Origin of the sequence: Tunturiibacter gelidiferens (assembly GCF_014201335.1) — a bacterium.
GTDB classification, from domain to species: Bacteria; Acidobacteriota; Terriglobia; order Terriglobales; family Acidobacteriaceae; genus Edaphobacter; species Edaphobacter lichenicola_E.
In genome coordinates this window covers 1-115343 of the sequence record NZ_JACHEB010000012.1, presented here as the reverse complement: position 1 = coordinate 115343, position 115343 = coordinate 1, and the positions used below count along the sequence as shown (strand labels likewise).

At 55.8% G+C, this 115343-nt stretch carries 102 protein-coding genes and 1 pseudogene (1 of these 103 running past the window's edge); 61 read left to right on the top strand and 42 right to left on the bottom strand.

Annotated features, from left to right (window positions below; genetic code table 11):
* The 9 genes and pseudogenes from HDF14_RS26905 to HDF14_RS21395 all read right to left on the bottom strand — a co-directional run.
* A protein-coding gene (locus HDF14_RS26905) for an amidohydrolase family protein (protein ID WP_260698483.1) crosses the window boundary here: on the bottom strand, nucleotides 1–72 show its 5' end (the start). 684 nt of this gene lie to the left of the window's left edge; 72 of the gene's 756 nt are visible here — the first part of the coding sequence; its start codon is at nucleotides 70–72; the stop codon falls past the left edge of the window.
* Between the two features lie 639 nt (nucleotides 73–711).
* Nucleotides 712–1314: pseudogene (locus HDF14_RS26900) on the bottom strand (class I SAM-dependent DNA methyltransferase); the annotation flags it as partial.
* Nucleotides 1263–2726: a B12-binding domain-containing radical SAM protein gene (locus HDF14_RS21425; protein WP_183980776.1), complete on the bottom strand. Its 1464-nt coding sequence runs from the start codon at nucleotides 2724–2726 to the stop codon at nucleotides 1263–1265. The gene HDF14_RS21425 and the pseudogene HDF14_RS26900, both read right to left, overlap by 52 nt.
* A complete protein-coding gene (locus HDF14_RS21420; protein ID WP_260698477.1) occupies nucleotides 2723–3535 on the bottom strand; it encodes a class I SAM-dependent methyltransferase in 813 nt (270 codons plus the stop codon). The genes HDF14_RS21425 and HDF14_RS21420 overlap by 4 nt, the downstream gene beginning before the upstream one ends.
* Before the next feature lie 182 nt (nucleotides 3536–3717).
* Nucleotides 3718–4536, bottom strand: a complete 819-nt coding sequence (locus tag HDF14_RS21415; protein ID WP_183980772.1) for a class I SAM-dependent methyltransferase — start codon at nucleotides 4534–4536, stop codon at nucleotides 3718–3720.
* The gene (locus HDF14_RS21410; protein ID WP_183980770.1) at nucleotides 4533–5930 is read right to left on the bottom strand and encodes a B12-binding domain-containing radical SAM protein; all 1398 of its coding nucleotides are present in this window, start codon (nucleotides 5928–5930) and stop codon (nucleotides 4533–4535) included. Before HDF14_RS21410 ends, HDF14_RS21415 begins: the two co-directional genes overlap by 4 nt.
* Complete coding sequence (locus HDF14_RS21405) at nucleotides 5931–7433, bottom strand: B12-binding domain-containing radical SAM protein (protein ID WP_183980768.1); 1503 nt, start codon at nucleotides 7431–7433, stop codon at nucleotides 5931–5933.
* A 25-nt stretch (nucleotides 7434–7458) separates the two neighbouring features.
* Nucleotides 7459–8961, bottom strand: coding sequence for a B12-binding domain-containing radical SAM protein (locus HDF14_RS21400; RefSeq protein ID WP_183980766.1), 1503 nt, complete (start codon nucleotides 8959–8961; stop codon nucleotides 7459–7461).
* Nucleotides 8955–10472, bottom strand: a complete 1518-nt coding sequence (locus HDF14_RS21395) for a B12-binding domain-containing radical SAM protein (RefSeq protein WP_183980764.1) — start codon at nucleotides 10470–10472, stop codon at nucleotides 8955–8957. The genes HDF14_RS21400 and HDF14_RS21395 overlap by 7 nt, the downstream gene beginning before the upstream one ends.
* Nucleotides 10473–10612: 140 nt before the next feature.
* Here HDF14_RS21395 and HDF14_RS21390 point away from each other — a divergent pair, with 140 nt between their 5' ends.
* From HDF14_RS21390 to HDF14_RS21335, 12 genes are all read left to right on the top strand, one after another.
* Nucleotides 10613–11593 (top strand): hypothetical protein, encoded by a 981-nt coding sequence (locus HDF14_RS21390; protein WP_183980762.1) that lies wholly within the window; start codon nucleotides 10613–10615, stop codon nucleotides 11591–11593.
* Between the two features lie 560 nt (nucleotides 11594–12153).
* Entirely contained in the window at nucleotides 12154–12522 is a 369-nt protein-coding gene (locus HDF14_RS21385) for a cupredoxin domain-containing protein (RefSeq protein WP_183980760.1), read from the top strand.
* Nucleotides 12523–12617: 95 nt separating this feature from the next.
* A complete protein-coding gene (locus tag HDF14_RS21380) occupies nucleotides 12618–12995 on the top strand; it encodes a c-type cytochrome (protein ID WP_260698476.1) in 378 nt (125 codons plus the stop codon).
* Between the two features lie 38 nt (nucleotides 12996–13033).
* Complete coding sequence (locus HDF14_RS21375) at nucleotides 13034–14323, top strand: nucleotidyltransferase family protein (RefSeq protein ID WP_183980756.1); 1290 nt, start codon at nucleotides 13034–13036, stop codon at nucleotides 14321–14323.
* Between the two features lie 12 nt (nucleotides 14324–14335).
* Nucleotides 14336–17287 (top strand): SLBB domain-containing protein, encoded by a 2952-nt coding sequence (locus tag HDF14_RS21370; protein WP_313899655.1) that lies wholly within the window; start codon nucleotides 14336–14338, stop codon nucleotides 17285–17287.
* A 320-nt stretch (nucleotides 17288–17607) separates the two neighbouring features.
* Complete coding sequence (locus HDF14_RS21365) at nucleotides 17608–18711, top strand: GumC family protein (protein ID WP_260698475.1); 1104 nt, start codon at nucleotides 17608–17610, stop codon at nucleotides 18709–18711.
* Nucleotides 18712–18738: 27 nt separating this feature from the next.
* Nucleotides 18739–19593 carry a glycosyltransferase family 2 protein gene (locus HDF14_RS21360; RefSeq protein ID WP_183980752.1) on the top strand — a complete coding sequence of 285 codons (855 nt, stop codon included), beginning with the start codon at nucleotides 18739–18741 and terminating at the stop codon, nucleotides 19591–19593.
* A 10-nt stretch (nucleotides 19594–19603) separates the two neighbouring features.
* Entirely contained in the window at nucleotides 19604–20773 is a 1170-nt protein-coding gene (locus HDF14_RS21355) for a glycosyltransferase family 4 protein (protein ID WP_183980750.1), read from the top strand.
* A gap of 276 nt (nucleotides 20774–21049) precedes the next feature.
* Complete coding sequence (locus tag HDF14_RS21350; RefSeq protein WP_183980748.1) at nucleotides 21050–21733, top strand: response regulator transcription factor; 684 nt, start codon at nucleotides 21050–21052, stop codon at nucleotides 21731–21733.
* 46 nt (nucleotides 21734–21779) lie between these two features.
* On the top strand, nucleotides 21780–23585 hold the full coding sequence (locus HDF14_RS21345) for a sensor histidine kinase (RefSeq protein WP_260698474.1): 1806 nt from the start codon (nucleotides 21780–21782) through the stop codon (nucleotides 23583–23585).
* A gap of 51 nt (nucleotides 23586–23636) precedes the next feature.
* Nucleotides 23637–25166 carry a hypothetical protein gene (locus tag HDF14_RS21340; protein ID WP_183980744.1) on the top strand — a complete coding sequence of 510 codons (1530 nt, stop codon included), beginning with the start codon at nucleotides 23637–23639 and terminating at the stop codon, nucleotides 25164–25166.
* A 273-nt stretch (nucleotides 25167–25439) separates the two neighbouring features.
* Nucleotides 25440–25919, top strand: a complete 480-nt coding sequence (locus HDF14_RS21335) for a cupredoxin domain-containing protein (protein WP_260698473.1) — start codon at nucleotides 25440–25442, stop codon at nucleotides 25917–25919.
* Nucleotides 25920–25974: 55 nt separating this feature from the next.
* Here the strand turns inward: HDF14_RS21335 and HDF14_RS21330 are convergent, their stop codons facing one another.
* Together HDF14_RS21330 and HDF14_RS21325 are read right to left on the bottom strand one after the other, a co-directional pair.
* Nucleotides 25975–26151, bottom strand: coding sequence for an efflux RND transporter permease subunit (locus HDF14_RS21330; RefSeq protein WP_183980928.1), 177 nt, complete (start codon nucleotides 26149–26151; stop codon nucleotides 25975–25977).
* A 180-nt stretch (nucleotides 26152–26331) separates the two neighbouring features.
* Nucleotides 26332–26547: a hypothetical protein gene (locus HDF14_RS21325; protein ID WP_183980742.1), complete on the bottom strand. Its 216-nt coding sequence runs from the start codon at nucleotides 26545–26547 to the stop codon at nucleotides 26332–26334.
* Between the two features lie 192 nt (nucleotides 26548–26739).
* On the opposite strand from HDF14_RS21325, the gene HDF14_RS21320 reads away from it, so the two are divergent.
* Nucleotides 26740–28314 carry a phytoene desaturase family protein gene (locus HDF14_RS21320; RefSeq protein WP_260698472.1) on the top strand — a complete coding sequence of 525 codons (1575 nt, stop codon included), beginning with the start codon at nucleotides 26740–26742 and terminating at the stop codon, nucleotides 28312–28314.
* Nucleotides 28315–28426: 112 nt separating this feature from the next.
* Here HDF14_RS21320 and HDF14_RS21315 read toward each other — a convergent pair whose 3' ends face one another.
* Together HDF14_RS21315 and HDF14_RS21310 are read right to left on the bottom strand one after the other, a co-directional pair.
* Nucleotides 28427–31507, bottom strand: a complete 3081-nt coding sequence (locus tag HDF14_RS21315) for an efflux RND transporter permease subunit (RefSeq protein ID WP_183980738.1) — start codon at nucleotides 31505–31507, stop codon at nucleotides 28427–28429.
* 66 nt (nucleotides 31508–31573) lie between these two features.
* Entirely contained in the window at nucleotides 31574–32788 is a 1215-nt protein-coding gene (locus HDF14_RS21310) for an efflux RND transporter periplasmic adaptor subunit (RefSeq protein WP_183980736.1), read from the bottom strand.
* 360 nt (nucleotides 32789–33148) lie between these two features.
* On the opposite strand from HDF14_RS21310, the gene HDF14_RS21305 reads away from it, so the two are divergent.
* Nucleotides 33149–34336 carry a sensor histidine kinase gene (locus HDF14_RS21305; protein ID WP_183980734.1) on the top strand — a complete coding sequence of 396 codons (1188 nt, stop codon included), beginning with the start codon at nucleotides 33149–33151 and terminating at the stop codon, nucleotides 34334–34336.
* Nucleotides 34333–35208 carry a LytR/AlgR family response regulator transcription factor gene (locus HDF14_RS21300; protein WP_183980732.1) on the top strand — a complete coding sequence of 292 codons (876 nt, stop codon included), beginning with the start codon at nucleotides 34333–34335 and terminating at the stop codon, nucleotides 35206–35208. The genes HDF14_RS21305 and HDF14_RS21300 overlap by 4 nt, the downstream gene beginning before the upstream one ends.
* 13 nt (nucleotides 35209–35221) lie before the next feature.
* Here the strand turns inward: HDF14_RS21300 and HDF14_RS21295 are convergent, their stop codons facing one another.
* Nucleotides 35222–36799: a tannase/feruloyl esterase family alpha/beta hydrolase gene (locus HDF14_RS21295; RefSeq protein WP_183980730.1), complete on the bottom strand. Its 1578-nt coding sequence runs from the start codon at nucleotides 36797–36799 to the stop codon at nucleotides 35222–35224.
* A gap of 80 nt (nucleotides 36800–36879) precedes the next feature.
* The gene (locus HDF14_RS21290) at nucleotides 36880–37767 is read right to left on the bottom strand and encodes an SDR family oxidoreductase (protein ID WP_183980728.1); all 888 of its coding nucleotides are present in this window, start codon (nucleotides 37765–37767) and stop codon (nucleotides 36880–36882) included.
* A gap of 124 nt (nucleotides 37768–37891) precedes the next feature.
* Between HDF14_RS21290 and HDF14_RS21285 the strand changes: the two genes are divergently transcribed.
* The 3 genes from HDF14_RS21285 to HDF14_RS21275 are packed head-to-tail and all read left to right on the top strand — an operon-like array spanning nucleotide 37892 to nucleotide 40811.
* A complete protein-coding gene (locus HDF14_RS21285) occupies nucleotides 37892–38866 on the top strand; it encodes an AraC family transcriptional regulator (protein WP_183980726.1) in 975 nt (324 codons plus the stop codon).
* Between the two features lie 38 nt (nucleotides 38867–38904).
* Entirely contained in the window at nucleotides 38905–40287 is a 1383-nt protein-coding gene (miaB, locus tag HDF14_RS21280; RefSeq protein WP_183980724.1) for a tRNA (N6-isopentenyl adenosine(37)-C2)-methylthiotransferase MiaB, read from the top strand.
* Nucleotides 40287–40811: a bifunctional nuclease family protein gene (locus HDF14_RS21275; RefSeq protein WP_183980722.1), complete on the top strand. Its 525-nt coding sequence runs from the start codon at nucleotides 40287–40289 to the stop codon at nucleotides 40809–40811. Before miaB ends, HDF14_RS21275 begins: the two co-directional genes overlap by 1 nt.
* Nucleotides 40812–40820: 9 nt before the next feature.
* Here HDF14_RS21275 and HDF14_RS21270 read toward each other — a convergent pair whose 3' ends face one another.
* Nucleotides 40821–41936, bottom strand: a complete 1116-nt coding sequence (locus HDF14_RS21270; RefSeq protein ID WP_183980720.1) for a glycosyltransferase — start codon at nucleotides 41934–41936, stop codon at nucleotides 40821–40823.
* Nucleotides 41937–41991: 55 nt separating this feature from the next.
* Nucleotides 41992–43311 (bottom strand): 3-phosphoshikimate 1-carboxyvinyltransferase, encoded by a 1320-nt coding sequence (gene aroA / locus HDF14_RS21265; protein WP_183980718.1) that lies wholly within the window; start codon nucleotides 43309–43311, stop codon nucleotides 41992–41994.
* A 449-nt stretch (nucleotides 43312–43760) separates the two neighbouring features.
* On the opposite strand from aroA, the gene HDF14_RS21260 reads away from it, so the two are divergent.
* From HDF14_RS21260 to HDF14_RS21240, 5 genes are all read left to right on the top strand, one after another.
* Nucleotides 43761–44450, top strand: coding sequence for a dienelactone hydrolase family protein (locus tag HDF14_RS21260; protein ID WP_183980716.1), 690 nt, complete (start codon nucleotides 43761–43763; stop codon nucleotides 44448–44450).
* Nucleotides 44451–44569: 119 nt separating this feature from the next.
* Nucleotides 44570–44836, top strand: a complete 267-nt coding sequence (gene rpsO / locus HDF14_RS21255) for a 30S ribosomal protein S15 (protein ID WP_158944128.1) — start codon at nucleotides 44570–44572, stop codon at nucleotides 44834–44836.
* A gap of 300 nt (nucleotides 44837–45136) precedes the next feature.
* Nucleotides 45137–47563, top strand: coding sequence for a polyribonucleotide nucleotidyltransferase (pnp, locus tag HDF14_RS21250; RefSeq protein WP_183980714.1), 2427 nt, complete (start codon nucleotides 45137–45139; stop codon nucleotides 47561–47563).
* A gap of 65 nt (nucleotides 47564–47628) precedes the next feature.
* Nucleotides 47629–48501: a hypothetical protein gene (locus HDF14_RS21245; protein WP_183980712.1), complete on the top strand. Its 873-nt coding sequence runs from the start codon at nucleotides 47629–47631 to the stop codon at nucleotides 48499–48501.
* Nucleotides 48502–48540: 39 nt separating this feature from the next.
* Complete coding sequence (locus tag HDF14_RS21240) at nucleotides 48541–48951, top strand: hypothetical protein (protein ID WP_183980710.1); 411 nt, start codon at nucleotides 48541–48543, stop codon at nucleotides 48949–48951.
* A 396-nt stretch (nucleotides 48952–49347) separates the two neighbouring features.
* Here HDF14_RS21240 and HDF14_RS21235 read toward each other — a convergent pair whose 3' ends face one another.
* Nucleotides 49348–50079: a PhoU domain-containing protein gene (locus HDF14_RS21235; protein WP_183980708.1), complete on the bottom strand. Its 732-nt coding sequence runs from the start codon at nucleotides 50077–50079 to the stop codon at nucleotides 49348–49350.
* A 174-nt stretch (nucleotides 50080–50253) separates the two neighbouring features.
* Nucleotides 50254–50526 carry a DUF4242 domain-containing protein gene (locus HDF14_RS21230; RefSeq protein ID WP_183980706.1) on the bottom strand — a complete coding sequence of 91 codons (273 nt, stop codon included), beginning with the start codon at nucleotides 50524–50526 and terminating at the stop codon, nucleotides 50254–50256.
* Nucleotides 50527–50658: 132 nt separating this feature from the next.
* Here HDF14_RS21230 and HDF14_RS21225 point away from each other — a divergent pair, with 132 nt between their 5' ends.
* Nucleotides 50659–51642, top strand: coding sequence for a GlxA family transcriptional regulator (locus tag HDF14_RS21225; protein ID WP_183980704.1), 984 nt, complete (start codon nucleotides 50659–50661; stop codon nucleotides 51640–51642).
* Nucleotides 51643–51646: 4 nt separating this feature from the next.
* Here HDF14_RS21225 and HDF14_RS21220 read toward each other — a convergent pair whose 3' ends face one another.
* The 6 genes from HDF14_RS21220 to uvrB all read right to left on the bottom strand — a co-directional run bounded on the left by HDF14_RS21220 (nucleotide 51647) and on the right by uvrB (nucleotide 58246).
* Nucleotides 51647–52432 (bottom strand): dienelactone hydrolase family protein, encoded by a 786-nt coding sequence (locus HDF14_RS21220; protein ID WP_183980702.1) that lies wholly within the window; start codon nucleotides 52430–52432, stop codon nucleotides 51647–51649.
* Nucleotides 52433–52582: 150 nt separating this feature from the next.
* Entirely contained in the window at nucleotides 52583–53557 is a 975-nt protein-coding gene (locus tag HDF14_RS21215; protein WP_183980700.1) for a DUF3300 domain-containing protein, read from the bottom strand.
* A gap of 602 nt (nucleotides 53558–54159) precedes the next feature.
* Nucleotides 54160–54768 carry a DNA-3-methyladenine glycosylase gene (locus HDF14_RS21210; protein ID WP_183980698.1) on the bottom strand — a complete coding sequence of 203 codons (609 nt, stop codon included), beginning with the start codon at nucleotides 54766–54768 and terminating at the stop codon, nucleotides 54160–54162.
* Nucleotides 54769–54996: 228 nt separating this feature from the next.
* Nucleotides 54997–55842 (bottom strand): hypothetical protein, encoded by an 846-nt coding sequence (locus HDF14_RS21205; RefSeq protein ID WP_183980696.1) that lies wholly within the window; start codon nucleotides 55840–55842, stop codon nucleotides 54997–54999.
* Nucleotides 55843–55906: 64 nt separating this feature from the next.
* Entirely contained in the window at nucleotides 55907–56089 is a 183-nt protein-coding gene (locus HDF14_RS21200; RefSeq protein WP_183980694.1) for a hypothetical protein, read from the bottom strand.
* Nucleotides 56090–56257: 168 nt separating this feature from the next.
* Complete coding sequence (gene uvrB / locus HDF14_RS21195; RefSeq protein WP_221304807.1) at nucleotides 56258–58246, bottom strand: excinuclease ABC subunit UvrB; 1989 nt, start codon at nucleotides 58244–58246, stop codon at nucleotides 56258–56260.
* Nucleotides 58247–58386: 140 nt separating this feature from the next.
* Between uvrB and HDF14_RS21190 the strand changes: the two genes are divergently transcribed.
* Complete coding sequence (locus HDF14_RS21190) at nucleotides 58387–58974, top strand: histidine phosphatase family protein (RefSeq protein WP_183980692.1); 588 nt, start codon at nucleotides 58387–58389, stop codon at nucleotides 58972–58974.
* 108 nt (nucleotides 58975–59082) lie between these two features.
* Here the strand turns inward: HDF14_RS21190 and HDF14_RS21185 are convergent, their stop codons facing one another.
* On the bottom strand, nucleotides 59083–60300 hold the full coding sequence (locus tag HDF14_RS21185; RefSeq protein WP_183980690.1) for an FAD-dependent oxidoreductase: 1218 nt from the start codon (nucleotides 60298–60300) through the stop codon (nucleotides 59083–59085).
* A gap of 34 nt (nucleotides 60301–60334) precedes the next feature.
* The gene (locus HDF14_RS21180; RefSeq protein ID WP_183980688.1) at nucleotides 60335–61051 is read right to left on the bottom strand and encodes an HAD family hydrolase; all 717 of its coding nucleotides are present in this window, start codon (nucleotides 61049–61051) and stop codon (nucleotides 60335–60337) included.
* Nucleotides 61052–61106: 55 nt separating this feature from the next.
* Here HDF14_RS21180 and HDF14_RS21175 point away from each other — a divergent pair, with 55 nt between their 5' ends.
* A complete protein-coding gene (locus HDF14_RS21175; protein WP_260698471.1) occupies nucleotides 61107–61781 on the top strand; it encodes a carbonic anhydrase in 675 nt (224 codons plus the stop codon).
* A gap of 69 nt (nucleotides 61782–61850) precedes the next feature.
* On the opposite strand, the gene HDF14_RS21170 is transcribed toward HDF14_RS21175, so the two are convergent.
* The 3 genes from HDF14_RS21170 to lexA form a co-directional block, all read right to left on the bottom strand.
* Nucleotides 61851–62711 (bottom strand): DUF4097 family beta strand repeat-containing protein, encoded by an 861-nt coding sequence (locus HDF14_RS21170; protein ID WP_183980686.1) that lies wholly within the window; start codon nucleotides 62709–62711, stop codon nucleotides 61851–61853.
* A 115-nt stretch (nucleotides 62712–62826) separates the two neighbouring features.
* Complete coding sequence (locus HDF14_RS21165; RefSeq protein WP_183980684.1) at nucleotides 62827–64035, bottom strand: efflux RND transporter periplasmic adaptor subunit; 1209 nt, start codon at nucleotides 64033–64035, stop codon at nucleotides 62827–62829.
* Nucleotides 64036–64219: 184 nt separating this feature from the next.
* Nucleotides 64220–64825 (bottom strand): transcriptional repressor LexA, encoded by a 606-nt coding sequence (gene lexA, locus HDF14_RS21160; protein ID WP_183980682.1) that lies wholly within the window; start codon nucleotides 64823–64825, stop codon nucleotides 64220–64222.
* 813 nt (nucleotides 64826–65638) lie between these two features.
* Between lexA and HDF14_RS21155 the strand changes: the two genes are divergently transcribed.
* Nucleotides 65639–65827, top strand: a complete 189-nt coding sequence (locus HDF14_RS21155; protein ID WP_183980680.1) for a hypothetical protein — start codon at nucleotides 65639–65641, stop codon at nucleotides 65825–65827.
* A 152-nt stretch (nucleotides 65828–65979) separates the two neighbouring features.
* Here HDF14_RS21155 and HDF14_RS27720 read toward each other — a convergent pair whose 3' ends face one another.
* Both HDF14_RS27720 and HDF14_RS21145 read right to left on the bottom strand, forming a co-directional pair.
* Nucleotides 65980–66333, bottom strand: coding sequence for a transposase (locus tag HDF14_RS27720; RefSeq protein WP_183980678.1), 354 nt, complete (start codon nucleotides 66331–66333; stop codon nucleotides 65980–65982).
* Nucleotides 66326–66892: an IS1595 family transposase gene (locus HDF14_RS21145; RefSeq protein WP_183980676.1), complete on the bottom strand. Its 567-nt coding sequence runs from the start codon at nucleotides 66890–66892 to the stop codon at nucleotides 66326–66328. Before HDF14_RS21145 ends, HDF14_RS27720 begins: the two co-directional genes overlap by 8 nt.
* A gap of 433 nt (nucleotides 66893–67325) precedes the next feature.
* Here HDF14_RS21145 and HDF14_RS21140 point away from each other — a divergent pair, with 433 nt between their 5' ends.
* The 27 genes from HDF14_RS21140 to HDF14_RS21010 all read left to right on the top strand — a co-directional run bounded on the left by HDF14_RS21140 (nucleotide 67326) and on the right by HDF14_RS21010 (nucleotide 91847).
* Nucleotides 67326–68375, top strand: a complete 1050-nt coding sequence (locus HDF14_RS21140) for an alpha/beta fold hydrolase (RefSeq protein ID WP_183980674.1) — start codon at nucleotides 67326–67328, stop codon at nucleotides 68373–68375.
* Nucleotides 68376–68537: 162 nt separating this feature from the next.
* Nucleotides 68538–69281 (top strand): response regulator transcription factor, encoded by a 744-nt coding sequence (locus HDF14_RS21135; protein ID WP_183980672.1) that lies wholly within the window; start codon nucleotides 68538–68540, stop codon nucleotides 69279–69281.
* Nucleotides 69274–69531, top strand: a complete 258-nt coding sequence (locus tag HDF14_RS21130) for a hypothetical protein (protein WP_183980670.1) — start codon at nucleotides 69274–69276, stop codon at nucleotides 69529–69531. Before HDF14_RS21135 ends, HDF14_RS21130 begins: the two co-directional genes overlap by 8 nt.
* 11 nt (nucleotides 69532–69542) lie before the next feature.
* A complete protein-coding gene (locus tag HDF14_RS21125) occupies nucleotides 69543–70919 on the top strand; it encodes a sigma-54-dependent transcriptional regulator (RefSeq protein WP_260698470.1) in 1377 nt (458 codons plus the stop codon).
* Nucleotides 70920–71060: 141 nt separating this feature from the next.
* Nucleotides 71061–71429 carry a flagellar basal body rod protein FlgB gene (gene flgB / locus HDF14_RS21120; protein WP_183980669.1) on the top strand — a complete coding sequence of 123 codons (369 nt, stop codon included), beginning with the start codon at nucleotides 71061–71063 and terminating at the stop codon, nucleotides 71427–71429.
* A gap of 3 nt (nucleotides 71430–71432) precedes the next feature.
* Nucleotides 71433–71960 carry a flagellar basal body rod protein FlgC gene (gene flgC, locus HDF14_RS21115; RefSeq protein WP_183980666.1) on the top strand — a complete coding sequence of 176 codons (528 nt, stop codon included), beginning with the start codon at nucleotides 71433–71435 and terminating at the stop codon, nucleotides 71958–71960.
* Nucleotides 71961–72053: 93 nt separating this feature from the next.
* Nucleotides 72054–72344 (top strand): flagellar hook-basal body complex protein FliE, encoded by a 291-nt coding sequence (gene fliE / locus HDF14_RS21110; RefSeq protein WP_183980664.1) that lies wholly within the window; start codon nucleotides 72054–72056, stop codon nucleotides 72342–72344.
* Between the two features lie 32 nt (nucleotides 72345–72376).
* Nucleotides 72377–74170: a flagellar basal-body MS-ring/collar protein FliF gene (fliF, locus tag HDF14_RS21105; RefSeq protein ID WP_183980662.1), complete on the top strand. Its 1794-nt coding sequence runs from the start codon at nucleotides 72377–72379 to the stop codon at nucleotides 74168–74170.
* Nucleotides 74170–75258: a flagellar motor switch protein FliG gene (gene fliG / locus HDF14_RS21100; protein WP_183980660.1), complete on the top strand. Its 1089-nt coding sequence runs from the start codon at nucleotides 74170–74172 to the stop codon at nucleotides 75256–75258. Before fliF ends, fliG begins: the two co-directional genes overlap by 1 nt.
* A complete protein-coding gene (locus HDF14_RS21095; protein ID WP_183980658.1) occupies nucleotides 75242–75979 on the top strand; it encodes a FliH/SctL family protein in 738 nt (245 codons plus the stop codon). Before fliG ends, HDF14_RS21095 begins: the two co-directional genes overlap by 17 nt.
* A complete protein-coding gene (locus HDF14_RS21090) occupies nucleotides 75976–77316 on the top strand; it encodes a FliI/YscN family ATPase (RefSeq protein ID WP_406707254.1) in 1341 nt (446 codons plus the stop codon). The genes HDF14_RS21095 and HDF14_RS21090 overlap by 4 nt, the downstream gene beginning before the upstream one ends.
* Before the next feature lie 37 nt (nucleotides 77317–77353).
* Nucleotides 77354–77803 (top strand): hypothetical protein, encoded by a 450-nt coding sequence (locus HDF14_RS21085; RefSeq protein WP_183980656.1) that lies wholly within the window; start codon nucleotides 77354–77356, stop codon nucleotides 77801–77803.
* 69 nt (nucleotides 77804–77872) lie between these two features.
* Nucleotides 77873–79702 (top strand): hypothetical protein, encoded by a 1830-nt coding sequence (locus HDF14_RS21080; protein WP_183980654.1) that lies wholly within the window; start codon nucleotides 77873–77875, stop codon nucleotides 79700–79702.
* A 47-nt stretch (nucleotides 79703–79749) separates the two neighbouring features.
* Nucleotides 79750–80238, top strand: a complete 489-nt coding sequence (locus HDF14_RS21075; protein WP_183980652.1) for a flagellar hook capping FlgD N-terminal domain-containing protein — start codon at nucleotides 79750–79752, stop codon at nucleotides 80236–80238.
* An 89-nt stretch (nucleotides 80239–80327) separates the two neighbouring features.
* Nucleotides 80328–81563: a flagellar hook protein FlgE gene (locus HDF14_RS21070; RefSeq protein WP_183980650.1), complete on the top strand. Its 1236-nt coding sequence runs from the start codon at nucleotides 80328–80330 to the stop codon at nucleotides 81561–81563.
* A 178-nt stretch (nucleotides 81564–81741) separates the two neighbouring features.
* The gene (locus tag HDF14_RS21065) at nucleotides 81742–82329 is read left to right on the top strand and encodes a flagellar basal body-associated FliL family protein (RefSeq protein WP_183980648.1); all 588 of its coding nucleotides are present in this window, start codon (nucleotides 81742–81744) and stop codon (nucleotides 82327–82329) included.
* A gap of 42 nt (nucleotides 82330–82371) precedes the next feature.
* On the top strand, nucleotides 82372–82713 hold the full coding sequence (locus tag HDF14_RS21060; protein WP_183980646.1) for a FliM/FliN family flagellar motor C-terminal domain-containing protein: 342 nt from the start codon (nucleotides 82372–82374) through the stop codon (nucleotides 82711–82713).
* 50 nt (nucleotides 82714–82763) lie between these two features.
* On the top strand, nucleotides 82764–83072 hold the full coding sequence (locus HDF14_RS21055) for a flagellar biosynthetic protein FliO (RefSeq protein WP_183980644.1): 309 nt from the start codon (nucleotides 82764–82766) through the stop codon (nucleotides 83070–83072).
* Nucleotides 83063–83971: a flagellar type III secretion system pore protein FliP gene (gene fliP / locus HDF14_RS21050; protein WP_260698469.1), complete on the top strand. Its 909-nt coding sequence runs from the start codon at nucleotides 83063–83065 to the stop codon at nucleotides 83969–83971. Before HDF14_RS21055 ends, fliP begins: the two co-directional genes overlap by 10 nt.
* A 30-nt stretch (nucleotides 83972–84001) precedes the next feature.
* The gene (locus HDF14_RS21045; protein ID WP_183980642.1) at nucleotides 84002–84271 is read left to right on the top strand and encodes a flagellar biosynthetic protein FliQ; all 270 of its coding nucleotides are present in this window, start codon (nucleotides 84002–84004) and stop codon (nucleotides 84269–84271) included.
* 7 nt (nucleotides 84272–84278) lie between these two features.
* Nucleotides 84279–85061: a flagellar biosynthetic protein FliR gene (locus HDF14_RS21040; RefSeq protein WP_221304806.1), complete on the top strand. Its 783-nt coding sequence runs from the start codon at nucleotides 84279–84281 to the stop codon at nucleotides 85059–85061.
* 99 nt (nucleotides 85062–85160) lie between these two features.
* The gene (locus HDF14_RS21035; protein ID WP_183980640.1) at nucleotides 85161–86351 is read left to right on the top strand and encodes an EscU/YscU/HrcU family type III secretion system export apparatus switch protein; all 1191 of its coding nucleotides are present in this window, start codon (nucleotides 85161–85163) and stop codon (nucleotides 86349–86351) included.
* Nucleotides 86352–86386: 35 nt separating this feature from the next.
* Nucleotides 86387–88471: a flagellar biosynthesis protein FlhA gene (gene flhA / locus HDF14_RS21030; RefSeq protein ID WP_183980921.1), complete on the top strand. Its 2085-nt coding sequence runs from the start codon at nucleotides 86387–86389 to the stop codon at nucleotides 88469–88471.
* Nucleotides 88472–88528: 57 nt separating this feature from the next.
* Complete coding sequence (locus HDF14_RS21025; protein ID WP_183980638.1) at nucleotides 88529–89467, top strand: sigma-70 family RNA polymerase sigma factor; 939 nt, start codon at nucleotides 88529–88531, stop codon at nucleotides 89465–89467.
* 49 nt (nucleotides 89468–89516) lie between these two features.
* Complete coding sequence (locus HDF14_RS21020; protein WP_183980636.1) at nucleotides 89517–90530, top strand: flagellar motor switch protein FliM; 1014 nt, start codon at nucleotides 89517–89519, stop codon at nucleotides 90528–90530.
* 13 nt (nucleotides 90531–90543) lie between these two features.
* Nucleotides 90544–90852: a flagellar motor switch protein FliN gene (gene fliN / locus HDF14_RS21015; RefSeq protein WP_183980634.1), complete on the top strand. Its 309-nt coding sequence runs from the start codon at nucleotides 90544–90546 to the stop codon at nucleotides 90850–90852.
* On the top strand, nucleotides 90840–91847 hold the full coding sequence (locus HDF14_RS21010; protein WP_183980632.1) for a hypothetical protein: 1008 nt from the start codon (nucleotides 90840–90842) through the stop codon (nucleotides 91845–91847). The genes fliN and HDF14_RS21010 overlap by 13 nt, the downstream gene beginning before the upstream one ends.
* Before the next feature lie 71 nt (nucleotides 91848–91918).
* Here HDF14_RS21010 and HDF14_RS21005 read toward each other — a convergent pair whose 3' ends face one another.
* The 4 genes from HDF14_RS21005 to HDF14_RS20990 all read right to left on the bottom strand — a co-directional run bounded on the left by HDF14_RS21005 (nucleotide 91919) and on the right by HDF14_RS20990 (nucleotide 97093).
* Nucleotides 91919–92293 (bottom strand): peptidoglycan-binding domain-containing protein, encoded by a 375-nt coding sequence (locus HDF14_RS21005; RefSeq protein ID WP_260698468.1) that lies wholly within the window; start codon nucleotides 92291–92293, stop codon nucleotides 91919–91921.
* Between the two features lie 263 nt (nucleotides 92294–92556).
* A complete protein-coding gene (locus tag HDF14_RS21000; RefSeq protein ID WP_183980628.1) occupies nucleotides 92557–94218 on the bottom strand; it encodes a trypsin-like peptidase domain-containing protein in 1662 nt (553 codons plus the stop codon).
* Nucleotides 94219–94380: 162 nt separating this feature from the next.
* Nucleotides 94381–95307 carry a DMT family transporter gene (locus tag HDF14_RS20995; protein ID WP_183980626.1) on the bottom strand — a complete coding sequence of 309 codons (927 nt, stop codon included), beginning with the start codon at nucleotides 95305–95307 and terminating at the stop codon, nucleotides 94381–94383.
* A 1-nt stretch (nucleotide 95308) separates the two neighbouring features.
* Nucleotides 95309–97093, bottom strand: coding sequence for an amidohydrolase (locus tag HDF14_RS20990; protein WP_183980624.1), 1785 nt, complete (start codon nucleotides 97091–97093; stop codon nucleotides 95309–95311).
* 455 nt (nucleotides 97094–97548) lie between these two features.
* Between HDF14_RS20990 and HDF14_RS20985 the strand changes: the two genes are divergently transcribed.
* From HDF14_RS20985 to HDF14_RS20965, 5 genes are all read left to right on the top strand, one after another.
* The gene (locus tag HDF14_RS20985; protein ID WP_183980920.1) at nucleotides 97549–97938 is read left to right on the top strand and encodes a VOC family protein; all 390 of its coding nucleotides are present in this window, start codon (nucleotides 97549–97551) and stop codon (nucleotides 97936–97938) included.
* A gap of 44 nt (nucleotides 97939–97982) precedes the next feature.
* A complete protein-coding gene (locus HDF14_RS20980; protein ID WP_183980622.1) occupies nucleotides 97983–99215 on the top strand; it encodes a hypothetical protein in 1233 nt (410 codons plus the stop codon).
* 213 nt (nucleotides 99216–99428) lie between these two features.
* Complete coding sequence (locus HDF14_RS20975; protein ID WP_183980620.1) at nucleotides 99429–100049, top strand: outer membrane beta-barrel protein; 621 nt, start codon at nucleotides 99429–99431, stop codon at nucleotides 100047–100049.
* 186 nt (nucleotides 100050–100235) lie between these two features.
* Nucleotides 100236–102089 (top strand): gamma-glutamyltransferase family protein, encoded by a 1854-nt coding sequence (locus tag HDF14_RS20970; RefSeq protein WP_221304805.1) that lies wholly within the window; start codon nucleotides 100236–100238, stop codon nucleotides 102087–102089.
* Between the two features lie 684 nt (nucleotides 102090–102773).
* Complete coding sequence (locus HDF14_RS20965) at nucleotides 102774–105983, top strand: TonB-dependent receptor (RefSeq protein ID WP_183980616.1); 3210 nt, start codon at nucleotides 102774–102776, stop codon at nucleotides 105981–105983.
* 124 nt (nucleotides 105984–106107) lie between these two features.
* Here HDF14_RS20965 and HDF14_RS20960 read toward each other — a convergent pair whose 3' ends face one another.
* From HDF14_RS20960 to HDF14_RS20950, 3 genes are all read right to left on the bottom strand, one after another.
* Nucleotides 106108–106824, bottom strand: a complete 717-nt coding sequence (locus HDF14_RS20960; protein ID WP_183980614.1) for a hypothetical protein — start codon at nucleotides 106822–106824, stop codon at nucleotides 106108–106110.
* A 210-nt stretch (nucleotides 106825–107034) separates the two neighbouring features.
* Complete coding sequence (locus tag HDF14_RS20955) at nucleotides 107035–107340, bottom strand: hypothetical protein (RefSeq protein ID WP_183980612.1); 306 nt, start codon at nucleotides 107338–107340, stop codon at nucleotides 107035–107037.
* A gap of 530 nt (nucleotides 107341–107870) precedes the next feature.
* Nucleotides 107871–108599, bottom strand: coding sequence for a hypothetical protein (locus HDF14_RS20950; RefSeq protein ID WP_183980610.1), 729 nt, complete (start codon nucleotides 108597–108599; stop codon nucleotides 107871–107873).
* Nucleotides 108600–108862: 263 nt separating this feature from the next.
* On the opposite strand from HDF14_RS20950, the gene HDF14_RS20945 reads away from it, so the two are divergent.
* Together HDF14_RS20945 and HDF14_RS20940 are read left to right on the top strand one after the other, a co-directional pair.
* Complete coding sequence (locus tag HDF14_RS20945) at nucleotides 108863–109243, top strand: VOC family protein (protein WP_183980608.1); 381 nt, start codon at nucleotides 108863–108865, stop codon at nucleotides 109241–109243.
* Between the two features lie 65 nt (nucleotides 109244–109308).
* On the top strand, nucleotides 109309–109695 hold the full coding sequence (locus HDF14_RS20940) for a VOC family protein (RefSeq protein ID WP_183980606.1): 387 nt from the start codon (nucleotides 109309–109311) through the stop codon (nucleotides 109693–109695).
* A gap of 205 nt (nucleotides 109696–109900) precedes the next feature.
* Here the strand turns inward: HDF14_RS20940 and HDF14_RS20935 are convergent, their stop codons facing one another.
* The 3 genes from HDF14_RS20935 to HDF14_RS20925 form a co-directional block, all read right to left on the bottom strand.
* Entirely contained in the window at nucleotides 109901–112723 is a 2823-nt protein-coding gene (locus tag HDF14_RS20935; RefSeq protein WP_183980605.1) for an SBBP repeat-containing protein, read from the bottom strand.
* Between the two features lie 142 nt (nucleotides 112724–112865).
* Complete coding sequence (locus HDF14_RS20930; RefSeq protein WP_183980603.1) at nucleotides 112866–114158, bottom strand: Dyp-type peroxidase; 1293 nt, start codon at nucleotides 114156–114158, stop codon at nucleotides 112866–112868.
* A gap of 52 nt (nucleotides 114159–114210) precedes the next feature.
* Complete coding sequence (locus tag HDF14_RS20925) at nucleotides 114211–114648, bottom strand: hypothetical protein (RefSeq protein WP_183980601.1); 438 nt, start codon at nucleotides 114646–114648, stop codon at nucleotides 114211–114213.
* Between the last annotated feature and the right edge of the window lie 695 nt (nucleotides 114649–115343).

Genomic DNA, 115343 nt, shown 5'->3' with positions numbered 1-115343 from the left:
TTCAGCGGCGTGAACTACGAAGGGAAGATTCGGTGGCGTATGGTCAAAGTTGTGCAGGAGATTCGGATCCATCGCCAGAGAGTGTGCCCACCCGAATCTGGCGAGTACCCGAACTGGAAAATCGGGGGCGACCAGTTCGCGCGAGAGAGGGTTGTGATGGCAGACGGTAGTCACCCCGCAGAGGAGATTGCGGATCGCCCCCCATCGCAATCGGGTTTGCTTTGGCACCTTGCGATGGGAGGCAATTGTGGCCGCGTGGGTCCGATGGATCTCCCTCGCCCACTCGGTTGAATTCAGATATGGTCCGACGCCGAGGTTTGGGAAGAGGCTGAACTCAAGATGATCGTGAGCGTTGATCAAACCCGGAAGCAATATGTAGCGGGACAAGTCTACGGTTTCCTTCCGCCCTGTTTGCGTCTCCCCGGTGACAGGCCCTTTGGCCAAGAGAGAGCGTATATGCCCGCGTTCGATCTCAATCGACCCTTCGGCTGCAGAGCTAGGCCCGAGAGCATATCTGCCTCCCGAGAGGCGAAGCGACTGAGAGCTTTCGCTTGCATCAGCGAACTTCGACGTGAGCGTTTTTTTTTGTAACTGCAGAATGTATACAGCAGGGAAGTCTGCGGATTCTTCATAAAACGCCAGCCTGTCGTTTTCCTCGAATATTTTTCTCTCCTCTAAATCGAAAGCGGGCTGGACGTTCGCAAGTAGTTCGAAGCCGTAAGCTTTGAAAGTATTAACTATCGCCTGCAGGGAGTGTCCATGCACACGGAGTTTCTCTGTTGACCCATCGTGAGTGAATGACCTTGTCCAATTACAGGAGATTGCAGTGCCTGGATGCATATCTGTCAAAAAGACATTGGCACCTGGACGGGTAACTCGGTGCAGTTCCCTAGCGACGTCTTTCAAGTTTTCGAGATAGCTTAAAACGAAAGAAGACACGACGAGGTCAATTCTGTTGTCAGGTATGGGCAGAGCCGTGCAAGTTCCTTGTCGCAGGGAGCAGGTGGTTCCAATTTTTTCTTCGGCGCGGCGCAGCATCTTTGTTGACGAGTCCACGCCAGTCAAACTCGCGGCGCCACGTGGCGCCAGGAACTGGAGCCACCGGCCGGTGCCACAGCCGGCATCCAGCACGTGCAGGCCGTTGATATCTGGGAGCATCTGACTTAGAAAACGTTGCTCCAGCATGAGGAGCGGATTAGGCTGCTCATCGTAGACCTGCGCCCAGGTATCGAAGACATCAAAGGAGGACAAAGCAGTTGCAGTCACAGACTTTCTCGCTTTGGTTTGCGGAGGCTGATGAATTCGTTGGCCCATTGAAGTTCAACCGGAAAGCGATAAACTCCGAGAGCGTATCGCCATGCACTGAGAGTTTTTAGGAGAATGCGGCTCCACTTCGGCGCGCGGATGTCCTGTACTGTTGGCCATCGCGAGCCAATGACAGTCTCGAAGTTGTCTATGAGATCTTTCGTTTTACGTTGAAGCCACGGAGCTTGTGTGTCGATGCGCAAAGTGAAATCCATCCACCGCTTTGAAGCCCACTCTGCGGGCGTCGACGGCCACGCTATCTGGCCGTCCACATTGCCATACATGTTTCCAGGCTGCGGCACCGGCGTGTAGTGGTAGATGATGATCTCGGAGTCAGGGTTAATCTTCTTCAATTTGCGAATGAAGGCGAGAGTCTCCCGTGTGTCACGTTCGGGATCGCCGGGGTTTCCGATGACGAAGGAGAACTCAGGAATGATACCGAATTGTTTTGTTCGCTCTGCGATTGTGACTGTTTGCTCTGTATTAATGCCCTTGTTCATCTCTTTGAGAGCCCAGTCGGAGCCTGACTCTGCGCCGAAGAAGATCATCGTGCAACCGGCGCGTTTGAGCGCAGCGAAGGTTTCGTCAGAGTACCGGGACATCACATCGACCCTGGCTTCGCACCACCAGCGAAGATTGAGATGTTCAATTCTCTTAGCAAGCTCGAGAGCGTGATCTTCTCTAAGAAAGAAATTCATATCATAGAACTGGACCGAATCAGCACCGTACTCGGTCACCAAATGGGAGAGAATGGCGGCGGTACGCTCTGGAGACTCCATACGCTCTTTGTTTCCGTAAGCAGCGTGGACACCACAGAAGCTGCAGTTAAACGGGCAGCCAATGCTGGCGTGATGGACGGCGGTACGTTTTCCAAAAAAAGAGGGGCGAAGATATTTCTCGACAGGCAGTCGATGGAATGGCGACCAAGGAAATTCATCAGGTCCTTTCATAGGCCGCTCAGCGTTATTCCTTGGGAGCCCGAAGATGTCTTTGTAGGAGAGGCCGAGAATGGAGTCGAAAGCTCGCCTGCCGCGCATCGCGTCCAGAAGTTCAAGTAGGGTTTCTTCGCCTTGGCCGCGAACGATGTAGTCTACATATTTTGCATTGAGCGCGGCATCTGGATAGACGGAAGGGAAGTAGCCACCCCAAACGATCTTGACGTGAGGATAGGCTCGTCGTATCTCACGGGAAGCGTCCATCGCCGCGACCATCTGTGGTCCTGGCATGACCGAGACGCCGAGTAGCTCAACGTCGTATTGTTCGATTAGCCGCGAAATGGTGGCTACGGGATTGTCATCCACGTTACCGTCGACAATCTCGTAGTCTTCGCATCCCTCGAGTACGGCGGCAATAGCCAATACAGCAAGGGGAAGCCGTCGGTTGCGTGGGTTTGTGGCTCGCGGATTAAAGAGAATGATCATTTTTGTACTCGGGCACTATAGATTCGAAATTGAGATGGTTCACGTCTGCCCTGCACTTTGGCGAGTAATGGCCGCATGAACCAGCGGATGCCGTAACTCGGCGTATGCGCCTGCCAACGAAGTCCGAAGCGCGCCTCCAGTCTTTGGAGACGTTGATCGGTGAGGAATTCGAGGCTGTTGAGACTGTCAGAGGCAATGCCATACCGTTGAGTGAAAGACCTACGCCGTTCGTTTACCATTTGTTGTCCGCTTGCTTCGTTGCGATACCATGGGGTGTCGGCAATAAGAATTGTGCCACCCGCACACGTGCAACGTAATGCTTCAGCAATGGTCTTCTCGTAGTCTTCGGAATAGTGAAATGAAGCGTTGAAGATGACAAGATCAAACGCGTCGTCCATGAGAGGAAGGACGTCGAGCTCTGCCTGGACGCGTGGAAAGAGAGTAGTAAGCTGCTTCTGATAGTGAATTGCGGCGCCTAGCCCGTCTCTGTCGTTGGTAAGCAGATCCACTGCCACAGGCGCGTAACCTCCAAGAGCTAGCCGATAGCTCATCCATCCGTTACCTGCGCCAAGGTCCAGAATTCGAAGCCGCTTTCCATTATCGGGTTTCAAGCCAGGGAGAATATGTCGCTCGATGTAACGAAACGTCCTGGCTCGTATGATCCATTGTTGACTGTTGTTTCCTGACAGGTCGCGATTAGGTAACGCCAAATAGTACTCTGCATCCACGCTGCCGCGGCCCTCCGCAGAGCGAATAAACTCATAGTCACGAATGAAGCGGGAGAAGTGAGAGACGCGTTCGGGAAGCAAAGCTCTCCAAATACCCTCCTCGCTCGACAGCTTTAGGCAACAGTCGGAACAGACCAATATAGCGTCAGTAACATTCGTATTTGACAAACTACTGATCCACCCCCCGCATCGAGGGCATCGAAGACGAACGTCATTGTCTTCGTCCGCACGAAAATCGATGGATTCCTTGTGAGCCATCGCGATCATACCCGGACTCTTTCGAAACTAATGAGCATGTGATCGCCAATCACCCGAAATCCCGGGCACACCGAGAGGGCTTTGTCGATCGTCTCCATGACGTGCAGCAAGTTTGGGCATTTGCGGATCCATGGTTCAACGTAAGAAGGAGGAACTGTGATTCCGATGCCGGCGCAGGAACGCATCACGAAGGCGGGCGAGAACGATTTTTGCAGCTGACGCAGGGTTGGATAGTAGACATCTACAACGAATTCGCCTACTTTAGCCGCAGCGTGGCCCGAGCATCTTCGAAACGCTTCGTGGGGCCTTCCGTGAATGAGAAACCAGATGATTTCTGAGATACAAAAGCGGGTTGAAAGACAAATAATAAGGGGAGCGCCCGGCGCAAGGAGAGTTGCCAAGTCTTCTGCTGTTTGGCTGAGATCAGCGACGCAATTTAGACCTGAAAAATTTGAGAAGACCCCGTCGAAAGTGCCTTCCGTGCGAATCTCAGCGATTTGCTCGATTGGCAGTTGGGCGAACTTCACGACAGTGGTCGGAGCTTCGGTACGAAGGCGCTGTTGGGCATACTCGATCATTTGTTCGGAAGCGTCGCAGGCAACCACGGAGACTCCTTTGCTGGCAAGGAAAAGGGCGTCTTCGCCGGTGCCACAGTTCAATTCCAGAACTTGGTCTCCGGATTGAAATGTCTCTGCGATCACTCTCCATACCGCATTTCGTTGAGCGCGCCCGATGAGAGATCTAGTAAACAGATCGTCGTACCGCTTCGCCAATTGGTCGAAGGCTAGAATGGCTTGTGGCTGCGCCGTCGCCGTCGGAATCATGCTTCCACCTCGGTCTGGATTGAGAGCAAAGCAGCGCGGGCGAGCGCGATCTCGTGGCGCAGACTGGATGCGCGTTCGGATTCAGCGTCGGGAGATTCGGCCATGCGAGCGAGTTGGACCTCATCTCGAAGGAGCTTGTCTGCGTAGCTGTAAAACTTCTGCGAGTGACGTCCCTTGATCTTGATCTCGCGATCCGAACTAACTCCCCATGGCTTCAACTGTACGAGGCGACTGGAGATTTTCTGGTAATAGGGTGTCCCTTTGATGGGATAAGAGACGGTCGTAAAGAATACATCTGGTTTGGAGATGCTGACGTGCTTGATCGTTGCTTCGATGTCTTCTAGCTCTTCACCTTCGTAGCCCCACATAAGGAACATGCCGCTTTCAATGCCTCTTTCGCGGCTCATGGCGACAGCTTGTTGTACCTGTTCGATTTTTACGCCACGATCCATGGAGTCGAGGATGCGTTGCGACCCGCTTTCAGAGCCGATCCAGATCCGGAAACAACCAAGTTCAGCGAGAAGGTCAAGCATCTCTGGGTTCAGACGATCTGCGCGAGAGATGCACTCGAAGGGAATGCGGAGGCCGCGTAGTTGCATCTCTCTAGCGTAATCGCGAAGCCACTGATGATTGATAGTAAAGACGTCGTCAGATACCCAGACCATGTCCGGAGAATAGGTTGTGAGGAGCCACTCCACTTCATCGACGACGAGCCGTGGGGTACGACGACGATGAGTTTGACCGAAGACTTGATGACTGCACCAACGACATTTATAAGGGCATCCACGAGCAGTAATGAAGTTGATCGAACCTTTACCGTGTGCGTCGCGCCATGTCTTGACGTAGCGGGCAATATCTATAGCGTGACGAGCTGGCCATGGTTGACTATCGAGATCGGCTATTTGATTACGCGGGGAGTTTTCCTGCATGTTTCCGGCGACATCAAGGTAGGCTAGTCCGGAGATGGTAGTGCATGCGGCAGTGTCATCAGCGCGAAAAGCTTCTAGGAGCTCCTGCATTGTGAGTTCACCCTCACCGAAGACGACATAGTTCGCGCCCGACTCAAGATACTCGAGAGCGTACGCACCTGGTTCGGGGCCACCTACGATCGTCTTCCAGCCTGCCTCACGCGCTACTCTCAGAATTTCCACCACATTGCTCCGTGTCATGAGATTGGCGTAGATGCCAATGACCGAGGGCGTCTCGGTGCGCAGGTGATTGAAGAGCGCTTCACGACTGGAGAATGTGGTGTCAAAGACATCTACATCAAATCCTTGCTTCTGCAAATGAGAGCACAAATACAAGATTCCGAGTGGGGCGTAGGGCTTCAGAATCTGAAGCTCCTTGGGGTCTTCATATAGGAAGTAGCCGTGAGTTAATAGAAGCTCTGCCATTTAAACCTGCCTCTCAGGCGGGAGTAGCGTTTGCAGAGGAACAAACTCGTGTTTGCCTGAACCAGCGGCCATTGCGCCGACGGAGAATGTTGCGGCGGAGTTTTTGCTGACGGCTTCGAGCTCAAAAACACGCTGCCAAAGAGTCACTGGGTCAATTGAATTCGCAACTGTGTCGGGGTCATTTTTCCAAGAGTCGACCTCAGCGTGAAGTGCATTTCGTAGCGCCATGTAAAAGTCATTGTTATAGGCGGCAGAAAACATGACGCATAGGTCGTCACTATCGGTCCAATTTCGTTTAGTTCCGATCTGCTCCCGTACGCGCTCATAGAACGCTGTCCCTGGAAGTGGGTAAGAGAAAGAGATGCCAATGTCGTCAGGGCGCATGCTACGTACTAGGTCAATAGTTCGTTGAATGTCTTCCCATGTCTCGCCTGGATAACCAAATTGCAGGAAAAAGCACGCGCGCATATCGTTGTCGGCAAGCAGGGTCCGTGCAGTGGTCACATCATTGACAGTTAGTCCCTTGTCCATCGCATCGAGTATTCGCTGCGACCCAGATTCGACCCCCATCCATATCTCAGCGCACCCTGCTCTTTTGAGCCCTGCAACAGTATTCGGTGTCATTAAATCAGCACGAGACTGTATCTTAAAAGGGAGAGCGCATTTCATCGCTTCAATTTCGTCTGCGAGGTCTTGCACCCATTGATGATTTAATGCGAACACATCATCGCCAAACCAGATGTGCTCAACACCATAAATTTCTTTCAGCTCCCGGATCTCAGCTGCTACGGCTTTGGCCGAGCGGATCTGAAACTTGTTGCCAGAAATTGGCTTTGCACACCAGTTACATCGGTAGGGACATCCGCGACTGGCCACGATGTTTGTTGAGAAATGACCGTGCGCGGAGGACCACGCCTGGCGATAAGGTGCTAGGTCAATCAGCTCGCGTGAGGGTCGCGACAGACTATTCCACGATGGGTTCTTTGGGATGCCGCCTGCGCTTTTTGAGAGAGTTCCTGCCGCGTCAAGATATGCGAGGCCTGGTATGTCCAAGTGCGGGGCACCGGAGAGAATCGCGGAACACAGAGCTACGAGCGTTTCTTCAGCTTCACCCAGCAAAATGAAATCGACGTTGTTGCGGAGGTAAGACTCGGCCTGATCTGTCATGTCCGAACCATGCGCTATTACAACCGCACCAGATTGCTTTGCTTGGTGAGCGAGTTGCCAAGCGAGTTGACGCATGCGAGTGAGGCACATTTTCGAGAGAAAATTGAAATCATCTTCGTAGATGACAACGAGCTTAGGGCAGTGCTCTAGCAAGGCCGCTGTAAAGCCCGAGTTGGGATCTTCGAGCATGGTGTCGAACACGGCAACAGCGATATCTCCGGCTCTTAGAGCGGACGCAGCGTAGAGCGTCCCGAGAGGCGGATACGGCTGCATCTTTCGCACCTGCTTGGGATCGTAAGGGAGATGGTAAGAATGTGTCAGCAGAACGTCAGCCATCGATTATCCCCCTCTCTTCGTCGGGTCAGCATGCATTGACGGGCTCCTTTGGAAGCTCTTGACCAGTCACCAGCGAACGACGGAGTACTATGTGCTCGGATATGTTAGAGAGCCAGAGTTCCCAAGGGAATGAGTAGTTGCTCGAACGGAGTCGCCACCTGATCGGCGTTTGAACGATAACCCTGACAGTGCGTCGTAGTCGCGAATAGCTATTTTGCTGGCGATCAATTTGATTGTTGAGGAGAAAATATTTGAGCATGCGTTGAAGTCTCGCTAACTCGTTACCCGTGAGCCACGGCAACATGTTGGCTCCCAATGGCATATCCATCCATTCGCGTAGATTTTTCGGCTCGGGAACACCAAGGTCTCGCAGTTGAGGCCAAATCGGAATTCCTGGATACGGAGTGAAGATATTTGGAGAGAAACTGACGTTGGGGAACTGGCGGCCAATGTCGCTCATTGTCTGAAAAGTGATAATTCGATCCGCTTCTGTCTCGCCCGGATAACCGAAGATTAGATTGAACGTGACACGAATACCACCTAACTGAGCCTTGCGTGCAGTTTCATACATTTCATCGACCCGCTGATGCCGCTTATTCATAAGTTTGAGGACGGAGTCCGATGTTGACTCCGTACCGAAGCCCATGTGTGAAACACCGCTGGCGCCTAAGAGGCGTACATCATCTTCACTCATGCGGCATAGGAAATCTGTGGAGGCCTGGAAGGTCCACTTGAACTTGACTCCCGAATCGATGATGCCACGGGCAATCTGGAGTGCTCGCGGTAGCTGAACCGGGAAGTTAGAGTCCAGCAAAGCTACTTCGTCGATGCGATACCGAGTTACCAGGTCAATCATCTCAGCCACAGTCCGGTCCGCCGAGAGTGCATTAAATCGGCGTTTATAAAAGACCATGTCTGTACAGTAATTGCATGCATAAGGACACCCAACGCTGGTGGCATAGGCGAGTTTGCGCACACCAGAGATCTCTTCGTAAGCTTCAAAATTGGTGAGGTCGAACGCGGGGAGTGGCAGTGAATCAAGGGGTTCTACCCTACGATCAGCATTGTGGACACGTCGCCCATCGCTTTTCCATGAAAGACCAGCGATGTTGTTGAGGGATCTGTGTTGTGCCAAGGCTTGAACTGTTTCTACAAGTGTAATTTCTCCCTGACCACGGACAACCATATCCACGAAGCTCTCGCTTAGGGTTTGGTCTGGCAGAAGAGAGGGGTGCCAACCACCAAAAATAATCGGCAGCCACGGGCTTTGGTTCTTGATCGTGTTTGCAACCTCTATGGCGCCGCGGATCATCGGCCCCGTCAAAACGGAGATGCCAACGCAGAGAGCGTCCACAGATTCGCACTCAACGCGAGAGAGGTAGTTCGGTTCGATGGCGGCGTCGATCAGGACAGCGTCGAAGTTAGCTTCGCGTAGGCTCGCGGCAAGGGCGAGTAAGCAAAGCGGAGCGCCCAGTGGAGGTCCATCATAGGGCGGGTAAAAGAGAACGACCTTACCTTTGCTCAGCATGCGGCCTCGACCTGCTCAGGGTTGGGCTCCAATCGGCGCGCGTCGACGACCGGTTTGAATCCGGCGGTCCTTGCTTTTAGTTTGTCATTCAACCAGAGTTCGGCAGGAAAACGATACAGTCCATGATCGAGTCGGAACCGCGCTGGGAAAGAAATGCATTTCTGAGCGAGACGAGTAATGCGAGTTCGGCGGTCAACTCCGATAGGAATCCGATCAAAAGCAATTCGGAGGTAATCGCGCATAATTTGTAATTCTTCGTGATCACGCCCGTTCAGCCATGGGAGCTTGGTATAACGTGGAAAAAATTCGGCCCACTTTTCGAGGGAGTCGGGAACTTCTATCCCAAGTTCGGCAGCCCTGTTCATCACATTGGTTCCGGGATACGGAGTGAAGATGTTCGTCCAGAACTCGGTGCCTGGAAAGCGCCGGCAGACATCCATAATGAAATTCATAGTCTCTCGGCGTTCTTTGGGGCCTTCTCCAGGGTAGGCGAAAATAATATTGAAAGATGGCCGCATTCCTGCGGCTAAACATCTTGCCGCGCTCTCGTAAATATCCTCAAAGTTTTGAAATGTCTTGTTCATCGCCTTCAAGATCTTTGGAGACCCGGAATCTACACCTTGGCAGATCTGGTGAAGGCCGCTGCGACGCAACAATTTCAGGTCTTCCAGAGAAAGCCGGGAGGTCAGATTTGTGGTTGCTTGAATACTCCACTGAAACTCTGCGCCTTCGCGTACCAGACCCTCGCCTATGGCTCGCGCGCGTTCCAAATCGACGAGGAAATTATCGTCGACTATCCAAAGCATACTGAGGTTGTACCTGCGGCTAAGGTCGATGGTCTCTTCAACGAATTGCTCCGCTGGAAGCGCGTTCCATTTGCGTTTATAGACGGCGCCGTTGGTGCAATAAGCGCAATCGAAGGGACAAGCCAGGCTGGAGGTGTACATCGCCCAACGCTTTCCACACATTCGCTCATAGGCATCAAAGTCTGCGATTTGATAGGCCTTGGGCGGCTGGTCCACAATGGGCCGAAGCGCACGCTCGGGTGTGAATGTCAGTTTGTTGTCTCGCTTGAAACCAATACCTGAGACAAAATCCGGAGCGGACTGATTCTCAATGTGTCCGACCAATTCAAGGAAGGACTCTTCTCCCTGCCCACAAATAACGTAGTCGATGTACGGGGCTTCAAGTGTCTGTGTAGGTAGAAGGGAGGGGTGCCAGCCGCCTAGGACAATAGGGAACTTGGAATCTCGAGCCTTTATCGCTTTGGCAATCTCGACAGTTTCCCGAATCATCGGTCCGGTAACCAAAGAAATTCCGAGACAGATCGCATCCTTTACTTCTTCTAGTACGCGTAGCTTATAGTTCGGGGTGATCGTGGAGTCAATGAGCACAACCTCATAGCCAGCACGGATCAAGGGAGTGGCAACAGCGAGAATACCCAGTGGTGCGGTGGCATCAGAGCTCGCGAAAGAGGGAAAGAAGAAGACGACTTTGCGGGCTTTAGGCAATTCGATTCCTCACTTATTTTGGACGATATGACTTGCGGCGGCAGCAGTTGTCATATCCATGTCAGCGCTTTGTAAAGTTATTTTGGGTCGGTGAAAATCTCGTATCCCTTGCGATAGAGTGAAGTTCGACAGGTGTTCCGATGAAGTCAGTTTCGGTCGATCCAACGATTCTGCCCTACGCCCAAGAGCTTCGTTTCGCGGGTGTGGTGTGTGATCTGATCACAAACTCGTTAGAACTTCGAGCTCTACTAAGCCAGCTTTCCCACGTCGAGAACTGCGAATCTGGGAATCGATTTAGCATGCTCGTTGTAGTGAACGAATCTTCATTCGACCCGATTGAAGAGCCCCACTTCCGCGGTTTACGCCACGTCGTGACAGCTTCGTTTGGCACTGGCAATATTTTCATCTTCGATGTTCTGCGCCGCACACTTAGCGCCAGTATCTCGAGAGTAGCAGCCATAGACCTCCGTTTCTGGAGGGAGAAGCTTATCCCAATCTCTCTGGGAGTGTTAGGTGCTGCCATGGGGTTGGTTCCCATGCATTGCGCGTGTCTTGAGCGAAGTGGTGACGGATTACTAATAGCGGGATTGTCAGGTGCGGGAAAATCTACGTTGTCTGTCGCCCTTGCGCAAAATGGATTCAGCTACGTCTCCGATGACTGGACCTACATGTCACGACATCAGAGCTCTCTGGTAGCGTTCGGCACATCAGCTCCGGTCAAGCTGTTACCAGATGCTACCAATCACTTTCCTCGTTTGGCGAGCTATCGCCCACAGAAATCGATGAATGGCGAGTTAGCTTACGAGGTGGACGTCGCCGAAGCATTCACGGTCCGAGTTGAAAAATCATGTGAACCGCGATGGTTGATTTTTTTGGAGCGAATACCAGAATTCAAGGTTGAGTTCGCTTCTGTAGCATCGAGAAAAGCTAGAAGCTATCTCAATTCTAGCGTGGAGAGATTGCCGCCGGAGCTATATGAAGCTTCTGCAATGCGAGATCTCACGCTCGAAATGGTATCAAGACTACCATGTTGGTTACTGCGGTACGGAGGAACTCCCCAGGTCGCCGCGGAGTATCTTGTTGAGTTTGTCGCTAATCAAACGCGGGAGATGTTTGCTTGAAGCTCGATGCGATGAGGTCTCCAGACCTTTTACGACGGTTCGTAGCAACGCCATATGTGTTCGCCGATAGCGTTGGCCCCAGCCGATGTTCTGTCCGATCAAATGAGTTAGGAATCGCGTTGGCAGTTCGGCGCTCTTGGAGTACCCGAAGAGCTGAAAATCTGCCTGCTGTGGTTTCTTGGCACCTTATTCGAGATGCATTGGCGGCCAATGATATTTCCCCAATCACCCTACTCTCCGCGGGAGAACTACGAACGTTGATTGTTGGAACGGAAACCATCTTATTCTACGACGCCCAAAGATCGGAATGTCTGGGATTTGTCTCTTCCAGGATTACGATTAAACGCTTGGTTTCAGAATTAATTCCCACCCTGCTGGAGATCTGAAAGACCGAGGGCTTTTACAAATAAGTGACAAATAGAACATTACGTAATGACAACTAAACCAAGTGAGTCAACTAAGGTCAAGAATATTGATATGTCTACATTCCATTCTCGACATGAATGACGGATGTAGCTTTGATGATGTTCGCAAAACCCAGGAAAAGGTGGTGTCGTGAAATGACATACAAGGTTTCAGCCAAAGCAGTTTTAGTGAGTATTTTATCTATCGGCTCATTTGTTGCGCCGGGATTTGCTTCGACCTCCGATGCTCCCATCACGGTCAATGTTTCGGTTAAGCGCTTCGCCTACGAGCCGTCACAAATCACCCTGAAGAAAGGTGAGCCGGTAGTAATCAAGTTGACAACCGAAGACGTTGCGCATGGTCTGAAATTCAAGGAATTGAACCTTAACACGAAGATTGAAAAGGGAAAGACGGCAGAACTCGCATTCACGCCCACACAAACCGGCGACTTTGTAGGGCACTGTTCAGTGTTCTGTGGATCCGGTCACGGCTCAATGACATTAACCCTTCACGTGACAGACTAGCGATGCACAGGGCCACTCCAATCTTGATGCTGCTCTATCTAGTGGCAATGACTGGATGTAAATCTGCTCCTCCCGGCAGGATAGAGGACAGCGTTTTGACTTGGAGCAAGCACTCTTTATTCGTTCGCAACCGCGCACAACGTAATCCGCTCCAGCGTTCTGACGCAAACATCACTGCGGGGCGGGAAGCTTTCACGCACTATTGCGTCGCATGTCATGGGATGGATGGTCAAAACACCGGTGTCCCGTTCGCAGATGCCATGTCGCCTCCGGTACCTCTGCTTAGCTCTAGCAAGATTCAGTCCTACACGGATGGACAGCTCAAATGGGTGATCGATTATGGTGTTGCTCCATCCGGCATGCCGGGTTCGAGGGGGATTCTGAGCGATGACGAGATATGGTCGATTGTTTTGTTTATTCGAAACCTGCCGCCCGCAGGTAGTCTCGGTGATCCGGTGCTTTACGACAAGTAATCATTCGTAAGAAAAGCACCAAAAGGAGCATGCCACAAATGAACTATGAATTGGCAGAGGCAGTAATTGCCACCTTTCGAAAAAAGGATCCGAGCAGCCACTATGAAGCCCTCTCCAAGTTTAATTACCGGGCGTGGCGGGGGACTTATAGGTGGCTGGATGCCAATGGCCTCACGCTATATTTGCTGGAACGCCTTCAAGTGTTCGGCATTCAAGCGGCGATTCCCGAGCCTGTTTTGCTTCGTCTCCAAGAGAATGCACAGGATAATCAGGCGAAGACGAAGCAACTGTTTGATGAGTTCATGGTGATTAATAGAGCGTTCAGGCGAGCGGGCCTATGCTACGCCAACCTAAAAGGCTTTACTTTGGCTCCCGATGCATTCAGGGAAGCTGGACAGCGTCTTCAGCTCGATCTCGATTTTTTGGTGGACCGCTCTCATGTCTCTCGGTGCCAACAGACATTAGAGCGACATGGGTATTTGCTCACCGGGGAGGGACCCAACGTAAAAGAGTTTAAGGCTGGTAATGGACAGTTGCCCATTCTGAAAGATCTCTATAAGCCAAAACTTCAACGTTGCGTAGAAATCCATTTCGACGATGTTAATGACCCAGATGGAAGGGCGCTCCAGCACGATAGATTGGCCAAAGCGGGTATAAGATTCTGGGAAGACTTAGAACTGCCAATCCTCTCTGATAGCGATCGATTTATCGCGCTTGCGCATCACTTATTCAAGCACCTCAAGAGTGAATGGACGCGTGCGTCGTGGATTCTCGAATACGTCAACTTCGTCAATTTTAACGAGGAGAATGATGCACTGTGGGCCGAGGTTTGGCAGTGTGCTTCGAAGAGCGAAGAAACGAAGTTGGCAATTGGGGTTGCGACGCGGATTTCGCAGCAGATTTTCGACATACGGCGAATGCCGGATTCGCTAGCGTGGACAATTCGGCAACTGCCTCAAACGGTTAGTTTGTGGCTAGATCGATATGGGGAAAAAGTCGTTTTTGCGACGTTCCCTGGAACAAAGACTCATCTATTGCTTCACAAGGCCATAGCTCGCGATGGAATTGTGAGATCCCGAGAGACTAAAAGACCATTCCCCTTACATAGACCGGCAAGAATCACTGTTAAGAGCCAGAGTACAAGTTTCCTAGTGAACCTACGGAAGGTGCTCGAGGAATGCCGGTTCTTTCTGTTTAGGTTGTACTTTCATCTTGAGCAGGGTTGCTATTACATGATCGAAGCTGCCCGCTGGAAGAGGAACGTCGCGTTTTTACAAAAAACAGATCCACGCCAGGGCGAGCTACAGATAAGAAATCTCGATACTTAGAAACAGGGATAGGTGAAAGCTCTCCAGATGAGTGTCTTCAAACAATTGAAACGGAGTGTGATCACTCTTGGCTGTCTGATTTTATCAACAGTAGCAGTGCATTCACAGCAACTGCAGGCGCCCAGTTTGCCGACCGGACTACCTTCTGCTTCGCCCTCAGTTCCTACGACTCCTGTGTCTCCGAACACTAATACTTCCGATGATGACGGGAGCGACCGCACAAAGGAAGAAACAACAGGGAATAGCGCTAGTCAAAGTCCGAACGGCGTCTTAACGGCGAACCAAATTCTGATGATTGTGCAGTCTCGTCCAGAGTTGGTCGTAGATCTTAAGCAAGTGATGGCCGACTATCTACAGCAAGGAGGAACGACTGTTCAAGTAGATTCCATTACCGACGACATGTTGTATCAAGGCATATCTTCAAACGCGGGACTGCGTGGAGCAATCAGCGTGTGGTTGCGGGCGCGTGGATATCTGGATGATCTCGATTTAGAAGGACAGAGCATAGGAGCACAAGGAGTCGACGATATCACCCGCTCTCCAACGTTATCAAGCCCAGTGGGCATAGATTCTCCTGGAGGCCTTGGTCTAACAGGCACAATCGCCACTGACTCCGGAAGATCGGAGACTCCTAACTCAGATGTGACTACAAGAAAAAATTCGACGTCGTCGCGGGACGACCTAGGTCGTTCGTCTCAGAGCAGGTCAGACCGGAATAGTGGCAACACTACGGAAATCATTCATCAGGCGACCCCCTACAATCTTCAGTCACTCCGTGATCTTTACTCCCAGGTTCCTGAACAGACTTCGAAACTTAGGCGCTTTGGCTCGGACGTGTTTCTTGAGCGTGGCTTAGCTACCAAACAGATGTCGATTGATGTGCCCGTCGGACCAGACTATATTTTAGGCTCTGGCGACGGTCTGATTATCAATTTCTGGGGAGGTATCTCGCAGAGTCTTCCGAGAACTATCGATCGCGAAGGAAAGATCGTTCTCCCTGAAGCAGGTGCAGTTTCAGTAGCTGGATTGTCGATCCAACGGGCTCAGGAGGTGGTCCAACAGGAGCTGAGTAGGCAGTTCAGGGATGCGAAGGTAGCCATCACTATTTCGCGATTACGGACCATACGAGTCTACGTAGTTGGCGACGTGCAACGACCGGGGGCTTACGACATCAGTTCATTGTCGACCCCTCTCAACGCCCTCTATGCAGCTGGCGGCCCGACACGATCCGGCTCATTGCGCATAGCTCGTCAGTACCGCGGACAAAAGCTGGTGCGGGAGGTCGATCTTTACGATTTTCTTCTCCACGGTATTCGATCCGAAGAAGATCGGCTCGAAGCGGGCGACACGATTCTAATTCCCCCCGTGGGAAGGCAGGTTGCAATTACCGGAATGGTTAAGCGCCCTGCTATCTATGAACTAAAGGCTGAGAAAAAGCTGTCAGAGCTCTTAGACGATGCCGGAGGGCTGCTTGTGGCTGCTGCGGTGACCCGCACCAAGATTGAGAGAATCGACCCACAGGGTCATCGGGTGACGCTGAGCCTGAACCTTCCTGAAGGAACTACAAGGGAGGCGTCGCAAGTAACCATAGACGAATTTGAGGTTCAGGACGGCGATCGGGTTACTGTGGAACCGATTCTCCCGTATAGCGAGAAGGCCATTTACGTAGAGGGGCATGTTGTTAGACCGGGGAGATTTTCGTATCACGACGGTATGAAACTGACCGACATTCTACGTTCTTATCAAGACCTTCTTCCGGAGCCAGCCGATCGCGGAGAAGTTATTCGTTTACTTCCTCCTGATCTACGTGCTGAAGCTATCTCGTTTAACATTCCCGACGTCTTGGCTGGTAATGAAGAGATGAGCCTGCAGCCTTTCGACACGATTCGTATAGTAGGTCGCTATGAGGCGGATGCTCCAAAGGTTCAGATACATGGAGAAGTCATTCATCCAGGAGAATATGCACTTTCTCAGGGAATGACGGCTGCACAACTTGTTCGTATGGCAGGAGGTTTCAAACGGAGTGCGCTGCTCGATAATGCAGACCTCGCTAGTTATGACGTAAAAGATGGAAGAGAAGTCATAAGTCGAAGACAGGCGGTTCGGATTGGAGCAGCAGTGAACACTTATGATTCCAGCTCCGATGCAACATTGAAAGTTGGCGACGTGCTCACAGTCCACCAGATATCTGGGTGGAACGATATTGGAGCTTCAGTAAACCTGACGGGTGAGGTGACCTATCCCGGGTCCTATGGGCTACAGGAAGGGGAGCGGTTGAGCTCAGTGTTAAGACGAGCGGGAGGCTTCCGATCAACCGCATATCCCTCGGGAGCTGTGCTGATCAGACTCCAAGTGAAAGAGCTTGAAGATAAGAGCCGAAACGAATTGATACGTCAAATCGAGACAACGTCAGCGGGTGCGAAGCTGGCGCCAAGTCTCTCTGCGCAAGACGACGCCGCGACGTTGCAGTTACTCGTTCAACAGCAGAAAGAGGTGGTTTCTCGGTTGCGCGGTCAATCTGCGATAGGCCGCCTGGTTATCAAAATAAGCACTGATATAGCAAGCTGGGAAGGCACACCTGCAGATATCGAAATGCGTAACGGAGATGTTCTCACTATACCCAAGAGGCCAGGTTTTGTCTTAGTTACTGGCCAGGTCTATAACGCTTCCGCTATTACGTTTGTTCCTGGGAAGACCGCGGGGTGGTATCTCCAGCGCGCGGGGGGTAGTACAGAAGGCGGCAACAGAAAAGAAATTCTCGTCATTCGAGCGAATGGTCTAGTGGTCGGAAGGGGGTCAAACAATTGGCACGAGCCAGGGGTGCTTGACTCAAAGTTAGGTCCTGGTGATGTGGTTGTCGTCCCCCAAAAAGTGTTTGGTGGATCGGCTTTGTGGCGAAACCTTTTCGCTTCGGCGCAAGTATTCTCCTCGATCGGATTCGCAGCAGCACTAGCTTTACATTAATAATATTCATGCCAAACGTACGAGTTACAACAATTAGTCTCGTTCGAGGCTGCAGCTCTGACAGTTATTTGAAGACGAACCTACGAGCGACTACCGAGGTGTAAGCAATGCACAATCTATTAGAGCCGACATCTCGAGTATTTCCACTAGGTCATGGCGTAAGTCCTACAGATCTTGTGAAGAGACCAACCTGGATTACGAACACGTCATTGTTTTGGGATAATCGACATCTCATGCTCCGTTTGGCTGGAGTCGCCTTCGTACTTAGTATGTTAGTAGCATTCATCTTACCCAAAGAGTATGAATCGGGTGCGCGACTTATGCCTCCCGAACAAGGTGGTGGCAATGGCGCAGCGATGCTCGCAGCACTAGTTGGTAAAGGTTCGGCGAGCGGTCTCGCAGGTCTAGCGGGAAGTCTCATCGGAGCGAAAAACAATAGCGCCTTGTTCGTTGCTCTATTGCATAGCGGAACGATATCTGGTCATCTCATCGATAAGTTCGATCTGCAGCGTGTATATCACAAACGATATCGAGATAGTACTGCCAAACAACTCGTACGTTTGACCAAGATAACCGAGGACCCCAAGAATGGCGTCATCACGATCGTTGTGACAGACGAAGATCCCAACCGCGCAAAAGAGTTAGCTCAGGCCTACCTCGATGAGCTAAATGGATTAGTCGCTAGAGTCAACACTTCATCTGCTCATCGTGAACGTGAATTTATTGAACAGCGACTCAACACCGTCCAAGCAGAACTGCAACGTGCCCAACTTGAACTCAGTGACTTCTCCAGCAAGAACACGACGATTGACCTAAAGGAACAGACCAAGGCTACCGTAGACGCCGGAGCGAAGCTTGAAGGTCAGCTAATAGCGGGCGAATCTGAACTGAGCTCGTTGCGTCAGATTTATGGCGATCAAAATGTTCGAGTTCGTGCGGCGGAGGCAAGGGATGCGATTTTGCGCCGCGAGCTACAACGTGCGAATGAACAGAGTGTCCAGGGAACGGAAGGTCAGAGTTTCGATGTGACTCATCCATATCCCGCGCTAAGAGAACTTCCTCGGCTAGGCGTGCAGTGGGCGAATCTTTATAGAACTGTCCGTATTCACGAGACGGTATTTGACCTGCTTTCTGAAGAATATGAAACTGCTCGTATTGATGAAGCCAAGTCGATTCCAACGGTCGGGGTTATAGATTTCCCAAATCTTCCTGAGCGAAAGTCTGGTCCTCATCGATTCTTAATAGTCCTGGTCTCGACGGTGCTGTCAATCATCCTGACGGCAATATACCTTTTGGCGAGGCGGTTCTGGGGAGAATTGGATGCTTTCGATCCGCGGCGGGAACTAGCGACTCACATCAAATCTACGATAACCGGTAAATGGAGTTCCAAAAAAGACATTGACCACCTATCGGCTCCGCATTAGATTGCACCTTCGGAAGATCGAAATTATATGACCAAACCTTTATCCATCTCGATTGTGACGCCATCACTAAATCAGGCAAGCTTCATTCATGACGCTTTGGAAAGTGTGTTTATGCAGAACTATCCGAACTGCGAGCATTTAGTGATCGACGGGATGTCAACCGACGGAACTGTAGAGTTATTGCGGAACTTTCGGAGCGACAAGGCTTCATCAGGCATAGCTTGGGTTTCCGAACCTGATAGTGGTCAGAGTGAGGCGTTAAACAAGGGATTTCGACAGGCGACGGGAGACATTATTGGTTGGCTGAACGCGGATGACCGCTACCGGATGGGATGCTTTCAGCACGTGGCAAAAATGTTTGAGGACGATCCGGGGCTCGACATTTTGTACGGAGATTATCGTGTCGTAGACGAATTGGGCGGGCTCGTTCGGATTAAATCCGAAATAGCGTTCAGTGCCTTTGTTCTCTTTTATCATCGAGTGCTATATATCCCGACCACCGCTACGTTTTTTCGCCGTCGAGTATTTGATGAGGGAAATTGGATAGATGAAAATCTTCAATATGTGATGGATCTGGAATTTTTCATTCGTTTGGCCATAAAGGGATACCGATTCAAGCACATTCGGGAGCTTCTTGCCGATTTCCGATTGCAACCCGCCAGTAAGACGTGCCGCGCTCCAGACAAGCAACAATGGGAGCACAGACGCGTAATTTTCGCCACGGTCCCTTTGTTTCGTCGGTTGAAGTCTGAGCGACTTCAAAGAGCCGCGCTGCTTTTCTGTCGACCTATCGCTGGCTTGAGAAGATATGGAGAAAAGGCAATCCGCGGCTCCTATTGGGCACAGTTACAAGCGAAGTCGTACGACAGATTCGGATCGTAAGAGCAGAGTTATGAATATTCTCATTACCGCACTCTCATCATCAACTGGCCCTTCCGGCATCTGCAGGCACGCGTATAGTCTCGTCTGCTGTGCGGCTAGCCGTAGAGAGATCTCTGAAGTCACTTTGGTCATCGGGAGATGGCAAGAGGAATATTTCAGGCACTCGTTTCGGATAGAAGGCACCAAAGTAAATATCATAACAATTGACACTCGCAATGATGCGTTTACGCGCAATTACTGGTATTTATGGGAGCTGCCAAAGCTCTTGGATGCTCTGGGTGCAGACATCCTTCATCTTTCCTTTCCTGTGCCGATTCGCCGGAATGCGTTAAATTGTCCCGTGGTTGTATCGCTACATGATTTGTATCCTTACGATGAGCCGCATAATTTCGGATTTCCGAAAGTGTTTTTCAATAGGGCGTTCTTGCAACGTTGCCTCGAAGAGGCTGATTTGGTTGCCTGTGTTTCTGAGACCACGTTGTGCCGATTAGCGACGCGATTTCCCAAGATAGCCCAACGGAAGAGCGTAGTAGTCCACAACTGTGTCAACATCAACTCGGATAGGCCGAGTGCGCCTGTCATTGAGGGGCAACCATTCTTCTTGATGGTGGCTCAGCACCGGGCGAACAAAAATATACCACTGGCGCTTAGAGCATTTGGAGCGCTATTGGAAAAGGGGAGGATAGAAAGTAGGACGTTGTTGGTTTTATTAGGAAACCACGGTCCAGAGACAGCCTCGATCAAAGCCGTCGTCGAGCGAGAAGCCTTGGGAGATCGCGTAAAGATGATGGACAGTGTGAGTGATGAAGAATTAGCGTGGCTCTACAAGAGCTGTGACTTATTATTAGCTCCATCTCTGATGGAGGGATTCGGCTTACCTGTAGTCGAAGGATTGCTTTGCGGAAGTCGTGTTGTATGCTCTGATATTCCGACGTTTCGTGAGATAGGAGGAGAGTCCTGTCACTATTTTGACCTCAACTCGGGGAAAGATGTGTCAGCTCTGGCCACGGTAATTTGCGATGCACTAGAGACGCCCCGGCGAATCTCGGAGAATCTGGATAGATTTTCGCTGAGAGAAATTGCTAATAAGCTCATGGTTGTTTATGTCGACCTTCGAGAAGGATCGATGCAGGTGGCGAAGAGAAATGAGACGGCGGCGCTCCACCCGGCCGGTTCTTGATTCGGCGCGCCTCCGATAATATTCGTAGCAGCCTCAATGAAATAGTGATTGTGCGTGTTTTGTTCTCGACTCCTGAGGACCTAACTCACGCCAATTTGGCTTGCTGGAGCATCTCTCAATTGGGCCCAGAATGTCTCAGAGATGTCAGGGCTTTGTCATTTGATGATAGGAGTGAAATACTTGTGCGGATAACCGCCATAGAATCCGCATGATCTCGATAAAATAAAAGAAGTTGGGAATCAGATCCGGTATTGAGATTCCTGAGGAGCAAAAAAAGTGAGCTTGATTCTGGTTATTGAAGACGATCCTCGGATACAGAAAGCGCTTCATCGGCAGTTCACCACTGAAGGTTATGATGTATATGTGACCGGTGATGGAGCGCAGGGCTTAGCGACCTGCAAGAGCCTAAAACCTGCCGGTGTTGTTCTCGATCTCATGCTACCGAGCATGTCGGGCCTCGAGGTGTGCAAAGGCATCAAAAGCTGGTCCGCGAGCACTCCAGTTATTGTTCTTAGCGCAGTTTCTGAGGTTGCCGATAAAGTTCTGTTGTTGGAGTTGGGCGCGGACGACTATGTCACAAAACCCTTTAGTCCGCGCGAGCTCATGGCACGGGTGCAGGCGGCAATTCGAAGAACTCGAAAGCCGGCAGCGATCAGCCGGGTTAGTTTTGGAAACGTGACAGCGGATTTCTCCGGGATGGAGGTTTTCAAAGACGGTGCTCCAGTGGTCCTTACAGCACACGAGATCAAGCTTCTGCAGTATTTTGTCGAACATGCTGAGCGAGTCATTACGCGGGAAGAGTTGCTCAACGATGTTTGGAACTACACGTCATACCCGACAACGCGCACAGTAGACAACCACATTATGAAGCTAAGGCAGAAGTTGGAGGTGGATCCAGGAAAGCCTGTATACTTCCGCACTATCCATGGCATTGGCTACAAATTCGTCCGCGGAAACTGATCTGGCCGCAGCTCATGGGAGAACGAAGTTGATGGATAGGCTACGGATGAGAACGACGTTGCTTATTCCGCTGGTCGTCCTATCATTTGGTTGCACGCTACTCAGTCTTCTCGTAATCCGAACAATCGTTCAGCAGCAGACCAAGGCGGACCTCGCATCCGACCTCCGGCACTCCGTAAAGACTTACCAGAATCTTCAACATCAGCAGCGTGAACTGCTTGCCCGCGAATCAGCTCTCCTGGCCGACTTGCCTAGTCTAAAGTCTCTGATGACCACCTACGATCCGAGAACGATCGCGGACGGTGGGATAGAGTTCTGGCAGGTGAGCGGATGCGATTTCTTCGCGTTGCTTGATCAAAACGGGAAGCTCATTGTGTCCTACAATCGCGGTGCGAGGCTAGATCGTTCGGGCGTGGCACGTGGGCTTGAGGAGGCAGACCGCCACAAACCAGGCGAGCCAATTCTGCTCTCTCTCGGCGACCGTATCTACGAAATAGCGACCCAGCCACTCTACTTTGGACCAAAGGAGCATGGGACCTTTCTCGGATCCGTGGCTGTGGGATACCCCATTGATGAGTATGTTGCCCGCGAGGTGAGTGAAGCAGCTGCGGCGCAGGTTGCGTTCGCAGTTAACGGCAGAGTAGTAGTCAGCACGCTAGGACCGGGATTACAGCAACAGCTAGTTGCGCGGGGCGGGGATCTGTTGCAGATACCGACCCAGGACAAGAAAATTCAACTCGGAAAGATGGAATATCTGGCGGCATCGGAACGACTCACGACTTCCCTCAGAGAGGAGAGTCCGACGGAGATTCCTCAGCTTGTTGTGCTTAAGTCCTTCGAACAGGCAACGCAATTGCTGAACCGAGTGAACCGTTGGGTGTTGGCGCTTGCTCTCGCAGCGCTGGTCGTGGGATCCGGAATGCTGGCCTCGATTTTACGGAATCTCACGCGCCCTATAGGTGCGCTGGTGGAAGGGACTCGGGCTCTCGCTCAAGGCAACTTTGACTATCAACTCAGTGAAGACGGTGCATCGGAGGTAAGGGAGTTAAGCAGGGCTTTTGAACGCATGCGTATTCAGATACGCCGTACCCAGCGGGAGCTTGTGGACTCGGAGAGACTTGCGACGATTGGAAGAATGGCGAGTTCCATCTCACATGATCTGAGGCACTATCTTTCCGCAATGTATGCAAACGCCGAATTTATGAGCGGCGCCAATATATCTCAGGCGGAACGAGAAGAGCTGATGCTCGAAGTACAGACGGCCGTTCAGGGAATGACCGACCTTCTCGATTCGTTGCTTCTCTTTACTCAAACCGGCAGGGCACTCCATCCGGAATTCGAATCGATTACACTTATGATCCAGAGAGCGGTAAACCTGGTCCGCTCTCATCCTGCGGGCCGGGAAGTCAAAATAACTTTGAACGGCCTATCTTCGCTTGAAGTGTGGGTCGACGCCAAAAAACTGGGACGTGCGGTTTACAATCTGCTTCTTAACGGATGTCAGGCCGCAAAGCGAGGTCAAGGTCCGGCCGCCGTGACTCTGACTCTCCTCGAAAGCGAGCGGTCGATTCAGATTAGAATTGCCGACAATGGTCCAGGTGTACCCGTTCTTGTTCGTCAAAAGATATTCTTGCCGTTTGTCAGCGATAGCAGGGAAAGCGGTACGGGGCTTGGCTTAACCCTTGCCCAACAAATTGCGCAAGAGCATGGCGGCGGGATCGAACTCGAGGACACCATGGCAGGTAATACCGTTTTCACGATTAACCTGCCAAGAGCGGCGTTGCAGGCGCTTGGCGCTGCGGTTGAGAAGAAGACCTCGGTCGCACACATCCCCGTCCATGAAAAAGGTTGAAGAATGAGAGAGATTAGTTTCTTACTTCTCACTTGTCTGATACTAGTTGGAGTGTGCGCTTCATCGCACGCGCAATCGACAATACTTGCTCAGGCCCCAGCATCTCCGTCTTCTTCACCTGCAAATGTTCCATCTTCAAAGCTGGAGCAAAGGCTGCAAGCAATATCGTCATCGCTAGATGAAGCTAATCAGCAGCTCGAGCAGTCTCGAAGGGAAATTCAAAAACTGCGACAAGAGCTATCCCAGATCAAAGGACAGCTCGCTGGAACCGAGCCGATTTCCGAACAGCCGATCCACGAAGATGAAGTCGACACGGCAAGGACGACAGCTTCGGCGATCGAAGATCTACAGGAGAGACAGCAAACTCTGGAAGAGCAAGTCAAACTTCATGAGCAGACGAAGGTCGAAAGCGAATCGAAGTACCCCGTCCGCGTTACTGGCCTAATCCTTTTCAACTCGTTTATTAACAAGGGCATTGTCGATAATATCGATCTACCTGAGGTGGCCCTCGCAGGAAGCAACGATTCGGGCGATGGCAGCGCTGGGGCAAGTTTCCGTCAAACGATCCTAGGTCTGCAGGGTTTTGGACCTAGGATCGCTGGCGCTAGAACTTCTGCCGACGTGAATCTGGACTTCTTCGGTGGACTCGCTTATGGCAGCTCTGCAACCTCAGCTGGCATCGTCCGCATGCGGACTGCTAGTATCAATTTCGATTGGGATCACGATTCGATTCAGGCAGGGTTGGTAGGGCCTTTGATCTCTCCGTTGTCGCCGTCCTCTTATGCAACCGTTGCCGAGCCCAGCCTGGCGGGTTCGGGAAACTTGTGGACTTGGTCGCCTCAATTGCGCTATGCACATCAGATCCCGCTTCATTTGACTAGGCAGCTGCAATTCGAGTTAGGTTTGTGGGATCCGCCGGCCGCGGGTTACAGCACAAATTTGCAATTCCGCGCTCCCAGCCCCGGGGAATATTCCAAACAACCAGCTTATGAATCGCGCATATCCTATGGGACCGCGACCAAAAACTCTTACGGAGATTCTTTCAACGAACATCCTTTTCAGATCGGACTCAGCGGATATTACAGCCGAGAGAATTATCCCTATGGAGAGAATCTGGACACTTGGGCGGTTACAACGGACTGGCGCGTACCACTCGGCGACCATTTTGAAGTCAGTGGAGAGGGATATCGTGGCTTGGGTCTGGGGGGGTTGGGCGGCGGGGTCTATAAAGACATTCTCATCGGGGTTAATCCGGTCACGGGAGGAAACTCCTATCGCGGCTTGAACGCGATTGGCGGTTGGACTCAGTTCAAAACGCATTTTGGCCGGTCGCTCGAGGCGAACGCTAGTATTGGCGTGGACGACGGCTTCTCAGGCGATTTTCATAGCCTCCAATTTCCAGCGACTGCTACAGAGGTGCAACTGCGCGCACGTAACAAGATGGTCGTCGCCAACCTAATCTTCAAGCCCAAGACCTACATCATCCTCTCCCCTGAGTATCGAAGAATATGGACCTGGCCCATTTATGGTGCTGGTAGCACGGCGGACATCTTCTCGCTTTCGGCGGGATATCAGTTCTAGGAGATTGAGCAAGTGAGTAAGCTGCCAAGGTCGACAGCCGTCCCATACTGGTGCCTCCTGGCGGCGCTTGCAGTGCCCCAGCTACGAGCCCAGGGCGTGGAGGTGTCCACAAAGATCCTCGTGCGTGCATCGTCATCTCCAAGTGCGAGGAAGGATCATCAGACACCCAGCGCTGGAAATGTAGTCATATGGCTCTCCTCCTTGAAGCCAATAACTACGATATCTCCGTCGCCGGTGAGTCAACCGGTATACCGTCTTGTCCAAAAGCACAAAATGTTCACACCTCATCTGCTTGTCGTCGCCACCGGCTCCTCCGTCCAATTTCCTAATGAGGATCCTTTCTTTCACAATGTTTTTTCACTTTTCAACGGCAAACGGTTCGATCTAGGTCTATATGAATCGGGCACAACCCGCTCCGTGCGTTTCGATCGCGAAGGTGTCTCCTATATCTTCTGTAACATTCATCCGGAGATGGGAGCAGTTATCCTGGCGCTGAGCACTCCCTACTATGGGATCTCCGGGGAGAACGGCACGGTTTCCATTCACAATGTGCCGCCCGGAAGCTACCGGCTGAATATGTGGAGCGAGAACGGTCAACCGGCCGACCAGACGACGGCGGAACGCGTCATCCAGGTTGCATCGCAACCTCTACGCCTCGACGACATCACGCTACAAGCCACAACCGACGCGCTAGCCAACCATAAAAACAAATTTGGCGAGGAATATAAACCGAATCAAGAGATTCGATATTAGTGATCGTGTCGAGACCTGCTGCGATGGGTAATGTCCGCAAAATTACTAGACCCCTCTAATGAGGGGTTTTTGTGAGGCTGTCGTAGATTACCGGCGTTACGACGAGACTGAGAAAGATAGAGAGTAACAGAACGCCTATAACAGCTCTAGCAAAAGGTTGAAGCATCTGCGAACCTGCACCTAGTCCGAATACGAGGGGGAAGCATTCCGTAGATATTTCCGCAACTTCCATTGCCGATCGGGCGGGAATCAGGCAGGCCAATGGCGGCGCCACGATGATCGCCTTGCGCAGCGCGGGAAAGATACTGTCCCTATCAATATTCGTTTGTGGAAATAGGAAGGCCTGCCATTCGAGAATGAACAGCAGGATCTGGGTTGCAATTGTTGGAGCAGAAAACTCCCTCTGTTTCAGTTAGTCCGCGCGTAAAGCAATTACCGGCTCCACGCTCGCTGGGCGCTGCGCCGGCATCAAATCCAAAATGATGAGGTCATAACAACGATTGCTTGCCAACGACGCACCAATCTGACCATCCGAGGCACAGTCAACAGCGTAACCTGGAGTCTCGCGAAGATCTGCCGCCACGTTCTCCGCCAACCTGACCTCATCTTCGACAAGAAGAATATGCATGGAGATCGTATCGCAGATGGATGCTTAGCCAACCTTAAGGGATAGGCTTCAGCGACGGATATAAGATGACGTGCTTCCCGTCACATTCTGGAGCACCGCGAACTTTTCTCAGACGAGCTTCCCACACCCCACTTCGACGTAGATACTGTCAGCATGCGATCACCAACAGCGGCTGAACTCGGGGAAATCGGCTTGCCCGCACCGATACACGAACTCGCCTTACGCAGGTGGGACGCAATCGTAGTTGGGGCAGGCCACAACGGGCTTGCCTGTGCAACCTATCTATCAAGGGCGGGCAAGCGCGTGCTCGTGCTTGAGAGCCGTAACCGAGTAGGCGGTGCCTGCACGATTGAAGAACCGTTTCCCGGGGTGCGCATGTCTCCATGCGCCTATCTCGCGGGCCTACTGCATCCACTGGTCGTCTCAGAGTTGGACCTGCCCGGACGGGGTTTTCAGTGGACTCCTGCGATTAATGGACTCTTTGTTCCGTTCCTCGACGGCTCCAGCGTTCAACTGTGGGATGATGATCAGCGGTGCGAGGAAGAGATTCGCAACTTCGCTCCTGGGGATGTAGAAGGTTGGCGCGCAATGAACGATGTTATCCGCAGATTGCGTGACGCTTTGCGGCCTGCAGGTGACAGAGACTTGTGGATCGGCGAACCTCCTACTCGCGAACAGATTGAAGAGCGGCTCAATACCGATCAGGAGGCGAGGCATGTCCTCTTCGATTGGTCGATGGCTGAGTTTGTCGAGCACTATCTGAATGATGAACGTCTGCAGATTGCGTACCTGGGTCAAGGAGTTATTGGTACAAATGCGAGCCCATTCACTCCTGGCACGGCTTCAATCCGATTCCACCATTCTTCAGGCCGGCTCGGCGGAATGCCTGGTATGTGGGGCTATGTAAAAGGCGGTATGGGCATGGTCTCGTTTTACTTCTGTGATGCTGCACGTGAAGCGGGCGCAATCGTAGCGACTGGTGTTCCCGTCGGGCAGATCATACCTGGACAAGGTGTAATCCTCGAGGGCGGGGAGCGTATCTTTGCTCCAGTTGTGATTTCGAATGCTGATCCGCGGCGAACGCAGAAGCTGCTCGGAATCGCGGCGGATCCACTGTGGAGCAAGTGTGTCGAGAAGATTCCAATTGAGGGTTGCACTGTGAAACTGAATGTCCTGTTGCGTGAGCTGCCTGACTTTACAGCCCGTCCAGGAAAGAATCAACCGCATCATTATGGGCAGATAAATGCGCCGCTTACCAAAGCTGAATGGAAGACCGGCTTCGTCGCTTCACAACTAGGCGAACTGCCAGACTACTTATGGTGCGAATTGTACTTTCAGAGCATTCACGATGCAACGGTTACCCCGGAGGGGCTGCACACTATGAGCATCTTTGCCCAATACGTTCCCTACGCATTTTCGCGCGGTACGTGGGATGAACGACGCGAAGAAGTTCGCCAACTTGCACTTGGATCGCTCTCCCGCTTCTGCTCTAATATCAACGATGCGGTGCTGGACTCTCAGGTCCTCGGCCCTCCAGATATCGAACGCAAGGTGGGCCTTACTGGAGGCCATATATTCCAAGGCGAATGTCTGCCTCAATACATGTGGTCTAATCGACTGTCCGTACGAACGCCGATGCAAGGCGTCTACCTCTGCGGAGCGTGCACACACCCAGGCGGCAGCGTCATCGGAATTAACGGACGAAACGCTGCAATGGTTGTGTTGAAAGACACCGGAACATCTGACGACGGGCTCTCACGTTTCTGAAGCGTTAGTTGTCACAATGCGATTTTAAAGGCTTAGAAAAGCTCAGGAGACGCCCTTTCAAGGCAGAAAGTACGCGTTCGATCCCCGTTGACGATGCACGCCTTCCTCACGCTCACCTTTCGGCCGCTGCCAACTCAGGTTCTTTGAGTGTGTGCTCTTTGCGCCGCTGAAAGCGATCAAGGTATAGGTACACTACCGGGGTTACGTAGAGAGTGAGGGACTGAGAGAGCAGTAAACCGCCGACGACCGCGATCCCTAAGGGACGCCGCGCCTCTCCGCCGACGCCGTGACCCCACGCAATCGGAGCAGCGCCCAGCAGAGCGGCCATAGTCGTCATCATGATCGGGCGGAAGCGCTGCAGACAGCCTTTATAGATTGCCTCCTCGGGTAGCATTCCTCTTTCGCGTTCGGCAGCCAGCGCAAAGTCCACGATCATGATCGCGTTCTTCTTCACGATGCCGATCAGCAGAATGATCCCCAGGAACGAGTAGAGATTCAGGTCTTGCCCGAATGCAAGGAGCGTCAGCAACGCGCCGATCGCTGCGGGCGGCAGCCCCGATAAAATCGTGATGGGGTGTATGAAGCTCTCGTACAATGCGCCCAGCACTATGTAGATCACCGTCACAGCGATCACCAAGAGAAGTCCCAGGCCCTTCAGGGAACTCTGAAACTGCGCCGCCGTCCCACGAAACGTAAAGTTCATCGACGCGGGGAGTCCCGACTGGGCGGCCGCTCGCCTTACTGCATCTGTTGCTGCACCGAGGGACATGCCCGGGCGCAGATCAAAGTGAAACGTGACCGAAGGGAACTGTCCCAAGTGGTTCACGGTTAGCGGAGCCACCGTCTGGTTCAGAGTGGTTATTGTCGACAATGGCACCAGTCGCCCTGTATCGGACGCCACGTAGATGCTCCCAAGCGACGCAGTGTCGCGTTGATACTCCGGCGCCACCTCCAGCACGACATCGTACTGCTGCGAAGCTACGGTGATCGTATTCGAACGCCGGTTCCCATACGCGTCATACAAGGTATTTGCGATCTTCTCCGGATCTACCTTCAATGACATTGCGAGGTCGCGACGGATATCTACGTTTACGCGTGGCGCGCTCATCTGCAGATCCGTCGAGACATTCGTCAGCTCTTTTACCTCTTCCAACGTCTGCTTTAGCCGCGGAGCCCAGCGATCGATATCTTCTGCATTTGGCCCCGAGAGCGCTGCAGAGTACTGCGACCGCGTCTCGTTCTCGCCGAGGTCAACAAGATCCGCCGGCTGCAGATACACTTTCAACCCTGGTATTCGATCAAGCCTCTTCTGGAGATCCGCGATGATCGTCTTCACGTTTGGACGGTGTGGATCGTTCTTCAGGTTCACCCACAACCATCCCTGGTTTTGAGCGAAGACGCCAGATAGGTTGCTGTCCATCCACGGCGTTTTGGCCAACTCGTGATTTACTTGTTCTCCATACGCGATCATCTGAGCAAACGAGTTGTCGTCGGCTGACTCCATCGTTCCCGAGAACCCTCCGATATCCACCGCAGGCATAAAGCTTTTCGGCACCATGAAGAATAGCCATACAGTCATTGCTGTCATTACGAGACTTGCGACCAGCACTGCTCTCGCATTCTTCAGCACCCAGTCGAGCGAGCGCCGATAGCCAGTCTCGAGGGCTCCATAGATGCGTTCCGACCAGCGATGAAACCAGTGGTCGTCCTTCTTTTCCGTATTTAGGAAGCGGCTGCAAAGCATCGGCGTCAGCGTTAGCGCTGAGATTCCGGACAACAGAACCGACACAGAAATTGTCACTGCAAACTCGCGGAGCAGGCGCCCAAGCACACCGTTCAAAAAGAGAATTGGGAGAAATACGGCGACCAGAGACACAGTCATCGACAGGATGGTGAACCCTACCTCATTCGCACCGTCGAGCGCAGCCACCAACTTCGACTTGCCCATCTCGCGATGACGCACGATGTTCTCGATCATCACGATCGCATCATCAACGATAAACCCTACTGACAAGGTCACCGCCATCATCGAGAACATGTCGACCGTATAATTCAATAGACGCATCACAATGAAGGATCCGAGAATCGAGACCGGGATCGTCGCGCTCGCGATCAGGGTGGACGAGAGCGTGCCCAGGAAGGTAAAGATCACCAGGACTACCAGTACGACCGTCAACAGGAGTGTGCGGTTCACCTCAGCGATCGAATCGCGCACAATCCCTGAGTCATCTGAGACGCGTCCAAATGCTACTCCCGGCGGGAGGGTACCAACCAACCCACGTACCGCGGCCTGGACCGCGTCCGCCACCTGCACCGTGTTAGCGCCGGGCTGCTTACGCACCGCCAGAATCACGCTGCGCTGCCCGTTGATCCAGAACGTCCGCTTGTCGTTGCTCGTGCTGTTGAGGACCGTCGCCACCTGGTTCAGACGCAGCGGCGCGCCTTGCCTATAGGCGACTACCAGATCAGAAAACTCGATCGCTGTCGTCATCTGGCTCTTGGCTTCGAGCGAGTAGTCACGCGTTGCGCCGTATAGTGTGCCCGTCGGCAGACTTGCGCTGTTTGATGTCAGCGCTGCACGAACCTGTTCAAGATCAAGCCCGTAAGCGGCAAGTCGAGCAGGATCGGCCTGAACTCGGATCGCGGGCCGCTCCGGCCCATATACCTCTACCTGCGATACGCCGTTCACCATCGAGATCTGCTTCGAGACGATCTGCGCCGCGTAACGCGAAAACTCCTCGTAGGACATCGTCTGCGAGTGGAGCTCAAGCCAGACTATCGGGTTGTCTGTCGGATTGACCTTGGAGTACGACGGTGGCGCTGGCATTCCCGAGGGAAGAGTTCCTCCTGCGCGCGAGATTGCCGCCTGTACGTCTTGCGCAGCCGCATCGATGCTGCGATTTAGCGCAAAGTGCACGGTGATGTTCGTGCTTCCAGCGGTGCTTGACGAGGTCATCCCTTCGATACCGGGTATACGAGAAAACTCACTTTCGAGAGGGGTCGCCACTGTTGCGGCCATTGCATCTGGATTAGCTCCCGGTAGCTCCGCCGACACGTAGATCGTTGGATATTCCACCTCCGGCAAATTGCTGACTGGCAACGACAGGTAACTTAACAGGCCGAAACCCGCGATTGCGGTGATAAGCAGTGTGGTCGTAGTCGCGCGCCGGATGAAGAATTCGGAAGATCGCATGTCATCCCTCGTTGAACGGCTAAGAGAAAATAGGCGCGTGGCGGCCCGATTCATCACGGAGAGAGGTCATCGCCTATCTCCGATCGTGGTTACTCGTGCGCCCGGCGTGAGACGAAGTTGGCCTTCCGTTACGACCGCGTCGTCTGGTTGCAGACCGCCGACTCCCAGCACGGCAAGTGAGGTTACACTGCCGTTTGCAGCCTGCCGCTTGAAGCTTCGTTCTACCGTTATGGGCACCACCGTCGCGAGGTTCGCCTCCACCCGCCACGCATATCGTCCATCCACACCCTGCTGTACCGCCGATTCCGGTACGACAAGTTTTCCGTTCTCCACTCGAAGCCGCAGCCGCACATTGACGAACTCCCCCGGCCACAACGCACCATCGACGTTCGCGAAGCTGGCCTTGAGCCGAATTGTCCCGGTTCCCGCATCCACTGTGTTGTCGATAAAGTCGAGACGACCCTTCGCCAGTGCCCCGGTACCTGTACCCGCTTCCACCTCGAGCGGTCCCTGCGCGCTCAAGCGTTGGACATCTACCAGTGCCTGTTCCGGAATCCCAAACGTCACGTGAATCGGGGCAAGCTGGAGGAGCGTCACCAGCGTTGTGTCGTTCTCCCGTACTACGTTGCCAGCCTTTACCATCGCGGCACCAGCGCGGCCGGAGATCGGGGCCACCACATCGGCGAAGTTCATCTGTAACCGGGTCTGGGCCAGCCGCGCGCGATCGGCCTTGACGGCTCCCGCTGCGGCCGCCATCGCCGCCTTGTCTGCGTGCAGACCGGCGCTCGCCGAATCGCTTGTCGAGACAGCCTGGCTAACACTCTGGCCCGAGAGGACGCCCAGGTCGCCCAGCTTCTTTGCAGTTTCTGCCTCGGATTTGCGTTGCTTCTCTGAAGCCGCATCCCGCGCCGCCAGCGCCTCTGCCTGCTGTTCCATCGCCGAGTCACGATCCAACTCCGCCTGCTGCTGCGCTTGCTGACGATATAGCGTGTCGCGATCGACTATGAACAGAAGCTGTCCCTTCGTGACCTGTTGCCCTTCGGTGAAGGCGACCCTCTTAATTTGGCCACCGATACGCGGCTTCACCTCCACGCTTTCGATCGCCTCCACGTTTCCTACAGCTGCGATTTCAAGCGGTACATCTTCAAGCACAGCCACCGCCGAACGTATTGGCACGCCTTCGGAAGGCGTCGTGTTCGCGTGCGCTACCACACGCGAGCACGACGCGAGCGGGAAGATGAGCAGTGTGCACAAACTCGCCCATATATACTCTCTATGCATCGTGGCAGCACCTCAGCTTCAGCATCCCGCATTCTGCTCTGCATCGAAACCGATATGCAGCCAAGGATGCAGAATTTGCAGGGAGTCACACGCTGCGGCTCGCAACTGAATGCAGTGATCTTCAAGGAAACCAATTGCGAACAGGCCCGAAATCCACCACTTCTTGCGGGCATGTAAGACCCAAAACGCAATACCCTGTGCATTGGCTGCAAAATCTGCGCCGTTCGCTGCAAATCAGTTGGTTCAACTGTCAGAACAGCCGATCCTGATCCTTGAGTAAACTGGCGCGATGATTCATAGGCGGCGTAAATTTGAGTTCAGCAGCTCCCCCAGAATCATAGGAGAGACCAGAGGCGGCATATGAACGCTTTGACAACTACCCCCGCTGATTCGCCTCCGATCGCGCTATCCAACCGCGAGGCGCAGCAGTCATCTACATCCCAGGCTCCTCGAGCGTTCAACGGCTACTTTGTCATCATTCCGCTCGCGACCGCGCTTGCTCTGCTGACGGCGTTAGAGTGTGGCGGCTCGATTTTGCATCCCGCTTCGCTCGTCTATGGTGCGGTGCTTTGGGGTTGGTGGGCGGTCTTCGCCTGCGTTCTGGGGAGACTCGCGCCACACCTTCCCCTTGTCTCGAACCTCTCTGTCAAGGGTGTTCTCAGTCATCTGGCCATAGGCTCCGCGCTTGCTCTATCGCATCTCTATTTTTTGTGGGCCATAGGATTTCCCCTGGGTTGGGGCCCCGAGGGCTCTAAGTTCATGTGGGGATACCTCTTCAACATCAACCGCTTCGGCATCGAGTACCTTATCTACGGGTTCATCATAGGCATCACCGGAGTTCTCCAATACCAGCTGCGAGCGCAACGCGAGAGTATGCGCTCGCTCGAGCTTGAGAAACAACTCTCCACTGCGCACCTGCGTGCACTCCAAGCACAACTCGAGCCACACTTCCTTTTCAACACGCTCAACGCGATCACAACGCTCGTGGAACTGGGCCGCCAGCAACAGGCCGTCGAAATACTCTTCCACCTTAACGCGATCCTCAAGAGTACGCTCAAGCGCACCACCCCGGAGAAGGTTCCGCTCGCCCAGGAGCTTGAGATGATCGACAACTACCTTTCGATCGAGCAGGTACGTTTCGCAGACCGCTTGCGGGTGGAGATCAAGGTCGATCCCGGCGCGCTCGATGGTCTTGTGCCTTGCTTTCTCCTCCAACCCATCGTCGAAAACGCCATCCGCCACGGCATCGCACCGTCAATCAATGAGGGAATCGTTGTGGCCTCAGCACGTCGCGAAGGTTCGACACTTCACCTACGTGTACGCGATACAGGCTCGGGTGGAGGTGAGTCGGATCCCGGAATGCCGACTGATACCGATACTGCATCGATAGTGGTTCGCACTCACGATGGACACGGTATCGGTTTACGGAACACCCGCGAGCGCCTCGTTCACTTCTATCAGGAAAACTTCCAAATGCGCGCTGAGCCGCATAGCGAGGGCGGCTTCGAGGTCGCCATCTCGATCCCTTATGAGTCAGTGTCACGATGAAAGTTCGCGCACTGATCGCAGACGATGAGCCGCTTGCCCGCGAGCGCCTGCGCTTCCAGCTCGCTAGCGACCCGGACATCGAGGTCGTCGGTGAGTGCAGGAATGGTGACGAAGTCGTCTCCTTCCTTCGCGTCCAGCCGGACTTCAAGCATATCGACGTGCTGTTCCTCGATATCCAGATGCCCGGACGCGGAGGCTTCGAGGCCATCGAGCAGATACGGCGAGCTTTGCAGAACGAGCAGAACAACACTAAGCAGACACCAATTGTGGTATTTGTAACCGCGCACGATCAGTATGCGATTCGCGCGTTCAAGATTCATGCGCTTGACTACCTCACCAAGCCTGTCGAGGCAGAACGTCTCATCGCAACCCTCTCATGCGTCAAAGAGCGCATCGCATCGAATCATGCACTTCGGAACCAGGAGCGCCTGCTTAAGGTCTTATCTGATCTCCACTCGATCTCGTCTTCCAGTGAGCCCATAGGCGGCGTCCTGACCGGATCTCAATCGGGAGATCTACCCGAATCCGGCACGCCTGAGTATCCGAAGCGCCTGCTGATTCCGAATGGCCAGAAGGATGCGGTGGTCAACATTCATGAGATCGAGTGGATTGAGGCCGCTGATTACTACGCGTGCCTGCACGTTGGGGCGAAGAGCTTCATGCTGCGTGAGAGCGTCAAGCAACTCGCCAACATTCTGCGTCCCGGCCAGTTTGTTCGCATTCATCGTTCGACGATTGTCAATATGGACTACGTCCGCGAGATCGCCCGCGAGGGCCGCAGTGAAGGTGCCGTGATTCTAACCAGCGGGCTGCGTCTGCGGATGAGCAAAACCGGATGGCAAAATCTAGTTGCAGCCAGCCGCACTCGTTAGGCCACAATCCACGTTATTTGTTATTTGCTTTCGCGGGCATCACGCAGGAGAAGCTCGTGCTGTCATCGGGATCTCCGTGGCCTGCGTATTTTGCGATCTGTGGATAGGGACACAGCGGTCGTGTCATCTGCACTTTTTTGTCTGCAGAGTATTTAGTGGCGACCAGCTCGGTCGGTGCTTTTCCAGTTTCAACCCAGTCTTCGAGCAGGCTCAGCATTCCCGGACCTTTCGCGGTTGGAATACCGAGCTGACCGAATGCACTCGGCCCAGGGCCGCCTGCACAATGAGCCATTCCAGGCACCATGTACAGCTTCACGGAGCTCTCGGCCTGAGCTGGACCCAGCTTCGCAACGACACTGTCATAGTAGGCAATCGTATTCAGGGGCGAGATCGCGGGGTCATTCCAGCCGTGATACAGGATCAGCTTGCCCCCATGTGCGATGAACCGGCTAAGGTCGGGGTCCGTCGCATTGAGCGGTTCAGCCATCTTCTCGTTTGCCGCGCGTAGCGATGTATCAACATTCGCTGTTAGCCCGCTCCAGGTTGGGTCGTCATAGACCATATAGCGGAAAAAATTCTGCACGTAATTGCTCTCGCTCGGCGCATTCCCGATTGCCCAGGCCTTCCAGCTGGACTCGTCGCCGGGCATCAGTCCTGGACTGATCAGTCTACCTTCGCTGTCGTTGCCACCCGCGTAGAGCTTGCGCAGTGCGCCGACTTGCGGTGCCGTGAGACAGGTCAGCTCATCGCCCGACTTGCACAGCAGAGTGCCCGGATCAAAGTGGCATTCACGTGGGTCGTTCAAGATTCCGTCTTTCAATCCGTCCTGCGCATCGCAGGCCGCGAGGACCGCGGCGGTAATCGCGGGCAGCTTGAGAGACGAAATATAAGCCGCCGGATCTGCCACAAGGGAATGCCCGACGTCTAACCCCGAGCTTATTAGATGGGTCCAATCATTCGCCGGAGCACCTGCCAGAATGCCATCGTAGTCCTCGGGATAGCGCTGCGCTTCCACCAAGGCCTCACGACCACCGTCCGAGCAAGCGTCGAAGTAAACCTTCATCGGCGCAGTCTCGTAGAATGCGGCGACGATAACTTTCGCTCGTTCGGTTGTCAGGTGCAGTGCGCGATACCCGAAATCCTTGATCTTTTCAGGATGCCGGTAGGCCCAGCTTGCATCCTCTGCGTCGGCCTGGTGGCCAGTGTCTGTACCAGCCGTTGCGTAACCCTTTCGAAGATTGCCTGCCATTCCTTCGTAGTAGATTGTGCCTGCGAAGCCCCCATTGCCCACATCCAGCAACCTGCGGTTCCATCCCTGCTGCCCCTTTGCTGCCTGCTTCTCAGGCAGCCATACCTCGAACAGGATGTGAGAGTCCGAGGTCGGGTGTAAAACGCCAGTGACTCGGCAGAAGGCTGGAAGGTCCGAGAGGGTTGGGCCGTAGGGTGGTTTAAGCGAACCCGCAGCCATAGTCTCTGCTCCGGTGATCGTTGTATCCGGCATGGTCAAAGAAGCAAGACTTGCGCAGGTCGCAGCGTGTCCGATTGCAGAAGAGACGAGAAGAGCCAAGGAGCAGAACAAGATACGTCGCATAATTTCAGCGAGTCTATCACTGGCGTGTCCCAGCGGCGCAAACGAGCCGCTGGGACCCCGCCTGTTCATGCCTGTCGTGCTTAGGAGTAGCGCATTTCTTTGAGATCGGCGATTAATCCCGGTCCGGTCGGGTGCCATCCAAGCTGTTTCTTCGTTTGTGCGCTTGAGGCTGGCATATCCCAACCTGCGAACGGCGCGAGCCATCCAAAATGAGCTGCTGCCTCGTCTGGAGACAGACTGACCACCGGCACCTTTAGACCTCGGCCAACAACTTCAGCGATGTCGCGGACAGGTACTCCTTCTTCAGCGACCGCGTGGTATCTGGCACCTGTTTCCCGCTTCTCCAGGGCGAGCCTGTAAAGACGAGCCGTGTCGAGGACGTGAGCCGCGGGCCAACGGTTGAGCCCGTCACCGACGTACGCAGAGACGCCTTTCTCGCGAGCCACCGCTATTGCATAGGTGATAAGACCCTGCTTGACCGTGTCGTGAACTTGAGGAAGGCGCACAACCGACACGTTGACACCGCGCGTTGCCACGGACGCTCCTGCTAATTCCGAAGATTTACGTGGGTTGGGGTGGTTGGGATCGAAGTGATCTTCGGTCGCAGGCTCACCCGGTAAAGCGTTCCCCATTCCTGTCCCAGAGGTGATGACCAACGGGCGGTCAGATCCGACGAGCGCATCGCCAAGAGCCTCGATGGCGCGCCTGTCCTTCTCGCAAATCGCGACAAAATTAGAGAAATCGTGGTCGAAGGCGAGGTGAATCACTCCGTCCGACTTGGCAGCCCCGCTGCGCAGACTCTCCGGGTCTTCGAGATTCCCTCGATGCACCTCAGCACCGGCGGCGGTGAGAGACTGAGCTCCCGCATCCGAACGTGTCAGTCCAATTACCTGATGGCCGGCGTTGATGAGTTCCGGAACGACGGCTGAACCGATAAAACCTGTGGCGCCCGTGACAAAAATCCGCATTTCGCAATCTCCCTTGTTACGTGAACTTAGGCGCATACGCATCCTGTACTAAGCAAGATGAGGATGATAGCGATACGATCTATGTTGTAAGTCCGTAATATTAGCTCAATCGTCCGGAGAAGCTATGGACCCACTTTCAGATGTGCTGTCGCTGCTGAAACCACGTAGTTATAGGTCAGGCGGTTTTGACGTGGGCGGAGACCTAGCGGTTAAATTCCCAAAGCATGCAGGCATCAAGTGCTATGCCGTGGTGTCTGGCCAGTGCTGGCTGTCCCTGGAAGGGCTTCCAGACGCCGTGCGTCTGACGACCGGAGACTGTTTCCTTTTGCCGCGTGGGTTGTCCTTCAGCCTTGCCACCGATCTAACGCTGACGCCTGTCGACTTCCTTGCGTTTCTTTCCACGCGGCCCAATGGCAGCATCAAATCGCACGGCGGGGGCGGGAGTTGCTTTCTTGTTGGCGGACATTTTGTCCTCAGCGGCAATCATGCCGACATTCTGTTGGAGGTTCTACCGCCCATCGTGCATATCCGGAAGGAATCGGACAAGATGGCGATGCGCTGGTCTTTAGAGCGGATGATGCAGGAGCTAAGCGAGCCGCAACCAGGGGGCTTTCTGATTGCACAACAACTCGCAACCATGATGCTGGTGCAGGCACTCCGACTACATATGGCCGAAGGGCAGCAAGGAGGGATTGGGTGGTTGTTCGCGCTGGCAGATAAACAGATGAATGCGGCGATCACCTCTATGCACGACGATCCGGGACATCGCTGGACTTTGCAGAAGCTGGCGGAGCGTGCCGGGATGTCGCGATCGATCTTTGCGCTAAAGTTCAAAGCTACTGTGGGGACATCTCCGATGGAATACCTGGCACGTTGGCGGATGTTGCTGGCCGGGGACAAACTGACGAATTCTGATGATCCCATCTCGATCATCGCCCTCTCGCTCGGTTATGAATCGGAGAGCGCTTTCAGCAAAGCCTTCAGGAGAGCAATGGGTTGTTCACCGCGGCAACATAGACGTGGGCAGAATTTGGTTTCCCCTACTTATAGCGAGGGCGAAGGTGCCCGCGCCAATCAGCTTGCACCGATCGCAGTTTGATGGAAGCGATGCTAGACCATGGGCGATATACTGATTGTGTGAGTAAGACTTTTTATATTGAGACGTTTGGCTGCCAGATGAATGCCCATGACTCGGAGAAGGTCATCGGGACGCTGGAGCAGCAGGGTTATGCGCGGGTGCAGGATGAAGATGCAGCTGGGTTGATCTTGTATAACACCTGCTCTATTCGCGACAAGGCGGAGCAGAAGGTGTTTCATCGGCTGAATGAATACAAGAGGTTGCAGGGCGAGGGGAAGAAGTTCGCCGTGCTGGGGTGTGTTGCACAGCAGGAGGGCGAGAAGATCTTTGAGAAGGCTCCGTATGTGTCGATGGTGGCGGGGTCGGCGTCGTATCGGAATCTGCCGGAGATGTTGCGGAGGCTCGAAGCTGGGGAAGAGCGGATTACAGGGCTCGATGACCGACAGACAGAGCTGACGTTTGAGACGGAGTTCACGGCGCGGTCGAATCCGCATCGCGGGTACATCACAATCATCGAGGGTTGCGACAAGTTCTGCGCTTACTGTGTGGTGCCTTATACGCGTGGCAAGGAGCGTAGCCGGACTGCTGCTTCGGTGATGGTGGAGGCTAAGAAGATGGTGGATCTCGGGTTCACTGAGATCCAGTTTCTTGGGCAGAACGTGAACTCTTATCGTGACCCTTCGGGGCGGATGTCATTTGCGGAGTTGTTGGTTGCGGTTGGGGAGCTGCCGGGAATTCGGCGAGTGCGTTTTACGACGTCGCATCCACGCGACTTTACACGGGATATTGTGCAGGCGATCGACGATACGCCGACGCTTTGCGATCATATTCATCTTCCGGTGCAGTCGGGTTCGACTGCGGTGCTGAAGGCGATGTCGCGGGAGTATACGCGAGAGTGGTATCTGGAGCGTATGAGCTGGATTAAGGCGGCTAAACGCGATATCAGCATTACGAGTGACATGATCGTTGGCTTTCCCGGTGAGAGTGATGCGGACTTTGAGGAGACCATCACGCTAGTTGGCGAGGTGAAGTACGACGCCGTGTTCGCGTTCAAGTTTTCGCCGCGACCGAATACGCCGGCGGTGACGATGGCGGATAGTATTCCGGATGAAGTGAAGTCAGAGCGGTTGCGGATTCTGATGGATCGGCAGCGGGAGATTCAGCGAACGCACTACGGACGGCACCTGGGTGAGGTGCAGGAAGTGATGGTGGAGAGTTACAATCCATCGCGCAACCAGGTCGTTGGCCGTAGCTCGCAGAACAAGACGGTGAACTTTTCGACGGCGCAGATCGTGCAGGCACAGCCGCCGGTTGGGAGCTATCTGCCGGTTCGGATTACGCAGACATTGCCCAATTGCCTGGTGGGTGAAGCGATAGCGGATGCAGAGGCGATGCCACTGGTTTCCGTGCAAGGTGGTTTGGATTTTGTGGTGCTCAACTGATGAATCCCTCTTCGGTTCAACCCGTCGTTCAGGCTCCGGATGAAGTGGAGATGCAGATTCGCGGGCTCATGATGGACCCAGTCACGAATATGCCGATCATCGTGCTGAAAGACGTGGGGAGCGACCTGGTGCTGCCCATCTGGGTGGGTATCTTCGAGGCGAATGCGATTGCGCTGGAGTTGGAGAAGACGGCTACGCCGCGGCCTATGACGCACGATCTGTTGCAGAACATGGCTCGTGGGCTGAATGCGGTGGTGCGCAAGGTTGTCGTGTCTGAGTTGCGCGATGACACGTTCTACGCGGTCATCTGGCTGGATCATGCGGGGGAGACTGTGACGATGGATGCGCGGCCGTCCGATGCGATTGCGCTTGCGCTGCGGTGGGATTGTCCGATCTACGTCAATCGCGAGGTCCTCGAGAGCTCAAAGCAGGCTACCAGTAGCTCACCGAATGTGAATGCTGAGGAGATGCGTCGGTGGCTTGAGAATCTGAACGACGACGACATGGGCCGCTACAAGATGTAATTGTGGGAGTTACAACCAATTGCAAAGTGTTGCAACACGTTCGGCCCACTCGTCTTCTGTAGGAAGGTGAGGCTGCGCGACGGCGTGATGTGTGCCATGGAGGATGCCTTCGATCGCTGATCGGAGAGCAGGAGTCATATTCTCTTCGCCTCCGGTGAGAACGGTTGCCCAGGGGGTGTCGAGTAGGATGTCGCTGACCCCTGACTCTTGATGGAGCAGGACAGGGATCCCGCGCTGGAGCGATTCGATGGCGGGAATTCCATAGCCCTGGACGGCGGGCATGAGGAACAGGTGGGTTTGCGCGAAGAGCTGCTCGAGATCTTCGTCGGGGACAAAGCCGTGGAAGTGAATCCGTTCGCCTATGCCGAGGTTCTGAGCCATGTCGCGTAGTGCTGGGATAAGAGAACCCTTGCCGGCGAGGTCGAGTCTCCAGTCGATGGTGGCGGAGAGGGGTTTGTCGGCGCGCTCGAGTTGGGCGAGGGAACGGATGATCCAGTCGATTCGCTTGTTTGGCTCGATGCGGCAGACGGAGAACATTCGGAGCTGGTCGCGTACTGGGTGAGCGGAAGGGATGGATACAGTGGGCCCGAGGCCGCCCATACGGGCGATCTTGCCGTCGATGTTGAAGTCTTTGCGGCATTCGCTGCGGAGATATTCGCTGGTAACTATGGTGTTGCCACCGGAACGCAGACCATAGCCAATGATGCGATTCGAGACAGCGATACGTAGCTTAGTAGAGAGGCTGCGGGTTTCCTGGTCGCCGAATAGAGAGGGTGTGTCATGCATGAGGGTGTGAAAGCCACGCTGTCCGGTGAGGGTTGCGTGCAGTGCGGGTTGGTAGCCGGAGGCAAGCGGTTTAGGTGAGTTAGCGGGCTGTTGGTTAAAATATGCGCGGAGCGACGCGATCTTTTTTCGTGCTCCGGCTCCGGGCTTTAGTTGGACAACCTGCAGAGGGTGGGTGGCGTATCGAGCTAGATTGCAACGGTCGAAGTAGGTGACGATGTGATTCGGCAGGTTGCGTTGATAGAGCCAACCGGAGAGAGCGACGACGCTGCGCTCAGCACCTCCGAACTGCTCGATCTCCGAGATGATGATGGGGCGTGAGTCGCCTAGGGGTGTCTGCATGGACCAGTTGGGAGGTTCGAGTCAGCTTAGCAAGTGCGGCGGTGGGGAGGCCAAATTAGCGTTGGCAAAGATCGTTGAGGTGTGTGAAGAACTCGGGAAAGCTGATGGCGGCGGATTCGGCTCCGTGGATCTCCGTGTCGCCGGTGGCGCGAAGAGCTGCGATGGAGAAGGCCATAGCGATGCGATGATCTGTTCCTGAGTCGATCTGTGCACCGTGAAGTTTCTGATTGCCGGGAATGACGAGCCCGTCCTCGTGTTCAGTGAGTTTGGCTCCCATGGCGCGAAGGTTTTTGGCGACCAGGGCGATGCGGTCGGACTCTTTGACGCGGAGTTCGCGAGCGTCGCGAATGGTGATGCCGTCGCTGGTGTAAGGCGCGATGGCTGCAAGGACAGGCAACTCGTCGATGATCTGCGCGGCGAGGGCTCCTTCGATGTGCATACCGCGGAGACCGTTGGGGGAGACGTTGACCTGTAGGGTGCCTACGAGTTCGCCGTGATGTTCTTCGACGTTAAGGACCTTGATCTTGCCGCCGAGGGACGTGATGACATCGAGCAGGGAGGCGCGCGTGGGGTTCATGCCGACTCCGTCGAGAATGAGATTGGAGTCGGGAAAGAGCAACGCCGCGCAGAGGAAGAAGGCTGCGGAGGAGATATCACCCGGGATGGTGGCGTCGATTGCTTTGAGGGTTTGATTGCCGGGGATGCTGAGTTTGGCGACGTCACCTGAAGCAGCGGTTGTGCGGTTGAGTGTGGCGCCGAAAGCTTTAAGGGCTTGCTCGGAATGGTCGCGTGTGCGAATGGCTTCGGTAAGGCTGGTGGTGCCGTTGGCCTGAAGGCCGGCGAAGAGTACGGCGGTTTTGACCTGAGCGCTGGGGATGGGGGTGTCGAAGTCAATTGCATGGAGGGGGGTGCCGTGAATGGTGATGGGGGCGTGTCCTTCGGCAAGGTCAATTTTTGCGCCCATGAGGCTGAGTGGTTTGCGGATGCGCTCCATGGGGCGGCGGGTCAGGGAGTGGTCACCAGTGAGCGTGAAGGTGCGAGGATGGGGGGCGATGAGGCCGGAGAGCATGCGCATGGTAGAGCCAGAGTTGCCGCAGTCGAGAGGAGCTGAGGGCTGCTTGAATTTTCCGGCAGTGCCGGTTATCTCGATGGTCTTGTCTTCTTTGTGGACGACCGTTGCGCCGAGGGCCTCCATGCAGGCGAGCGAGGAGTGGGGATCGGCACCAGTTGAAAAGTTGGATAGGCGGGTGGTGCCTTCCGCTAGGCCTGCCAGCAAGGCATAGCGATGCGAGATGGATTTGTCGCCAGGGAGGGTTAGCGAGCCTTGCAGAGTACGGGCCGGGCGGATTATCTGCGTGCTTGATGTGGAGGACATTTGCTACAAGCTTAAATGCTTTTAGGAGTTGTGGGAGACGCGGCTGGGCGATTGTGGAGAGAACATTTGGGGCTCCGAGTGCCTATACTTGAATGATGAAGGCTCCCTTGGGGGATGAGATCGGGTTTCTTTGGAATGCTACGCGTGGGAATAGATTACGGCCGTGGCGAAGCCCCTATTTGCGATGGAGGTTGGAAACCTACTCTGGTCAGCGCGCGGAGTCTGTGCGAGCGCGCGACTTCTGGAACCTGTTTTGGAAGGAGAAGAGACAGCTCTTCCGGTTTTTGCGGTGGACGCGGGAGATCAAGAGCTACTCCAAATCCGGAGATAAATAGGCAGAGCGCGACTTCTGCGTGTCTGAAATTCGTCCTCGCTAAAAACGGACAATTTTACTTTTATTTGACACCTCACATCGGCAAAGTTCTTTGGTGTATCGCTATGATTGACCTATGAGCGAGTGGATTAAACTAAAGGCAAACGATGGTCATGAGCTAAGTGCGTATGTTGCACGGCCCACGGGAGTAACAGTTGGAGTTCTGGTTCTTGTACAGGAGATATTCGGTGTCAACGCGCATATCCGCAGTGTGGCGGATGGGTATGCGAAGGATGGATTTCTTGTGGTAGCGCCTGCGATCTTTGACCGGTTTGAGCCCGGCGTACAGCTAACGTACCAGCCCGATGATATGAAGCGGGCGTATGAGTTCTATGGGATGCTGAAACCCGAGACGACGCTGTTGGACGTGGCGGCGGCGTATGAGTGGGCGAAGAAGGCTGGGAAGGGAATCGGTGTGATCGGCTACTGCTACGGTGGTTTGACGAGCTGGCTGGTTGCAACGCGTGGCGAGAAATACAAGATGCAGCCTGCCTGCTGCGTTGGTTACTATGCGGGCGGGATAGGGTCAGTGGCGAAAGAGGATCCGAGCTGCCCAGTGATGCTGCATTTTGGGGCCAACGATACCCACATCGGACAGGATCAGATTGAGGCCGTTCGTTCAGCTCATCCAGAGGTGGAGATATTCGTCTATGAGGGTGCAGGGCATGCGTTTAACCGCGATGTTGATCCGAATAGCTTCCATGCAGCCTCGGCAAAGCTGGCGCGGGAACGTTCCCTCGAGTTTTTGAAGGCCCATATCGCCTAAAAAGTGTTCTAAATCGTTATCACTGCTGGCTGCCCACGATTGCCGGGTTTGGCCAGCGGTGCTATCCTTATTGGGACACTAAGAGTGAACTAGAAAGAAGATTAGGAGTAGGAATAGCTGTGTTGGCATCCGCTAAAAAGACAGACATTATTGAGAAGTTCCGCACGCATGACTCAGATACCGGGAGTCCTGAGGTCCAGATCGCTATTTTGAGCGAGCGTATTGGCGAGTTGACGGAACACTTCAAGGCACACAAGAAGGACCACGGATCGCGCCGCGGGCTTCTTATGCTCGTGAGCAAGCGTCGACGCTTGCTTGATTACCTGAAGAAGTGTGACGCAGACCGATATCGCGAGGTCATCGGCAAACTCGGAATCCGCAAGTAACCGCACTATCCCGGAGAAACCCTACAAACTATGGAAGTACACACGGCCTGTTCTCACTCGGCTGCTAACTTCGTGCAAGGTCACGCAAGACCTTGTCGCCGGGGTTGCTGACAGTGAGAGCGCGAGGCGTTGTCTCCACGGTTTTCAACTCCGGCGAATGTCGGTTCCTAAAGAACCTATTCCAGCGCAGCTCGCTGGCGGCTCAATAACCGCCAGCGCCAAGCTGCGCTTTTTCGCGCCCGATCAAAGGATGTCGCGATTCGAGCTTAAAACGACAGAAGACGAGAGAAGAGAGGCAACATGAAACAAGATGTGACAGTTGAGCTTGCCGGCGGCAAGCAAATTAAATTCGAGACCGGGCGCATGGCGAAACAAGCCCCCGGCGCGGCACTTACCTCAAGCGGCGACAACGTAGTTTTGGCTACCGCAACTGCATCGCCCGATCCGAAAGAAGGGATCGATTTTTTCCCGCTCACCGTCGAATATCGTGAATTTACCTATGCTGGCGGCCGTATTCCCGGTGGATTCATCAAGCGTGAAGGGCGTCCGAGTGAGAAGGAAATTCTTACAAGCCGTCAGATAGATCGTCCTATTCGCCCACTGTTTCCTGAGGCGTTTCGGAATGAGACCCAGGTCGTTGCGTTCGTCTACTCTGCGGATAAGGAAAATGATCCCGATGTGCTTGGCATCAATGGTGCCAGCTGCGCATTGGCTTTGAGCGATATTCCCTTTCACGGACCAGTTGGTGCGGTTCGGATTGGATTGATCGACGAGCAGTTTGTCGTGAATCCTACTTACGCCGAACGGGCGCAGAGCAAGTTGAACATTATGGTCGTCGGGACGAAAGACGGCATCGTAATGATCGAGTCTGGCGCGAAGGAAGTTGCGGAAAACCGTGTCGTTGATGCAATTGAGTTTGCTCACGAGCAGATCAAGAAGATTTGCTCGGCTATCGAAGACCTCGTTGCTCGCGCGGGCAAAACGAAGCGTAACGTCAACGCGGTTGAGATCGATCACGAATATCTGAATGAGCTAACGGCAAAGGCTGGTGCGCAGTTGAAAGATGCTCTCGACACAGAGAAGCATCCGAAGTTCGAAAGCTATGCATTGGTCAAGTCCATCAAGGATGAACTGAAGAAGGGTTTGCCTGAGGACGATGGGGCTGCGGCGAAGAAGCTTAGCAAATACTATGAGCTTTTGCGCGAGAAGATCTTCCGCGACCAGGTTTTGAACGACCGGATCCGTCCGGATCACCGGGCTTTCGATAAAATTCGAGATCTGAGCATAGAGGTTGGTGTGCTGCCCCGTGTTCATGGGTCCGCGCTCTTTACACGTGGTGAGACTCAAGCGCTTGTGAGCGCGACCCTTGGTACAACAGATGATGCTCAGCGACTTGAGAGTTATGAGGGAGAGCAGAAGCGTCGCTTCATGCTGCATTACAACTTCCCTCCGTTCTCGGTTGGTGAGGTTGGACGCATGACTGGCGTAGGGCGACGAGAGATCGGCCATGGTGCGTTGGCTTACCGTGCGATTGAAGCTGTGCTGCCCGCGGAAGATGAGTCGCCTTACACTTTGCGGGTGGTCTCGGACATTCTTGAGTCGAATGGATCGTCCTCAATGGCTACTGTGTGCGGTGCGTCGCTCGCGCTAATGCAGGCTGGAATTGCGATCAAAGGATCGGTCGCGGGTGTCGCGATGGGTCTGGTGAAGGAAGGCGATAACTACGCCGTCCTGACGGATATTGCCGGTGCGGAAGATCACTATGGCGATATGGACTTCAAAGTCGCAGGTACACGCAACGGAATCACTGCGCTGCAGATGGATATCAAGATCATGGGGATTACTCCGCAGATTATGCGGGAGGCTCTGGAGCAGGCACGCAAAGGTCGGCTCTTCCTGCTCGATACGATGGATGGTGTGATATCGGGTGCAAACCAGGAGAAATCGCAGTTCGCTCCGCGAATTCATACGCTGCAGATTCCTACTGATAAGATTCGCGATCTGATCGGACCCGGAGGCAAAGTCATTCGCGGCATCATTGATGCTACTGGTGTGAAGATTGACGTCGACGATTCCGGGCGTGTGAATGTTGCGTCGAGCGATGCCGATGGTCTTGCTCGCGCGATACAGATGATCAGCGACCTGACGGCCGTACCTGAGATTGGGAAGACCTACCTTGGTAAGGTGGTTCGTCTCGCCGAGTTTGGTGCGTTTGTCGAGATATTCCCCGGAACTGATGGGCTTTTGCATGTTTCGGAGATTGCAGAACACCGCGTGAAGGAAGTGAAGGACGAACTTCGCGAAGGTGATCAGATTCTGGTGAAGGTTCTTGCGATTGAAGGTAATCGCATCAAGCTTTCGAGAAAAGCTGTTTTGCGCGAACAACGCGCTAAGCTCGGTCTTCCGGAGCCAGGTCAGATTGGTACGGATGAGGGCGCGGTTGCTGCTGGTGCAGCTGGCGGCCAGAGTCATCAGGACGCTGTTGCTGGTGATGTTGCCGGAGGCGATGATGACGCTGAGGACTTCGACGATGATGGAGACGAGTCTGCAGAAGAGCCTAACTTCAACCGTGCCGAGGATGCCGTTCCTGTTCAAGCGGCCGGGGCTCCGGGGTCAAATGGACCTGGCGGCCAGAGGCGGCCAGGTGGCGGAAGGCGTCGTCGCGGTGGTCGTCGGCCGGGTTCCGGTTCCGGTTCCGGTGCGCCTTCGGGTGGCGGCAATCGGTAAGGTAGATTGATGTCCAGTGAGACCGCGCACTTTGCGCGGTCTTTCTGTCTCTGGGGTGAGTCGTGATGATGAGACGCGCGGTGTGGATTGCCTTTGCGGCGGTTTGTGTCTTGTCGGCTACATCGTGGATTGTTCCGCGTTCTGAGGGATTGCCTACATTGGAGTTGCAGGGGATTCGTTATGGGTTGATTGGGGTGTTTGCGTTCTTGGAGGCTCGGGGGCGGGTGCGATTCGGGAGGGTGGGGTTGCGGGTGGCGGCGGCCGGGATGGGGTTCTTTGGGGTGCCGATAGTGGTTGGGGAGTGGGCGCGGTTTGGTGTGCCTGAGACTAGCAGGTCAGCTCTGTTCGCTATGGTTCCTGTGGTTGTGGTGATGGTGGTTGCGGCTGGAGATGAGGAGCGTGGGGTTCGAAGGTTCCTGGTTCCGGCTTTGGTGGGACTTGGTGGGTTGCTGCTATTGCTGCCGCTTCAGTTCTCGGGGTCGGTTCGCGGGCGGTTGATGCAGGCTGCGGTGTGTCTTGTGGTGATTCTGGTTGGGTTGTCGAGTGTCTGGCTATATCGGCTGCTGCGTGGATGGACTCTCGCGGAGGCTTTGGCGGCGGTGTGTCTGAGCAACGCGGCGTTTCTGCTGGCGTCGACTGCGGTCCGAGGCGAGTTGGTTTGGCAGTGGAACGAGTTGGCTTCGGTGGTGTCACTTTCGTCGCTGGTGGATTTGGTTGAGGTGGTTTTGCTGGTTTGGCTGTTGCGGGAGATGATGCCGGTTCGCTTTGCCTCGCGATATCTGGTGATTCCGTTGCTGACTTTGATCGAGGGTTATGGGCTGATCCGGCCTGGGCTGACGGTTCGGGTCATTAGCGGATTGGTGTTGCTTGCGGCTGGTGCAGGAATGCTTCTGTTTTTGGAGGTTGGTGAAGAAGAGACGGTGCTGTCTCTCAGGTGATACTTTTCTGCGATGATTTTGCAGGGTACACTTCGGTCAATGGCTGCTTCCATGTACATTGTGGTCGAGGGTGAGGACCCTGGGTTCGATATTTTTGTGAATGGACGCTTCCTGGCTCGGCATGAAGATGCGCTGGAGCGTCTGGCACTGCGGCTTGGCGTGCGTCCGCTGATTGAATTTTTCTCGGCGGATGAAAACTCCATGTCACTCCTCATTGAAGAGGGTGCGGGGAACCAGGAGCTGATGCGCCGGCTGCCTCCGCCACAGTGGTACTCACCAGCAGACGGCCTGAAGACGGTGGGCGCGCTTCTCAGGACGCTGGAGGCTGATCCCCAGCAACTGGGGACCGAGGGGGAGCAGGTGCTCTCGGAGTTGCTTGAGTATGCGTGCGTGCTTGAGAAGACGCTGGACCGGAAGATGCGCTGGCATCTTGCGGTGAGCTGGCGATAGTTCTGCGCACATCTTCTTCCCGGGGATACCCCCTCCCGGTCTGGTATAGGTAAACTCCTTTGTTTCAAATATATACGGTTGAGTTGGTTTGCAAAGTATTCATTTCAAATAGGTTAGGCGTAAAGTCTTCTTTCTGAAAACGTTATAAGCTTAAAGTAGAAGACCCCGGCGGGATGCCGGGATCTTCGCTATGTTCTATATCCATTATAGTGACTGGGCCATAACTCATACGCCACACGAATGTGCTGGATTGGAGCGGATTTTCGTGATGCAGGGGCTTGACAGGATTTCGACAGCTTCCACAATGGCAAGACAGAAGCAGATCTCTTTCGGGACGACAACAAAAGGACATGCAACGGCAAAGGCACGGCCGCCGCCGCCGCCGCAAGTTTACCTTCAGTGGGCCAACGAGAGCGGTAGAAGTCCGGGCAGAGTCTTCGCAGGGATACGGCTGCCCACGAAGAGGAAGTTCAGGGTGTCGTGTCCATTAGCATGGAAGAGTTCGCGGTCGCTCTCGTTGAGCCAGAACAGGATTGCATCGGCCATGTCGTGAGCTTGTCTGGCGACTGTGCCCAGGCTGCGTGCGATGGCTGGCTCGAAGGTATCTTCTTCGTCGGTGACCTGATGGTCGGACTCGTGCATGCTCTCGAAGACGAACTCGCACCGCCGCCACACTGCCTGACTCTGAAGAACTGTCTCGGCGTACCGGGCTTCCTGTTTGAACAGAGCGACGATGCACAGCCGCACCAGAGAGTTCACAAGATCTCCGAGATTGCACAGTGCAGCGTGTTTGGGCATGCGGCTGCTTTCGAAGAATGACGGTGTGTCTTGTGCGATCTGGATTGCTGCGCGGGAGATAGCGCGGAGAGCGCTGCTGAGACGCATCGCAATCAGAACGAAACGGCAGTCTGCAGAATCGGTTACCTTGCGGGCAGCGAGCTTGCGACAGATATCTTTGATTCGCTGGTGATGCTGTTCCAGTTCACGCTCGGTGGTGCGTACAGAGCGGCTGAACTCCGGAGAGCCTAGCTGGTACCCTTTGATGGAGTAATCGAGAGCGCGTTGTGACAATCGTGACATCTCAACAAGCTGGACCCGCAGTACGTTGATGGGTTGATAGAGCTCCATTTCTTCAATCCTTCGACTTAGTCATTTGACTCCTTGGCCCTGGGCAGTCCTGCAGAAGTTAAAGTGATCGATGCCAATGCGGCAGTGATGCGAAACCCAAATACGAAGACATAAAGAGAGATGTTTCGCGGTCACAATGCTCTGCATTTAATCTTTCAGAGCCCTTGCGAACACTTACGAAGCGGTTGTGGGATCGAACTTCTTCCCGATCTCTGTGATTTTGGAAGCAGGGAAGCCACTTAGCTCTGCGTGGCGATGAATGACGGCTTCATCTTTGGCGAGGTAGATACAGAACGTCTTGTCCGCAGCGACGAAGGATTCGACCCATTGAATATCCGGAGCGAGCTTGCGCAGTGCGTCGTTTGATTTGGCTGCGGCTTCCTTCAGTTGTTGCCGCTCGAGTGTTCCAACCATTGGGATATCACGTTCGATGACGTAACGTTTCATACTCTCCTCCGTAAGTTCCTCAGCATTGGTTGCTTTGGATGTTTTCAAGGTACGGGGTAATGCGCCTTGCTACAAGGTGGCATATATGCCATTCTACGTAGGTGATTCGGCCATCGGGAGAGGTGGTTGCAAATGACAGGTCTTAAAGATGTCACAGTTTTGTTTCTCGACGAAACTTTCTCCTCCACAGCTACAGGTCCGATGGAAGTCTTTCGTCACGCGGGCACGTTGTGGAATGCATTCGCGGGACAAAAGCCTGTCTCTCGTTTTCGTGTAACGACTGCGTCTGTCGATGGACGTGCGGTGCGTTGCGATGGGCCGATACATATCACGCCTGCTGCATCTCTCAAACAGATCCGCAAGACCGATCTCATCTTTATTCCGTCGACGGGACTGAGCGTAGAGGACGTAGTTGAGCGCAATGCAGAGGTGGTGCCGTGGCTGGAGCGTTGGCACATGCGTGGAGCTGCAATTGCAAGTGTGTGCTCGGGTGTGGGTTTAGTGGCTGCGACGGGGCTGCTCGATGATAAGCGGGCCACGACGCACTGGAGCCTTGCGGAACGGTTTCGCGTGAAGTATCCCAAGGTGCGATGGATGCCCGAATTGATGGTCACGGAGGATCACAACTTTTACTGCGGCGGAGGATTGCATGCCGCGCTCGACCTCAGCCTCTATCTAGTGGAGCGATTCTGCGGACATGAGGTCGCGGTGCAGAGCGCGAAGGCGATGTTGATCGAGACACCACGGGCGTGGCAGTCAGGGTATGCAATCGTCCACTTGAAGACCGAGCACTCCGATGGAACGATCTCAAGTGCACAGGAGTGGTTCCATCAGAATTTCAATAAAGACTTTCCGCTTGAGGAGCCGGCAAAGAAAGTAGGGATGAGCTTGCGCAACTTCGTTCGGCGCTTTAAACAGGCTACGGGAGATACTCCTTTGATCTACTTGCAGAAACTGCGAATCGCCGCCGCCAAACGCCTGCTTGAGGGTGGCCATCGCTCGATGCAAGAGATCGGTGATGCTGTGGGGTATCAGGATCTCGCTTTCTTCCGTGAAGTGTTCCAGCGACACACGGGAGTTTCTCCTAGTGCTTATCGGCAAAGGTTCGGGCTGTAGCCGGTTAGTGACGGGTTTCCGTGGAGGCGGTGGGTTGCGCGGACTGGTCGCCTTCGCCTAGCTTGCGGTGGAAGAAGTTGAAGACGAGGCCGTAGAGGGTGTGGGCTAGTTCGGGGTCGTAGCGGAGGCCTTCGTCTCGCATGAAGGCGTGGGCTCCGTTGACCTCGTGCCAGCTAAACCGCTTTTCGAGTTCATTGAGGCGGGCGAGGACGGCCATGCGGCCTTCGAGGGGGATGTGAGGGTCCTGGCGACCCCAGATCATGAGGAGTTCGCCCTTGATGTCTTTTGTGCGTTCGAGAGAGTTGTCTCCGCCTTTGCTGAGAGAGCCTTTGTGAATGTCGGTGGCGTAGAAGCAGGCGGTGGCTAGGACGTCGGGGTTCATTGCGGCGCGGAAGGCGAGGTGGCCGCCGATGCAGATGCCCATGGCTCCGAGATGGCCGGTGCAGTCGGGGCGGGATTTGAGGTGGTCGAGTGCGGCGCGGGCGTCGGCGTCGTAGCTGGAAAGTTCTTTGGTGGTTTTGAGGGCGTTGCCGCGGTCCGAGCCGGCCTGGTCGTAGGAGAAGACGGTGCCCGCGGGTTCGAACTCGTGGTAGATCTCGGGCATGGCGATGATGTAGCCGTGGCCGGCGAGCATTGCGGCGGTGCGACGGATGGGCGCGGTGATCTGGAAGATCTCGGAGTAGAAGACGATGCCGGGATAGCGGCCGGGGGCGGCGGGGCGGACGATGTGGGTCCGCATCGGGCCGTTGAGGGTGTCGAGCGTGACATATTCGTCGTTGACGATGATCATGTTTCCTCGGGTGTTCTGTAGTTAGGGTTGGGGTTCAATGATCGTCCGTGGGTCTGGTGAAGAATAAGAGTAGCAATGAATTGTTGATCGGGATTAAAGAGCATGTCCGGCAGTGGAGGTCTGCCGGACATGTTTGTTTTCAGGCGGAGATTAGTGGTGGTGATCTCCGCCGTGATCGCTGCCGTGTTCTTCGTAGTGGGCGTGGCTCTCTACACGTGGAGCGGCTGGGTGGGCGTAGGGATGGGCGTAAGGGTGAACGTAGACGTTGCGGTTGTAGTAGGTGCGGGTCCAGGGGTGGTGGTCGATGATGATGGCGTGACCTCCCCAGCCGAAGCCTGCACCGTACCAGCCGTAGACTCCGAAAGCAGGGCCGATGGTGACGGCGGGGCCGAAGCGGATTCCTGTGCTGATGATGAATCCGGGGCGCGGGCGGTAGAAGACGACTGCGGGGCTGTAGACGGGTACGTAGAAGTAGGCGGGGTTGATGGGCTGGACCTCGAGGTAGCCGCCGTTGTCGGCGACGGTGTTGTAGGCGTTGGGAACCAGGTAGCCGTAGTCGTGGGCGAGGCGGCGTTGGCGCTGGACAGCGTCCATCACGTCAGGGCGCTGGCTGAGGACGGCGTTGCCGAGGGTACCGGTCCATTGTGGGTCGCGAGCCATCGTGTCGAGGACGTTAGGGAAGGGCAGGAGGGCGAGGACGCTGGGGTCCCAGGGGAGATTGTCGGACTGGATGGCCTGGGCGAGGGGGTCGCCGGTCATGAAGCTGTGTTGCTGGGCCCAGGTGGCGGCATCGGGGATCTCGTTCCAGAAGGTGGATGCGGTGAGGACCTGCGCGAGGAGCGGATCGGGATAGAGGGCGATGCGTTGGACTAGCTGGTCGAGCTGCTGGGGGGCCATGGGTGGCGGTGGTGCTTGTTGTTGCTGATCGGGTGCGCCTGGCTGTTGTTGGTACTGGGGCTGGTCTTGTTGGGGATAGGCTGGTGGATTTTGCTGGTAAGGCTGGGCCTGTTGCTGGTCGGGTGGAGGCGGTGGTGGTGTCTGGCGCTCAATGGGGGCCTGGGCAAGGGAGATGACGCTGAAGGTCAGCAGAATCAAAGCTGGCAGCATCTTGTGAATGGTCTTCATATCTTCGTTTATACCTGCGTTCCTTTGGCGCTTTGCGCACTATTCCTAGACTCCATTTTGGAGAGGAAGTTGCTGGTGGCGCTGCAGGCTCCGACTGGTCTTCGTGAAGGGCACTTAGGTTCTGTTCGTAGATATCCCTCTTGGGTACTTTCTTGTGCAAAGTATTGTGATGAAAAGGCTTAAGTCTGGACTTCAGTATGTTGTAGGGGCTACGTGGTGTGGACCTAAGCCTTTTTGTGGGTTAAATGCGAATGCCCGGCGGGTGGCCGGGCTCGATCCTTACTCTATGGGTTAACCGTATCTGGGCGAGTCAAGTTTTTGGCTGTGGAAATCGTTGCAAGTAATTGGTGAGGACGGAGTAAGGGGCTGGACTGAAGAGGCAATGGTGAAGTGAAAGTTTGTGAAGCTCTGGTGTTTGTGGCGGGTTGAAGAAAGCAATTCAGTCGTTCCGGCTGCGCCTCCACTCCGGCCTTCGGCAGAGCGGAAGCATCTGCGACGCGGCTTTGTCGGTGCGGTTTAGGCCGGGACCTTTGGCGTGGAGCATGGTTGCGGGTGATTTCTCGAGATTTGGGATGGGCGGGGACTCAGCGAAACTACACCTTTCAGGATCGGGATGCGGTGCGCTTGGCTTTGGCGACTGCGCCGATGAGGAAGCGGAGGGGGCGGTCGGCGGCTTTGCTGATGCCAATGCGTGGGGTGGTTTGAATTTCGGAGGGATGGTGGCCGTCGTCGGCGATCCGGATGGCGGAGGTGGGTGAGGTTACGTCGAGGCCATTGGAATTGTTGCGGGTGATGTCGAGAGCCTGACAGAGACGGCCGGGGCCTCCGGTGAGGAGTTTGGGTTTTGTGTTGTGAGGAAGGCCGCGGAGATCGGCCATGGTTTCGAGGCCATCGATTGGGTCGAGGGCTCGGATGAGGACTCCTCCTGCTTCGCCGGGAAGATGCGAGGCGACGTTGAGACAGTAGTACATGCCGTAGATGAAGTAGACATATACGTGTCCGGATGGGCCGAAGAGTATTGCGTTGCTCGGAGTGAGGCCGCGGGCTGCGTGGGATGCCGGGTCGATGAGGCCGAGGTAGGCTTCGACTTCGGTGATGCGGGCGGTTAGGCGCTTGCCTTGGAGGTCGCGGATGAGGAGCTTGCCGAGAAGTGCACGGGCTACGATCTCGGGAGAGCGGGAGTAGAAGCGTCGTGGGAGGAGTTTGAGCAAGCTAGGTGGCTTTGTGCCGAAAGGCAGTTTTCTTGTGCGATGAGGTATCGACCGTGGAGGGAGGGGTGCTCTGGGGCCGACGATGCCGATCTTTTGAGTGTACGGAGTTTATTGCCGATTTCAATACGCGTTGCTTCAGCAACCCCACCCATACGCCATGAAGCCGCGCATGGGTGGGGTACCCGAGATTTTGTGGGTGGGCCACCCGCCCCGCTCTCCGTGGGTTGCCTACGAAGCTGCGGGAGGTGCCGGTTTAATTACGGTCGTAGGTTGTCTGAGCCACGCTTCATGAGTGATCGCCAAGAGGGACGGTACGTCGATGATGCCGATCGAGTCCCAAGTGAAGAGCGCATAGCCAGGTTTGGCGCCATCAATTCCTGCCGGAACGGCGACCTTCAACTCTTGCGCCAGCCACTTGATAGGACCGTACCCGCACAGGCTGGTGCAATGATCTTCTGTGCTGTCGGCATGAAAGCCGGTTGCAAACCAGCCCTTTTTGCCGCCATGGGCGTGGTATGCGGCCTCAAGCTGATCCGCGCCAATTCCAATCTTCACAGGCCCCTGCGAAATAGCGCTTTGCAAAATTCCTGGGTTCGTCCAGTCGACCGAGAAATGCGGTCCATCATTGTATGCGTGGCCGCTTTCTCGGAATCCATCGGTTTGCATCCACTGCAACACCTGGCTGATTACGGCGCCATTGAGAACGCCATGGCTGTTCGCCCAGGCGATTGCTACCGCTTCCGTAATAAAAATTTCGGGCGAGTGGCACGCCTTTGCAAAGGCTTCTTCCGCGGTGACACAATCGCCATCGACGGCATTGCCCCACATCGAAAGTTTGGAAGGAATGATAATGAACTGAGGGGGAGCACCAACAACAGGTGCGTGTGGGGTTGCTGCTGCTAGGGCGCTTCGAGGTGAGGCGATCGCGCCGCGTTTTACAGTTTGAGCTGCCATTGTGTTTCTCCGTTTTAGCAGATTTTTTTGAGAGGCCCGAAGTGAAAAAGGGAACTTGATCGAATAGTGATTCTCTTCAGAGTTCGTTTCTGTATTTTTAGCTCTGAATTCTTGAATCAAGAATCGCACCACACCTGTAAGACCGGAAGGTCAGCGCAGTTCCTCTTTTTCGCCGGGAAAGATTTCATTCTTGGTCGATATCGGGCTGTTCAGACTTGGGAGGGTTTTCATCCTCAGCCGGGACATAAGGAGTGGCTCCCTCAAGATCAGCCTTCGGCGAAGCAATCGCTCCCCTCTTCACTGAGATACGTTCGGTCGCTTTGGAGGGGTCGTTTTCATTTTTTTCAGGCTTTGACGGCGGTGCCATAACCTACGCTCCTTTCGATCGCAAATCGTCCGGATTCGTCCTGCTGGAATAGTAGGAGGAATATACATCTTTTCCCTGTTACCTCGGTAAATTCTCCCCACTTTTACGTCTCCCTCGGTGGGAGGTTGTGCAGTGATGAGGGCGGTGGAGGGTACGGACCACTGCGAGCTAGCTAAAGAGGAATTCTTTGGTGCGGAGTTCTTTTACGGTGTCGCGGAGCTTGGCAGCTTTTTCGAATTCGAATTTTTTGGCGGCTTCGCGCATGTCGGATTCTAGTTTGCCGATGTAGACGTCTAGTTCTTGTTGTGTGGAGAAGTCGGGCATGCCTTCCGCTTCGTCGGTGAGGTCGGCGTAGTCCGCTTTGAGGATGCCGGCCAGGCCCATTTCTATTGGGCGGATGATGCTTGCGGGAGTGATGCCGTTTTCTTCGTTGTAGGCGACTTGCTTTTCGCGGCGACGGTCGGTCTCGTTGATGGCGCGCTGCATGGAGTCGGTCATCTTGTCGGCGTAGAGGATGGCGCGGCCTTCTACGTGGCGGGCGGCGCGGCCGATGGTTTGAATGAGAGAGCCTTGCGAGCGGAGGAAGCCTTCTTTGTCGGCGTCGAGGATGGCGACGAGAGAGACTTCGGGGAGGTCGAGTCCTTCGCGGAGGAGGTTGATGCCGATGAGGACGTCGTACTCGCCTTTGCGGAGGTCGCGGAGGAGCTTGATGCGTTCGAGGGTTTCGATCTCGGAATGCATGTAGCGGCAACGGACGCCGACTTCGGTGTAGTAGCTGGCGAGGTCTTCGGACATGCGCTTGGTGAGGGTAGTGACGAGGACGCGTTGGTTTTTGGCGGTGCGGTCGCGGATCTCGGCGAGGAGGTCGTCGATCTGGCCTTTGATAGGGCGGATTTCGACCTGAGGGTCGATGAGGCCGGTGGGGCGGATGATTTGTTCGACGACTACGCCTGCGGATTTTGTTAGCTCGTAAGCGCCGGGGGTGGCGGAGACGTAGATGATCTGACCGGTGCGGGACTCGAACTCTTCAAAGCGGAGAGGGCGGTTGTCCATCGCGGAGGGTAGTCGGAAGCCATAATCGACGAGGTTTTGTTTGCGGCTGCGATCGCCGTGCCACATGCCGTGGAGTTGCGGGACGGTGACGTGGGACTCGTCGATAAAGAGGAGATAGTCTTGCGGGAAGTAGTCGAGGAGCGTGGGTGGGGGCTCGCCGGGGAGACGGCCGGAGAAGTGGCGCGAGTAGTTTTCGATGCCGTGGCAGTAGCCGACGGATTTGATCATCTCGAGATCGAAGCGGGTGCGTTGGTGGATGCGCTGGGATTCGACGAGGCGGCCTTGGTTTTCGAGTTCTTTTTCCCACCACTCCATCTCTTCGAGGATGGTGGCGACAGCGGTGGCTTTGCGCTCGGGTTGGACGACGTAGTGGGACTTGGGATAGATGGGGAGGCGCGAGTATTTTTGTTTGACCGTGCCGAAGAGGGGATCGATTTGCGAGAGTGAATCGATTTCGTCGCCGAAGAGCTCTATACGGTAGGCGTTCTCGTCGTAGGTGGGGTAGACCTCGATGATGTCGCCGCGGACGCGGAAGGTGCCGCGACGGAAGTCCACGTCGTTGCGGTCGTAGAGGATTTCGACGAGGCGGCGGGTGATGTCTTCGCGCTTTATTTTCTGGCCTTTTTCGAGCATCATCAGCATGCCGTAGTAGGCTTCGGGTGAGCCGAGGCCGTAGATGCAGGAGACGGAGGAGACGATGATGGCGTCGCGGCGCTCGAAGAGGCTGCGGGTTGCGGCGAGGCGAAGTTTATCTAACTCTTCATTGATCGTTGATTCTTTCTCAATGAAGAGATCGCCGGCGGGGATGTAGGCTTCGGGCTGGTAGTAGTCGTAGTAGGAGACGAAGTATTCGACAGCGTTGTTGGGGAAGAAGGTTTTGAACTCGTGATAGAGCTGGGCGGCGAGGGTTTTGTTATGCGCGAGGATGAGGGCGGGACGCTGCAGGTCTTCGATGACCTTGGCCATGGTGAAGGTTTTGCCGGAGCCGGTGACACCGAGAAGGACTTGATCTTTTTCTCCGGCGTGAATGCCGGAGACGAGCTCGGAGATGGCGCGGGGCTGGTCGCCCTGAGGCTTGTAGGTGGTCGAGAGCTGAAAGTCCATCTTTATAGGATAGTTTATGGAGAGGGTTGGATGCGAAGAGTGAGTGGATGCGAGAGCGGATATAGGGATTGTTCTCCTTCGACTACGCTCAGGGCAGGATGACGGAATTTTTGTTTTGACAACTTGATTAGGAGGTTGGGATGAGTGTGGGAACGGAGTTGTGGCTGGTGCGGCATGGAGAGACGGAGTGGAGTTTAAGTGGGGCGCATACGAGCCGGACAGATATTCCGCTGACCGATCATGGGCGGAAGCGCGCGGAGGAGTTGCGCGATTTTTTGAAGGGTACGAAGTTTGATGCGGTGTTTGAAAGCCCGATGCAGAGGGCTCGGGAGACTTGTGCCATCGCGGGCTTTGGGGATCAGGCTGTGGTGGAGGAGGGTCTGATGGAGTGGGATTACGGCGTGTACGAAGGCAAGACGACCAAGGAGATTCAGGCGTCGATTCCGGGCTGGTCGGTGTGGAAGAACGTGATTATTGGCGGGGAGACGGTGGAGCATGTGGGGGAGCGCGCGGATGGGGTGATCGCTCGTGCGCTTGCGGCTGCTCCGCAAGGAGGGAAGGTGGCGCTGTTTGCGCATGCTCATATTTTGCGGATACTGGCGGCGCGGTGGATTGGATTGGACGCGACTGGTGGAAGTTTGCTGGCGCTGGGGACAGGGAGCGTGAGTGTGATGGGGTGGGAGCGGGAGATGCGAGTGATTTCGAGCTGGAATCGCGGGTTTGAGTAGAGCTGGGGCGGATTTGCTGCTAGTGCTGAGGAAGGCAACAGCAGATTCCCTTCGGGAATGACAGACAAAAAAAAGGCAGAGCAGAGGCCACACCAACCTCTGCTTGCGCTAGAAGTTTTTGATGTGTTGTGGTTGGAGGCCTACTCCGACGAAGCGTGCGGGTAGGTTCTGGAAGCCGGGGATGTGGGTGAGGATGCGCAGGGCGAGCGGTGATTTGATGGGGCCGTTATCGCGGAGGACGCGGTCAAGGATGCGGTGGGCGAAGACCTGAACGCGTTGGGTATTGCGAACGGCGGTCTCGCGGTAGTCCTGCACCTGGCGGAGATGATGTTGGGTGAGGGAGTTTGAGAGTAGCGCTTCGGTGAGGATGTTGGCTGTGGCTACAGCGTCCTGAATGGCAATGTTGATGCCGATGCCGCCGACGGGCGACATGGCGTGGGCGGCGTCGCCGATGCAGAGCAAGCCGGGGGACGACCACTCCTGAAGGCGATTGACCTGGATGGTGAGAAGTTTGACCTTGTCCCAGGAGTCGATCTCGGTGGTGCGTCCGGCGAGGAAGGGAACGATGCGCTCAATGCTCTGCTGAAAGGCAGGGATGCCGGCTTGCTGGATCTGGGGGAAGGTGCCTTTGGCGATGATGTAGCCGACCTGAAAGTAGTCGTTGCGATTGATGAGGATGATGAGGCGGCCGTAGTTGATGTAGCCGAGGGCATTCTCGGGATCGGATGGTTGGCGCGCGATTTTGAGCCAGAGGACGTCTATGGGAACGCCTTCGTCGTTGAGCGGGAGGTGGCCAGCATCGCGGGAGATGGCGTGGCGGCCGTCGCAGCCGATGGTTACGGTGGCGGGGATTTCGACGGGGCCGTCTGGAGTGTTGGCCCGAACGCCAGTGGTGACTCCGTTCTCGTTGATGAGGCCGGTGGCCTCCCAGCCCATGCGGAGGTTGAAGGACGGGTAGCGCGTGGCTTCGGAGGAGAGGAAGTCGAGGAAGTCCCACTGCGGCATGAGGGCTATGAACTTGCAGTAGGTGGGGACGTGCGAGAAGTCCGCGATGGCGAAGCGTTCGCCGCCTACGATGGCGGAAAGGGCCGCGACTTGAGAGTGCGGGATGGTGAGGAACTTCTCCAGGAGGCCTAGCTCGTGAAGGAGATCGAGCGTGGAGGGGTGGATGGTGTCGCCGCGGAAGTCGCGGAAGAAGTCTTTGTGTTTCTCGAGGACTGTGACCTTGACGCCGGCGCGGGCGAGGAGGAAGCCCAGCATGATGCCCGCTGGGCCTCCGCCGATGATGCAACAGGTAGTGGCGAGCGGGTTGGGGTTGGTGGCCATTTGCTGATGAGGGTAGCAAGCCACCGGGAGGGCGTCAAAAGTTTTGCGGCGGATGGGCGGCGATGAGGGATGGCCAGTCGGTTGGGGAGTGGGCCAGGTGGTCGGGCGGGGCGTCGGCGAGGGAGTGGGGATTGAGGCCGAAGGTGCAGCCGATGCTGTGGGCTCCGCAGCTGCGGGCGGTGAGGACGTCGATGTCGGTGTCGCCGACCATGATGGTTTCGGCGGGGGAGATGTTGCGGCCGGCGAGGACGGAGGCCTCCCGGATAAGGGCTTCGAGGCCGTGGGGGTCGGGCTTTTTTGTATGGAAGCTGTTGCCACCGTAGTTCTGGAAGAAGAAGCGGGAGAGGCCGAAGTGCGCGCAGATGTCGCGGGAGGGGTGAACGGGTTTGTTGGTGAGGACAGCCATGAGGGTTTCCGGATGTGCGGTGCGGATGGTTTCGAGGGCTTCGAGGACTCCGGGATAGACGTAGGTGTAGTCGAGTTTGTGGATGCGGTAGTAGTCGAGGAAGAATGTGAGTGCTTTGGTTACATATTGCTCGTCGGTTGAGTCGCCTTCGGGGTCGCCGATGGCGCGGCGGACGAGCATGGAGGCTCCGTCGCCGATGTAGCCAGAGATGACGGCTTCGGGGAGGGTGGGCTTGCCGAGGTGGGCGAGGGTGGCGTTGACGGAGTTGCAGAGGTCAACGCGGGAATCGATGAGGGTTCCGTCGAGATCGAAGACGATGAGGCGGGGAGGGAAGGCAAGCGACATCGTTTAAGCGTAAACGATACGGCTGGTATAAGCTTGCTGGCGAAAAGGAGAGACTATGCGGCGAGGGATGGAGAGGGAGTGGACGCGGAGGCAGTTTGTTGCTGGAGTCGCGGCGGCTGGCGTTGCGGCGGGAGTTGGCAGCAGGGCGTTTGCGCAGACGGGGATGTCGGGTGACGACGCGATGCATGAGTTGATGGCTGGAAACGAGCGGTACATTGCGGGGAAGATCACTTCGTTCCCGGAGGACTTGAAGATCCTGAAGGAGAAGACGGTGCTGAAGCAGGAGCCGTTTGCGGCGGTGCTCTCGTGCGCCGACTCGCGTGTGCCAGTGGAGATATTGCTCGATCAGAACATCGGGCATGTGTTTGTGACGCGGGTGGCGGGAAATGTGGTGACGCCTGAAGTGATGTCGACCCTTGAATATGGTGTGGTTGTGCTGGGGCTCAAGGCGATTCTGGTACTGGGACACACGAACTGCGGAGCCATTGCAGCGGCAGTGCAGGGCAAAGAGGTGCCGGGGCAGATTAGTGTGCTGTACCAGCACCTGTTACCGGGTGTTCGCGACGCGCATGGTGACGTGGTGCAGGCGGTGAAAGCGAATGTTGTGTTTCAGACGGGCCTGGTACGCGAGGGTTCTACGCTGATCGCAAAGGCAATGAAGCAGAACGGTGTGAAGGTGGTCGGTGGAGTGTATGACCTCGAAGGAGGTAAGGTGACCATCGTCGCTTAGTGGTTGATGACGGCAAATAGAAACGGTGGCCGCGGATTGCGGCCACCGTCTTTCGTCTTTGGGGGTGGGCTACTTGATTTGGATGTCGCCTGAGCCGGTGCCTACGCGGATGGTGGGGCCTCCGCCGCCTACGACCGCGCTGACGTGATGGCGGTTGAGGCTGCCCTGCATGGTCATGGGTTGAGCCACGCTGATGTTGCCTGAGCCGGTGTCGGCGTCGAGGTTGAAGTGGGCACTGCCGACTGAGAGTCGAACGCTGCCGCTGCCGGTTGAGACCTTCCAGTCAGTGGTAGGTTGGCCTTCGGCTTCGATATCGCCGGAGCCGGTGCTGGCCTTGAGGCCTCCGGCGATGCCGTGGAGACGAATGCTGCCACTACCGGTTTCGGCTTTGACGTCTCCGGGGCCAGTTTGCTGAAGTTCGATGTCTCCTGAGCCGGTACCAAGGGTGGTCATGCCCTGGACCCCGTGGACGCGGACGCTGCCGGAGCCGCTCTGTGCTTTGACGGATGCGCCGACGTCTTGAATTTCGACGTCGCCTGAGCCTGTGGAGGAGTTGATGGCGGAGCCGCGGGGGAGGGTGATTTCATAGTCGATGCTGATGTTGTGGAAGAGGTCGTTGTTGTGACGTTCGCCAATGGTTATGTCGTTACCGTTCTGGACGATCGGCGGGTTGCTGACGATCTGTTGGACGCGGCTGTCGGCGTCGCTGCCGCCGCTCATCCAACCGTGGCTGGAGTGGACGTGACCGATGATGTGGATTTGATCTCCGGAGCCGGAATGGAGGCGGATGTAACCGGAACCGGTAGAGATCGAGACGTTGGGAGAGCTTCCGGCGCTGAGGGTGCGTTCGAAGTTGCTGTCTGCTGCGAAGGCGGAGGCTGCGGCCAGGGAGAGAATTGCGACGGTGGAGGTGAGTAGTTTGATCGTCATGATGGTTCCTTATGTCGACTCGGTGACTGCGGTTTAGATGTTAGCTCAACAGATATTAGTTGCGATCTTGTTCGCTCAGACGGCGACTTTTGAGTAGTGTCACTGGCCCTGCCTGCTATTGCTGAAGAATGACGGTGTCCCCGGAATTGAGGCCTACGAGAATCTCGGTTTTTGTGCCGTTAGAGATACCGGCTTTGATGTCGACCTTTCTGCGGCCGGTCTTTTGCTTGGGGTCGGGGATTTCGACGGAGGCGTTGCGATCCTTGTCGTAGAGGACGGCCTGCTCGGGAACTGTGAGGACGTTTTTGTGCTCTTCGAGGAGAATCTCGGCGTTGGCGGTCATGTTGGCTTTGAGTTCGCCGCCCGGGTTGTCGATGGAGACACGAACTTCGAAGGTGGTGACGTTATCCTTTTCAACGCCGAGTGGGGCTATCTTAGTGACCTTACCCTGGAAGGTCTTGTCTTTGAATGACTCTACTTTGATGCGGGCTGCCTGTCCGAGGTAAACCTTGCCGATGTCGGACTCGTCAACCTTGCCCTGCACGTAAACCTGGTTGATGTCGCCGATGGTCATGACGAGGGTGGCGGTGGAGCCGAGGACGAGGATGGAGCTGACGGCGTCACCGATCTCGACGTCGCGGGAGAGGATGATGCCGTCCATGGGCGAAGTGATGGTGGTATAGCCGAGTTGCTCCTCGAGCTGTTTGAGGGAGGCCCTGTTTTGGGCTACCTGGGCCTCGGCTTGGCGTAGCTTCGAGGTGTCCACGGTGATTTGGGCTACGGCTTTGTCGCGTGTGTTGAGGTCGGCGAGATACTTCTGCTGGGCGTCATCAAGCGCCTGCTGGGAGACGACTCCCTCCTTAGACATTTGGAGGTTCCGCTCGTAGGTGTGCTTGTACATGGGGAGGTCGGGGGCTTCGGCGTTGACCTTGTCGTAGTCGATGGAGGCCGCGGCGGCGCGGGCGTTGGATTCGGCTGCGGCGAGCTGGGCTTTTTGGGCAGCTACCTGGTCGAGGATTTCCTGCTGGTCGAGTTGGGCGAGTACCTGGCCCTGCTTAACCTGGGCGTTGATGTCGGTGTCGAGGCGGGTGACGATGCCGGACGCTTTGGATTTGACTTCGACTTTAGTGATGGGCTGGACCTTGCCGGTGGCGACTACTGAGCGGGCAATATCTCCACGCTCTGCTTTGGCCAGTTGCGAGGGCTCGAACTTTGTTGTGTTGCCGCGGGCGGCTGCGACCACGCCGAGAACGACAACGACGACAAGGGCGGTGAGGCCAGCCCAGAGCCAGGTCTTCCGTTTATTTTTGCGCTGCGTGGCCAATGATTGCTCCCGTTCGTGCTGGCGAAATGAGTCTCCGAAGTGTGTTTACGCAGGAAGGCGCTTTTCGGTTCCGTTGCCTCTGAAAAAGTTTACGGTAAAGACGTGGCGATGTTGCTGAATCGATGTTTGGACGAGGAGACGCGGGAAGGAGAGGGCAATGCGGCAGGGGAGGTGTGTATGAATTTTATGCGTATTTGCGTAGGACGCCAAGGACTTTGCCCTGAATGCTTACGTTGGCTGCAGGGGCGTAGATGGGAGACATTTCGGTGTTCGAGGGTTGAAGGCGAATCATGCTGCCTTCGCGGTAGAAGCGCTTGAGGGTTGCGTCGGAGCCATCGATGAGAGCGACGATGATCTCGCCTTCGCGCGCGGTGCGGGTGCGCTCGACCAGAACGTAGTCGCCGGAGACGATGTGTTCGTCGCGCATGGAGTCGCCTCGTACCTCGAGGGCGAAGACTTCACGGTTGCCGATGATGTCCGAGAGAGAGATGCTTTCGGCACTTTCGATGGCCTCGACAGGCTTGCCGGCGGCGATGCGACCTAGCAGGGGGAGACGGTCGGAGCCTTTTTTGCCGCTGCGAACCGGGAGCACGTCGATAGAGCGGCTGCGATTGTGCGCGCGCTGGAGGAGGCCCTTGTTCTGGAGGTTGGTGATGTGTTTGTGCACGGTGGCGAGAGAGCTCAGGCCCAGGCCGCTGGCAATCTCCTCGTAGGAGGGCGAGTAGCCGTTCTTTTGCGTGAAGCTGGAGAGGAAGTCGATAACCTCTTTTTGCCGCCGTGTTATAGCCATGCGGAGATTGTAGCGAATAAAAAGCGAATTGCAAGAAGCTTCAATGATTATCCCTTTGACTGAGGAACCATCCAGAAAATGGACAGGGGGAACTAGAGATAGTTTGAGATAGAAAGTTCACCCCTTTAATCTTTCGTGTCTTATCTCGCCAAATTTGTTCTATGTGTGGCGGTTGTACTCAGGATTGGTGAATGCGAAGAATCCATTTGGAGGGTCATAAAGACGAGCGTATCGAGTTTCGTGGGTTCTCGATTCATCCAACACATCTCTATATAGATCACGCCGCATGTGACATACGCCCTCATTTGACGACCGTGGGTTTCATCCTTTTTGATGATTTCATTCCAAAGAGTTTTGAACTCTTGATGTATCCAAAAAGAAGCGAAAAGGTGTTTTTCATTCGGGGCAACGATTTCAGCAATCTCTTTGCCTTTTTCTGGTGTAGCTAGCTCGAGGCGGGCAGATTGTCAGATATGCCCATAGCGAACAAATTCCAAGTCGCCGAGGCAATCCGAATAGAAGTATTTCCCTGATTTGTAACGAACCGTTCGTAGTGAGTGCCCGTATCGACCTCTTTCAAAATCAACGCCCAACCACGTTCTATGCGAATAACAGCGTTGGCGCTATCTCTTGCAGCGTGGGCGGCTCTAGTGGTGGGGACCAAACCCCTGAGCATAATGTGCGATTGTTTGCGATAAATGCAGATTTGGACGACGATTTCCCAGCGCTAGGATTTTGGGCTGGTGAAAGAATAGGCAGCGCTAACAAGACTAACAATGCAAATAGCTTACGCATATTGCCTACAATATTCGCATGAAAGACCTAAAAGTAGACGCAGACAAATTCGACGCGGTATTGCGCCGTATGGCGACCATGAAACCCATGAGCGTTAAGGAATTGAGTGTCAAACTCAAGGCTGAGAAAGCTGCTAAAGCCGAAAGAGAAATGGCAGAGACTAGGGCCAAGATTGCGGCGCGACGTGTCCAGAAAATGGACAAATGACCAAACGCCACTACTACGCGGAGTAGCTCCTGAGTGCTGTTTTCCCTATCGAGTCCTAACCTTCTGCGGCACGTTTTCACGCTGACACGGATAGGCTGAGTGCCAACTCTGATAGGGCCGATGTTCACGGCGTTTGGTCTCGGCAATTCTACCTAGAAAGTTAGGTCTTTATAAGGCGATGGCTTCCGATTGGCCAGATTATGCAATGCCATATCGAATAGTTTGGCTTGCTGATGCCGTCTGTTATATCGACAGCAAAACTCCCCCAAATACCTGTCCAAATGTTCCACACTGAGTTTGTGATAGTTGCCTACGATACCGCGTTTGAACAGCGAGAACGCGCTCTCAACCGTATACGTGTTCGTCCAGTTCTTATCCTTCAGTTCTTCTTTGTGGTTGCCGCGATCATGTTTGATTGTTGGAATCACACCTTTATAGAGTGGCTTTCCGTCCGTCACTACATGCGGAGTATCAGAGTCAAGACGTTGAGCTATCGCTTCACGCATAAGGCCAAGACCAATGCTTCTTCATCTTCTGCATATGAATCTGGCCCTCACGTTCGGCCAATACTAGTACAGCCGTTTTACCTTTGTGTGATGCCTTGTGTCCTTGCAAACGATTGCGGCCACCAACATAGGTTTCGTCAATCTCTACCGTTGTGGTCGGGCCGCCAACCGTGAAATTGGGGCCTTCCTGCATCGCCTGTCTAATGCGGTGGCACACATACCAAGCGGTCTTATACGTCACGCCGATATGCCGTTTCATTTGGTTGGCTGATATGCCTTTCTTAGCCTCCACCATGAGCGAGATAGCCATAAACCACTTCTGCAAAGGCAAGTGCGAATCGTGGAATAGAGAGTTTGTTGTAGCAGAGAAGTGCAAACCGCAATCCGCACACTCAAACAGCCGCGCCACCTTACCAGTTTTACCCTTGGTTTCGATCAGATAGCACTTGTCGTGGTCGCAAGCCAAGCACCTAGCCCCATCAGGCCAACGTGTCTTCATCCAATACGCTAATGCGTGTTCTTCGGTTGGAAACTTCTTGGCTAGATTGAAGAGATTCATGACAGACGATCCATATTCGGTAACAAGCCTTTTGAAGTTGAAAGACAGAAAAGCAATGCACAAACTGTTTAGAGCTTTGAGGGAAGAGCAACGATCATCGCTTCCAGACGATCAAATATCTTCTTGTGCTTCTCCTGAGCTGACAATTTCAGTTCGTTTAGTTGTTTCTTAGTAAGCCTTCGACCTCCGTATTCAGGAGATAAGGCAGCGGCTTCTAGTGCGGCCACGCTAGAGACAATGCTTCCAGTTGATAGGCAATCAGTTTTAGGACTTTTTTCATCGGCTGAAACCTCGAGAAATTAGAAAATGATTATGTTCTCTCACGTAACCTAAGTCAAAGGGATAACTGTTGAAGCTTCTGAAAGATTTATTTGTGTGAGGTATTCGGGAGGGCTACAGCAGTCGGCTCGTAGGCGAGGGATATGCTGATTTCATGAAAATTATGGGGAACTGGCTTAGGATTTTTGGGTTGGCTGTGATCTGGGTGTTGGCGATTTCGATTGGGTGGGCGGAAGAGGGTGCGCAGAAGATTGCCGAGTTGGGAGAATGCCGGTTGGCGAGCGGGAAGGTAGTGCTGGACTGCAAGGTTGGATACCGGACCTTTGGTGTGATGAACGCTGATGGGTCGAATGTGGTGGTGATGCCTTCGTGGCTGAATGGACGAAGTGATGAGCTGATTCCGTTCTTTGGGGAGATGGAGAGCGGGCATCGGTTGGTGGATACGTCGCGGTTCTTTGGTGTTGCGTTCGATGCGTTCGGGGATGGAGTGTCTTCGTCGCCATCGAACAGCAAGCGGCAGCATGGGCCGGAGTTCCCGGCATTCACCATGGAGGATATGGTGCGGGCGCAGTACCGCGTGTTGACTGAGGTCCTCCATGTGCGGCACGTGCATGCGGCGGTAGGGCTGTCGATGGGCGGAGAACAGGTGTTTGCGTGGGCGGTTTTATATCCGAAGTTTTTGGACATGGCGGTGCCGATTGTGGGGACGCCGCAGGTGACGAGCTTTGATCTGTTGTCGAAGCAGATTTTGATTGAGGCGATTGAATCTGATCCTGGATATATGGGTGGGCGGTATGTGACCGAGCCGGAGTTGAAACTTGCCAATGCGATTGGGACGCTGATTGTGAGTGCGCCGCAATATCGAAATGCAGAGGTGCCGAAGGAACGGTTTGCGGAATGGATGAAATTGGTGGAGTCGCCGCAGCGGCAGGACGCGAATGACAGAATGTGGCAGGCGAAAGCGATTATGCATCACGATGTGCTGCATGGAAGAACGATCGAAGAGGTAGCGCGCGGACTGCCGGTGAAGTTTCTGGTAATCGTGGCAGCGGAGGATCGGATGGTTACTCCGCAACCTGCACTGGAGTGGGCGAAGGCTGTTGGGGCAGAGACTTATATTTCGGCTGGAAACTGCGCGCACTTGATCATGAACTGCGATGCCGATGCGGTGTCGTCGCGTGTGGAGCGGTTTTTGGCGCGGTGATGCAGTGATTCCCGTTTTGAAATTCGCGCACAAAAGTTTGCGAAAGATCTCTTGTCAGGAGCAAGTGAATGCACCAAGGTAATAAGACACCACGCGGTTGAGTAACGTGACTTCGGTTGGTGTGGATGACCTGAACATCTTGACTGTGCCTTGGGAGACGAAATGCGAGTTTTGATCGTGGAAGATGATGCAGCACTGGGATTGTTTCTTCAGAAGGGGTTGAAGCTGGAGGGACACCAGGTCGATTGGGTGACAGACGGCGAGGCCGGACTGAGATATGCAGAAGAGCATCGTCCGGATCTGATCGTTCTGGATCTGAGTCTCCCACGGAAAGATGGGACCGAAGTGCTGGCTGAGATGAGCGGCCGGTTCGATGAGACCTCTGTGCTGGTGCTGACGGGCCGCAGCCAGGTGGAGGAGCGGGTGAAGTGCCTGAATCTGGGCGCGGATGATTGCCTGCTGAAGCCTTTCAGCTTTCATGAACTAACGGCGCGATGCCGCGCGCTGATGCGACGACGGGAGCAGTTTGCCGATCCGGTGCTTCGGCACGGCGATGTTGAATTGAACCGGATGGAGCGCAAGGTGATGCGCAACGGACAGTTGGTGGATCTGACCGTGAAGGAATTTAGCTTGCTGGAGTTTTTGCTGAAGCGGGCTGGGCAGTGCTGCAGCCGGAGTGAGTTGCTGCGGGATGTCTGGCAGATGTCTCCCGATGCCGGTACGAATGTGGTGGATGTGTACATCAACTATCTGCGGCGAAAGTTGGGGGCGGCGAGTGCGGATGGCGACCTGGCGAGCTCCGTTATCGAGACGGTGCGGGGAGAGGGTTACCGCATGAGCGCCGTGCGCAAACCGGTGGGACGAGTTGGAATGCTTCCCACAAGTGCGGCGTTTGCCGGTGCGTGAGCTTGCGCAACAAAGTGGTCGCGCTGAATTTGCGGAGCGCCTGGATATGGCGCTGCATGGTCTCTGCCAGCCTTTGACGGTGCTGCAGTGCAGACTGGCGATGGGCGAGTTGATTGGGGAGCCGGATGCCATGCTGGAGGCGATTCGAGAGGCTTTGAAAGAGTGTGTGCGGTTGAACCAAACCGTTGGAACGATGAGGACGATGTTGCAACAGGTGAACGCGGATACGAAGGACGAGAGGATAGGGTGACGAAGATGGGCATGGGACGGGAATCAGTGTTAAACATGGAGACGGGCGAGGTGGCTGCTGCACGAACGGTGGTATTGGCGAGTGCGGATGCTGCGCTGCGGCAACGGTTGCGTACCTCCTTGACGGGACTGCGGTGGCAGGTGCGAGAGGCCAGTGGGGGAGCGGAGGCGATGGCACAGCTTGAGGACGCGCGGTCGGAGGCTCTGCTGGTGGATAGCTGGTTGCCAGACCTCGAGGTCGGTGAGTTTGCGAGTGTGATTCGGGTGATGTACCCGGCGATGGAGTTGCTTCGGGTGGACGGTGGCGTGGATGGCGGGGCGCGGAGCTCGCGACGTAATGAGTTGCTGCATGCATTGCGGGAGGCCCAGAACGCTCCCCTGAACGATACGGCGGCCTGGGCGGCTGCTCCGGCTTCGGTGCCTGAGCCTGCTCCGGCAGGGGCGGGTCCGGGAACGAGAGCGCCGATTCGGATGCCGTCTCCACCGAGAAAAGATGTTGACCAGGATGGGGAGCGGGAGAGGGAAGAGCAGATACGGCTAGAGTCGACGCGGCAGGCGCTGGGGTTCCTGTTGGGCCGGGAAGAAGCGGCACGGCCTACGGCAAAGCACGAGGCGATGTTGCCAGAGATGATTGGCGCGAGTGAGCCGATGCGCGAATTGACACGGTTGATTCGGTTGGTTGCTCCGCGATCAACGACTGTGTTGATTGAAGGGGAGACGGGAACCGGGAAAGAAGTTGTAGCGCGGGCGTTGCATCGCTTGAGTGAGCGAGCGGGTAAACCGTTTGCAGTGTTGAACTGCGCGGCAATTCCTGAGGCTTTGCTCGAGGCCGAGTTATTTGGACATACACGTGGAGCCTTCACCGGGGCGGTTCATTCTCGGACGGGAAGGATCGAAGCGGCGCATGGGGGGACTCTGTTCCTGGATGAGATCGGAGAGATGCCGATGGCCTTGCAGGCGAAGATGCTGCGGTTTTTGGAGTGTGGCGAGTTGCAACGGGTAGGCGATAACGAGACGATGCGCGTCGATGTAAGAGTGATCGCGGCGACGCATCAGCCGTTGGAGAAACTTGCTACCAGCGTCGGTGCGGAGAGGACCTTCCGGCTGGATCTTTATCATCGGCTGGCTGTTTTTCCGATCGAGGTGCCGGCACTTCGGGATCGGATGGACGATCTTGGGTCGCTGGCAGAGCACATCCTGGAACAGATGGGCCAGGAGATGCCGCGAAAGCGGTTGACTCTTGATGCGGAGGCGAAGTTGCATGAACACTCGTGGCCTGGCAATGTACGGGAGCTAATGCATGTGTTGGAGCGTGGTGCGATTCTGGCAGGGGACAAGATGGAGATCGGAGAGGACGAGATTCGTTTTGGGCGAGCTACGCGAGGGTAGCTCGCATTTTAGATACGATACCCGCGATTTCAGTCACTTGTTTTAACAAATCCAAAATTGAAGTTGATAAGAGCGCTCTCATTTGAGGGCGCTTTTGTTTGGTCGTACGACTGCATATGTCATGGCGTGGAGGTGCAGAACATGCAGACGACGACAGCGATGAGTGATGCTTTGGGACGATATCTGGATCTGACCAGTCAGCAGATGCAAGGGACTGCGAGAAACATGGCGAATGTTGATACGCCTGGCTTCAAGACGCAGGGGTTCGACTTCGAAGAGGTGTTCGCTCAGCAGTTGAATGACAGCGCCGGAGCGACGGGCCTTGAGGGCGTGCAGGCTCCGATGGAGGACGTCGATGGATTGGTGGCGCGGCCGGATGGTAACAACGTGTCGATGGACCGCGAAGGCTTGCAACTAGCCAAGGCGCAGATGCAGTTCAAGCTGGGAACGCAGCTTTTGAAGGGCGAGTTCTCGTCGGTAATGAGTGCAATTCATATGGATTCGAAATAAGCCATGAATATCTTTGGAGTGATGGATATAAGCGGTTCGGCGTTGAAGGCCGAGCGAGTACGTGCCGAGGTGGTGGCTTCGAATATGGCCAATGCTGAGACGACGCGAACGACGGATGGTGGGCCCTATCAGCGCCACCATGTGGTGTTCCAGGCTCAGGATGGCGGAACCTTTCAGGACTCGATGGTGAACCATTTGAACGGTGGCACGAGCGTGAGTGTGGGGACTGGTTTAAAAAATATCTATGGCGGCGGTATTATCGGCGGCTTGAGTGGTGATCTGACAGCGGCCAATCCTACGCCGGGTGGGGTTGAAGTGACCGGGGTGATCGCAGATGCAAGTAAGCCGCTGCAACGGTATGACCCATCGCACCCAGATGCGGGACCGGATGGATTTGTGGCGTATCCGGATATCAATCCGCTGACCGAGATGGTGGATTTGATGGGGGCGACGCGGTCCTACGGGATGAACGCCTCGGCGATCACGGCGGAGAAGGGCATGTTCAATTCTTCGCTTGACCTTCTGAAGTAAGGCGATAGGCGCGGGGCGCGAAGACATAAGAAACGCAGAGGAGGAATTGTGGTCGGATTGCCTGTTGGTCCTGGGGTAATGAGCGGAGTGGGAATGGGAGGTCTCGATGATGGCTTCCTGAGTGATGCGGGTGTCGCGGCGTCGAATGCGGGTGGTGCGGGTAGTGTGCCGTTTGCTGGAGTGCTGCAGTCGATGGTGAAGGAGACGGCAAAGCTTGACCAGAAGGCTGGGGAGGCTGTGACCGGGTTGTTGAATGGCTCTGGTGTTGAAGTGCACGACGCCATGATTGCGACACAGAAGGCGAATATGGCGTTCGAGCTGGCGCTGCAGGTGCGGAACAAAGCAGTAGGCGCTTATCAGCAGATGATGGGCATGCAGTTCTAAGAACTTAGGGTTCAGAGAGACGCTGGGGCGAGATGGCAGAGACAGAACAGGTTGGCGGGGCGGGGATTCAAAGAGCGGGACAGGTCGGCGCCGGTGTGGCTGGCGGGACTCCTCTTGAAAAGGCGCAGGCGATGGCCTCGGCGATGCGCGAGCGGTTGACGGCGATGCCGGCGGCGAAAAGAACCTGGCTGATCGCGGCTGGGGTTTTTCTGGCTGCGGTGTGCGCTGCGATGGTTTGGTTTGCGGGCCGGCCGGATTGGCGTGTTCTCTTCAACGGGCTCGATGCGAAAGATGTACAGCAGGTTTCGCAGGAGCTTGCAGCGGCGGGAATTCCGTACGAGACGACGGCGGATGGCGCTGGAGTTCAGGTGCCCGCGGATATGTTGGATAAGGCTCGGATGGAGGTAGCAGCGAAGGGGATGCCGCAGACCGGGCGTTTGGGTTTTGAGCTGTTCGATAAACCGAACTGGGTGGGTAGCGAGTTCGATGAGCGTGTGAACTATCAGCGTGCTCTGGAGGGCGAGCTTGAGCACACGATAGGAACACTCGGCGTGGTCAAGTCAGCCCGTGTGCACCTGGTGCTGCCGCAGCCTTCATTGTTTACCGCAGAAGAGAGGGTGGCGAAGGCTTCGGTAGTGTTGAAACTGAAGCGGGATGCGCTTGATCCCGAGCAAGCGGATGCGATCCGTAGTTTGGTAGCGGGATCGGTGGAGAATCTGAGCACGGATCAAGTGACGCTCGTGGATGCGGATGGGCGAGTGAACTTCAAGCCACGCTCTAGCAACGCGGCTGAGGCTGAAGCGGAACAGGCGATGGAGGCAAAGCTGGTTGCGATGCTCGAGCCGCTGGCAGGGCGCGACAACGTGCGTGCCACCGTGAACGTGAGTTATGACGAGGGCAGCGAAGAGCGGACAGACGAGGTCTATGACCCGACCGAAGTGGCGACATTGAGTATGCAGAAGAGCGAACAGGTATCGACCGGACGGGGAGGGCCTTCGGGCGTTCCGGGGACGGCGAGCAATTCGCCTGGTGCGTCTGCCGAGGGTGCAGTGGCGGGATCGCAGGCGGCCGCCGCACCTGGAACTCCTCCCTTGCTGCAGAAGCAGGCTCAGGCTTTGCCGGTGTATCCGCAACAGAATGGAGCGCAGGGGCAAAGCATTCATCAGGAAAATGGAACCTACGGAGTTACAAAACATCTGGTGCATACGGAGCAGGGGCCGGGCCGAGTGCGTCGTGTGTCGGCTGCGGTGGTGGTGAACGATCGGAGTATGACTGAGGGTGCGGGCAAGCTGGAACATGTGGTGTGGAAGCCGCGCAGCGCGGAGGAGATGCATCGGCTGGAGGAGCTTGCGCAGGCTGCGGTTGGCTATGATGCACGGCGCGGCGACCAGGTGGTGATGCAAAACGTGAGCTTCAGCACGAATGCTCCTGAGGTAAAGCCACCGGCCATGGACAGGCTGATGGAAGAGGTGCGCGGATTGCTGCATACGCAACCGGGACTCGTCCGAACGGCGGTGATTGGTCTATGCGGTGTGCTGGTGGTTCTCTTTGTGTTGCGGCCGGTTGCGAGCCAGATGACCGCGACGTTACGTGAGCCAATGATGTTGCCGGCGGCGAGTGGCGAAGTCGGAGTGATCGGCGCGGGGGGAGAACAGTTATTGCCGTTGCCCGAGGAATCGGGTGAAGAGATGCCGCGGTCGAGAAACAAAACCTATCAGTTGCAGCAGGGAATCTTTGAGCAGGTGTCGGAGCATATTCGCCGGGAGCCGGCGCAGAGCACGCGGTTGATCGAGGCCTGGATCGGGACGTCTGAGGAGAGATCGTAATGGGGACAGCAGTGCAGTTTTCAGGTGCAGAGACGATGCGGCAGAATCCGCTGCTGTTGACACCGGAGTCGGGATTTGTGCCGGCCGACATTTCGGGGCTGCGGAAGGCCGCAATCCTGATGGTCGCGATCGGAGACGAACTGGCGAAGACGCTCTTTCAGAGTCTTTCGGAAAACGACGTGCGCCGGGTGACGGAAGAGATTACGCGGCTGGGAGATGTTCCGGCAGCGCAGTTGACCCAGGTGCTGACCGAGTTCTACGGGCTGCTGGAAACGCAGCAATACATGGTTCGTGGCGGCCCAGAGTATGCGCTGAAGCTTTTGACGGAGGCATTCGGCGCTTCGCGGGCGGAAGAGTTGCTGCTGCAGGTAAAAAAGATTCGCGAACGTACGAATGGCGACATGGCGATGTTGCAGAACATGGATGCGCAACATCTGAGCAAGTTTCTCGAGAATGAACACTCTCAGACTGTCGCGCTGGTACTGGCACATCTCGATGCGAAGCGTGGTTCTACGGTGCTGATGAATCTGCAGGGTGCGATGCGGGTGGATGTGGTGCGGCGCCTCGCGGAGATGCGGCAGTTCTCGCCAGAGATGGCGCAGACAGTTGCGATGGCGCTGCATAAGCGAATGGAGAAGATGGGTTCGAGCGGGAGGAAGTCGTACTCGGGCTTCAAGGCAGTCGCCGAGCTGTTGAACCGCCTGGATCAGGGTGAGAGTCGCGGGATACTGGAGGAGATCGAACAGAGCGAACCGAAGGTGGCTATCGGGATACGCGAGCTGATGTTTGTGTTCGAAGACCTATGCACGGTGCCTGCCGAGAGTATTCGCGAGTTTGTAGGCGAAGTTGACAAGAAGACGTTGGCGATTGCGCTGAAGGGCGGCAAGGACAATGTGAAGGCTCACTTGTTCAAGGCGATGAGTTCACGTGCAGTCGAGATGTTGAAAGAGGACATGGAGGTGATGGGGCCGGTTCGGATGAGAGACGTCAGTGCGGCTCAGCAGGAGTTGCTTGCTCTGGCGAGGCAGCTTGAAAGCGAGGGACGGATGATCTTGAAGATGGAGGTGGAAGATGATCTCGCCGTCTGAGAGCGCAGGTGCAGATGCCAACGACAGCGCCGCGGTGCGATCGCCCGAGAGGCTCATGAAGCCGGGTGTGAAGAACATATCGCGGCTTGAGTTTTATCCGTTGGATCGGCCAGCGTTCGTCGCTGATAGCGAGTCGGAGAACGAGATTGCCGGTGCAGAGACTCTTCTGCCGGAGAAAGAGGCGCTTGTTGGCCCACAGCAGTCTCAGGCGGAGCAGATGTCAGACCGAGTCGAGATCGCGCGGAGTGAGGCGACGGCTGAGGCTCGTCTTCTATGGCAGGCGGAGCTTGAAGAGGCGATCGGGAAGGAGCGGTCTCGGCTTCAAAGAGTTGAAGAAGAGTTTCGCCAACAGCGAACGAAATACTTCGCCGGAGTAGAGAGTGAGATTGTTCGGTTGGCACTAGCCATCGCGACCCGAGTGCTCCATCGTGAGGCTAAACTCGATCCGCTGTTATTGGCTGGCGTGGTGAAAGTGGCGCTCGAGAAGGTTGCAAAGGACAGTAGTGTAGTGCTGCGAGTGCCAGCTAGCGAGGTTGAGAGGTGGCGGGATGCGTTTGCAGAGAATCAAGAATCCGCTCTGAAGCTGGTGGGAGATGAACGTCTGGGAACCAGCGAATGCGTACTTGAAACAAACGTTGGCCGAGTGGAATTGGGTGTGAGGGCGCAGCTGGAAGAGATTGAACGAGGTTTCTTCGATCTGCTGCAGCAGAGGCCCGCATGAGAGGTGACACTCAGGGCGCCGTGGATACGGGTTCGAATCGTCTGGGCGTTTACATGACTCAGCTGGCGAATCGGCCAGCCTGGCGGTGGAGCGGGCGTGTGGTGGAGGCGAATGGGCAGACGGTTGAAGCCGAGGGCCCTTTGTGTTCAGTGGGAGAGTGTTGCGAGATCGTCGACAGCGAGGGTCAAAGACATCGGGCGGAGGTTATCGGATTTCGCGGCAGGCATGTGCTGGCGATGCCTCTGAAAGAGACGCAGGGAATTCGCTATGGAGATGCGGTGCTCGCAATGGGTGTGACGCCGCAGATCGCAGTAGGGACAGAGATGGAAGGGCGCATCGTCGATGCTTTGGGGACGCCGCTTGACGGGCTGCCCACACCGCGGGCGGCAGCGATGTGGCCTCTTGATGGGACCATACCGCACCCAATGGAGCGCGAGCCGATCCGAGAGCCTTTGCAGACTGGGCTTCGCGTGTTGGACGGAATGCTGACGGTTGGGCGTGGGCAGCGAGTGGGGATCTTTGGTGGCTCGGGTGTGGGGAAGAGCACGTTGATTGGAATGATGACCCGGAATACGGCTGCTGATCTTACGGTGGTTGGATTGGTGGGTGAGCGTGGGCGCGAGGTGCGCGAGTTTGTCGAGGATTCGCTGGGCGAAGAGGGGCGCAAACGATCGGTGGTGTTGGTTTCAACTTCAGATCAGAGTCCGTTGCTGCGGATGCGAGCGGCGATGGCGGCGACCTCGGTGGCGGAGTTTTATGCGGCACGGGGGAAGCATGTCTTACTTGTGTTGGATTCGTTGACGCGATATGCGATGGCGGCGCGAGAGTTGGGGCTTGCGGCGGGAGAGCCCCCAGCCAGCAAGGGATATACGCCATCGGTGTTTGCAAAGCTGGCGAAGCTGGTGGAACGCGCGGGGAACTTTCGCCACGGGAGCATCACGGCTTTTTATACGGTACTGATGGAAGGCGACGATCAGCAGGATCCAGTGGTGGATGCGGTGCGATCGATTCTGGATGGGCATGTGGTGTTGTCTCGGTCGATGGCCGCGAGCGGATGGTATCCACCGGTGAATGTCCTGGATTCGCTGAGCCGGTTGATGCCTGCGGTCACGGTGCCGGAGCATCGGGCGCAAGCCTCTACAGTGCGGAGACTGCTGGCGGCTTATGCGCGGTCAGAGGATTTGATTCGCATTGGAGCCTACAAAGCGGGGACCGATGAAGATCTTGACCGGGCGATGCGGGCGATGCCTATGTTGCGTCAGTTTCTTGAACAGAGAAGCGATGAGCGTGTGACGATGCAGGACAGTGTGGCACGGCTAAACGGAATGGAGATTTAAAAGAATGTTGACACGGCTGGAGACCTTGCAACGATTGATGAATTTGTACGCTGCTGTCGAGCAGATGCATTCGACCGAACTGCAAAGGATCACAATCGCGGTTCATGAGGCACAGCAGACGATTGAGATGGAGCAGAGTGTCGCACAGGAGGCGCGTGCTAATGGCCGTGAAGCGCTTTCGGTCGGAGATCGCGCCGGTTGGATGATCTCCGAAACCCAGCAGGAGACTGCAGGGTGGCGGACACAGAGATTGGCGAAGATTCGCCTGGAGCGCCAAGAGCTGAGCGATGCAGCCAGAGAGCAGTATGTCGCGAGCCGCTTGAAAAAAGAACAGATGAAACGAGTCTTCGAGGAGATGGAAAGACGAACTGCGATGGAAGAGGGCCGAAGGGCGCAATCAACCTCCGATGATCTCTTCCTGTCGCGGAGGCGATGGACCGACGCGACAGAGATGCTGGAGGACAAGGAGCAGATGAAGGCTTCCTAATAGTTTCGGGATGGGTTTGGTCTGTGGATTGCAATTGCATCGGCTGCACGAGATGGACGAGGGACAGAGATGATGAGTACAGCGATTCTGATGTCGATGGGCGCGGAACAGAGTACGAAGCGCCCGGTTGCCCAGGAGGTAGATAAGTCAGAGGAGCCCACTTTTGCGCAAGCTCTTGATGCTCGCGTGGGTATCCCTTCGGAGACGGTGGGTGAGGATCCTGCTGCAGGAGCGCCGCCTGAGTTGCGGAGTGCAAAAGCAGAGGTGACGGCTGGTACAAACGCGTGGAATCTGGAGGCTGCAGTAGGAGGCTCTGCGGCGCTAGTGGAGAAGGGATCTGTCGCTGGAACACTGCACGAGGGGAGTACTTCCAAGTCGGAGTTGGTCACGAAGAATTTGATTGACGTGCCTGAGTTGACGGCTGGGGGGAAGGCAAAGTCGTTTGCGGGCCAGGTGACTTCAAAGGGAGGTGCTAGCAAACAGATCGCAGCCGGCAAGAGTAGTCCCTCGCAGACTGTGGCTGTCGTGAAGCCGCAGGATCTTGGGGAGACGGAAGATTCAGGAACGCAAGTTGCTAAGCTGTCCGGGAACACGGAAGAGATCCCAGGGGAGACGCGAACGGGGCTGCCCATTGCCGCGGCGTCAAGCACACAGACTGGAGAGGTAAATCCCACGGAGGGGCAGAGGGACGAGAATCAGATTCTGACACCCAGCCTTGAGACGTTTGTGACTTCGAAGGGAATTAGGGCGACAGGCACTGCGCTGGAGAGTGCCACCGCCAAGAAGACAATCAAAACGCAAGGGAGTGATGCAACCGCAGCGGTTGCTTCGAAGGGTGGCACAACTGCAGTTCATGTGATGACAGATGAGGCTAAGCCTGCACATGGCGTTGTGATCCAGGTTCCCGCTCCGTTGTCTGGTCAGACAGAGGCGTATGTCGCGCTGATCGTCGCCCCGACCGCTTCACATATCGCTGTGAGTTCTGGGGCTGCAGATGGAGCGGCCCTCGTTGGTGCGACTGCGAGCAACACGACGGCGACTGCGGGGACGACCCCAGCTGCAGATGGCTCGAGTCACAAAAACCTTGTGCAGAGCACGAAAACTCCCGCGTCGAATATTGAGACGATACCTGCGGCTTCAGCAGACCCGGCCGGAACAGCAAACATTGATGTGAGAGCGGAGAAGTCATCGGCAGTAGCGGGGAATCAAACCGGGGATGGCGATGGTAAGGGACGCACTGCAGGCGAGTCTCTCGTGACCTCGATTCATTCAGTGGTTTCAGGGAGCGAAGTTACGAATTCGGCTGTGCCTTCTGGCGTAACAGGTTTAGTGAAGTTGCCAAACGGAGAGTCTCGCGCGCAGACATCGGGACTGACTACTGGATTCAGAGAGCAGGATGGTTCAGGTGCGATAGCGCGGTCTCTGGAACCAATGCCACGAACCTTGTCGGCGACTCCAACGGCCCTTGAGGTTGGGATTCCTGATGGGACACACGGGTGGTTGAAGGTTCGGGCCGAGATGACAGACGGAGGTGTGGTCAATGCTTCGGTGTCGGCGGCGTCGCCGGCGAGCCAGGAGATGCTGCATCGGGAGCTGCCCTCGCTGACGGCGTATCTACAGGCGGAGAAGGTTGCGGTGAATTCGGTTGTTGTTCATCCAACGGCGGGCACAGGAGCTGACTCGCGAGGTTACTCGGCGGGAGCAGAGAGTGGAGCGAGTGGACAAACGCCGCAGGGAAGTCACGAAGGAGGAGAGCAACGACACGGTTCTGTGAATGCGGCCACGGAGGCCCCAGAGGATGTCTCGAGCCATCAAGAATTGCGGGGAGTTGGAGAGGATGGGACGCTACCGCTGATCGTCTATGAAGGCGGTGGAAGCTGGTTGAGCGTTAGGGCGTAACGTGCAGATCAAATTTCAACAACTACGTGAGATGAGGAGATAGAAGGATGGATTGGTCACCACTGAATTCGTTTGTAACATCGGGAGCGTCGTCGGCAGGAACAGTGGCTTCGGCACTAGCTCCGAAGCAGGCGGCGGTACATGCGACGCCGAAGGCGTCATCGACCAACGGAACATCTAACAGCGGGTCAGCTAGCAGCAGTGCAGCGAGCGATCCATCGGATATTACGTCGGATGATTTTCTGACGTTGCTGGTGAGTGAGCTCCAGAACCAGGATCCTACACAGCCGACGGACCCAAATCAATACATTACGCAGCTGGCGCAGGTTAACAGCCTTGAACAGTTGATCTCGATTAATCAGGGAATTACCACTCTTGACGGTGCAGTGTCAGCTCCTAGTTCGGGCTCTGGTTCCAGCTCCGGTTCCGGGGCGAGCTCGGATGCAGTGGCTGCAGCTACGAGCGCAAACACTGCGTTGGGTTTGCAGTCGATTTCGGGACAGAATGCGATATGGGGCGGCTCGACGGCGAGCTAAGACGCAAATGAACAGCCCGTAGCGCCCATTTACCGTGGGTTCGCGCGGTCAACCGAACTACAACCAAAAAAAGAACAGGGAGAAGAAAGATGGGAAATTTTTCGATTGCACTGTCAGGGCTTGAGGCTGACACGACGGCGTTGAATACGATTGGAAACAATCTGGCAAACCTAAACACGACGGCTTATAAGGGTCAGACGACTTCGTTCGAAGATCTCTTTCATCAACAGCTCGGAGAGTCCGGTGCGGGTGATCCGATCCAAGTGGGATCAGGAACCAAGGTCGGTTCGACCTCGACTGATTTTAGCGAGGGAACGCTTTTGCCGGATGCCAATGGGAATACGAGCGATATGGCTCTGGACGGCAACGGCTTTTTCATCGTGGAACAAAATGGCCAGCAGTCGCTAACCAGGGCAGGAAACTTTACTGTAGGCAACAGCGGCAGTTTGACGACGCAGGATGGTCAGTTTGTATTGGGTTACCCGGCGACGAACGGCGTAGTGAACACGAACACCAATCCCGCGCCGATCACACTTCCGGTGGGCGCGACCGAAGGAGCTCAGGCAACACAGAATATATCGGTGACCGCGAACCTGAACTCGGGCGCGACAGTTGGAACTACGTTTACGACGCCGGTAGAGGTGTTTGACTCGCTCGGCCAGAGCCATCAGGTCACGATTACCTACGACAAAACCGCTACAAACACCTGGAGCTACTCTATTGCACTGCCCGCCGGCGATGCGACTGGAACGCCGGTAAACACTACCGGAACACTTACCTTTGATTCGAGCGGAAATCTGACTTCACCAACTGGAGCAATCAGCGGAATCAGCTTTCCCACGATGGCCGATGGGGCCAGTGATCTGACCTTCAACTGGAATCTAAACGGAGGGGGAACAAGTCCTCTGCTCACGCAGCTAGCCTCCGCTAACAGCAATGGCGCGACTCCTCAGGATGGATTTACAAGTGGTAACTACACGGGATTCACCGTGGATCCAAGTGGCGTGATCGAGGCCAAGTTCAGCAACGGCAATTCGCAGACGATCGGCCAGGTTGCGGTGGCGAACGTTGCCAACGAGCAGGGACTGGTCTCTGTGGGAGGCAATAACTTCCAGACGACCGAGGCCTCAGGGCAGTTCGTTGCCGGAGTGGCGGGAACCGGTGGTCGCGGCGTGGTGGATGACAGTACGCTCGAGCAGTCCAATGTCAATATCTCAACAGAATTTTCTAATCTGATTGTTGCGCAGAGGGCGTTCGAGGCCAATTCGAAGACGGTAACTACCTTCGATACGATCTCGCAGGATGTGATTGCGATGGTTCGGTAAGATCTTCTGAAGCACGTTGAGGCGGCTTAGCGGGTGCGGGACTGGAAGATCGGTCCTACCGGCTGGCCGCCTCGGCTGTTCTTTCCTCTTTTAGAGCGAGCCTCACGGCGCAACCTGAAAATTCGCTAATGTTCGCAGACTCTGAACTGGCCACCCGCTTGCAATCTATTCAGGCATCATGGCTACTTCACCTACAGTTCTTGCTGGCGCGTCTTCTACGGTTCCTCCGGATTCCCCTCCTGCTGCGGCGGCAGCTCCGGTGGCGGCTAAGTTTCCACTCATTCCTTTATTGATTGCCGTGGTGTTGGGAATTGTCGTCGCCACGTTGGGTGTTGGCGGCGTTGTGTACTACCTGGTGCGGAGTGGTCGGCTTCCTGGACGAGAAGGGGCAGCACACAGGGCGGAAGCTGCAGCCCCGGCCGCGACCCATGCCATGGTGCTGGATCCGTTACTGGTGAACCTCGCAGATGCAGGCGGGAGCTCGTACCTCCGGATCGCTATGACTTTGCGTGTGGCAGATGCCGCAGAAGGTAAAGACGCGAAGCCCAAAGAAGAAAAGCCCAAAGATGGCAAGGAGAACAGTGATGCCGTCGCCTCGGTGCGCGACACGATGTTGACGGTGCTTGGGCAACAGACTGCGGACCGTCTATTGGCCGTTGATGGCAAAGAAGAGTTGAAGACAGAGTTGAAGACTGCGTTGGCCGAGCATAACGCTGATCTGAAGGTGATGGACGTGTTTTTCACCGACTTTCTGGTTCAGCGCTAACACGAGATTTGACTCGCAGAAAAGACGAGCGGACAGGGAGAGATGATGACGGGGACAGAGCTTGCGGTGACTGGTGTGGGGAGTGTTGGGGCGAAGAGTCTGGATCTGATGAAGACGGCGCCTGGTACTCCGTGGATGACGCGGATTGAAGAACATCCATCGTGGGATACGCTGTCGCAGCTGCGGATCACGATGCGGGTTGGAGTGCCTTTGAATCGGTTCAGGGTGCGCGACGTGCTGACGCTGAAGGTAGGCCAGGTGTTCGAAAGTGGTTCGTCTGAGACCGAAGATGTGCCGCTCATGGTCGGTCAGGTGCAGTTGGGTTGGAGTGAGTTTGAGGTCGTGGATCAGCGGCTGGGACTTCGGTTGACGCGTCTGGGGTAGGTGCAGAACTGCATGGAAAGTTGACAAAGTGTTTTGTGCGAGGAGCTGAGATGCGGTTTATGCAAGGTGTGAGACCACTAAATTTGAACGACGCCGCGGTGTCCGAGGTCCAGGGACTTGCGGGATGGGTGTTAGGTCTGGCGCAGAGTTGGCGCGAGCCGCGAGTCTCTCAGAAGAAACAGCTCCAGCTGGTGGAGACACTGCCGCTTGGAGGGAAACGGCAGCTGATGCTGGTGACGTGCGCGGGGGAGAGTTTTCTGGTTGGTGGCAGCTTCGAGAGCGTGGAGACGATTGTTCGACTGAGGGCTGAGTCTTCTGCGAACTTGATGGCGGACAGGATGGATGACACATGTCGGTGAGGACGGCACTTCGCCGATTGGTGCTAGCGCTGGCGGTGTTGGCGACGACTTTGCCCTTGGCGTATGCGCGGGCTGAGAGCAGGATGATGGTCGCAGCGGTGATGGCGCCGGAGTCATTCTGGGTTAAGAAACCGGCGGGAAGCTCCATCGCCGCTCACGGTCAGGCTACGTCAAAGAGCAGCAAAGTCGGTAAGACGCATGGGGTCGGGGCGGGCGAGAACATTCCGACTGCAGGGGCTAAGAAAAACAATTCGATCGCATCTGAGCTGGCAGGGAACAAGAGTGTTCCGTGGTCGATCGTCGTTGGGCTGACGCTGTTGACCCTGCTGCCGGCGTTGTTACTGTCGATGACCCCGATGGTGCGACTGCTCGTGGTCTTTCATTTTTTACGGCAGGCACTGGGGACGCAGACTGCTCCGTCGAACCAGATTTTGATGGGGCTCGCGTTGATGATGACGTGGTTCCTAATGCAGCCAGTTCTGCTGGAGGTAGAGCAGACGGCGGTCGCTCCGTACAGCGCGGGGACGATCACGGGAGAGCAGGCACTGGACCTTGGAGTCGCACCTGTAAAGAGATACATGCTCCGCTATTCGCGGGAGAAGGATCTCGCTGTGTTTGCGTCGGCGGGGATGGCTGTGCGGCCGAACAAAAGGGAGGATCTGCCGATTCAGGTGGTAGTTCCGGCATACATTCTGAGCGAGCTGAAGGCAGGGTTTCAGATTGGCGCGATCTTGTTTCTGCCGTTTCTGCTGGTGGATTTAGTTGTGGCAAGTATTACGACCTCGATCGGCATGATGCAGTTGCCGCCGGTCGTGATTTCGACACCGTTGAAGATACTGCTGTTCGTGATGATCGACGGATGGAGTCTGTTGGCAGACCAGCTGATTAAGAGTTTTTAGGGCGGCGAGTACGTAGCGATCGGAGCAGGAATGGGACCGGATCAGACTGTAGAGATTATGCGGCGACTGTTGATTGAGGCCATGCTCTTGAGCGCACCTCTGTTGGTGGCGGCAGCCCTGGTCAGTCTTGCAGTGAGTTTGCTGCAAACCCTTACCAGTGTGCAGGAGCAGACGCTGACGGCAGTTCCGAGGTTGGTGGTGGTCTTTGTGATCACAGTGGCGGTACTGCCATGGATGGTGCATCGGCTCGTTGGTTTCACGGTGCGTCTGTTCACTGATTTTCACAAGTACCTGGGATAGAGGCGCAATGAGTCACGAAGTGAGTGGATTGCTGGAGAATTGGCCTCAGTATCTGACGGCAGCGGTGCTGGTGATGGTGCGGCTGAGCGGGCTGATGGTGTTCGCTCCGGTCTTCTCTTCGTCGGCAATTGCCCCGCGGATCAAAGCCGGGTTTGTGTTTGCGATGACGATTCTATTGGCGCCTGCGGTAGCGACGGTGCCGGGGGCGCGAGCGGTGCTTGACGGGAGGGCGTTGCTGGGCGAGTTGAGCGTGGGTCTGCTGTTTGGACTTTCGCTGATGCTGTTGAACGAGGCGCTGACTTTTGCTGGGACCCTGCTGGGGTTGCAGTTCAGCTTTTCCCTGGTGAATCTCCTGGACCCGAATTCAATGATTGAGACGGCGGTGTTGGGGCAGATGCTGAGCTGGCTGGGTGTGCTCGTGATCATCGGCTCGGGATTGGATCGTAGCTTGTTGGCCGCGGTGGTGAGGAGTTTTTCTGCTGTGCCGGTAGGGCAGGCGGTGATGCTGGCGAAGACCGGAGTGGCGCTGGCCATGATGGGGGGTGGGATCTTTCTGGCAGGAGTGCAGTTGGCTGCTCCGGTGATGGCGGCTGCGTTGGCCGTAGAGGTGACGGTTGCGCTGGTGGCACGATTGTCGCCTCAGTTGCCTTCGCTGGTGATCAGCGTACCGGCTAAGACGATGGTGTCGTACGTGGTGTTGATAGCGAGCCTGGCCGTGTGGCCTGGATGGATTGAGCGACACTTCACGGCGCTGTTGGATGCTGCGGCAAAACTGTTGGTGCGGGCATGAGATTGGCGATGGCGAGTGAAGCCGGACAGTCGGCGGCGTCTGAGATTTTGTGGGGACACGAGATCGTGTCGGTGGGTTGTTGCTGCTTCAGAGGGCCAGATGGCAGATAAAGGCACAGAGCAGGCTACACCATTACGAAAGAAGAAAGCGAAAGAGAAGGGCGATAGCGTTCACAGCCGTGAGTTGCTCTCGGCGATGGCAATGCTTGGCGGCATCATGATGCTCGGTGCGATGTCGAATGGGTTTGTGGCTGATTGGGGCAAGGTGTACCAGGAGAGTCTCCGCTCTGCTACGACAAATGTGAGCGGCTTGAATGGACAGAGCGGAGAGCAACTTTTCAATGTGGCTGTGCGCCGGATTCTCGTGCCCGCACTTATGCCTGTGGGGTTCGTCATGGCGGCAAGCTTTGCCGGGGCGCTGGTGTCGGGAGTGGCACAGAGCGGTGGGGTGCAGATCTATCCGAGTGCAGTGGAATTCAAGTTTTCAAAGCTGAATCCGGTTACGAACTTGGGAAACCTGTTCAGTTTGCGGTCGACGACGCGACTGGTGAAGTCGTTGGTCCCAGCAGCGGTCATGGTCGTGCTGGGCTGGGGCGCTCTGAAGGCGTTGATGATTCCGATGCCTGTGATGAGTCTGCTGCGACTGCCTGCAACGTTTTCTGCGGCTTACGGGTTGGCGCTCGATGCCGCGTGGGTGACGCTGATGTGGTCTGCGCTCGATTATGCGATCGAGTGGAGGAGCTGGAATCAGCGGCTGAAGATGAGCAAGCAGGAGCTGCGCGAAGAGATGCGCGATGCGATGGGCAATCCGCAGATCAAGGCGAAGATCCGTCAGGCACAGCGAGCGATGCGCAAGCGCAAGGTGAAGGCGGATATGTCTCGTGCGAGCGTGGTGATTACAAATCCCACGCACTATGCGGTCGCTCTGGAGTTCAGCTTCGAGACGATGTCGGCGCCTACGGTGCTCGCCAAGGGGCGCGATCTGCTGGCCGCGGAGATTCGTGAAGAGGCGCGATGGGCTGGGGTTCCGATTATTGAGAATCCGCCGCTGGCGCGGAGCCTGTACAAGATGGTCGAGCCGGGGCAATCGATCCCGTTTGATCTGTATGCGGCGGTCGCGGGGATTCTGGCTTTTCTCTATCGGCAGAAGGTAGAGGAGCGTGTGCGTCGGGATCGTCAGGCGAAAGAGAGAGAGCAGAAAGCCCAGCTGGCGAGCCGGCTGTTCGATGGAAGAGGCAATGTGGGAGCGACGGGAATGGTTGGAATGCGTGGTTTCGGAGGTGGGATGTGAGTGAAGCAGCGATAAAGAAGAGTAGTGGTTTTCAGATGGCGAAGCTACAGACGCTGATGTTGCCGGTGGCAGCTATCAGCATGGTGTTCGTCATGATTATTCCGGTGCCGAGTGTGGTGCTGGATATTTTGCTGGCAGCCTCCATTACGGCGTCGGTGATTGTGTTTTTGACAGCGGTGCAGGTGCGGCGGGCGGTCGATTTCTCGGTGTTTCCGACGCTGCTTTTGCTGCTGACGCTGTTTCGACTGTCGTTGAATCTGGCTTCGAGCCGTAGGATCCTGCTGCACGGACAGGAGGGAACGCATGCTGCCGGTGCGGTGATTGAAGCGTTCGGGCAGTTTGTTGTGGGCGGGAATTATGTGGTCGGGCTGGTTCTGTTTCTTGCGCTGATCGCGATTCAGTTTCTTGTGGTGAGCCATGGTGCGGTGAGAACGGCTGAGGTCACGGCGCGATTTACTCTCGATGCTCTGCCGGGTAAGCAGATGGCGATCGACGCGGATATGAATGCGGGCTTGATCGACGAGCAAGGAGCGAGGAAGCGGAGACAGACCATCGCGCGCGAGGCTGAGTTCTACGGCGCGATGGATGGCGCGGCGAAGTTCAATCAGCGAGATTCGCTGGCGACGATTTTGATCACGGCGATCAATATCGTGGCTGGGTTGTTGATCGGTGTGTTGCAGCATGGCACGGATCTGGCTACTGCGGTGAAGACCTACACCATCCTCACAGTCGGGGATGGTCTGGTCACGATGATTCCAAGTCTACTGGTTTCGATTGCTGGCGGCATGGTGTTGACGCGGGCTTCGTCTGCGGGGTCGCTCGATGAAGAGCTGGGCACGCAACTGTTGCGGGGACGCAATACGCTCTGGATCGCTTGCGGTGTGCTGCTTGGATTGGCTCTGATTCCCGGATTGCCGAAGCTGTCGTTTGTGTTGCTGGCAGTTGGCGTTGGATTGATTGCGCGGCGGCTTCCCGCGGCGAAGGACGCTTCTTTACTGTTGGCGGAGGAGACCTCCGGAGTTGCTGCGAAGGGCGATAAGGCGAAGGCGGCGGACGCAGCGAAGGGTGAGAATCTGGCCTCGTTGCTGAAGATGGATGAGCTGACGTTGGAGATCGGATTCCAGCTGATTCCCATGGTGGACGAGAAGCAGGGTGGACAGATGCTCAATCGCGTTCGTGCGCTGCGGAGACACCTGGCGACCGAGCTTGGGTTTATCGTTCCGCCGATTCATATCACGGACAACCTACGGCTGAAGCCTCGTGAGTATGTCGTGAGTCTCCGCGGGATTGAGATTGCGCGTTGGCAGACCGAACAGAACTGGCTGCTGGCTGTAAACGCGGATCCAAAGGCGAGGGTGCTGCCTGGCGTGGAGACGAAGGAGCCGGCGTTTGGCGTGCAGGCCCGGTGGATTCAGCCTGGGCTGGAGGAGCAGGCTCTGGCTGCAGGTTATTCGGTAGTGGACCAGACAACCGTGATTGGAACACACCTTGGAGAGTTGATTCGGAGGCATGCCCATGAGCTGCTTGGTCGGCATGAGGTGAAGCGTCTGCTGGATAGCTTGAATGACAGTCATCCCAAGCTGGTGGAAGAGCTGGTGCCGAAGCTGATGACGCTGGGCGAGGTCCAGCGCGTGTTGCAGCAATTATTGCGGGAGCAGGTTTCTATTCGCGATCTGGGGGCGATCCTCGAGGTTCTAGTGGAAGCGGCGCAGCAATCGAAGAACGTGGTGCACCTGGTGGAGAGTGTGCGGCAGTCGCTGGGGAGAGGGCTGGTGCATTCGCTGCTGGATGGGGAGGGCGGCCTGAAGGTGCTGGTGCTGGAGCCCGAACTTGAGAACGAGCTGCAGCAGACTTTTGATCCGCTGGGCGCCGGGTTGCTGCTGGGTGACGGAACACGACCGGCGGGTATGCGTTCGGACTTTTTGAAGCGGCTGGTGGAATCTGTGAAACGCCTAACCGGAGGAGCGGCCACCTCGGCACTCCCCGTGCTTCTATGTCCGAGTCCAGCCCGTTATCACGTGCGACGTTGGCTGGAGCCGTTTCTGCCAAAGGTGACGGTGCTGGCGCCAGGAGAGATCCCTCCTGAGATTCGGGTACGGAGCATTGGCACGGTTGGTTAGAGATGGGCTGAAGAGAGACGGCAGGACGGTTCGGGGCAGATCAGGAATGGAGGAAGTATGAACACAGGGAGTTCGATTCCGGTACAGATGGGACAAAGGACGTCAAAAGGAAAGCTCTCCGGAGCGCAATGGGCTTCGCTGGAGGCTACAGAGTTTGATGAGATGGCGGGCCTGAAGGAGACGGCTATATTCGCTCCGTTCACCGCAGAGGAGCTGGCTGCGGCGGAGAGCAGCAGTGCAACCGAGCGGGACATGCTGTTGATGGAGCACCTGCCAACGGTGCGCTACCTGGCGCGACGTATCCACGAGCGGCTGCCGCAGCATGTGGAGTTGGATGATTTGGTTTCGGCGGGGGTAGTTGGGTTGATCGATGCTTTCTCGAAGTTTGATCATAAGAAGAAGGTGCAGTTCAAAAGCTATGCGCAGTTCAGGATTCGTGGGGCGATCCTTGATTCGCTGCGAACTCTGGACTGGAGCCCAAGAGAGTTGCGACGTAAGGGAAGGGCAGTCGAAGAGGCGATTCGTGCGGTGACGCAGCGGGTAGGACGAGCGCCGTCTGAGCAGGAGATTGCCCGTGAGATGGAACTGACTCTGGCGGAGTATCAGTCGCTGCTGGGTGATTTGAAGGGGCTTGAGATCGGCAGTCTCCACATGGAACGCTCAGAGGACTCGGGCGACGAAGAGCTTGCTTACGTGCCTGGAGCACCAGAGGATGATCCGTTGTTCCGTTGCTTGAAGGGCGAGATGAAGCAGCGACTGGCGGATGCGATCGACGAGCTTCCGGAGAAAGAGCGAATGGTGTTGACGCTTTACTACTACGAAGAGTTGACGATGAAAGAGATTGGACTGACTTTGGGCGTAGTGGAGTCGCGGGTCTCGCAGATTCATTCCTCGGCAGTGTTGCGACTGAGGGCGTCTCTTGCGAGTCTGCGGCCGGGGGATTCTGTCGGGGTGGTGAAGGCTAAGGCTTCAAAACGGAAGTCTGGAGCACGGTGACGCTCTGATTGAGTTGTCGTGAGAGATCTCTAACCAGAGAAAGGAATGCATGGGAAAGCAGCTTGGGCAGGGAGATATCGATGCACTGTTTGCGGCAGCCGGGGCTGCGAATGCTGAGCAAATAGAGGGCGCTGAGGTTGAGGTGCCCCTGGAGCAGTATGACTTTAGCAGTGCGGGTCAGATTAGTAACGATCAGATGCGCGCGATCAGTTCGGTAAACGATTTGTTTGCAAGGAATCTGATGCATACCTTGGGCGCTTGGCTGAGGACTCCATTCAAGATGAAGCTGGTAGCGGGTGAGCAACTTCCCTTCAGCGAATTTCTGGAGCGGCTTTCATCCCCGAATTACATCTGTTCGATTCGGCTGGAGCCACTTGGTGCGGTTGGGTTACTGGAACTGGAGCTGGCGCTGGCGTCGCCCATTGTTGATGTATTGCTTGGTGGGGTGGGGCGGGCGTGGCCGGCGCGGGAGTTGACGGATATTGAAGATGCAATTCTGACTTCAGTCGTGCAGATGACTGTGAAGGAGTTGAACCTGGCATGGCAGTCGGTCGGGTTGGAGTTTGTCTTTGAGAAGCGGGAGACTGACGCAGCGGTGGCCCGGTTGTTGACCTCTGGAGAAAAGACGCTGTGTGTCAGTTTTGAGGCGCGCATGCCTGAGGCTCAGGGGGCGATGAACATCTGCCTGCCGGCAGTTGTCTTGAATGCGATTCTACGACGGTTGATCTCTGAGGGTGACCGTCCGAAGAGACGATCGAAGGAGGCGCAGGCAAGGATGCGCGAGCTGTTGGCTGAGGTAAAGTTCGGCACCGCACTGCAGTTTCCATCAATGCGTCTAAAGGCGAGTGAATTGGCGGCCTTGGAGCCGGGCAGGGTTTTGCGTCTTCCGTTAGCGAAACACTCGATCTCGGAGCTGCGCGTTGGTGGTCTGCAGCTTGGGAAAGCGCACCCGGTGCGGACTGGTGAGCATCGCGGGGCTCAGTTAGAGGGCGATATCAACGACGAAATCCTAAACGACGCCTTGGAGACTCAGGGCGTGGTCGAAACCATGAGTGTGAACTAGGAGGGAACGGGTTATGGACAAGGTGATTGGCTCGGATGAGATAGCCGGAATTGATCCAGGGATCGGATTGTTGTGTGACATTGAACTGGATGCGACCCTGCAGTTCGGTTCACGCGATATGCCGTTGCGGGAGGTGTTGCAGTTGGGACCGGGGGATGTAGTGGAGTTGGACCGCCACGTATCAGAGCCGGTCGACTTGATAGTGGGTGACAGGATTGTGGCTCGGGGTGAGGTAGTCGTTGTCAGTGGCAACTTTGCTCTGCGCATTACCGAGGTGGCGACGCCGCAACTAAGACTGGAGAGCATTCGATGCCTTTTCTAACGAAGAAAACGGGAGCTATGAGGGTGAGCGCACTGATGCCGAGCGCCTTGAGGGTAGGAAATGGAGTGGCCTGGCAGGAGGATGAGTACAGGCCGTCGAACGAGTTGGGAGGATTTACGGGATATGGGTTTCCGTCTCTTCAGGAAAAAACATTGCAGCGAAGGGTCTGTGGAAACTTAGAGTGTGAGAGTGGTTGGACGATGCCGTGGCGAAATCGGCGAAGGCCGATCTTCGAAGGACAGTGGGGATGCAGCGGACGTTGTGTGCTTGCAATGGTTCGGGCTGCGGTGCGCCGTGAACTTAGCGAGGGAGGAACGTCCGTAGCTCAGTCTCCGTACCGGCATAGAGTACCGCTCGGCTTGCTCATGCTGGCGCAGGGATGGATTACACATCCGCAGCTCCAAAAGGCGTTGGCGGCGCAGCGAGAGCGCGGGACTGGCAAGATTGGAGAATGGCTTTTGAGTGAGTGCGGCGTGGAGGCTGAGCAGATCACCCGTGGGTTGAGCATGCAGTGGGGCTGTCCGGTGCTGACGACCGAAGGATTTTCACCAGAGTCAATGGCTCTGGTGATGCCAAGAATATTTATTGAGAAGTTCGGTTTACTGCCTCTGCGGGTCGCGGGCTCGCGAATTCTGTATCTTGGGTTTGCGGATAGGCTGGATGCTTCTTTGGCACTTGCGATGGAACAGATGACAGAGTTGAAGGCTGAGAGTGGAGTTGTGGAGGGTGCTCAGTTTGTGGCTGCCCGAAGCAAGTTTCTTGCTTGTGAAGGAGTTGAAGCAAAGCTGGAGACAGCTGAAGACAAGGATTCCATGGCGGCGCGAATTACGGCAGTGCTGGAGCAGAAACAGCCGGTTGCTGCTCGCCTGGTTAGAGTTCATCAGGACTATTGGTTGAGGATGTGGCTAGAGAGTGGCACCGTGGGGAAGACGGGCAGTTTGCCCGTGTCGCACGAAGATGTGAAAGACCATATCTTTACCATCCGGGTCCAGTAGAAACGGCGGAATTCTGATCTCATCGAAATAAAAAGAGGGCCGTTTGGCCCTCTTTTGTGCGCAGGAAATGCCTATCGTTGCATGAAGCCTGGAGCTGGCAACATGGAAGGCGCGGCCATTGCGGAGGATGTGCCAGCGCTCATCTTGGAATCCTGCTCGGGGCCGAGACCAAGCTTGATGATCGCTCTGGAATCGGGAATCAGCTTTGTCTGCCAGCCATTATCTTCCTGGAACTTCTGCATGGCCGATTCGGTCTGGGAGTCCCAGTGGCCTGAGGCCTCGCCGGAGAGATAACCTGACTTGATGAGCGACGCCTGAATCTGAGTTGCTCGTGCGTCATCAATGCCCCGCTGGCCTGCTGGCTTTGTTGCTGATTTGGAGTGTTTATTCGATAACCTGGGGGATGTGGGTCCGCGTCGCGCGTGAGTGAATGCCAGGCTTGGCATCGCGGCTGCGAGGAAAAACGTCGAGGTTAGGATCAGTTTGCCGAACCGCATAGTGAAACCATTGCCTTGGGTTGAATATCGGACAGAGAGTGCAGGATCTGCCGTCAATGTTAAAGGTAGAGTATCCCGTTAGTAACGTGCGTGGCAACAAAAAGGTTGACATGCGAGGATACATCTTTTGGGTGGGTTAGCCGCTTAGTCGTCTCAAGAAAAGAAGGAGTGCTGTTGAGACTGACCCAGTCACTCCTTCTCATCTTCGCTTTCTACGGCAGCGTGCCACCTACGTAGGAGTTGAGGTTTTTCTGGGTTGCAGACTGAATGACAAAGACAACGTCGTCTTTGGATTTCAGAGTGGAAACGATGGCTCGATAACTGGCCTCGTCTGTTACCGGTTTGCGATTGATGGCGGTTATGATCGTTCCTTTGCCAAGTCCGATCTCGTCGGCAAAAGAACCAGGCCGCACGTTCGTAACAATGACTCCGCCTTTGATGCCGACCTTAGCGGACAACGACGCGGGAATTGCCGATACGGTGATGCCGAGTTTGCCTTCTCCTGCATCGGTTTCCTGAGGAGTAGAGGTGTCATCCGGCTGACCAGTGATATCCGCGTATGTCTTGGCACGATCTCCGATAACGACGTTGGCGCTATTCTCCTTGCCGTCGCGGAGGTAGCCGAGCTTTACGGTCGAGCCAACATGGCGAGCAGAGATATCGTTGACCAGATCGTCGCCATCCTTGATGTTGCGACCGTCAATAGAGACGATAACGTCACCTGCCTGAATGCCAGCCTTTGCTGCGCCTCCGTTCGGTGTGACGACACCGACGATCACGCCGCTTGCGAAGCCATATACGCGGTTGACAGCGGAGGATTGCGCGACCTGGAACTGAATGCCGATGGAGCCGCGAACCACCTTATGTTCCGGACCGATTAGCATGTTGTAGACGTTTGCGATGATGTTGGCGGGCATTGCGAATCCAACGCCTTGAGAGCCCATCGACTGGGTGTAGATGGCCGTGTTCATTCCAACGACCTGACCAGCCATGTCGACTAGCGGGCCCCCAGAGTTGCCTGGATTGATCGCGGCGTCAGTCTGGATGAAGCGCTGGAATTGGGTTTGGGAGACGCCATTGGGACTGGGCTCATCAATGCTGCGATTTTTGGCGGAGATAATGCCAGCCGTGACCGTTTTAGAGAGGGCGAATGGGCTGCCGATGGCGAGCACCCAGTCACCGACCTGTGCGCCGTCGGAGTTGCCGAGTTTGACGGTAGGGAGAGGCTCCTTAGTATCGATCTTGATGACGGCAATGTCGGTGTCTTTGTCGACGCCGATCACTGTGGCGGGACGTCCTTCATCGCCGGGACCACCGTCAGGATCGGTGGAGAGCTTCACGTAGATCTTGTCGGCTTTGTCGACGACGTGGTTGTTGGTGATGATGTAGCCGCGCGAATCCACGATAAAGCCAGATCCGAGAGCGCGACGTTCCCCGGCGGCGCCACCGTCGCCATCGTCTCCACCCTGCCCACCGAAGAAGCGGTTAAAGAAGTCCTGCATGTCGCCGGGGGACTGCTGGCTGTCGTCGTCACTGTTTGGATCACTGGGCTGAGGTAGACGCTGTCCGCCGCGTTTGCGTTTGCTGTTCTGTGGCTTTGGTAGCTCCTCGGTGTTGATATTGACGACGGCTGGTCCTACTTGTTTGACGATCTGAGAAAAGCCGTTGGAAAGCGCTACTGGAGAGGGGATGATGAGAGGCTTCGCGTCAGTGGAGTTCACCTCGGACTGCTCTTTACCGCTTACGTTGCGCGTAAGAATGGAACCCGCCAGGATGCCGATCGATAAAGTCGCAAGGAGGGTGAAAGTCGTGGTGAGGCGATGTGCGCGGATGCGGTCGAGCAAAGTGGAGGAAGTGTTCTTCTGTATGTCCATTAGTAGATCTTGACCTCAGTGTTAAGTGTTACTGTGCGCCGAACGGCGTGCGCGGCATGAAGTTTAAGTATAGTCGCTGCTCTAGGCTATCGTTTTGTACGAGTCGGGGCGGGTTTCACTCTCCATTTAGACGCAAAAAAAAGACGAAAGTCTTCGTCGAGTTCAGATCGGATACATGGGGATTGGCGCGTCGGAGGGAAAAAGCTCGATTGTGACGATTCCGATGAGGATGAGGGCAGCTCCAAAAAGCGAGCGGCGGCCAAGGTGTTCATGCAGAACCAGGAACGAGGTGATGCAAGCGAAGACTGGTTCCAAGCTGAGGAGGATAGCGGTGTGGGTGGGGGGGAGATACTGCTGAGCCCAGCTTTGGATGGTGAAGGCCACAGCTGTGGCCAGAATACTGGTGATGGCGAGTGCCACGAAAAGACGGGGCGTGAGCGTTAGATGCGGTCTTCCTCCTAAAGGGAGGGTGATCGTCATCAGTAGTGCAGCCGACCCGATCTGGAGAGTGGCAAGGTGGGCCGTTGGGATGGCTTTCGAGACATGGGCCAAGGACAACAGATGGGCGGCGAAGGCTACTGCGCAGAACAGTGTAAGGATGTCTCCCAGGCCTACGGTGCTGAATAGGTTTTGCCAGGAGGTACCTGCGGGTGTTGTGAGGAGGAGGAGACCGGAGAAGGCGAGGATGGCGCCAAGGGCGCTGGTCCAGCGGGGAGGTGGTGTTCCCGAAGGACGAAGCGTGGGGAAGATAGTGAACAGAGGGACAAAGACGACTACGAGGCCGGTGATGAGGGCGGATTTCGCTGCGGTCGTGCGGGCGAGGCCCGCGGTCTGGAATTGGTATCCGGCTGCGAGGAAGAGGCCTACGATGAGCCCGGAGATTAGACTCTGGCGTTTGATGGAGCCGAGTTGACGGTGATTGATGATTACCAGCGCAACGAAGGCGAGAGCCATTCTTAGCAGATTGAAGAGGAGCGGCGAGGCGTCTTGAAGAGCGTCTTTAATTAGTACGAAGGTCGCCCCCCAGATGACGACGACCGCCAGCAGCAGGAGGTAGGCCAGGGCGGTGGGGCTTAGTCGACGGGGCAACTTAGTTGTTTGTCCTGGCCGTGGGCTTGGCTGTGCGATTCGAGGTATAGACGGTTTCGCCGTTCACGACGGTACGAAGGGCCGTGGTGTGGAGGAGTTGCTGGGGAGAGGCGGTGGTGATGTCGCGATCGAGAACGATGAGGTCGGCGAGATAGCCGGGTTCTAGACGGCCCTTTTGGCGTTCGCGGAACTCTGCGAAGGCAGAGGCTTGAGTGTAGGCGTAGATCGCTTCGTTTAGTGAGATTTTTTCTTGCGGTTGAAAAGTCTGGTCACCGGCCTCGTTCTGGCGGGTGATGGCGGCGTAGAGGCCGCGGAAGGGGTTGATGGACTCCACAGGGTAGTCGGTACCGAAGGCCAGGGTGACGTTGTGGTCGAGGAAGCTCCTCCAGGCGTAGGCGTATCTGGCGCGCTCGGAGCCGAGGCGGTCGGTCGCCCACTTCATGTCGGTGAGGAGGTGGGAAGGTTGCATGGAGGCGATGACGCCTTCACTGGCGAAGCGCGCGAAGTCATCAGGAAGCAGGACCTGGGCGTGTTCTACGCGAAAGCGGAGGGCGGCGGGGGTGGGGGTGGATGGGGGTGGGGTGGTGACGATGTGGGCGTCGGGACTGTTGGGGCTGTGGGGGTGAGGGGGCAGGTTGGCGACCTGATCGGCGGCACCGAAGGCGTTGAGGGCCATGTCGTTTGCGCGGTCGCCGATGGCGTGGAATCCGAGTTGGAAGCCTGCGGCGGCGCGCTCGGAGGCTAGCTGGGTCAGCTTGTCCTGTTGGTAGCGGGGGAGGCCGGAGTTGTGGGGGTCGTCGGAGTAGGGTTCGTCCATGGCGGCGGTGCGGGAGCCGAGAGAGCCGTCCATAAAGCCCTTGAGCATGGTGAGGTGGAGGAGCGGATCGTCGGCTGGGTGGCTGGCGCGGCGCTCTTTGAGGACCGTCAGGGGTTTGTCGAAGGGCATCCACTCGGCGAAGCGGAGGTGGAGTTTGTGCGCATCCTCGAGCTCTTCGAGGGCGAGGAAGTCCTCCCATTCGGAGTTGTCCTGGACGCTGGTGACGCCGTGGGCGAGGGCGTCGTTGATAGCTATATTGAGGGCTTTGGTGCGCTCTTCGGGGCCGAGTGAAGGAATTTTGCTCAAGACCAGGTCGTAGGCGGCGGGTTCGCGGAGGATTCCGGTGGGGTTGCCGGCGGAGTCGCGGTCGATTTTGGCGCCGCCGGGGTGCGGGGTGCCGGCTGTGATATTGGCGGTAGCGAGGGCGGCGGAGTTGGCGAGGGCCATGTGGCCGTCTACTCGGCTGAGGATGCACGGGTGGCCGGCGGTGACCGGGTCGATGTCCTCTCGGGTGGGAAGTTTGGCGCCGGGCCAGAGGGTGTGGTCCCAGCCGCCGCCCTGGAGCCAGAAGCCGGGTTTGGCCTTGGCGGCGTAGATGCGGATGCGTTGCTGCATCTCGGCCAGGGATTTGACTCCGTCGAGGTTGATGGAGAGTTGCTGCTGGCCTGCGGAGGCCATGTGGGTGTGGGCGTCGTTGAAGCCGGGCATTGCGAAGGCGCCGTGCAGGTCGATGATTTTGGTTTTTGGACCTTTTAGTTTGAGGATGGTTGCGTCGGGGCCGACGGCGAGGATTTTTCCGTTCGCGATGGCGAGGGCCCGGACTTTGGCTGGGGTGGGGGAGGGATCATCGGGGTGGAGGTGGGCTCCGGTCAGGATGTTGCCGTGGAGGTAGATGGTGTCGGGCGGGGTTTGTTGCGGGTGCGCGAGGGTGGTGAGGAGGAGAGTTGCGCTGAGAGTGAAGGGTTTCACGAGTGGAGTGTATCGCGGAGTTCGCCCTGTTGGGGTTGTGAACTGTTCAGGATTTCGATCTTCGGACCCTCCCCCTCCCCCTGAGGGGTATCTTGCAGGGAAGTCTCTTCAATTCATGAACTTGCAGCCAGGGTGTGCCGCTAAAATATAGAAAGGAAAATGGTTGCGCGCAAAATACTTGTTTTGTTATAGATGCGAGGAATACTTCGTCTCGGGTTGTAAGTTTGAGTGGATCTCGTACTCGGTAAGGCGGCGTTTACCGGTTACTTCCATTATAGGGGATGGACGATAACTAATACGCCACGTGAAAGTCCGCGTCTGACGCGGGTTTTGTGAGTTCAGGGGCTTGACAGGTTGACGTGGCGGATCGGCAGACCCAACTTTCGTTGAGGAAGTTTTTCGTCGCGGCGGAATCGTATTGAGGTCGGTCTAAGGAAGAGTCGTGGAGGTGGTCTATAAAGCGCACATGGACGATCATAGGGGTAGGCGACGTGCCAGGTAGTTTCAAGTGGTACCAGGCGCTGTTCGGCTTACCGGTTACCCTTCCTGCCCATAATTTTTTTGGGCAGATCCTCGATTCAGATGGAACCGTCTTGCTCTGCCTCCACGAGTGGGGCGCTCACGAGCATCCCTCTTTGATGAGTCCTGATCACGCGACACCGGGCAACGGTCTTCTGCTGTTCTTCCGTGTCGATGATTTCGACATGGCGCTTCAAAGGGCTCGGGTTCTCGTTACTCGGCTCGAAGAGGAGCCACACGTGAATCCGAACACTCAAACCAAGGAGTTCTCGCTCCGAGATCCAGACGGATATTACGTTACGATCAGTGCGCTCTCAGCGGCCTGAGAAGGCGTTGCGCTGATCGCTTCGCCCTCGGTGTCTAATACAGAATGGCCTACAGACCCACATTGATTCGGGCCGCGCGCTTCGTTGGTATATGCCTCGTCGTATCCTTTGTAATCCTCAACGTGGTTCTTCGTGTCGAAACCTATCGCTTCCAGCGCCGGGCGGAACGCCTGATGGCGGACGTTCAAGCTCTCAAGCTACGTCAAAGCAACTGGCTCGAGGCGGAACGCCTCATCAGTCGGTGGGGTAAATATGGCCATTACGAGGGCCATTGTGACGCATCCTTCTGTCGCTACATCATCGAATTACGAAGCCCCGGGATGGCAGTTGGAAATGCTGGGTTCTGGCGGTATTTGAATAACGGCTTCGTACGTTCAACTGCCCCATTCATTTTTGATTACTCAGGCGGAAGATTAGCGAGCCTGCGGACAACTTTCGTCGTACAAGACAGCGTCGTCCTGCGGAAGAGCGCAGTCTTCACTTACCAGGTTCCTTCTACATCTTCTGGCTCCTCTGGATACTCACTCATCGCTACAAGCCGAGCTACAAGCCGCCTTACCTTAGTTGGCTGGCCGCTCATAGGGAGCGAGCAGTTAGCAGAGCACCCCTTCTATGCCGTCACAAGGCCGGGCGGCTGCTCTTTCTGTTTGATGGCAAACGTAACATTTACGCCCGAGACTCCCGATCCAGAGATGCGGCGATTGACCACATTCAATCTAAATTGCATTACACGGCTGCGTCCGTGTCGCCATCTCGAGGACATTTATCCAGCAGCCGAAAACTGGCATCTCTACGACTACACCCCTGGGGACCGCCCCTCACCACCCAATCAGGTCCACAGCGAGAATGCCCCGATCCCCCTTGCATGCCGTGTACCTCTCTTTGCCCGAGGTCGCGAAGCCAGTCAGATTCTAAGCGTCACCGCGGTGAGTGAATCTCAGGAGCGGTGCCTTGGTGAGGTCATTGAAAAGGCAAGCGTGCGTCTCAAGGGCGTCCTTAAGGGAGAAACGGAGTACAAACCCGGCGAATTCATCTCCGTAACCTCGCGCTCGTATAGCAACTATTCTCCTTTTGCGATCGAAACTCCTCTGACTCCTGGCAAGCAATTCCTGCTTCTCACTGTCTTTCGAGAAAACAAATCGTACCCGCTGGAACTCCAGCGCTGCCTCGTCCTCCCAGATACTCCGGAGATTAGAGATCAGCTCGAAGCGGGCGTGGCCCAGAACGATAGCCTTCGATACCCTGACCCGCGCGCTTCTTACTTCATTCCCGATTAAGCGAATCTGCTTTTCCAGCGAGAGTTCCCCGAAAAACGGAGTTATAGGAAACTACGATTTTGAACTTGCCGCAAACGTGACTTTGCGGGAGAAGGGGCCGGGATGAAACTCACGAAGAGGATGAAGCTGAGCCCAGTACAGAATATCGTTGTAAATTCAGCTTGAAATCGGCTTTCCAGTACGGAATAGCGTTTAGTCTGAGAATCGGTGGCTATGAACAAATTTAAATATCTAGCGGCAAGCTTATGCGTTCTACTCCTGACGAGTGTCTCAGGGGCTCAGACGAGCTATCCAAAGTTCGAGATTCCCGTGGATTTTTCTTTCATCAATGTTCACCCGGACCTCCCTGTCATCACCAGCTTCAATGTCTTCGGCGGCGGCGTGGGTGGCGTCTATAACTTCGCATCGTTCGTTGGGATCAAGGCTGACTTCCAGTTCTACACTCAGGGCACCGGCGTGCGGAAGACCCTTGAACACAATGGTTTTCCTGCGGGCCAGCTTAGCGCAAACCTGTCTACCTATATGTTCGGACCGCAGATCAAGAAGCATAGCGGCAAGCTCCACCCATTTGGCGAAGCGCTCTTTGGCACCGCGCATAGTAACGAGTTTGCGCAGATCCTGGAGGACGAGGGCGTCACGAACAAGAGCAGCTCGGATAGTGCCTTCGCGATGGAGTTTGGCGGCGGCCTGGATTACGCGATCATCCCATACGTGGAGCTTCGTCCGGTTGAGGTCGACTACTTGCTGACTCGCTTTGGGGTCAACGGGACAACGGAAAGCCAGAACAACTTCAAATATTCCGCGGGCATCAATATTCAGTTCGGCGGGAAGTAGTTGGGCTGTTTTCCTAAACGTGCAGGACTACTGCGAAATTCATTGCCGGGCGGAGAGAGTCGGCCTGAGTAAGAAGCGACGCAAGCGCGCCTTGATATATTGGATATCTCAAAGCGAGACGCCAAACGGATGGCTTTGATCGCACCTCCTTTTTTGTCTGCGAAAGATTTCTACCAGGAGAACACATTGCGCCGTCGCTCATTCATCGCCGCACTCCCGCTTGCCGTAACTGGTTCCATTGCGTCGGTTCATCCATCCCTTGCCATCGCCCAGAGTGGCGACTCGAAAACAGGCGCATCGAACACGTCGCTGCCGAAGTTCCAGCCCGCAGGCGACGAGCGCTTTGTGCGGCCAGACGTTCACGCCGGCGATCGCGTTTCAGGTGCGAGCTTCGCCAGCCGTTCTGCCGCCATGGGATGCTCCGGGGCCGCGGGTACAGCCCACCCCATTGCGACATTGACCGCAATCGAAACCTTGAAGCGGGGCGGCTCTGCAATCGACGCCGCTATCGCCGCCAACGCCTGTCTTGGCTTCCTTGAGCCTACGAGTTCCGGCATCGGTGGCGACTGCTATGCGATGATCTGGGATCCAAAGCTTGCCAAGGTTGTCAGCTTAGCTGGCTCCGGTCGTTCTCCGAAATCCTTGACACTCGAGACCGCTCGCTCCCGCGCTAAAGACGGAGTTCTCCCACCCCTTGGGGCAATCGCGGTCTCCACCCCAGGGGCACTCGACGCGTGGTGGACTCTCCATCAACGCTACGGCAAACTCAAATGGGCTGAACTCTTCGAGCCCGCAATCCACCTTGCCGAATCCGGCGTCCCTGTTCCACAGATTATCGGCTACTACATCAAGCGAAACCTCACTGCCTTCACGCGCCCTGGCTCGGGAGTCGAAGAGACCGCGAACGCGTTGCACACCTGGGCTCCCAATGGCAAAGCTCCGAATGAGGGCGATGTCTTTCGCAACCCTGATCTCGCGCGCACCTATCGCCTCATCGCACAAGGAGGCCGCGACGCTTACTACGACGGTCCCATCGCCAAGACCATCGACGCCTACTTCAAACGCATCGGCGGCTGGCTCACTGTCGAGGATCTTCGCGATCAGCACGCCGAATGGGGCGATCCACTCGTCACCAAATATCGCGGCGTCGACGTCTACGGCATGGCCGCCAACACGCAAGGTCTCGCCACCCTGCAACTCCTCAACATCGCCGAAAACTTCGACCTCCGCAACATGGGCTTTCAGTCTCCGCAGTCCATACACGTCCAGATCGAAGCCAAACGCCTCGCCTATGAAGACCGTGCCCGATACTACGCCGATCCGCACTTCGCCAAGATCCCCTACGAGTTCCTCAACTCAAAGTCCTACGCGGCCGAGCGCGCCAAACTCATCAAACTCGACAGCATCCTTACCCCCGTACATCCCGGCCAGGCTCCCAGCCACGGCGACACCACGTACTTCACCGTCTCCGACAAAGACGGCATCATGATCTCCATGATCCAGTCCAACTTCCGCGGTATGGGTTCTGGCCTCGTCGCCGACGGCCTTGGCTTCATGTTCCAGGATCGCGGCGAACTCTTCTCCCTGCAGGACGGTCACCCAAATATCTATGCGCCCGGAAAACGTCCTTTCCAAACCATCATCCCCGGTTTCGCCACCAAAGACGGCAAGCCGTGGATGTCCTTCGGTGTCATGGGCGGAGACATGCAGCCTCAGGGTCAGGCTCAGATCATCATCAACCGAATCGACTACGGTCTGGATATTCAGGCCGCTGGCGACAGCCCTCGCTGGCACCATGAAGGCAGCTCGCAATCCATGGGCGAAGATCCCAAAGGCCTCGGCCCAACAGGCATTCTGCGCCTCGAAGCAGGAGTTCCTGCATCCACTCGCGAGGCTCTCATCGCGCTGGGTTGGCCGATGGGACCCTCCGACGGCGGCTACGGACGCTATGAATGCATTGAACATCGTATGGACGGGACCGACCGTGTCTACTCTGCAGCCTCCGAGATGCGCGCCGACGGCTGTGCCCTCGCCTACTAGTTTGGCCACAAGTGTTTCCGATCTGTAACCGCCTGCAGTTCGGTGCGTAATGGTCTGCGTGAGCGCGGCAGATAGTTTCTGCTTATCTCGTCGTCCATTCGCCTCAATCCAGTTCCTGGGAGCGATTGAGAACACGTTCATGATCTGCTTTTGGCCTTTGGGACCCATCTCGTCGTAGCGCGATTGTGGCTAAATGACGGAACTGATTGATCCCATTGAATGTGGTGCCATTTGATAATTTGTCTGCAGATTGATGAAAAATAAATCCGCCAGCAATGATTTCGTAGGTTGACATCTCCGGGATTAGATGACATTTTAGATATCACCAAACCAGTTTCCTTCGTTTTCTGACCTGAGTTTCGCCACCGTAGTTCGTCAGTCGTTTTTGTAGCCGGAACAGGCTGGGACGGCCATCTGCCAAACACTTGTTTCAGGAAAGTTCAAACACCGTCGAAAAAGAAAGGTACGCTGCTCTCTTCAGACCCTGTGTACGGTCTAAAGAATTGTGAAATTGGCCGCGGTCCCGCTCAGACAGTAAATAGAGGGCGAGTTAGACCAGCCACCGGCGTTATTCAAGGCCGTCGGATGAACTTTTCACTCCATCCGATTCGAAGTCCTTTTTGTGTCCGCAGTTCTCCCATAGAGAGATCGTGGACGTTTGCGTTTTGTTCAGGAGGCTTGAAAATGAAGATTTCATGGAAGTTCTCAAACGGGTTGTTTAGTTTTTCTGTGTTGTTACTGATGAGCGTTGGCGTGTGTCTCGCACAGTCGACGGCGAATCTGTCGGGCACCGTGATAGATCCAAGCGGTGCGGTGGTTCCGGGCGCGCACGTTAGAGTGCATTCGATTGCCACGGGGCTTGACCGCGAGGTCGTTACCGATGGGGCGGGAGTTTACGGCGTTCCGTCGTTACAACCAGGCGAGTACGATGTGCAGATTTCGGGTGCGGGCTTCAGCTTATATACCGTAAAAAATGTGACGCTTGAGGTGAATCAGACGGTTGCGGTGAATGCGCAGCTTGCTCTGATATCGGCCGGCGAGATAGTCCAGGTGGACAGCGGCGCACCACAGATCGAGACGCAGACCATGACGGTCGGGCAGGTCATCGACAGGGAGACCGTGCAGCAGATTCCATTGAACGGGCGGCACTTTCTGGATCTGACGGTGCTGACGCCGGGTGGCGTGGTGGCTCCGACGGCCGGAAGTCTGACGTCCGCGAGCCGCGGCCTGGGTGCCAACTCCTTTGACTCAGCAGGCAATCGCGAAGACTCGGTGAACTTCCAGATCAACGGCGTGAACCTGAATGATATCAGCCAGAACCAGATCACCTTTCAACCGTCGATCAGCACCACCTCCGAGTTCAAGATCGACAACTCGACGTTCAGCGCAGAGTATGGCCGCAGTTCGGGCTCGATTGTGAACGTTGCGACGCGCTCTGGTACAAACCAGTTTCATGGCGAGGCGTTTGACTACTTCCGCAACGAGGCGCTCGACGCGCGCAACTACTTCAACCGCAACTTCAATCCTGCAACCGGATTACCGATCGCTGGTCTACCGGGCGAGAAGGCGCCGCTCAAGCGCAACAACTTCGGTGGATCGGTGGGCGGCCCCATCTGGAGAGGACACACCTTCTTCTTCGGTAGCTATGAAGGCCTGCGGCAGCAACAAGGTATTCTGCAGAACAGCACGGTGCTTACTGCCGCTCAACACGCGCAGATCGCAGCGAACGCGGCACAGTTTCCAGCAGCAGCCGAATTGGCTGCGCTGCTTCCGCTGCCAAACAGCGGAAGTAACTACGTAGCGTTCACGCCTGGCCCGGTCAATATTGATCAGTTCACCGTCGACATTTCGCACCAGTTCAGCAGCTCGGATTCTGCGCATGGTTTTTATGCTTTTCAGAAAGACGTTCGTACGGAGCCTGCGTTGCAGGGCGATACGATTCCCGGATGGGGCGATCACCGCAGTGCGCATCGGCAGATACTCACCTTCAACGAGACGCATGTCTTCAACCCGACCTTCGTGAATGAAGTGCGTCTCGGCTTCAATCGCATCTCCATCGCCTTCAATCCGGCCAATCTTACTGACCCGAATAGCGTAGGCCTCGTCGATGGCCTTCAGGGCAATGTTGGTCTGCCGCAGATTACTCTCTCTGACATTGGCCTCGTTTTTGGTGGGCCTGCGGGGTTCCCACAGGGCCGCAACGACACGCTTGGCATTGTTTCGGATACGGCGACATTGCTGCGCGGCAGGCATAGCATCAAATTCGGTGGTGAGTACCGCCGTTATCTGAGTGCCAGCTTTACCGCAAACATCGGCTCGCTTACCTATGTGAGCACACCCAATAACTTCGAGATGGACAACGCAACGGTCTTCAGTATTCAGCCGAATACTGTCACCAGCCGTGTCTACGACACCGCAGTCGGAGGGTTTGTACAGGACAACTTCAAGCTCACACCGAAGCTGACGCTGGAATACGGTCTGCGCTTCGAGTGGAACGGTACGCCTGTGGAGGGCGCGAACCGGTTTACGCTCTTCAATCCGAATGGAAACGGCGGTCCAACGCTGACGCAGGTTGGCACTAACGGGATTCCAGCCAACGGCGCCTACTCGCAGAACTACAACATCGAACCCCGGCTGGGATTTGCACTCGACCTCTTAGGCACCGGCAAGACCGTGGTGCGTGGAGGTTATGCTTACCTGGTCGATCAACCGGTGTCGAATGTAGTAGGCGGGCTGTACACCAATCCTCCGTTCAGCACCGCAGTCTCTTACAATGGAACACCCATTCCAGTGTCGACGCTGTATGCATCGGCGAAGGCCTCGGCCATCGGGATCAGTTCCGTCAACCCTAACCTCAGGAACGGGTACATCGAAAGCTTCAATCTGAACGTGACGCAGGCGCTTGCTGGCGGCATGGTTGCCTCGGTCGGATACTATGGATCGGTTGGACGCCATCTGCGTACTACAACCAACGAGAACCAGGCGACCGGTCCATCTGGATCTCCGCATTTGTATCAAAAGCTCTCCCTCAATAGCCCCATCGATCCCGGCGTCTCCATCGCTTCCAACATCCCGGAGGTGAACAGCATTGGCATCTCGAATTACAACGGGATGTGGGCGACGCTCAGTAAGACGATGAAGAGCGGGCTTGAGTTCAGTGTGAACTATGAGTGGACGAAGTCGATGGATCTCAACTCCCTCGGGTCACAGGGCGGCCTCTCTGCGGCAGGCGGCGCTCCGCAGGACAGCAACAATCCCGCCGGCAACTACGGGCTGTCGGATTTCGACACGCGCAATCACTTCGCTGGAACCGCGATCTATAACCTGCCCTTCAAGCGCAACCGTTTGGTTTCGGGCTATCAGCTTTCGACGATCGTCCAGTACCAGACCGGAAACCCCATCAACATACTTGCAAGCAGCTCAAACTTCAACGGCCTTACCGGCGCTATACGCCCCAACAAGGTTGGTACGATTACCACGCATAAATCGCAGACCGCGATTGCCAACGTCACGTTCATTCCGCACGCGAATGTTTGCCCCATCGGACCAACTCTGGCAGTTCCGGCAGGATGCAGCCTGCAGATTCAGGGAACGCAGGCGTCTCCTACTGCAGCGATCGTCTACACCGGCATCGGCAATATCCAGCGAAACGCAGTGACCGGCCCTGGATTTGCGGACATCGATCTTTCTGGAGAAAAGGACACGAAGCTATTTGAAGGGCTTAACTTCAAACTTCGTGTCGATGCCTTCGACATTCTCAATCATCCCAACTTCGGGCAGCCGTCGGGCAACACGCAGTCTTCGACCTTCGGCCAGATCTCCTCAACCCGCTTCGCCACCAGCGATGGCGGCTCTTCCCGTCAGCTTCAAATTAGCGGCAAGTTTGTGTTCTAAATAGGCTGTCTGAGACGACGCTCCGTTGAGTTGCCATCAGCGGGGCGTCGCTTTGTTTAACCCGGCCACTGGCCTAGAGCGGTAGAGAGATGACGTATGTGAAGAGGGACCCCACCCCCGACCATCAGTTGGTCAGCTTTGCATTTCTCTCCAGTTCGTTATGTGCGAGGTCCCTATATCGCATCCCCTGGTACATACGATCGTCATGCAAGAGGATCTGCAGGATAGTGGCCGCACGGGGACTTTCAGGCCAGATGGTGGCACGCCATAGGGCGTCATAGTGGAGCGTGTTGAGGTACTGGGCGTTCTTGATTTCAGAAACCAGTTGTCCGAACTGTTGGTCGCTGCCAAAATCACGAAGAGTCGAGCACGCTGAGCTAAGTTCAGGTGATTTGGTGGTGAGTGTTTTGATGTAGTGCAGCGAGAGGGTTATGGCAGGGCCGGAAAGAGACTTCTGACCCGCGGCGATCATTTCGTGAGCGACGAAGAGAGATCCTGGGCGTTCTTCGTTGAGCATGGCGGTTAATTCGTGGACGAGGATGGGATCCTGGGCAAATTCTCGGAGTGTGACGGCGGCACCCCAGCTGTTAGTTTCTGAGACCAAGAGGGTTTGATGAATGAGTCGTGATTTGGTGGTGAGTGTTTTGATGTAGTGCAGCGAGAGGGTTATGGCAGGGCCGGAAAGAGACTTCTGACCCGCGGCGATCATTTCGTGAGCGACGAAGAGAGATCCTGGGCGTTCTTCGTTGAGCATGGCGGTTAATTCGTGGACGAGGATGGGATCCTGGGCAAATTCTCGGAGTGTGACGGCGGCACCCCAGCTGTTAGTTTCTGAGACCAAGAGGGTTTGATGAATGAGTCGTTTTTTTGCCTGGGATGATTCACCCAGGTGTTGTAGAACGAGCGCAAAGATTGACCAAGTGTTCTGTGTGCCTCTTACTGCAATCGAGAGGGTGCGGAGCTGAGCGACAGGGGGGCGCGGCACTCCGACAGAGCTTATCAGCGAGGCGGCGACCAAGGCCCAGCGGTCGCCGTCGTTGCCTATGGAAGACTACAGTAATTGCATCAGCTGGGGCGAAAAGAGCTGGGTGGTCTCCATGGACAGATATGAGGATTCCGTAAGTACCTGGCGGCTAGTTCCGCGGCTAAGCGCTGACGCAATCTCGTCGAGGATAAAGTCCTGTCCGTTGTTTGGCGTCGCCGTCGGTTCGGGTCCTTGTGTGATTGCGGGAATGACTAACCCGGTGCCTCGATCCATAACGAGACGCCAGGGCAGGTGGCGCGGATCAGGATTGAGTTTGAGCGGAAGGATAAGAACAGCACCTTGTGCGATGAGCGGCAGAGCTGGACCGCTCATACCATTGTCGCCTTCCGGGTGGGCTTCGAAATCGAGATTGATCTGCCGATCGCGGATTGCGTTTTGGGAAAAGTTCTTAATACACGGAGCGTTGCACGCGCGGGCACTACGCGACCGGTTTCCGTGATTGATGCGGCATCCTTGCTAGTGGTTTCGACGATGCAGGTTGCGAGAATCGGTGCACGGGCGAGTTCATTCAACTCGAGGATTGATGTTGGATAGGCGGCGCAAATGGCTGGTGCAAGCAAAAAATACAGGACTGGGAGGGGGCCAGCCGGCGCGGCAGAACCGGATTCGTCTCAGCGGGAACATGCTTACCTTATACTTGCAAAACGTGGGACGTCAGATGCCGAGGTGGCCCATCTTTAGTGGTTCGGGTGGTCGCGCACACGCGCGGCCCAACTGCGCGCTCAAACTCCACGACAGTAGTCGGTGAATAATGACTATTTCGATTCACAACCCGAGGCCACGCTAAGACCGTTCATTCCTACCGACCGATAGCACGCCTAGAAGAAGCATCCCGCGATTGGTTAGGCGTGATGAAGGGATGAGTCTGCACCATCCTCCTCTTCGTCACCATCTTGATGGTGGGGTTCCGATCCAAGGCCAAGCCCACCCCCCGTGCCGCCGCCTATGCCCATGCCACCTCCACCACCGCCGCCTTGACGGCCTTCGGCCTTATCAGCCTTGTCGCGACCACCAGAGGCCGCCGGCCGCGCCGGGCCTTGTAGGGGAATCACCAAGTGGACTGGGATGGGATCGAGATCGAGCGCTTCGCGAATGAAGGCGCGAAGTGATACGACGAGTTCCTGGGTATGAACCAGCTTGCCGGTGGCAAGCTCCTGCGCGGCATGCACCGCCAGCCGCACCTGTTCCTCGGTGCCGAGCAGAATGATGTCGGACAAGGCCGCCTCGACCGCATCCCGGATCCGGCGTGCCCGATCCGAGCCTAGCGAATCGTCCACACTCAGGTCCAATGGCGGGGTCGAGACGGTCGTCGGCGCCTCGGCGTGTCGACGCAGATCACGACGATGGATGGGATTGACGGTCAAGTCGCCGGTGAAAGACCCGCCTAACGTCTTGTAGGCGGCGATCAGTGCGCGTAGCCGCTCGTTGATCTGGCGATTCATACGCTCCCGGCGCTGCTGAAGCGTGACCATCGTAAGCAGCCGGATACCGACGCCAATCAGAGTAATGACCGCAAGGCTCAACAGGGTGGTGATGAGAGCATGCAGAGAGCTGAAATCGAGATTGCGCAACTTGACCTCCGTAGGAATTGGACCGGACGAATCATCGTCCCGGCTCGAACGATTTGAAAGACTCCAGCTTTGCGCTCAGATGCTCAGACCCATCGAGGAGTCATTGCTGGGTGATGGCTGACGACATACGCTTTTGTCGTTACTAATCCGCGAATCACTTCGCCCGCCACCTCCACATTACCTTATGATTTTGGCCTCGCCCTCCCAACCACGAAAGTTGGTTCCGCATCAAAATCAGAACGTCAACCCTTTAGGAGGCGACGATGATCAACGTGAAAAAGGCGTTCAGCAGTTTTTCGGTAAACGATATACAGAAGGCAAAGGAATTCTATGGCAAAACCCTCGGACTGGAACTTTCCAGCGGGCCTGAAGGAACGTTGGTTGTGCCACTTTCCGGTGACACCAAAGCTTTGATGTACCCGAAACCTAATCATGAGCCGGCCACTTTTACGGTTCTGAATTTTCCCGTAGAAAGCGTAGAAAAAACTGTAGAGGAGTTGAGCCGACGCGGCGTGCAATTTGAGGTCTATAACGAACCCAGCCTGAAGACGGACACGCGCGGAATTTCTCGCGGGAACGGTCCAACCATTGCATGGTTCAAGGATCCCGCAGGGAATATTTTGTCGGTAGTGGAAGCGGCTTAAACGCAATTCGAATCGCTGGATGATTGAGGCCATCAAGAGATTTGCGAGCGTTGGAGGGGCCAACTATGGGGCAACCAGTTTTGCACTTCGAAGTCATCGGGACCGATCCAGCCAAGCTGCGAACCTACTACAACGGTCTTTTCGGATGGGAGTTCGACACGAGCGGCTCGGTGTCGGAGGCTGTTTCCCAAGGAGGAAATTACGGCTTTGTGAACCGCAACACGACCAGTGACGGGACGGGTATTCCCGGCGGAGTTGGCGGAGGCGCTGGCTATCAAAGCCATGCACTCTTTTACGTCGGAGTTTCCGATGTCGAGACTGCGCTCGAAAAGGCCGAGAGCCTCGGAGGAAAACGCTTGATGGGCCCTGAAATCAAGCCTGGGGGAGGCTTGGTTGTCGGTCACTTCAGCGATCCCGAGGGCAACTTGATCGGCGTCGCTGGTCCGAAGTAAACCTGTGATTGCCTCGGCGGGCCTAAGCACACTAAATGACTGCGGCTCTATTGACTCTAGACCGTGCCGGGGCGCCTCCAAGAACGCGACGTGAGACCAGGGATCAGTAAAGACCGTTCTACATTCGCAGGCCCGAACATAATGGTTCGGGCTTAGTTGAAGCTGTATTTACTAACTTAGTTTTCCACGGGCTACTTGGCAGTGACTACGGAACTTTAGTTGCGGTGAAGGCGAAGGCAGCAGGGGCGGATACGCCGGAGACGGAAGCGTCTGCGGTGAGTTTGCCGGTAGCTTTGGCGATTGCGTTGACGGAGGCTTCTCCGCTGGAGTTGGTGGTGGCAGTGGAGCTGGAGAACTGAAGGCCAGTGCCGGTGAAGGTGACCTTTGCGCCGGATACAGGCCGGTTGTTGACGTCCTTGACGATGACGACGAGTGGGTCTGCGAAGGCCGTGCCTGCTTGAGTTTTTTGATGTGACCCTGAGACGATGGTGATACGGGCTGGTGGGCCTATGACGGCTTCGACCAAGGCGTCGCTGCTGCTACGGAGGTAGTCTTCGTCACCGAGGTAGTGGGCTTTGATTCTGAATCTGCCAGGTGTCGAGGATTTCCAGGAGGTCGTTGCTTCGCCCGAGCCGTTCAACGGTGCGGTGACCAGAGGGACCCCATCCGCCTCGAAGCGTACGAATCCGGTTGGAGTTCCGGTTCCTGAGGTGGGCCGGACATAAGCTGTGAAGGTCACCTTGTCGCCTGTCTTTTGCGGATTCGGGTTGGCTACCAACTGGGTAGTAGTTTCGAGTCTGACTGTATGTTTGCCGAAGACGAATTTGGAGATGAACGCGTTGGCATTGCCAGTTGAGCCGGTTGGATCGGTTTGTTGAAACGCTCCGTTGGTCGTGGGGAAATCACTCGATGAGGCTATGCCGGTCAAGTAGATGTTGTCTGCAGAATCGAGAACGATGGCTCTGCCATAGTCTCCGGAGTCACTTGGATAGCCACTTCCTCCTAGATAGGTTGAATAGGCAAGGGCTGTTCCATTAGGAACGAGTTCGGTGACGAAGGCGTTGTCGTTCCCGGTTGGTTCCGATCCGCCGTGGATGCTTTGAAAAGCGTCCTCGGTGATGGGGAAGTCGAAGGATTGTGTGTATCCAGTGACGATGGCGTTTCCGGAGCGATTGACCACCATGCCAAGAACAGAATCGGAGAACGTTCCTCCGAGGTAGGTGGAGTAGACAAGGGCGGTCGCGTCGGGGTTGATTTTTGAGACGAAGCCGTTTTGCTCTTCAGTGGAAAGATTTTTAGTTTGCAACGCTCCAGGTGTTACGGGGAAATCGGTTGAGTATGTGCCGCCTGCGACGTAGGCGTTGCCTGAGGAGTCGATGGCTATCGCGTTTGGGGAATCCGTCGAAGTCCCACCGAGATAAGTTGCGTAGATTAGTCCTGTGCCTTCCGGATTCAGTTTAGCGACGAAGCCAGTTCCGTCGCCACCTCCGGAATAGGGTTGAAAGACTCCGCTGGTCACCGGGAAGTCGATAGCTTTTGAGACTCCAGTCACGTAGGCATCCCCGGAGCTATCGATCGCGATGCTGTTGCCTAAGTCATCACCGCTGCCACCCAGATAGGTGGAGTAGATGAGAGCTGAACCAGCGGCATTAAGCTTGGTGACGAAGGCGGCGTTGCCGTAGCCGAATCCTCCAAGACCTGGATTTGTAGTCTGAAACGCTCCGGGGGTGACGGGAAAATTGGTCGATCCGGTGACTCCAGTGATGTACAGATTCTCAGAGGGATCGAGCGCGATGCTGGTCGCGTAGTCTCCACTATCTGCCTGATCTCCGCCTATGCGGGCCGAGTAGAGGAGTGCGGTGCCAGTTGCATTGAGTTTGACGATGAAGAAGCCGGCGGAGGGTGTCTGGTAGGCACCAGGGGTGACGGGAAAAGCGCTGGACGCGCCACCCGTGACGTAGGCGTTTCCGGAGCGATCCACGGCGATGCATGTGGGAGTTGCGTCTCCAAAGATTGCCGAGTAGACGAGTGCGGTACCGGTCTGATTGAGCTTTGTGACGAAACCTCTCGCGATGGAGGTAGACGGTCCGGCGAAGGCTCCAGGGGTACTCGGGAACGTGTCAGATTCGGTGTACCCGACAACGTAGGCGTTTCCCTGTGGGTCGATGGCCAGGGAGGAGGGGGAGGTGTAATAGGGAGTGACTCCTCCGAGGTAGGTAGAGTAGGCGAGGGTGGGATCGATGATGAGGCTTCGACGGTGATCGTAGGCGCCGAGCGTGAAGGTGATGGAGTTGTCGGCGAGGAGCTTGAACTGGCCATCAATGAGTTGGCGCTGGCCGCTCTTCTGCTGATAGACGATTGGCTTCTGGAACACGAGTTCGCCGGATTTTGTCTGGACGGTTAGGTTGCCGTCGGAGTCGAGCTTGAGCCTTTGCGCCCCGGCGAAGTGGAGGCCTATTGGTTTGGGGTTGGCGGATGGCGAGACGATGAAGTCGTACTCGAGATGCTGCTGGTTGCCGTAGTAGGTGAGATCGACTCCGGGATAGACGTTGGAGTAGGTGACACGGGCGAAGGTTGGGATGCCGGTGTGCCAGTTCGAAGCGTCGTGGCCCAGGTAGTAGTTGACCGTTCCTGGCAATGGTTCGACGCCGCTGATTTGTTGCGGGTGTGATGCTCCGACGAGTTCCATGCGTACTACGTCGGTTTTGATGGATGGGAGGTCGTGAGTGTTTTTGACTGTATGCAGATGATTGAGCTGAGTTGAGGGCTCAGGGCGCACGAGGGTGAGGACCGCAGCGGAGTCTGTGAGGAAGAGCGAATGGCCTTTGCCGCGTGAGAGAAATCTGACCTGGGGATCGGTCTGGCCCTGGTTGGGCTCAAAACTTAATGGGAGCTTTCCGCAGTCTGCGGAGATAGCCGTGTGGGCAGGCCTTAAAGGTGGATTGGAGTTAGTGCCTGGGGTTTGAGTCAGGGCAGGGTGTTGGAGAAAGACGAAGATCAGGAGGGAAAGCGAGAGATGCGGTTTCATATACGCTCCAAGCGCGATCAGAGGAGGGAGGGAAAAGGGAGCAGGGAGGCTGAAAGCCCACGGGGAGGAAGGCGCAATATTCTCCCGAAAGCTGGTGCGAGTCAACTGAATTGAGTGTGACGATTCGGGCCGGACGGCTACATTATGGAAGATTTGCGATGAAACGCAGGCCAGTGATGCTGGGCAGGAAAGTGTAGGCGGAGCCGCGTGTGGTGACGAGGCGAGGGAAGTGCGAGATGACAAGGTGCATGGAATCGTCACGGGGAATAACGAATGTGTTTTCTCCTTCGGCAGAGTTTCCAAGAATTGGATCAGTCGTGCCGTAGATACCGGGAGCAAAGGCGCTTCCGTTCATCCACTCAGACATGAGGAACTCAAACTGGTCTTTAATGCTCACCCCAATAAAGAGGCCGAGAAGTCCGCGCTTGATGCCATCGTTCGGCTTCGATGAATCGTAAGGCGGGCCGTAGGGAATACCGCGGCGGACGATGCGATGCCGCGAACCGCCATCTCCGGCAATCGTTGAGCTCCGTGGATTGGCGCGGCGCATGTGAGCGCCGATTGGACAGCGCAGGCCCCGACGATCATTGAAGGCATCGGGAATGGTGTCTGACGGGACGTAGTCGTATTGATTCAAATCCGAAGTTGCCAATGGCGGGACCGGCGAATCGGAGCTGGGTGAAATACTCAGCGGCGTTCCGTTGCGCCAGCGGCCCATGATCTTTGCCGCCAGAAGTTCTCCATCTATGCCGTAGCGCTCCTGCGATTGATTCAGCAATGTGTCGAAGGCGGCGCAATCCTGCTCCAATATTCTCAGCACCATAAAGCTTCCGTTGCGGCCGAGTTCGTCCGGTACGGGAACCGGATAGCTGAACTGATCGAACTGGCTGGGGTAGCCGAGCAGGAACTCACCTGCCGGCGCAACAGGCTGCTTGTCGGGAAATGGATTCTCGAGTGCGCAATCGACCGTCGGCTGGGAAAAGCCGTCTCGATACCCGAAGTGTGCGACACTTCCTGGAAGGACATCGCCAGGGAGTGTTGTGACCTCCGACCATGCACCACTGGCGACCAGGGTTTGTCTTAGCAGTGCCGTCTGGGCGTCACGGACGTCCGCACTTTGAGCGAAGAGGAGAACGAGCGCGTGCAGTCCAGGTTGACCGAGTCCGTAGTCCCACTTCTCAGCTGAGCAGGGTCCGATGTCACCGACCTCGGCACAACGGCTGAAGGCGCCCGACGCGAAGTCCTGGGGAAAGGAGTTGAGAGAAGCTTGCGAAAGGCCCAGCGCCGCAAGGCCCTGAATGGTGAGGGCGACGTTCACGCAGAAGGCGGGCTTCTCCTGCCAGAGTGTACCCGCGGTCACAGGAAGACTCCCGAGGGTTCGACGTGCAGCCGCCGGATCCTGCACGCGCAGCAGAAAGACTGCGGCGCTATCCATGCCATAGCTCCTCAGGATTAAGCCCTGAACATCATCCAACGGCACCATAAAATCAGCCCTGATTGAGAGCGTCGAGGATTGTCACGACAGAAGCCTGAGGATATGCGCTGTAGAACGGATCGAGCCCCCGCAGGTCATTCTGCTTTACATAGGCCAGAAAAGCATCCCGATTCTGCTGGACCGGTAGAGGAGGCGCGCCTTGCATATGCGAAAGCAGAGCATTGAAGACGTCTCCGATCGTATCAATAAAGTCATTGATGTACTTATCGAAGTCCCCGTCATACGTCGTGATGACCGCTAGCTGGGTGTTGTTCGCGAGAAAGACGAATCTCGCAAAATGCACGGTCTTCAGTTTTGTCAGAGCAACCCAGATTGGATTTTGCTCCGGAGGAGCGCTCTGAATCTTGGTGAGCAAGCCACTCAACTGAGCAAAATCGTCAGGCGACTTGATGGTCATAATCAGCGTGAGCGGACTTTGAACTATGTTCATATCGGCACCTTGCTTGCGAATTCTCGACTGATGGAGAGAAAGTGTAGCAGATTAGCGGCGTACGAGAATCGCGGCGGCAATTGCCCTCCCTGTAATATGTACAGCTGTGCCGCCACAACGGCCTCTATTGCGAAGTGCGGGTACGGGAGGAATGATGAGGATCACACTGAATATCGTTGCTAGTCTTCTGGTTCTAGCGGGCGCCATTTGGTTCCTACAAGGGATCAACGTACTGCCTGGTAGTTTCATGACTGGACAGACAAGGTGGGCGGTCTATGGTGGTATAGCCTTTGCAGCGGGCCTCGGTTTATTTCTGAGAGCCAACCGGTCGCGAAAAGAGAGCTGAATAGTGTGAAGTTCGTCAAAATCCCGTTCTTTCAGCCCAAGTTAGACTGCCTGAGTGGAGTTGGCGTGTCGAAGGTAAGCGGAAAGTTTGGTGCGGCACCTTTAGTGATGGGGAGCGATGGCCAAGATCTTTTTCGCGACTTGAGGGAGCAAGAGTAACCTCAGTGAAGCTTTATGGAAGACTCCCTGAGACTCGAGGATTGATCGCCTGCATGCAAAGTGATGTGTGCGGCAAGTTCGACGTTGACGTTTCCTAAATGTATGGTCCGCCGTCTGACTGCAAGGGAAAAGTGATTCGATGAAGAAAGTCTGCGTCAATGTATCCGGCCTGTTGGTGGAGAGTTGTTCTC

What these genes read in the sequence shown, in the direction of transcription:
- flhA (WP_183980921.1), top strand. Translation starts at nt 86,387, where the DNA reads ATGGCGAAGCTACAGACGCTGATGTTGCCGGTGGCAGCTATCAGCATG.
- HDF14_RS20975 (WP_183980620.1), top strand. Translation starts at nt 99,429, where the DNA reads ATGAACAAATTTAAATATCTAGCGGCAAGCTTATGCGTTCTACTCCTG.
- HDF14_RS21175 (WP_260698471.1), top strand. Translation starts at nt 61,107, where the DNA reads ATGCGGCGAGGGATGGAGAGGGAGTGGACGCGGAGGCAGTTTGTTGCT.
- HDF14_RS21035 (WP_183980640.1), top strand. Translation starts at nt 85,161, where the DNA reads ATGGCAGATAAAGGCACAGAGCAGGCTACACCATTACGAAAGAAGAAA.
- HDF14_RS21170 (WP_183980686.1), bottom strand. Translation starts at nt 62,711, where the DNA reads ATGACGATCAAACTACTCACCTCCACCGTCGCAATTCTCTCCCTGGCC.
- HDF14_RS21300 (WP_183980732.1), top strand. Translation starts at nt 34,333, where the DNA reads ATGAAAGTTCGCGCACTGATCGCAGACGATGAGCCGCTTGCCCGCGAG.
- HDF14_RS21185 (WP_183980690.1), bottom strand. Translation starts at nt 60,300, where the DNA reads ATGGCCACCAACCCCAACCCGCTCGCCACTACCTGTTGCATCATCGGC.
- HDF14_RS21020 (WP_183980636.1), top strand. Translation starts at nt 89,517, where the DNA reads ATGGGAAAGCAGCTTGGGCAGGGAGATATCGATGCACTGTTTGCGGCA.
- HDF14_RS20925 (WP_183980601.1), bottom strand. Translation starts at nt 114,648, where the DNA reads ATGAACATAGTTCAAAGTCCGCTCACGCTGATTATGACCATCAAGTCG.
- HDF14_RS21010 (WP_183980632.1), top strand. Translation starts at nt 90,840, where the DNA reads ATGCCTTTTCTAACGAAGAAAACGGGAGCTATGAGGGTGAGCGCACTG.
- uvrB (WP_221304807.1), bottom strand. Translation starts at nt 58,246, where the DNA reads ATGGACTTTCAGCTCTCGACCACCTACAAGCCTCAGGGCGACCAGCCC.
- HDF14_RS21355 (WP_183980750.1), top strand. Translation starts at nt 19,604, where the DNA reads ATGAATATTCTCATTACCGCACTCTCATCATCAACTGGCCCTTCCGGC.
- HDF14_RS21155 (WP_183980680.1), top strand. Translation starts at nt 65,639, where the DNA reads ATGAAAGACCTAAAAGTAGACGCAGACAAATTCGACGCGGTATTGCGC.
- HDF14_RS21240 (WP_183980710.1), top strand. Translation starts at nt 48,541, where the DNA reads ATGGCTGCTTCCATGTACATTGTGGTCGAGGGTGAGGACCCTGGGTTC.
- HDF14_RS20955 (WP_183980612.1), bottom strand. Translation starts at nt 107,340, where the DNA reads ATGAGCGGTCCAGCTCTGCCGCTCATCGCACAAGGTGCTGTTCTTATC.
- HDF14_RS21025 (WP_183980638.1), top strand. Translation starts at nt 88,529, where the DNA reads ATGAACACAGGGAGTTCGATTCCGGTACAGATGGGACAAAGGACGTCA.
- HDF14_RS21075 (WP_183980652.1), top strand. Translation starts at nt 79,750, where the DNA reads ATGGATTGGTCACCACTGAATTCGTTTGTAACATCGGGAGCGTCGTCG.
- lexA (WP_183980682.1), bottom strand. Translation starts at nt 64,825, where the DNA reads ATGGCTATAACACGGCGGCAAAAAGAGGTTATCGACTTCCTCTCCAGC.
- fliP (WP_260698469.1), top strand. Translation starts at nt 83,063, where the DNA reads ATGTCGGTGAGGACGGCACTTCGCCGATTGGTGCTAGCGCTGGCGGTG.
- fliF (WP_183980662.1), top strand. Translation starts at nt 72,377, where the DNA reads ATGGCAGAGACAGAACAGGTTGGCGGGGCGGGGATTCAAAGAGCGGGA.
- HDF14_RS21200 (WP_183980694.1), bottom strand. Translation starts at nt 56,089, where the DNA reads ATGGCACCGCCGTCAAAGCCTGAAAAAAATGAAAACGACCCCTCCAAA.
- flgB (WP_183980669.1), top strand. Translation starts at nt 71,061, where the DNA reads ATGCAGACGACGACAGCGATGAGTGATGCTTTGGGACGATATCTGGAT.
- HDF14_RS21315 (WP_183980738.1), bottom strand. Translation starts at nt 31,507, where the DNA reads ATGCGATCTTCCGAATTCTTCATCCGGCGCGCGACTACGACCACACTG.
- HDF14_RS20940 (WP_183980606.1), top strand. Translation starts at nt 109,309, where the DNA reads ATGGGGCAACCAGTTTTGCACTTCGAAGTCATCGGGACCGATCCAGCC.
- HDF14_RS21090 (WP_406707254.1), top strand. Translation starts at nt 75,976, where the DNA reads ATGAGAGGTGACACTCAGGGCGCCGTGGATACGGGTTCGAATCGTCTG.
- HDF14_RS21180 (WP_183980688.1), bottom strand. Translation starts at nt 61,051, where the DNA reads ATGTCGCTTGCCTTCCCTCCCCGCCTCATCGTCTTCGATCTCGACGGA.
- HDF14_RS21345 (WP_260698474.1), top strand. Translation starts at nt 21,780, where the DNA reads ATGAGAACGACGTTGCTTATTCCGCTGGTCGTCCTATCATTTGGTTGC.
- HDF14_RS21095 (WP_183980658.1), top strand. Translation starts at nt 75,242, where the DNA reads ATGATCTCGCCGTCTGAGAGCGCAGGTGCAGATGCCAACGACAGCGCC.
- HDF14_RS21385 (WP_183980760.1), top strand. Translation starts at nt 12,154, where the DNA reads ATGACATACAAGGTTTCAGCCAAAGCAGTTTTAGTGAGTATTTTATCT.
- HDF14_RS21260 (WP_183980716.1), top strand. Translation starts at nt 43,761, where the DNA reads ATGAGCGAGTGGATTAAACTAAAGGCAAACGATGGTCATGAGCTAAGT.
- HDF14_RS21040 (WP_221304806.1), top strand. Translation starts at nt 84,279, where the DNA reads ATGAGTCACGAAGTGAGTGGATTGCTGGAGAATTGGCCTCAGTATCTG.
- HDF14_RS21215 (WP_183980700.1), bottom strand. Translation starts at nt 53,557, where the DNA reads ATGAAGACCATTCACAAGATGCTGCCAGCTTTGATTCTGCTGACCTTC.
- HDF14_RS21220 (WP_183980702.1), bottom strand. Translation starts at nt 52,432, where the DNA reads ATGATCATCGTCAACGACGAATATGTCACGCTCGACACCCTCAACGGC.
- HDF14_RS21335 (WP_260698473.1), top strand. Translation starts at nt 25,440, where the DNA reads ATGTTCACACCTCATCTGCTTGTCGTCGCCACCGGCTCCTCCGTCCAA.
- HDF14_RS21000 (WP_183980628.1), bottom strand. Translation starts at nt 94,218, where the DNA reads ATGGACATACAGAAGAACACTTCCTCCACTTTGCTCGACCGCATCCGC.
- HDF14_RS21070 (WP_183980650.1), top strand. Translation starts at nt 80,328, where the DNA reads ATGGGAAATTTTTCGATTGCACTGTCAGGGCTTGAGGCTGACACGACG.
- HDF14_RS20930 (WP_183980603.1), bottom strand. Translation starts at nt 114,158, where the DNA reads ATGGATAGCGCCGCAGTCTTTCTGCTGCGCGTGCAGGATCCGGCGGCT.
- HDF14_RS21390 (WP_183980762.1), top strand. Translation starts at nt 10,613, where the DNA reads ATGAAGTCAGTTTCGGTCGATCCAACGATTCTGCCCTACGCCCAAGAG.
- HDF14_RS21425 (WP_183980776.1), bottom strand. Translation starts at nt 2,726, where the DNA reads ATGATCATTCTCTTTAATCCGCGAGCCACAAACCCACGCAACCGACGG.
- HDF14_RS20965 (WP_183980616.1), top strand. Translation starts at nt 102,774, where the DNA reads ATGAAGATTTCATGGAAGTTCTCAAACGGGTTGTTTAGTTTTTCTGTG.
- HDF14_RS21245 (WP_183980712.1), top strand. Translation starts at nt 47,629, where the DNA reads ATGATGAGACGCGCGGTGTGGATTGCCTTTGCGGCGGTTTGTGTCTTG.
- HDF14_RS27720 (WP_183980678.1), bottom strand. Translation starts at nt 66,333, where the DNA reads ATGCGTGAAGCGATAGCTCAACGTCTTGACTCTGATACTCCGCATGTA.
- HDF14_RS21140 (WP_183980674.1), top strand. Translation starts at nt 67,326, where the DNA reads ATGAAAATTATGGGGAACTGGCTTAGGATTTTTGGGTTGGCTGTGATC.
- HDF14_RS21285 (WP_183980726.1), top strand. Translation starts at nt 37,892, where the DNA reads ATGGACCCACTTTCAGATGTGCTGTCGCTGCTGAAACCACGTAGTTAT.
- HDF14_RS21270 (WP_183980720.1), bottom strand. Translation starts at nt 41,936, where the DNA reads ATGCAGACACCCCTAGGCGACTCACGCCCCATCATCATCTCGGAGATC.
- HDF14_RS21405 (WP_183980768.1), bottom strand. Translation starts at nt 7,433, where the DNA reads ATGGCTGACGTTCTGCTGACACATTCTTACCATCTCCCTTACGATCCC.
- HDF14_RS21085 (WP_183980656.1), top strand. Translation starts at nt 77,354, where the DNA reads ATGAATTTGTACGCTGCTGTCGAGCAGATGCATTCGACCGAACTGCAA.
- HDF14_RS21310 (WP_183980736.1), bottom strand. Translation starts at nt 32,788, where the DNA reads ATGCATAGAGAGTATATATGGGCGAGTTTGTGCACACTGCTCATCTTC.
- HDF14_RS21080 (WP_183980654.1), top strand. Translation starts at nt 77,873, where the DNA reads ATGATGAGTACAGCGATTCTGATGTCGATGGGCGCGGAACAGAGTACG.
- HDF14_RS21400 (WP_183980766.1), bottom strand. Translation starts at nt 8,961, where the DNA reads ATGCTGAGCAAAGGTAAGGTCGTTCTCTTTTACCCGCCCTATGATGGA.
- HDF14_RS21065 (WP_183980648.1), top strand. Translation starts at nt 81,742, where the DNA reads ATGGCTACTTCACCTACAGTTCTTGCTGGCGCGTCTTCTACGGTTCCT.
- HDF14_RS21325 (WP_183980742.1), bottom strand. Translation starts at nt 26,547, where the DNA reads ATGCATATTCTTCTTGTCGAAGATGAGGTCAGGTTGGCGGAGAACGTG.
- HDF14_RS21060 (WP_183980646.1), top strand. Translation starts at nt 82,372, where the DNA reads ATGATGACGGGGACAGAGCTTGCGGTGACTGGTGTGGGGAGTGTTGGG.
- HDF14_RS21190 (WP_183980692.1), top strand. Translation starts at nt 58,387, where the DNA reads ATGAGTGTGGGAACGGAGTTGTGGCTGGTGCGGCATGGAGAGACGGAG.
- HDF14_RS21290 (WP_183980728.1), bottom strand. Translation starts at nt 37,767, where the DNA reads ATGCGGATTTTTGTCACGGGCGCCACAGGTTTTATCGGTTCAGCCGTC.
- HDF14_RS21295 (WP_183980730.1), bottom strand. Translation starts at nt 36,799, where the DNA reads ATGCGACGTATCTTGTTCTGCTCCTTGGCTCTTCTCGTCTCTTCTGCA.
- aroA (WP_183980718.1), bottom strand. Translation starts at nt 43,311, where the DNA reads ATGTCCTCCACATCAAGCACGCAGATAATCCGCCCGGCCCGTACTCTG.
- HDF14_RS21235 (WP_183980708.1), bottom strand. Translation starts at nt 50,079, where the DNA reads ATGGAGCTCTATCAACCCATCAACGTACTGCGGGTCCAGCTTGTTGAG.
- HDF14_RS21365 (WP_260698475.1), top strand. Translation starts at nt 17,608, where the DNA reads ATGCCTCCCGAACAAGGTGGTGGCAATGGCGCAGCGATGCTCGCAGCA.
- HDF14_RS21230 (WP_183980706.1), bottom strand. Translation starts at nt 50,526, where the DNA reads ATGAAACGTTACGTCATCGAACGTGATATCCCAATGGTTGGAACACTC.
- HDF14_RS21005 (WP_260698468.1), bottom strand. Translation starts at nt 92,293, where the DNA reads ATGCCAAGCCTGGCATTCACTCACGCGCGACGCGGACCCACATCCCCC.
- fliG (WP_183980660.1), top strand. Translation starts at nt 74,170, where the DNA reads ATGGGGACAGCAGTGCAGTTTTCAGGTGCAGAGACGATGCGGCAGAAT.
- HDF14_RS21145 (WP_183980676.1), bottom strand. Translation starts at nt 66,892, where the DNA reads ATGAATCTCTTCAATCTAGCCAAGAAGTTTCCAACCGAAGAACACGCA.
- HDF14_RS21415 (WP_183980772.1), bottom strand. Translation starts at nt 4,536, where the DNA reads ATGATTCCGACGGCGACGGCGCAGCCACAAGCCATTCTAGCCTTCGAC.
- HDF14_RS21045 (WP_183980642.1), top strand. Translation starts at nt 84,002, where the DNA reads ATGGGACCGGATCAGACTGTAGAGATTATGCGGCGACTGTTGATTGAG.
- pnp (WP_183980714.1), top strand. Translation starts at nt 45,137, where the DNA reads ATGAAACAAGATGTGACAGTTGAGCTTGCCGGCGGCAAGCAAATTAAA.
- HDF14_RS21360 (WP_183980752.1), top strand. Translation starts at nt 18,739, where the DNA reads ATGACCAAACCTTTATCCATCTCGATTGTGACGCCATCACTAAATCAG.
- HDF14_RS21305 (WP_183980734.1), top strand. Translation starts at nt 33,149, where the DNA reads ATGAACGCTTTGACAACTACCCCCGCTGATTCGCCTCCGATCGCGCTA.
- fliE (WP_183980664.1), top strand. Translation starts at nt 72,054, where the DNA reads ATGGGAGGTCTCGATGATGGCTTCCTGAGTGATGCGGGTGTCGCGGCG.
- HDF14_RS21055 (WP_183980644.1), top strand. Translation starts at nt 82,764, where the DNA reads ATGCGGTTTATGCAAGGTGTGAGACCACTAAATTTGAACGACGCCGCG.
- fliN (WP_183980634.1), top strand. Translation starts at nt 90,544, where the DNA reads ATGGACAAGGTGATTGGCTCGGATGAGATAGCCGGAATTGATCCAGGG.
- HDF14_RS20945 (WP_183980608.1), top strand. Translation starts at nt 108,863, where the DNA reads ATGATCAACGTGAAAAAGGCGTTCAGCAGTTTTTCGGTAAACGATATA.
- flgC (WP_183980666.1), top strand. Translation starts at nt 71,433, where the DNA reads ATGAATATCTTTGGAGTGATGGATATAAGCGGTTCGGCGTTGAAGGCC.
- HDF14_RS21375 (WP_183980756.1), top strand. Translation starts at nt 13,034, where the DNA reads ATGAACTATGAATTGGCAGAGGCAGTAATTGCCACCTTTCGAAAAAAG.
- HDF14_RS21125 (WP_260698470.1), top strand. Translation starts at nt 69,543, where the DNA reads ATGGGACGGGAATCAGTGTTAAACATGGAGACGGGCGAGGTGGCTGCT.
- HDF14_RS21135 (WP_183980672.1), top strand. Translation starts at nt 68,538, where the DNA reads ATGCGAGTTTTGATCGTGGAAGATGATGCAGCACTGGGATTGTTTCTT.
- HDF14_RS21275 (WP_183980722.1), top strand. Translation starts at nt 40,287, where the DNA reads ATGAATCCCTCTTCGGTTCAACCCGTCGTTCAGGCTCCGGATGAAGTG.
- HDF14_RS21410 (WP_183980770.1), bottom strand. Translation starts at nt 5,930, where the DNA reads ATGGCAGAGCTTCTATTAACTCACGGCTACTTCCTATATGAAGACCCC.
- HDF14_RS20935 (WP_183980605.1), bottom strand. Translation starts at nt 112,723, where the DNA reads ATGAAACCGCATCTCTCGCTTTCCCTCCTGATCTTCGTCTTTCTCCAA.
- HDF14_RS21330 (WP_183980928.1), bottom strand. Translation starts at nt 26,151, where the DNA reads ATGGAAGTTGCGGAAATATCTACGGAATGCTTCCCCCTCGTATTCGGA.
- HDF14_RS20980 (WP_183980622.1), top strand. Translation starts at nt 97,983, where the DNA reads ATGGCCTACAGACCCACATTGATTCGGGCCGCGCGCTTCGTTGGTATA.
- HDF14_RS21225 (WP_183980704.1), top strand. Translation starts at nt 50,659, where the DNA reads ATGACAGGTCTTAAAGATGTCACAGTTTTGTTTCTCGACGAAACTTTC.